An 82,639-nucleotide genomic window follows, 5' to 3' on the forward strand; every position below is an offset into this window, starting at 1 on the left:
CGACGGCAATCCATCTGCAGCGGCGGGGGCGGCAAGTCGTCCTCGTCGACCGCCAGCCACCAGGCCAGGGAACATCCTTCGGCAATGCCGGCCTGATCCAGCGCGAAGGTGTCGTGCCCTACGGCTTTCCGCAACAGTTCGGCCTGCTGCTGCGCTATGCCTTCAACAACCGCATCGACGCGCATTATCATCTGCGCGCCCTGCCGGCGCAGATCGCCTTCCTCGCCCGCTATTGGTGGAACTCCAACACCAAGCGTCACGAGATGATTTCGCGCGCCTATGCGCCGCTGATCGAACATTCCGTCAGCGAGCACAACGATCTCATCGAAGCCTCGCATGCCGAAGAGCTCATTCGCAAGAACGGATGGGTGGAACTGTTCCGTTCGAACGAGAAGCGCGACGCCGAGTTTGCCGAGGCCGAGCGCCTCAACCGCGAATTCGGGATCGGCTACGACGCACTGAGCAACGCGGAGATCACAACCATGGAGCCGCATCTCAGAGGCAATTTTTCCGGCGCGCTTCGCTGGCGCGACCCCTGGTCTGTGCTCGACCCGCATGGGCTGACGGCGACCTATCGCCGCTATTTCGAAAGCATTGGCGGCCGTGTGACGACCGGGGATGCCGTCTCGCTCGGCATGGCCGGCTCGGCCTGGAGAATGGTGACGGCGGAAGGGTCGATCGAGGCGGAGGATGTCGTCGTCGCACTCGGCCCCTGGGCCGATATCGTGACGAAACGCTTCGGCTATGCCTTTCCGCTCGGGGTCAAGCGCGGCTATCACATGCATTACGCCGCCGAGGGCAATGCCATCCTCAACAACTGGACGCTGGATGCCGAGCGCGGCTACCTGCTGGCACCGATGAGCCGCGGCATTCGTCTGACAACGGGCGCCGAATTCGCCCTGCGCGATGCTCCCAAGACACCGGTCCAGCTCGACCGTGCCGAGGCCGTCGCGCGTACCACCTTCCCGCTCGGCGAGCGGCTCGACCCGGAACCCTGGATGGGCGCGCGGCCTTGCACGCCAGACATGATGCCGATCATCGGCAAGGCGCCACGGCACAACGGCCTATGGTTTGCTTTCGGCCACGCTCATCACGGGCTGACGCTCGGGCCCGTGACCGGCCGCGTGCTCGCCGAGCTCATTACCGGCGAAAAGCCCTTTATCGATATTTCGGCTTATGCTCCGGGCCGGTTTGCACCGTAAGCTTATGATTTAGAGAATTGCTTTCAAGCTTTTGACAGAGGCATCGACGATCTCTTCGATCGTGGCGTCAATGTCGACCGTGACGACGCCGGGCTCGCCGGTCGGCACTTCCAAAGTCTGCAATTGGCTTTCGAGCAGCGACGTCGGCATGAAATGCCCCTTGCGCTCGCCCATACGCTTCGTCAGCAGCTCTTTCGAGCCTTCGAGATAGATGAAATAGAGGTGGCCACCGGCAGACGCCCGCAGCCGTTCGCGATAGACGCGCTTCAGCGCCGAGCAGGTAACGGCAACGCCTTCGCCTTTCGCAAGACTTGCCGATATTTCCTGGCCGATCTTTTCCAGCCAGGGCCAGCGATCCTCGTCCGTCAGGGGGATGCCCTTGCTCATCTTCTCGACGTTGGCGGCCGGATGCAGGGCATCGCCTTCGATGAAATGGATGCCGAGCTTGGCCGCGATACCCTCTCCGATCGAGGATTTACCGCTGCCGCTCACACCCATGACGATGATGGCAAACGGGATTTTGGATGTTTCACTCATGTTGTCTTCTGCCTTGAATGACGGATGCCAATGATCGTCAGGCGGGTCTGCCGTCGACGCATCCGATTGCCTGGCCCCTCACCCTAGCCCTCTCCCCGTAAACGGGGCGAGGGAACGACGGAGCAAGCCAATCGGTCACCGCGCCTAGGACAAGCAGCGCTAGGCAAGATCAGCCCCCTCGCCCCGTTTACGGGGAGAGGGTTGGGGTGAGGGGCAAGCAACAAGAGGCGAAAGTCGAACCTGCCCGATTCGCAACTTGGATCAATCCAGCGGAAAGAAACAGGAAAATTTATGCGTTCCCTCGCCCGCCAGTTCCGGTTCGACCTGCCGGCACTTGTCCTGGGCGCGCCAGCAGCGCGGATTGAAGTGGCATCCCTTCGGCGGATTGAGCGGCGACGGCAGCTCGCCCTGCAGGCGGATGCGGTTCTTCTCGCGATCCGGATCGGCGATCGGCGTCGCCGACAGAAGGGCAGCAGTATAGGGATGGCGCGGCCGGCTGAAGACCTCTTCGGCCGTGCCGGTTTCCACCGGACGTCCGAGATACATGACCATCACATCGTCTGCGATATGACGCACGACGGAGAGGCCATGCGAGATGAAGAGATAGGCAAGCCCCATCTCTTTCTGCAGGTCCATCAAAAGGTTCAGGACTTGCGCCTGAATCGACAGATCGAGTGCGGACACCGGCTCATCGAGCACCAGCACCTTCGGCCGCAGCATCAGGGCGCGCGCAATGGCGATGCGCTGGCGCTGGCCGCCCGAAAACATATGCGGATAACGATCATAGTGCTCTGGGCGCAGACCGACGCGTGCCATCATCTCCTCCACCTTGCGGCGGCGGGTGGCAGCATCGTCATCCGTGTTGATCTTCAGCGGCTCTTCCAGGATCGAGCCGACCTTCTGGCGCGGGTTCAGCGAGCCATAGGGGTTCTGGAACACGATCTGCACCGCGCTGCGCAGGCTGCGATCGCCCAGCCTGGCGGGCTTGCCGTCGATCAGCAATTCGCCGGCCGTCGGGTTTTCGATCATCGTCACGAGGCGAGCGAGCGTCGACTTGCCGCAGCCGGATTCACCGACCACGGCAAGCGTGCGGCCCGACTGCAGGCTGAAACTGACGCCGTTCAGCGCCTTGACGGTCGCTTCCGGTTTGAAGGTGCCGCGCTTGACGGTGTAGAAGCGGGCGAGGTCGCGCCCTTCGAGAACAGCGCCGGTCATGCGGCACCTCCTGCTTTTTGCGTGGTGGCAATGCCGGGATGGCCGAGCGGCTTGCCATGTTGCAGCGGATAATTGCATAGGGCTACGCCCAGTTCGGGCCCCTGACGCTTGACGCCCTTGTCGCATTCCAGCGTTGCAAAGGAGCAGCGCGGCGCAAAGAGACAGCCAGTCGGCCGATCGTGCTGACCGGGAACGACGCCGGCGATCGATGGCAGGCGCTCGCCGACCTCGGCGCGCTCCGGCAGAGCCGAAAGAAGGGCTGCGGTATAGGGATGATGCGGATCGCGGAACAGTTCCTTGACCGGCTGCTCCTCGACCTTCTGGCCGGCATATTGCACCTGCACGCGCTCCGCCGTTTCGGCGACGACGCCCATGTCGTGGGTAATGAGCACGAGCGCCATGCCCTGCTCCCGCTGCAAGCGCACGAGCAGGTCGAGGATCTGCGCCTGGATCGTCACGTCGAGGGCGGTCGTGGGCTCGTCTGCGATCAGCAGCTTCGGATTGCAGGCGAGAGCCATGGCGATCATGACGCGCTGGCTCATACCACCGGACATCTGATGCGGGAAGTTCGACAGGCGATCCGCAGGGGCTGGAATGCCGACGAGATTCAACAGCTCGATCGAGCGTTCACGGCGCGCCTTGCGGTCGAGGCCCATATGGATGCGGAGCGTCTCGCCGAGCTGGAAGCCGACCGTGAAGCACGGGTTGAGGCTCGACATCGGCTCCTGGAAGATCATGGCCATGTCCTTGCCGATGATCTTGCGGCGCTGACGCGAGGAGATACCGCGCAGGTCCTTGCCATCGAACATCATGCGGTCGGCGGTGATCTTCGCCGTCCAGGGCAGAAGGCCCATCATGGCAAGCATGGATACGGATTTGCCGGAACCAGATTCGCCGACGATCGACAGGATTTCTCCCTTGTCGCATGTCAGCGAGACGCCATCGACCGCCCGGAACAAGCCGGACGAGGTCTGGAATTCGACGGAGAGGTTTTCAATATCGAGGAGTGCCATTACGACCTCTTCAGCTTCGGGTCGAAGGCATCGCGCAGGCCGTCGCCCATCAGGTTGATGGCGAGCACCGTGATCAGGATGCAGAGACCGGGGAAAGTAACGAGCCAGGGGTTGCTCTGGAAGAATTCGCGCGAGTCGGCGAGCATCGTGCCCCATTCCGGCGTCGGCGGCTGGGCGCCTTGGCCGAGAAAGCCGAGCGCGGCGGCTTCGAGAATGGCGGCCGAGAAGGCGAGTGTCGCCTGCACGATCAGCGGACCCAGACAGTTCGGAAGTATGGTCTTGAACATCAGCCGCAGATGGCCCGCGCCGGCAACCCGCGAGGCGATGACATATTCCTTGTCCCGCTCGGCCATGACGGAGGCGCGCGTCAGACGGACGAAATGCGGCTGGTTGACGATCGAGATTGCGATCATCGCATTGATCAGACCCGGGCCGAGGATTGCCACGAGCACCAGGGCGAGCAGCAGCGACGGAACCGCAAGAATGATGTCCATGACACGCATGATGATCGTGTCGATACGACCACGGGCATAGCCGGCGACAAGTCCGATCAAAATGCCGACTATCGCCGAAAGCGAGGCGACGACGAGGCCGATGAACAGCGAGAAGCGCGTGCCGTAAATGAGGCGCGACAGGAGATCGCGACCGTTGGCATCGGTGCCGAGCAGGAAACTGCTGTTGCTGCCCTCCGCCCAGGCGGGCGGCAGGCGCTGCATATCGCTGCCGTAGGCAATATCGGGATTATGCGGCGCCACGACGCCGGCAAAGATTGCCAGAAACAGGACGAAGAGGAAGATCGCAAGGCCGATGACGGCGCCCTTGTTGCGAGAGAAATAATACCAGAACTCCGCAAGAGCGGAAGGACGGTCGGATTTGACACTAACCGTTTTGACGCTAACCGTGCTCATGGGCCGCTCCTAGTGACGAATGCGTGGATTGACGAAGCCGTAGAGCAGGTCGACGACGAGATTGACGAGCATGACGATGCCGGCGATCAGCAACAAGCCGCCCTGCACCACCGGATAATCGCGCTTGAAGACCGCATCGATCATCCATTTGCCGATACCCGGCCAGGAGAAGATGCTTTCCGTCAGGATGGCGCCGCCGAGCAGCACGCCGACCTGCAGGCCAATCGTGGTGACGACGGGGATCATCGCATTGCGCAGTGCATGCACGGAAACGACGCGCAGCGGCGAGAGGCCCTTGGAGCGGGCCGTACGCACATAATCCTCGCCGAGCACTTCGAGCATCGCCGAGCGCGTTTGGCGGGCGATAACGGCGAGCGGGATCGTGCCAAGCACGATGGTCGGCAGGATCAGCGAATTAAAAGCGGACCAGAAGGCGCCCTTTTGGCCGGACAGAAGGCTATCGATCAGCATGAAGCCGGTGATCGGCTTGAAGAAATAGATGAGACCGATACGGCCCGAAACCGGCGTCCAGTGCAGATAGCCGTTGAAGACGATGATAAGCAGCAAGCCCCACCAGAAGATCGGCATGGAATAGCCGACGAGGGCGACACCCATGACGCTCTGGTCGAACCATGTGCCCCGCTTCACGGCGGCAAAAACGCCGGCCGGTATGCCAAGACAGATCGCGAGGATCATGGCACAGATCGACAGCTCGAGCGTGGCCGGGAAGAAGGTCAAAAAGTCAGTCAGCACGTCACGCTTTGTGGTGATCGAGGTGCCGAGATCGCCATGAAGGGCATTCCAGATATATCGACCGTACTGCACGACCATCGGCTGGTCGTAGCCGAGATCGTGGGTGATCTGCGCATGGCGTTCCGGCGACATGACGCGTTCGCCCGACAGCAGCATGACAGGATCGCCGGGAAGCAGGCGGATGAAAGAGAAGGCGACGATCGATACGCCGAGGAATGTCGGTATCAGCACCGCTAGCCGGCTGAGAAGAAATCGCAACATGGCAGATGTCCAAATTTTTCCGGCGGTCAGACAGAGTGTCTGACCGCCGGGTCGCCCGGTCCTAGCCGGGCATTCTCACAGATTTTTCGTTATTCGGCGATATCCACGCCGTCGAAGCGGTGAACGCCAACCGGATCCTGATGATAACCGGAGACATTCTTCGTCATCGGGACGAACTCTTCCGAATGGTCGATGGTCATCCACGGTGCTTCGCGCTTGAAGACGACCTGGGCCTGTTCGTAGAGCTTGGTGCGCTCCTTGACGTCAGCCGTCTGCTTGGCCTTCTTCACTAGATCGTCGAATTCCTTGTTGCACCACTGCGCACGGTTGTTGCCGCCGACAGCGTCGCAGCCGAGCAGCGTGTCAAGGAAGTTGTCCGGATCGCCGTTGTCACCGGTCCAGCCGAGGATGGCTGCGCCGTCACGGTCCTTGGCGGAGGAGAGCTTCAGGTACTGGGCCCAGTCATAGGTGACGATCTCGACCTTGACGCCGATCTTCGCAAGGTCCGCCTGCATCAGCTCGGCAGCGCGGCGGGCGTTCAGCATGTACGGGCGCGACACCGGCATCGCCCAGATCTTCATGCTGAGATCCTTGACGCCGGCCTTTTCGAGCAGCTTCTTGGCTTCTTCCGGATTGAAGGCGTCGTCCTTGATGTCCTTGTTGTAGGACCACATGGTCGGCGGGATCGGGTTGGTCGCAACCTTACCGGAGCCCTGGAAGACGGCGTCGACAATGGCCTGCTTGTTGACAGCCATGTTGATCGCCTTGCGCACTTCGACCTTGTCGAACGGAGCGACCAGCGTATTGTAGGCGAGGTAGGAGACGTTCAGGCCGGCCTGCTCAAGAACCTTGAGGTTCTTGTCGGCCTTGAGGTCCTTGATATCGGCCGCATTCGGGTAAGGCATGATGTTGCACTCGCCCGACTTCAGCTTCTGCGCGCGGACGGAGGCGTCGGGCGTGATCGCGAAGACGAGATCGTCGATCTTTTCCTTGCCCTTGAAGTAGGTTTCGTTTGCCTTGTAGCGGATGACGGCATCCGGCTGATAGGCGACGAAGGCGAATGGACCGGTGCCGAGCGGCTGCTGGTTCATCTGCTCCATCTTCTTGTCGGCCTGCAGCTTGTCTGCATATTCCTTCGAGAGGATCGAAGCGAAGTCCATGGCAAGGTCAGCGAGGAAGGGAGCTTCCGGACGGTTCAGGACGAATTTGACAGTGAGGTCGTCAACCTTGTCGATCGACTTGATGAGCTTCGGGAAACCCATACCATCGGCATATTCATAAGAGCCGCCGGCGACATACTTTGCCCAGGGGCTGTCCGTGCCCAGCTGACGGCTGATCGAGAAGATAACGTCATCGGCGTTAAAATCGCGCGTCGGCGTGAAATAGTCGTTCGTTTGGAACTTCACGCCCTTGCGGAGCTTGAAGGTGTATTCCTTGCCGTCCGGAGACACGGTCCAGCTTTCCGCGAGACCCGGCTCGATTTCGGTGCTGCCATGCTTAAATTCGACAAGGCGGCTATAGACTGTGCGCGACGCGGCGTCGAAAGTATTGCCTCCGGTGTAGAGACCCGGGTCAAAACCTTCCGGCGAGCTTTCCGAGCAATAGACAAGCGTTTTTGACCAGGCGGACGTCGCCATGACCGAAGCCAAGGCTGTCACTGCCAGCAGGACAGAAATCTTTTTCATGATATCGTTTCCCAGATTTGTTATTCTTTTGAAGCCGTGGACACCACCAGAGGTTCCCATCCGGATCGCGCCGATGGAACTTTATTTTAAGTTTGAAAGCAACAAGCGCCGCCTAAAATTTTTCCAATTTCTAGAGTTTGGAAATTTTTGGATGAAAAAACCACTGGATTGATAATTTTCTGGCAAAAAACTGCATGCTTTTAGTGGATTCGGAACGAATTGCCGTTTTCCTCTTTCAATCCGCCAACCACCTATTGCCCCGGATGGGAGGCAATACAAACGAAAATCCGCAGCTACCGGCGGTAACTGCGGACCGAAACCTGTTCGAATTTCAGACGACTGATCAGGCGGCCGGGGCTGCGATCACCGGCTTCTTCGCGATCGCCTTGTGATCCTTGTCGGTGAGGCCAAGGAGGAAATTGATCTGGGGGCGGGCCTTGACGAGGTCGTCGATGGAATATTCGGTCAGAACGTCGAAGAAGGCGTTGAGCGCCTTGCGCAACGCCGAGTTGAGGCCGCAGCTATCGACCAACGGGCATTCCACCACGCCGTCCTCGAAGCATTCCGCCATGGCGAAACTGTCCTCGGTGACGCGGACGACATCGAACAGGCTGATATCGGTCGCGGGTTTGCCAAGGCGTACGCCGCCATTGCGGCCACGCACCGTTTCGACGAGGCCTGCCTTCGTCAACGGCTGCAGAATCTTGAAGAGGAACAGTTCGGACACGCTGTATGCCTTGGCGATTTCCGGAATTCGGCTCAGATGGCCTTCATTGGCGGCGCAATACATCAGCATGCGCACTGCGTAATTGGTCTGCTTGGTCAAACGCATGCCGATCTCCTGGAATCGAGGCTGCTTAGGGGCTGATCCCGTATATAGTGGCTTTCTTAGTTTTGAACAATTCCAAAATATGAAATTCATATTCAGCTTATTTAGAAAGCCGGCCGTCCAGCCCGTGCCGATCTCCAACCGGCCATGTCCAAACTTATGGCACGGAAATCCAGACCGCCATTTCGCAGCCGCCCGGCTCGCGGAAATGAAACCGCCGGCCGCCGGGAAAATCGAAGGCGGGACGGGTGATGACGCCGCCGGCGAATTCGACGGCGCGCTGGGCAGCCTCCAGATCGGTGGTACGCACGACGGGCAGCGGCGTGCCGGCCGCCTCTCCCGCATCTCCGTCAATGCCGGCATCTATCCCGGCCGCCTCGATGACATGGTAGGTCGGTCCATAGCTGACAAAGCTCCAGTCGAAGGCTTCTTCGAAGAAGCGGCGGGTCTTTAGGCCGTCTTTCGACGGAAATTCGAGATAGTCGATCTGATAGGTTATGGCCATCGCTCGGCCCTCCCGTTGTTCTTGTTTTGTTCTAAATGAAAACAGCGGCAATGACAAGATGACTCCGTCGAAAACAAACGCAATAGAAAAGCCGCCGTCCGAAAGGTGTCGGACGACGGCCGATGGAAGCCAATGATTGCGATGCTTATTTCATCGTCGGCATGACGAACTCGGCGCCATCCTTGATACCGGACGGCCAGCGGGCGGTGATCGTCTTCGTGCGCGTCCAGAACTTGATGGAGTCCGTGCCGTGCTGGTTGAGGTCACCGAAGCTCGAAGCTTTCCAGCCGCCGAAAGAGTGGTAGGCGAGCGGAACCGGGATCGGAACGTTGACGCCGATCATGCCGATATTGATGCGTGAAGCGAAATCGCGGGCCGCATCGCCGTCACGGGTGTAGATGGCGACGCCGTTGCCGTATTCGTGCTTCATCGGCAGGTCGAGCGCTTCCTCGTAGTTCTTCGCGCGGACGACCGAGAGGACCGGTCCGAAGATCTCGGTCTTGTAGATGTCCATGTCGGGCTTGACATGGTCGAACAGCGTGCCGCCGACGAAATAGCCGTCCTCATAGCCCTGAAGCTTGAAGCCGCGGCCGTCGACGACCAGCTTGGCGCCTTCTTCGACGCCGCGGTCGATCAGGCCATTGACGCGGTTATAGGCATCATTGGTGACGAGCGGGCCCATGTCGGCCTTATCATCGGTGTAGGGGCCGATGCGCAGGGATTCGATCTTCGGAACCAGCTTTTCGACGAGCCGGTTGGCAGTCTCCTCGCCCACCGGGACGGCGACCGATACCGCCATGCAGCGCTCGCCGGCCGAGCCGTAGCCTGCACCCATCAGGGCGTTGACGGCCTGGTCCATATCGGCATCGGGCATGATGATCATGTGGTTCTTGGCGCCGCCGAAGCACTGGGCGCGCTTGCCGTTCATCGCGGCCGTGCCATAGACGTATCGGGCGATCGGCGTGGAGCCGACGAAGGAAACGGCAGCGATATCCGGATCGGTCAGGATGGCGTCGACGGCGGCCTTGTCGCCATTGACGACGTTGAGGATGCCGGCAGGCAGGCCGGCTTCGATCATCAGTTCGGCCAAACGAAGCGGCACGGAGGGATCGCGCTCAGACGGCTTAAGGATGAAGGCATTGCCGCAGGCGATTGCCGGGGCGAACATCCACATCGGGATCATGGCCGGGAAGTTGAACGGCGTGATGCCCGCGCCGACCCCGACAGCCTGGCGGATGGAATACATGTCGATCGCCGGGCCGGCGCCTTCGGTGAACTCGCCCTTCTGCAGATGTGGAATGCCGCAGACGAATTCGCAGACTTCGAGGCCGCGGATGATATCACCCTTGGAATCCTCGACCGTCTTGCCGTGCTCCTTGGAAAGAAGCGTCGCCAGTTCATCCATGTTCTGGTTCAGAAGTTCGACGAATTTGAAGAAGACGCGGGCGCGGCGCTGCGGGTTGGTGGCGGCCCATTTCGGCTGCGCAGCCTTGGCGTTTGCGACGGCTGCGCGCAGTTCTTCGACGCTGGCGAGCGCGACGGTTGCCTGCACTTCGCCGGTTGCCGGATTGTAGACGTTGCTCGTGCGCCCGCTCGTGCCGGCGACGTGCTTGCCGCCGATGAAATGACCGATCTCACGCATGGATGTGCCTCCTCGTTTTCTTGGATGCTGACAGGATGGCACTTCAATTTGCACAAATCAATGAGCTGCTATAAGCAACCGTTGTGCAAAAATTGAAGTCCGAAAGCATGTCGCGCAAAAGTGTATGGCGGTTTTTGCGATAACGACATGAGGAAGACCAAAGACTTAAGTGCAAGAGAGGATATGCAGATGGATTGGGATGATGTCCGTATGTTTCTGGCCGTGGCGCGCACCGGGCAGATCCTGGCCGCCTCGAAACGGCTGGGCGTCAACCACGCCACCCTCTCCCGCCGCGTGACGACGCTGGAGGAACGGCTGAAGACACGGTTACTCGTGCGCCGCACCAATGGCTGCGACCTGACGGCGGAAGGGGAGATCTTCCTGCACGCGGCAGAGCGCATGGAAACGGAGATGCTGCGTGCGCAGGCCAGCGTCGGTCATCTCGACAGCGCGATCACAGGCACGGTTCGCATCGGCGCGCCCGACGGCTTCGGGGTTTCCTTTCTCGCGCCACGGCTCGGGCGGCTGATCGCCCGCTATCCTGAGCTGCGCATTCAGCTCGTACCCGTTCCCCGCTCCTTTTCACTGTCGCAGCGCGAGGCCGATATCGCCATCACGCTCGAACGCCCGGAACAGGGCCGTTTGGTCTCCTCGAAGCTGACAGATTACACGCTTGGGCTTTATGCCTCGAAAGCCTATCTGGAGCAGGCGGGATTACCCGACAGCGTCGAGGCGCTGAAGCTGCATCCGCGTGTCGGCTATGTCGAGGACCTGATCTTTACGGCTTCGCTCAATTTTTCCGGCGAGATCATGCGCAGCTGGGATGCCTCCTTCGAGATCTCCACCGCCATCGGCCAGACGGAAGCGGTTCGCTCCGGCGCCGGCATCGGCATCCTGCATGATTACATCGCCAGGCAGTTTCCGGAGCTGACGCGCATCCTGCCCGACATGTCCATTAGGCGCGCCTATTGGACGACCTATCATGAAAGTGCCCGCGACCTAGTGCGTGTGCGCACCGTTGCGGACTTCCTGCAAGAGCTGGTCAGCGAAGAGCGGCGGATATTCCTGTAAAATGATGTCGATGGATGCGCCTCCTGCTCGCAGGCAGAGGTCACGGCATCAAGCTGCACCACCATGACGGCGCATGCGGCGGCTGAGCCCCCGCATGCTTTGGCGGCTCTTCATTCTCATCCGGATTGGGAACGGGAACTTCATCCGGCAGCCTGTCCGGATCCGGCTCCTCGACGGGCGGCTTCGGCATCCAGCCTGGCTCTGGCATCGGAGGCGTATCAGGGATCGGCTCGTTCGGTACAGACATGTCCGCTCCTTTCGTCTCGTTGCCGATAGAGACACAACGACGAGCGATGCGGACGGTTCCAAGATATTTCGGCATGCGGCCCCGCATTCGTGACATGGCGCGGTCTGCCACTTCTCGCCGTTCGGCCCTCGCTGCTGGACAAAGGCCGGACGAAGCCTAGTATTTCAGACAGAGATCAGGGAGCCAGGACGATGAGCGACAAGAAGCAGCAGAAACTGGACGAGAAAAAGCACAAGGAGCAGGACGATTATCTAGAGGAAGCGCTGGAAGAGACTTTTCCGGCAAGCGATCCGATATCGCCCGGCCATGTGTCGAAGAAGCCTGAAGACAAGAAATAACCCCGCGGGGCCAAAGGGCCGGCAACTTGAAACGGATGGACCGGGAGAGAATGGTACGGTTGGGGGGTCTCGAACCTCCGACCTCAGGTGCCACAAACCTGCGCTCTAACCAACTGAGCTACAACCGCACATGCTCGCGTCGCCGCGAACGGGGGTGACATACGAGGACTTTGAAATTATTTCAAGTCCTATCTCCCCGCAATATAAAAAAGCTTTGCAGATATCCAACGACGATGTGCGACCGGGTCCGCTCTTGCCGCAAATGAAAAGTCCCGCTCCAAGCTTTCACCTGGGAGCGGGACATTCGTGCCTTGGGAGGCGTATCGGACGTGATTAGGCCTTGAAGGAGGACATTGCCTTTTCAGCGGCGTCCTTGGCGGGCTTTGCCAGCTTTTCAGCAACCTTCTTGGTGGTGTCCTGAATGGACTTCGCCTGCTCGACGGTGACTTCGGCCTGCTTGCGGATGAAAGCGGTCTGAAGTTCGAAGAGTTCCGCAACGGACTTGACACGAAGCAGGGCTTCCATGTGAGCCAGCGAGCTTTCGGCATTGGTGCGCAGAACGTCGATGGCCTTGAGGCCGATTTCGACCGAGCCAGCCTGTGCGGTCTGCACGGTTGCTTCAACCGTCTTGCCTGCTTCTTCGGTGGCAGCCTTCAGCTTGGCAAAGGCTTCCTTGGACTGGGCAGCACCCTTTTCAGCGAAATCGCGGAAGGATTCGGAGAACTTGGACGGATCGAATGCAGCCGTTGAAAAAACGTCGTCTTTCTTTACAGTAGCCATGATTACGCTCCTAAAAGGGCCCTCCCTGAGGCGCCCGTCGTGAACTTGTGTAAGGGGTATATAATATAAATTATTGTGCAGCGCAACATAATTGTGCGCCGCACAAGGCGTTAACCTTTCCGGCCGAAAAATGCGCCGTTCGCTGGACCGAAAAGCGGGGCACCGTTATTAATAAACTGTTAAATCACGAGAGGCGATCACGCCCGCAAAACAGGTTGGAAAATGCCCGCAATTCAATATCCGTTCATTGACATTGCCGTGCATCCGCGCGTTCGGGAGCGTTTCGCGCGCGGTGAAGCCATGGTCATGTTCTCGACCGGCATGGATCGCGTGCTCTGGGCCAATGGCGCCGGCGCCAACCTTTTCGGCTATGATGTCATTTACGATTTCGTCGAACAGGGACCGAAGCCAGGCGACGTCTCGTTCCGCCAGATCGAGGCGACGGCGCGCGGCCTTGGTGCTATCGGCGATCAGCGCACATTCCTGATCCGCATGGCCTCCGGCTTCCAGCGGGCTGTTGTCAATGCCGCCGTCGAGCTGATCCGCATTCAGGCCGGCGAAGAAGCGGTGCTGTTTTCCTCTCCGGTCTCTTCTAAGCCGCTTTCATCGGCCGAATGCGCCAAGCGCATGATCGACGGGTTCGACGATCCTGATACCCACATTGCCGTCATCGGCCGCGACGGCGAAATCGTTACCGCCTCTGCCGGCTTCAGGACGCTCGGCGTAACGCCGCAGACCGCGCGGATGCTGACGACCATGGCCGGCGCGCAGCCTGACCGGCTGATCAAGCGGCCGATCCCGACCGGACATGGCTATCTGCCCGCCGCCATCGGCAAGCTTTCCGAAATTCCGGCCCTGCACCTGCTCTTCGTCGTGGAAACCGTGCTTGGCCATCTTGACCCGACGGAAAGCCTTACCGAGGAAGCCCGTCCCGTTGCGGCCATAGAACCGCAGGCGCAAGAAACCCGCAACGAGCTCGAGGCAGCAGCACCGGATGAGGAGCCGAAGCCCGCTCCGACTGCACCCTTCGGCGACGTCATCGATGCGGTGGCTGATATCGAGGAGCTGGATGAGACGCCGGAATATCGCGAGGACGAGCAACAGGAGGCGCCCCCAGCCACCGGAAGCTCAAGCGAAGCCGGAACGGAAGCGGCTGCCGATGCGGATAGCACGCCCGGCGCAATTGCCGAGACCGAAGCTCACGTCGATGAGCATCGGCCGGAAATGGCGCCAAATGGCGAAGACGCCACCGCCTTAGAGACAAAGATGGCAGCGGAAACGCCTCCGCCGGAAACTCACGCCAATCCAGAAACCCACACCGATATTGAAAACACCCCTGCGGAAGGTTTCAGCTTCAAGCGCAATGGGCGCGCCACCCGTTTCGTCTGGAAGATCGATGCCGCCGGCCATTTCAGCGAGGTTTCCCGTGAATTTGCCGATGCTGTGGGGCCGCATGCCGCCCAGATTGCCGGCACGGCCTTTGCCGATGTCGCCCGCCGCTTCAATCTCGATCCGGATGGCAAGATCGCGGAACTACTGGCGCGGCGCGACACATGGTCCGGCCGCACGATCTACTGGCCGGTGGAGGGTACGAGCCTAACGGTGCCGGTCGATCTCGCCGCCCTGCCGACCTATACCCGCAGCCGCGAATTCGACGGCTTCAGGGGCTTCGGCGTCGTCCGTCTGGCGGATGCCATCGAAGATCCGATGAAGCGCGGCATGACCCTCGGCACCCAGGCAGCTGAAGACGCCGCGGCCATCGCGGAGTTGCCCCCCGAAGCGGAAGCTGCATCCGACGAGCAATCACCAGCTACCGAAGCTGAACCATCCCCAGCGACGGAGGAGATTGAAAGCCCCGCTCGGGATAGCGCAGAAACCGCCCCGGTCTCGCATTACGAACCGCCTGCTCTACGGATTTCCGAGACGCCGAACCGTCGCGAGTCGGACAAAGTCGTTCGTTTGCACGAGCGTCGGACATTGACGCAGACTAGCCTTTCGCTGAGCGAACAGGCAGCCTTTCGCGAAATCGCCCGGCAGCTCGAACCCTTCGGCAAGCGCACGGAACCGCCGGCGGAGCAGCCTCACGACGGGCAGCATGGGCATGAGGAGGGTGCGGATACGCCTCCGCAGCCGAATGCGGCCGACGAAATCCTCTCCGAGGCACCCGAAAAGACGGATGGGCACGGCCATACCGATGACCAGCAACCAACCGCGCCAAGTATAGAAGAGAAGGCGTCGTCGCCGGTCGTGAAATTCGTCGAGGCTACGGATGATAACGGCCCGAAAGCGGGTGACGAGACTGCTGCCGAAGCGGCGCCGGCATCGGCCGAGCCGGAGGAGGATTTCGATCCGCTGGATGTGCTGAGCAGCGCCATTCCGCCGCGCGTGAAAATGCGCACGGGCCTGTCGTCTGATATCGTCGACCAGCTGCCGCTCGCGATCCTCGTCCATGCCGGCGATCGCCTGATCCACGGCAATCCGGAATTCCTGCGGCTGACCGGCTATGACAGCCTTGACGAGCTCGAGCAGGTCGGCGGGTTGGATGCATTGTTGCAGCGCAACGATCTGGAGGGCAAAACCGAGCAGCCCGGCGCGATGATGGTCGTGCGCGCCGACGATGCGCTGGTGCCGGTGACGGCCCGGCTGCAGTCGATCCGGTGGGAAGACGGCACGGCCTTGATGCTGGCGTTGATGCCGGTGGAAAGAAGCGAGCCGCCGGCGCCGCTGCCGCAGCCAATTCCTGAAGAAGCCCGCCCCGAGCGCATCCTCGAAAAGGTCGCGAAGCTGCAGGTGGAGATCGAGGAACTGCGCTCGACGCTGGAGACGGCGACGGATGGCGTCATCATCATCGGCCAGGACGGCGAGATCCGCTCGATGAACCGCTCGGCAAGCGCCCTCTTCAATTATGACGACCAGGAAACGCGCGGCAAACCTTTCGTCATGCTGTTTGCGCATGAGAGCCAGAAGGCTGTGCTCGATTATCTCGGCGGCCTGTCCGGCCACGGTGTTGCCAGCGTGCTGAACGACGGCCGCGAAGTGATCGGCCGCGAGGCGTCCGGCGGCTTCGTGCCGCTGTTCATGACCATGGGCCGGTTGAACTCGTCGAACGGCTACTGCGCCGTCATTCGCGATATCACGCAATGGAAGCGGACCGAAGAAGAGCTGCGCAACGCCAAGCGCGCCGCCGAAACCGCCAATGCCCATAAAACGGACTTCTTAGCCCGCGTCAGCCATGAAATCCGCACGCCGCTCAACGCCATCATCGGCTTTTCCGACATGATGGCCGGCGAGCGCTTCGGACCGATCGGTCACTCGCGCTACGTCGAATATGCCACCGATATCGGCCGCTCCGGCCGCCACGTGCTCGACATCGTCAACGACCTTCTCGATATCTCGAAGATCGAAGCCGGCGAGATGGACTTGGACTTCGCCTCGGTCGGCCTGAACGAAGCGATCACCGAAGCGGTGTCGCTGGTGCAGCCGCAGGCCAACAGCCAGCGTGTCATCATCCGCACCGCTCTGTCCCAAGCCGTGCCGAATGTCGTTGCCGATCTGCGCTCGATCAAGCAGATCGCGCTGAACATCCTTTCGAACGCCATCCGCTTCACGCCGTCGGGCGGCCAGATCGTCGTGTCGACTGCGTATGAGGGCAACGGCAGCGTCGTCCTGCGCATCCGCGATACCGGCGTCGGCATGACGCGCTCGGAACTGGAGCAGGCGATGAAACCCTTCCGGCAGGTTTCCACCAATTCCCGCAAGCGCGGCGACGGTACGGGCTTGGGATTGCCGCTGACCAAGGCGATGGTCGATGCCAACCGGGCGACTTTCTCGATCAACTCGGCCCCGAACGAAGGCACGCTGGTCGAGATCACCTTCCCCTCGCCGCGGGTGCTGGCGAACTGAGATAATCTCGGCGTGCCGTCAAAACCAAAGGTCGCGCACGCATCGCCCGTCCGAAGAGAGATCTTCAAACGTGTCGAGCCCATCGAAATGATCGATCGGCAGGTCGGCAACGAGATCCGGCGGCGCCAGCCGAACATTGACCGCCATGCGCCGGCGGCCATCCTTTTGCAGCCTCAGGCCGCGCCAGCTCACCACGCAGGCGCAGGACGGGCAGAACAGTATTTCGAGAGAAGGGTGTTCCTTGCCGGCGCGGGTATAGGAAGCGGTCGAGCCGGTGACGGAGACCCGTTCCCCTTCGTAGTCATAGGCCCACAGCACACCATAGCGCCGGCAGAGGGTGCAGTTGCAGGCTGTGATCGAGCCTGGCTCGCCTTCAAGCGTCCAGCCTGCCCTGCCGCAATGACATGAGCCGATCAGCATGGGTACGCCACTCCATTCGCTGCCCAGTCGAAAGCGGCATTCTGCCTCAGTCGCGCAAGGCCTGCAAACCTCCGCAACGGCTTTCGCTACCGAACAGCAGTGGGCATGCGAAGGATGCCGCCTGGATGGAGGCTTCGATTGTCCGATCGACAATGGCCTTGCCAGCTCAACTCGCCAGCGCCAACCCACCATACCGGCTGATTTCGCTTTCGATCTCGGCCACAAGCGTATCGAGCGCGGGATTTCTCACCTTGCGACCGCGGCGGACTACGTAGGCCAAAGCCGGCGGCGTCGGCAGGCCTTGGGTGATGATCTCCATATCAGGCTGCAGGTGACGGCCGTTCAAAAGTGCGACACCCAAGCCCGAGGTTACGGCCGCGATGATCCCTGCCGCACTCGCACATTCGAAGACGGTCTCCAGAACCACGCCGCCATCCTGCCCGATATCAAGCGCCCATCGGCGATAGAAACATTCATCATCAAAAGAGAGGAATGGAACCGGGCCACTAGATGATAGAGACAGACCCGGATGTTTGACCCAATGCAACTGCTCGCGAAAGAGAACGACATCGGTCGGGCGAACCTCATGGGCGAAAACCTGGATAATGGCGGCGTCGAGCTCCCCTCGCTCCAGCATTCCCCGAAGGATCAGACTCATGCGGACCTTGGTGCGCACGGAGACATTCGGGTGCAGGCGGCGGAAACGCCCCAGGATGCGCGCAAGATCGGTGCAGGTCGTGTCCTCGGTCAGGCCGAGGGCGACGCGGCCGGCAAGCGACGTCTTCGAGAGGCTCAGCAGCGCCTCGTCATGCAGGCCGAGAATGCGCCCGGCATAGTCGAGCAGATCCTCGCCGGCTGCGGTGAACATCGACGCTCCGGGTTTGCGACTCAGGAGATCGCAATCGAGGCTCGTCTCGAGCCGCTTGATCTTGTGGCTGACGGCGGATTGCGACAGGCCCAGGGCTTCCGCCGCGCGGGTGATGCCGCCGTGATGGCGGATCGCCCATAGCGCGCGCAGAGCATCGATTTCCAAACGTCGGCTTGTCAATTCGGTCATGGCAGACTCGGCTTAAATCATAGTCATGCGGAGAGAATGCATGCTGCGACCGAATCTGGCAAACGATCATGAGTATTGCGACTGAATTTTCATGCCTTGATCGATATTTGTCATGTGCTATCGACCTCACGCTCGCCTATGGCTGGGCTGTACAGGACATTCGATCGAGAACCCTATGACAGACCAAAGCCTATCGCAGCCCGCGCCAAACGAGCGCCGTTTCCTCTGGCCTTTGATGGCGGCTCTTCTGATCGTCAGCTGGAGTTCCGGCTTCATCGGCATTCGTTATGCCAGCCAGGAGGCCAGCGTCATACTGGTCTTGTTCTGGCGCACGCTTCTATCCGGCTTGATCCTGCTGCCTTTTGCGCTTTCGGTCGGGCCACGGATGCGGATGCGTGCGATAGGGCAGCAGATGCTGTTCGGCGTAATGTCGGTCTTCCTCTATCTCGGCGGCTTTGCGCTGGCGATCGAACAGCGTGTCCCGACCGGGCTAGTGGCGCTGATTTCGGATCTCTTACCACTCGCGATCGCGGCCCTGTCGCAACCTGTGCTGGGAGAGCGGCTAAGCCGGCGGCAATGGCTCGGAACAGCCATCGCGATTGCAGGCGTGCTGATCGTATCGGTCGACAGCCTCAGCTTCGGCACGGCTCCGCTCTGGGCCTATAGCGTAACGGTCGGCTCCATGCTCGTCTTTGCTTTCGCCTCGGTCCTGCACAAGCGGCAGCGCACCGGGCACATGCCCGTTCACCAAAGCCTGTGTATCCACACACTGACGGCTTCGGCATTGTTCGGCATCTGTGCCAGGATGCAGGGCGATCTTGCCCCGCCGATGACCCTCGGCTTCGTGATCGGCATCATATGGCTGGTGTTGATCGCAACCTTCGTCGCCTATTCTGTCTATTATGTCAGCCTGCGTCTTTTCCCGGTGGCACAGGTCAGTGCAGCCATCTATCTCAGCCCGCCGGTGACCATGATGTGGGCCTGGGCTCTATTTTCCGAACCGCTGACAACGGCAATGTTCGCGGGGCTGGCAGTGACGCTGGTGGGGGTGTGGTTGACGTCTCGCAGATGACGCGGCACATGCCTCTGCCGTCAGGAAACGAAGACAGTCCAGCCAACGCCCAAAGCTGCAGATGCCAATAAGGTCGATATCACCGACATTTTCAGGCGAAATATGGCGATGGCGGCAAGCAAGGTCAGCACCAGCGAGGGCAATGAAAGCGAGGTCAGGACGGGCACATCTATCGCCCAGGAGCCATAGGTGAAGCTTGCGGTCTCTCGGAACAGCACATGCAGCCCGAACCAAATCGCGAGATTGAGGATGACGCCCACTACAGCTGCCGTTATCGCAGACATGGCGCCGGTCAGGGCGACATTCCCGCGCATCTTCTCGATGAATGGCGCACCTGCGAAGATCCAAAGGAAGCTCGGCAGGAAGGTGACCCATGTTGTCAGTACGGCGGCAAAGGTTGCTGCCGCAAGAGGGCTGAGGGTGCCGGGATTGCGATAGCCCGCCAGGAAACCAACGAATTGCGTGACCATGATCAGCGGTCCAGGGGTCGTTTCCGCCATCCCCAGACCGTCCAGCATCTCGCCCGGCCGCAGCCAGCCTAATTGCTGCACGGCCTCCTGTGCGACATATGCCAGCACGGCATAAGCGCCCCCAAAGGTCACGATTGCCATCTCGCTGAAGAATATCGCGATTTTGGAGAAGACATTGTCGGGACCGAGCGTCATCACGAGGGCCGCAACCGGAATGAGCCATGCGGCCGCCAGCGCACCCGAGGTCTTCAGAGACCAGGCGAGGTTTGGTCGAGCGTGCAAAGGGATCTCCTCGCCAAGAACGGAGTCCTTGTCTTCCAGAATTGTCCCGGAGCCCGACTTATGCCCTCCCCCCATTTTGAAGGCCGCAACGCCTGCCCGGGAGGCTAGGTAGCCGATAAGTCCGGCTCCAACGATGATGACGGGGAACGGAACATGCAGGAAGAAGATCGCCACGAAGGCAGCGGCGGCCAAAGCAACCATAGCCCTGCTCTTGAGGGCTCGGCTCCCAATGCGAAAGACCGCCTGGACGACGACCGCCAACACGGCGCATTTGAGCCCGAAGAACATCCCTTCGATAAAGGTCAGGTTCCCGAACAGGACATAGACATAACTGAGCGCGAGAATTGCCAGAAAGCCCGGCAGCACGAATAGAAGGCCGGCGATCATCCCACCCAGGGTCCTATTCAGCAGCCAGCCGATATAGATGGCAAGCTGATGCGCTTCCGGACCCGGCAGCAACATGCAGTAGTTCAGGGCATGAAGGAACCTGTGCTCTCCCACCCATTTCTTCTCGTCGACGACGATGCGGTGCATGACGGCGATCTGTCCCGCCGGTCCGCCGAAGCTTAGCGCAGCAACGCGGGTCCAAACCTTGACGGCCTCATGGAGGGGAACGATGTCCCGATCAGCCGCGCTTGATCGCTCGGCTACATTTTTTACAAGGTCGGTCATAGTCTCTTACATCTTCCTCGGATTTGGCCAGTTGTGCGTCTCTTCCGTCGCATCACGACACCAGCGATAGAAGGCATCATAAAGCGCCATGCCGGCTTCCAACTGCTGCAGGTCGTCGTTGAACATTCGCGAAAGCCCAAGCGAGGCCGCAAGCAGCCCCGGCACTTCAGGTGCCAAGTCGGGCCGCGCGGTATCGGCGCCGCGAACGATGGTTGCAAGATGAAGGAGAGGTTCTGCGCCGAGACCGAATTCCTCGATCATGACATCGAAGGTGCACAGCTCGCCGCGATGGCTCCAGAAAACATCTTCGATATCGAATGGCGTCGCCATGAAGCGATCGGCGACGGCCGAAACTTCGGTTGCGGGAACGAACAGGAAGATCGCTGACGGATCGATGAAGCGCCGGATCAGCCATGGGCAAGCGATACGATCGATCTTCGGCCGTGCCCTTGTTACCCATACCGTCCGCCCCTTGGCATCGCGGGGAGGCAGCTTTTCCCCGGCGACCAGCATGTACTCCGCGCTGCGCCACGCTTCGAATCCGCCTTCGAGGACCTCTGCCTCCTTTCCGACCACACGCAGATGCGCAGCAACTCCGTGGGCGAGTTTCTGTCCTTTCTGACAGAGAATGATGGCAGGCCCCACCAGTTCGTTCGCCCAGTCGACTACCCTTCGATAGTCGCGGCGACTGGAGCCGGGAATAAGACGCGGATCGGCAGCGAAATCCTCGTCGTTACGGACATCGATAATCGCAGGCAAATTGGGCGTGCCGATAATGCGATTGAGCTTGTCGGGTGTAATTTCCAGAAATGACGGCATAGCGCGTCCTCCGTTGGCTCGGTTTCACGGACGCGATTCTTCAGCCGTAGCCTCGTGGGGTGATCGCAGCCCCATGATCGATTTTCTGCCTGACGCGCTTCAAATGTCAAGCCGGATAAACAGCTGCCGCACGAGACGAACATTTTCTCAACGTCCGCAGCCCACTCGCCGAGTGCCCGCGACTTCACTGTCGCCGCGACGTCCCCGGAAGACAATGGAACGCCGCGCCGACCTGAGCGCGGCGTTCGAGCTTACTCCCCGCGTGCCTTCGCAGCCTTGCGCGCGGCCCTTGAATTCGGATTGCCACCCTTTGCCGGGCCGTCGTTCTTAGCGAAGCTCGGCTTGCCGGGCTTTTTCGCCCAGGGCTTCTTGTCGGAGCGTTCGGAAACGCCGCCCTCGCCTGCATGCGCCCGCTCCGGCTTGCGGTCGGACTTCCATTTCGGCTTCAGGCCGTCATTCGAACGGGCGCCCTTCTCAGCGAAGGGCTTCTTCTTTGCGAAGCCGCCTTCCCGCTTGGCCTGGAAATCCGGCATGCCGGCAAGCGGCTTAACGCGGATGCCGCGCTCGAGCGTCTTGTCAGGGCCGATCGCCGCGAGGAAGCGCTCAAAACTCTCCGGCGAGAGCTCGACGAAGGTTTCCTCAGGCTGCATCTTGATGGCACCGATATCGCGCTTGGTCAGATTGCCGTTGCGGCAGAGCATGGGGATGAGCCAGCGCGGCTCGGCATTCTGCTTGCGTCCGACAGAGAGCGATACCCAGAGACCATCGGTGAAGTCGTTACGTCCAGCAGACGAGCCCTCGTCGCGAGGCGTGACCGGGAAATCGTCGCGGCGGGGCTTTCGGCGCTCGCCTTCGGCCGGCACGTCCTGCAATTCCTCGGGCGCTGAATGGCCGGCGCGGTATTGCCGCAGGAATGCGGCGGCGACCTGCTCGGCGCCGTGGCGCTCCAGCAGCTGCCGGACGATCGACTGCTCGTCTTCAGCAAGCGGTGCTTCAAAGACCGGATCGGCGAGAAGACGCTCGTCATCACGCTGGTTCACCTCGTCGACCGAGGGCGGCTTTGCCCAGGTGGCGCGGATGCGGGCAGCTTCCAGCAGGCGTTCGGTGCGGCGACGGGCGCTGAGCGGCACGATGAGGGCGCTGACGCCCTTGTTGCCGGCGCGGCCGGTGCGGCCGCTGCGATGCAGCAGTGTGTCCGGATTGGTCGGCAGATCGGCGTGAATGACCAGCTCCAGACCCGGCAGGTCGATGCCGCGTGCAGCAACGTCGGTGGCGATGCAGACACGGGCGCGGCCGTCGCGCATGGCCTGCAGCGCGTGCGTGCGCTCGTTCTGGCTGAGCTCCCCTGAGAGCGCAACGACCGAAAAGCCGCGATTGTTGAAGCGAGCCGTCAGATGATTGACGGCAGCGCGGGTCGAGCAGAAAACGATGGCATTGCGCGCCTCATAGTAGCGCAGCACGTTGATGATGGCATTTTCCCGGTCGCTCGGCACCACGGTCAGCGCGCGATAGTCGATGTCGACGTGCTGCTTGGCCTCAGAGGCGGTCGCGATGCGGACAGCATCGCGCTGATAGTTTTCGGCGAGCTTGGCGATCGAACGCGGCACGGTGGCAGAAAACATCAGGGTGCGGCGCTCGGACGGCGCTGCTTCCAGAATGAATTCCAGATCCTCGCGGAAACCGAGATCGAGCATCTCATCGGCCTCATCGAGCACGACGGCCTTCAGTTCGGAGATATCGAGCGAATTGCGGCGGATGTGATCGCAGAGCCGACCGGGCGTGCCGACGACGATGTGGGCTCCGCGTTCCAGTGTCCGCCGTTCCGTGCGCATGTCCATGCCGCCAACGCAGGAGGCAATCGTGGCGCCCGTGAGCCCATAGAGCCATTCCAGCTCGCGCTGCACCTGCAGCGCCAGTTCGCGGGTCGGTGCAATCGCCAGCGCCAGCGGCGCACCTGCGCGGCCGAAACGTTCCGCGCCGTCAAGCAGGCCGGGCGCCAGCGCCAGGCCGAAGGCAACCGTCTTGCCCGAGCCGGTCTGGGCCGAGACAAGCGCATCCTTGCCGGCCAGGCCCGGATCGAGCATGGCCTTTTGCACCGGCGTCAGCGTCTCGTAACCGCGCTTCGCCAAAGCCTGGGCAATCGCAGGAGCGATGCCTTCGAATTCAGTCATCATCTGTCTTTCGGAATTCTTCGCGCGCCATCAGGCGGCGATCATCGTGGCTCGCACGTCGCGAACCTCTTCTTCACGCGTGCACATACTTGCTCAAGGCGGCAATGTACAGAGCAGACGCGTTTTCGCGCGGGGCGAAACGAAAAAAAGGCAGCGAATCGCGCTGCCTTTGAAGTTTATGCTGTCGAAAGCAAGCTCGAGTCGGGGAGCTTCATGTCTCGGGAGCCGAGAGTGGCTCCAATCCGCTCCAGCTCATGCGAACGGTCTCAAGTTGGCCTTTACTTTTGACCAAGCTTTCTTAACGCGAGGTTAGCAAACGATGGTCATCGTTTGCCCCCTCAATTTTAAGGCTCACCTTAACTTTTGAGTTCTTCCAGCCCGGCGAAGAGATCGAGCGCTTCCGGATTGGCGAGCGCTTCCTTGTTCTTGACCGGACGGCCGTGCACCACCTCCCGCACCGCAAGCTCGACGATCTTGCCGGATTTCGTGCGGGGGATATCCGTAACCGCGATGATCTTGGCCGGCACATGGCGCGGCGAGGCGCCGGTGCGGATGCGGGTTTTCATCGCCTTGACCAGGTCTTCGGTCAGGGCGACGCCGGCGGCAAGGCGGACGAAAAGCACCACGCGAACGTCATCGTCCCAATCCTGACCGATGCAGAGCGCCTCCAGAACCTCGGGAATCTGCTCGACCTGATTGTATATCTCGGCCGTGCCGATGCGCACGCCGCCGGGGTTGAGCGTGGCATCGGAGCGGCCGTGAATGACGAGGCCGCCATGCTCTGTCCATTCGGCGAAATCACCGTGGCACCAGATATTGTCGAAGCGCTCGAAATAGGCGGCCCGATATTTGGCGCGCTCCGGATCGTTCCAGAACATGACCGGCATGGAGGGGAACGCCTTGGTGCAAACGAGCTCGCCCTTCTCACCGCGCACCGGCTTGCCTTCGTCGTTCCAGACATCGACGGCGAGGCCGAGGCCCGGCCCCTGGATCTCGCCGCGCCAGACCGCTTGCAGAGGGTTGCCGAGCACGAAGCAGGAGACGATATCGGTACCGCCGGAAATGGAGGCGAGCTGGATATCGTCCTTGATGCCCTCATAGACGAAGGTGAAGCCCTCGGGCGACAGCGGCGAGCCCGTGGAGGTCATCAGCCGCAGGCTCGAAAGATCGTGCGAGGTCTTCGGCGTCAGGCCGCTCTTGTGGACAGCATCGATATATTTGGCAGACGTGCCGAACAGCGCGAATTTCTCTTCCTGCGCATAGTCGAACAAAATGTTGCCGTCGGGGGCGAAGGGCGAACCATCGTAAAGGCAAAGCGTCGCGCCGGCGGCAAGGCCGGTCACCAGCCAGTTCCACATCATCCAGCCGCAGGTGGTGAAATAGAAGACCTTTTCGCCGGGCACCACACCGCAGTGGAGGCGATGTTCCTTGATGAGCTGCAGCAAAGCGCCTCCGGTAGAGTGCACGATGCACTTCGGGACACCCGTCGTGCCCGAAGAAAACAGGATGAACAGCGGATGGGAGAAGGAGACGGCCTCGAACTCGACCGCTTTCGCCTCGAAGGGGGCAACCAGATCGTTGAGGATTCGCGCGCCCGGCGTTGCCGCCACGACAGCTTCGGCATTGCCGGCATAGGGCACGATGATGGTGGGCGCTTTCAGGCGCTGGGCAATGGCGCTGACCTTTGCAGTGACATCCTGCAGCTTGCCGCCATACCAGTAGCCGCTGCAGGCGATGAAGAGCTTCGGCTCGATCTGGCCGAAGCGGTCCATGACGCCCTGCTCGCCGAAATCCGGCGAGCAGGAGGACCAGATCGCGCCGATCGACGCGGCCGCCAGCATGCAGGCGATGGTTTCCGGCATGTTCGGCATCATTGCAGCGATGCGGTCTCCCTTGCCGATGCCCTCGGCACGATAGGCCTGCTGCAGGCGAGATACCATCGCGGCCAGCCGGTCCCATGACCAGCGATCGCGCACCTTGTCCTCGCCCCAGAACACAAGCGCATCGCCCTCGCCGCTTCGCCAGAGCAGGTTTTCTGCAAAGTTCAGCTCGGCATCGGGAAAGAAGCGGGCATCCAGCATGACATCGCCATGGATCAGCGCCCGCTCACCGCGCTTGCCCTTCACACCGCAGAAATCCCAGACCGCCGACCAGAAGCTTTCACGGTCGGCAATTGACCAGGCGTGGAGGCTGGCAAAGTCAGACAGCGAGAGGTCGAAACGGCGGTTGCATTCCTGCATGAAAGTGAACATCGGGCTCTGGCGGCGAAACTCCTCCGACGGTGTCCAGAGCGGCTGCTGATCCTGCATATTTCTCTCCCGCTTTTTGCACTATATAAGCAATGCTGCAGCGCATTAATAAAATCACGGTGTTGTGGGTATTGCCAGTGCGTGAGGTTTGCATCCGACAAACATTTCCTATATCCGGCAAACTCAGGCAGATTATCCCTATCAGTTCAAGAGTCTCCACGGGATCATGAGAGCTTCGAAAAACAACAAGTGGCGGTTGACGATGCGTTCGGCCTCGCGCTGGCTGCCTGCCTTTGCTCGCACGACCGGCATCATTCTTCTCACGATCCTCATCGTGTTCGCTGTCTTCAGAGCGACCGCGCCTTTCCTGATTTCCAGCGGTCTGGTGCGCTCCGGCATCGAGAAGGCACTGTCGGACTGGACGGGGTATCGCGCCCAGATCGAAGGCGATCCGACACTGGAATTCTGGCCCTCGCCACGCGTGACGCTCAATCAGGTCACCATCCGCGAACCGTCGAGAAACGGCAAAGTCCTCGGCCATGTCGATAGCCTCTCCGCGGACTTCTCCCTGTGGTCGGCGATCCGTGGGCATGCGCATTTTCACGAATTCCATTTTCTGCGCCCGATCCTCTATATCCGCCGCGACGAGAACGGCCTGATCGACTGGACGAACGAAGGCCGCCTTTCCAAGGCCATCGAACAGGCCGAGACCTCCCCCGGCCAGGGCATGCGGATGAGCAAGGAACAGGATGCCGCCATCGGCATGCTGACCATCGAGGATGGAAGCGTCGAAATGGCCGACGAGCGCAGCGGCAGCATCTACAGGCTGAACGCCGTCAATGCCGACATCGCCTGGCCGCGGCTTTCCCAATCGCTGAGTGCTGTCATTCTTGCCCGCTTCAACGGCCAGGACATCAAGCTGAATTTCGACTCGACGCAGCCCCTGCTCTTCTTCGCCGGCAAGAACGTGAACACCACGACCAGCTTCGTTTCGCCGCTGATCAGCTGGACCTATACAGGCGTTACCAGCATATCGGATTTTTCGGCACTTTCGGGTAATCTGGATCTGAGCGTGCCGAACGTGCCCTCCTTCATCGCCTGGAGCGGGCAGCGCCTGCCGGCAGCCGACGCCCTCAAGAATATCTCGCTCAGTGCCAATATCGCAGCAATCGACAACGGCCTGCGTTTCAACAATCTGAGCTTCAAAGTCAACGATTCCGCTGCCTCCGGCATCATGGATCTGAACTATACGAAAGCGGGCAAGCCGAAGATTTCCGGTACGCTTGCCTTCGACCAGATGAACCTCAATCCGTTCCTGGCTGCCTTCTCCATGCGTCTGGCCGCCGAAACCGCCATCGATGCGCTGTTGAACGGCAATCCGCTGCAGCGGCTCGACCTCGATATGCGGCTCTCGTCGAACAAGGCGGCTCTTGGCCCCTTCCAGTTCGAGAATATCGGTGCCAGCCTGCTGGTGGCCGGCGGCAAGGCGAAATTCGACATAGGCGACAGCGGCTTTGAGAGCGGTTCGCTGACCGCACATCTGGAGGTCGCGCCAGGCGACTTCGATGGCGGCGGCAAATTGCAGATATCGATCCGCAACGCCGATTTCGGCGGCCTCTTTACGCGCCTGAAGCTGATAGGCCCGCTGCCAATGCCTTCGTCGGCGTCGCTGGATCTTTCGCTCAGCACCTCGAAGCCGATCTGGGTTGCCACGCTCAGCGACGTTGCCGGCACGCTGCACTTCACCTCGTCGGCAGGATCGTTTCGCCAATTCGATATTTCGACCTTCCGGACACTCGCCGCCGAGAAGGCCTTCTTCCGGATGAGCGATATCGCCAATTCTTCTTTCGACTTCGACAGCATCAACGTGGATGCAAGTTTTGCGAAGGGTTCCGCCGAGGTGCAGAACGCGGCCATTGCGGGCCGCAACGAAACGATCAGCTTCAACGGCGTCGTTCCGTTCCGCACCAACGGGCTGGCACTCTCCGGCGCGCTCGAGGCAACCTCGCCCTCCGACGCAGACGAACTGCCGATGCTGCCCTTCTTCATCGGCGGCAGCTGGCCGAATCCGGTGATTTCACCGGTCGCAACGCTTCTGCAAAAGCCGATACAGCAGCCATAGTTCTTCCGGGGCCGCCCGTTCGCCCGCAGCACTTCAAGCTGCTGCAGCCGCGTGCTCGTCCCTTTGTCGCTGAACCTCCCGGCGCTTCGTCGCGATGGAGGCGCAGATGACGCCTACGGCGACCACGCCGATCAGGATGGTGCAGATGGCGTTGATTTCCGGCGTCACGCCAAGCTTGACCTGACTGTAGATCAGCATCGGCAGCGTCTTGGCGCCCGCGCCCGAAGCAAAGGTCGCAATCACCAGATCGTCGAGCGACAATGTCAGAGCCAACACCCATCCTGAAAAGACGGCTGGCGCGATGATCGGCAGCGTCACCTCGAAGAAGGTGCGCACGGGCGGCGCGCCGAGATCCATCGCCGCTTCCTCGATCGAGCGATCGAAGGTTAAGAGGCGGGACTGCACGACGACGGCGACGAAGCACATGGTCAGCGTCGTATGCGCCATGACGATCGTCCAGAAGCCGCGGTCGACACCCGACGTCACGAAGAGCAGCAGCAGCGACAGACCGGTAATGACATCAGGCATGACCAGCGGCGCATAGATCATCCCTGAGAACAGGATGCGGCCGCGGAAACGCGTATAACGAACGAGCGTGATGGCCGCGAAGGTGCCAAGTACGGTGGCGATCGTCGCCGAGAGCAGCGCGATGCGCACCGTCAGCCAGGCGGCGCTCAGCATCGTGTCATTGCTGAAAAGGTGCACGTACCACTGCGTCGAGAAGCCGCCCCAAACGGTGACGAGGCGCGAGCTGTTGAAGGAATAGATGACCAGCAGCAGGATCGGCAGGTAGAGGAAGGCTAGACCGAGGGTGACCGAGACGATGTTGAAGCGGGACCAGCGGATCATAAGTTATCTCCCCTTCTCATCGGCCTTGGCCTGGAAATGCTGGAAGAAGACGATGGGCACCACCAGCACCAGCAGAAGGATGGTCGCCACCGCCGATGCCAGCGGCCAGTCGGTGTTGCTGTAGAACTCCGTCCAGAGCACCTTGCCGATCATCAGGGTTTGCGAGCCGCCGAGCAGGTCGGGGATGACGAATTCGCCGACGGCGGGGATGAAGACCAGCATGCAGCCGGCGACGATGCCGGGGATGGAGAGTGGAAAGGTGACGCGCCAAAAGGCGCCGATCGGCGTGCAGCCGAGATCCTGCGCTGCCTCTATCAGCGTGCCGTCCATCTTTTCCAGCGCGGAATAAAGCGGCAGCACCATAAAGGGCAGATAGGAATAGACCATGCCGATATAGACGGCGGTGTTGGTGTTCAGGATGACAAGCGGCTGGTGGATGACGCCGAGCCCCATCAGCAGCTGGTTCAGGAGGCCCGTCGTGCTCAGGATCGACATCCAGGAATAGACGCGGATCAGAAAGCTCGTCCAGAAGGGCAGGATGACCAGCATCAGCAAAGTCGGCCGGATCGTGCGCGGCGCCTGTGCCATGCCGTAGGCGATCGGATAGGCGATGATCAGCGTCAATAGCGTCGAGATACCGGCGATCTGCAGGCTCTCGATATAGGCGTTCATGTAGAGCGGGTCGCCGGCAAGCCATGTGTAATTGTCGAAGGACATGGTCTGCAGCTTTTCCCACCAGTCGCCGAAGCTGTCGCTCCAGGCGAAGGACGGGTCGTAGGGCGGCACCGACAAGGCCTTCGTCGACAGCGAAATGCGGAAGACGATGAGGAAGGGCGCAAGAAAGAAGATCAGCAACCAGGCATAGGGAACAATGATCACGAGGCGCTGATAGATTAGGGAGCCGAGCGCTTTCATGATCAATCCTTCAGCAAGACGCCGGCATTTTCGTCGAAGGAAACCCAGACGTTTTGGTCATAGGCGAAGGGCTCTTCCACGGCGCGAACCGCGTTCAGCGACGATGCCTTGACCACCTGCCCGCTCTTCAGCTTGACGTGGAAAACGGTCATGTCGCCGAGATAGGCAATGTCCCAGATCTCGCCTTCGGCGGCATTGAGGGATGCATTGGCCGGCGGGCGCGGCGAAACCCGAAGCTTTTCCGGGCGGACTGCGAGACTGGCACGGCTTCCTGCCGATGGCATATCGCCGGAAGCGGTACGCACCGTAAAGCCCGAATCGACCGCTATCTCGACGATGCCCGCTTGTGCCGAGGTGACATTGCCGTCGAGAATGTTCACATCGCCGATGAAGTCGGCAACGAAGCGGCAGTTGGGCGCCTCGTAGATCTCGGCCGGCGTTGCCACCTGCACCACCTTGCCGTGGCTCATGACCGCGATGCGGTCAGCCATGGTCATCGCCTCCTCCTGGTCGTGGGTGACGACGACGAAGGTGAGCCCCAGGCTCTGCTGCAGATCCATGAGTTCGAACTGCGTCTCTTCGCGCAGCTTCTTGTCGAGCGCGCCGAGGGGTTCGTCGAGCAGCAGCACCTTCGGGCGCTTCGCAAGCGAGCGAGCCAAGGCCACGCGCTGGCGCTGGCCGCCGGATAGCTGGTTGGGCTTGCGCTTGGCGAACTGTTCGAGCTTCACGAGCTTCAGCATCTGCGCGACGCGATCGTCGATCTCGGCTTTCGGCATGCCATCCTGGCGGAGGCCGAAGGCGATATTCTTCTCCACCGACATATGCGGAAACAGCGCATAGGACTGAAACATCATGTTGACTGGGCGGCGGTAGGGCGGCGTGCCGGCAAGGTCCTGATCATCGAGCACGATTTCGCCAGTCGTCGGCTGCTCGAAGCCCGCCAGCATGCGCAAAAGCGTGGACTTGCCGCAGCCGGATGCGCCGAGAAGAGCGAAGAATTCGCGATTGTAGATATTCAGGGAGAGATTATCGACGGCGGTGAAATCACCGAATTTCTTCGTCACGTTCTTGAAGGAAATGTAAGGCTTGGCCGAAGGGTCGGTCCAAGGAGCAAAGGAACGCCGGATATTACCGAGTGACTTCATTATCTATCCCCAAACGGATGCTCTTGTGGGCGCGCATCGCGCCGGCTCTTCCCCATCCCAGCGCGCGTGATTCCTACCTTATCCTCATAAGGAAAGGCCCGGACGTTGCCGTCCGGGCCGCTTCGATTTATTGGCCTGTCGTGACCTTTGTCCACAAGCGCGTCGCCACGCGCTGGGTTTTCGCGTCCCATGGGGTCAGCGTGTACAGTTTCTCGCGGACGGCGTCAGTCGGATAGACGGCCGGATCTTCCAATACGTCCTTGCTCACGAACTGCTGCGACGCCTTGTTGCCGTTGGCATAGGAAGTGAAGTTGCTCGCCTTGGCGATGACCTCAGGCTTCATGATGTAGTTAAGGAAGATATGCGCCTCCTCGACATGCGGCGCATCGGCGGGGATCGCCATGACGTCGAACCACATCTGTGCACCCTTGGTCGGGATCGAATAGGCGATATTGACGCCATTCTTGGCTTCGGCGGCGCGGTTGCGGGCCTGCAGCACGTCGCCGGAATAGCCGAAGGCGATGCAGATATCACCGTTGGCAAGCGCGTTGATATATTCCGAGGAATGGAACTTGCGCACGAAGGGGCGGATCGCGGTCAGCAGCTCTTCGGCCTTCTTGAAGTCCTCCTGCTTGGTCGAGTTCGGATCGAGACCGAGATAGCGCAAGGCTGCCGGAATAACGTCGGTCGGCGAATCCAGCACGTAGATGCCGCAATCCTTGAATTTGGCGGCGAGCTTCGGATCGAAGATCACGTTGATATCAGGCGCCTCGTCAGTGCCGAGGATCTGCTTCACCTTGTCGACGTTGTAGCCGACACCGCTCGTGCCCCACATGTAGTCGATGGCATACTGATTGCCGGGATCGTAGGTGGCGATGCGCTGCTGCACCGTATCCCACATGTTGGAGATGTTCGGCAGCTTGGACTTGTCGAGCTTCTGGAAGACGCCGGCCTTGATCTGACGCTGCAGGAAGTAGGCCGTCGGCACGACGATGTCATAGCCGGTCTTGCCAGCCAGCAGCTTGGTTTCCAGCGTCTCGTTCTGGTCGAAGGTGTCGTAGACGACCTTGATGCCGGTTTCCTTGGTGAAATCCTCCAGGATCGAATTATCGATGTAATCCGACCAGTTATAGATATTGACGACCTTATCTTCTGCCTGAGCGACCGTTGCCAGCGAAACGGCCGCAAAAGCCGTTGCTGCAAGCCTTGCGAACATGGACTTCATAGTCTCTCCTGTTTTGTTCAAGGGCATCCAGGCGATACCCAACCCTCTGTTTTTCCCGTTAGACTAGAAAGGAAATCGGAAGGCGACAAGGGAAAAAGCAAGCAGGCATAAGCTTTAGCCGTTTTCCCCGAAAACGATCGGCCGCCCCGTAAAATTGCCCGCCAACAGACAATGCCCTTCGCACGCAATTGTGAATGCAGGGACTGCTTCGCGCGTGAATGCGGAAGCCGGCTTTGCTAACATCGCGGTGTTCTCGTCCGCGAACATTCTCAAGCCTGTTTCGCCATTCTGCCCAGCGGGCAAACTCAAACCCATCATCGGGGACCTATCATGCAGTATCAAAAATTCGGCAATACCGGTCTCAGCGTCTCGCGCCTTTGCCTGGGTACGATGACCTTCGGCCTGCAGATCGAGCAGGAAGACATTGCACATGCCATTCTCGACAAGGCCGCGGATGCCGGCGTCAATTTCATCGACACGGCAGACGTCTATCCGCTCGGAGGCGGCGAGCAGCTTGCCGGCCGCACCGAAGAGATTGTCGGCCGCTGGCTGAAGGGCAAGCGCGACCGTTTCATCGTCGCGACCAAAGCTGTCGGAAAGGTCGGCCCGTCTCCCTGGGATCAGGGCGCGTCGCGCAAGCATCTTCTCGATGCCATCGACGCATCGCTGCGGCGGCTCGGCACGGATTATGTCGATCTTTACCAGCTGCATTCGGACGATCGCGAAACACCGCTCGACGAGACGCTGGAGGCGCTCGACATCATTGTGCGCTCGGGCAAGGCTCGCTATGTCGGCGTGTCCAACTTCCTCGCCTACCGGCTGGCACTGGCGCTCGGTCGCGCCGATTTTTTGCGGACAGCCCGCTTCGTTTCGGTGCAGCCACGCTACAATCTGCTGTTCCGCCAGATCGAGCGCGAACTGCTTCCCTTGGCCGAAGAGCAGCGCATCGCCGTCATCCCCTACAACCCGATCGCCGGCGGCCTTCTCACCGGCAAGCACAAGCATGATGTCGCACCGACCGAAGGCCGCTTCAGCTCGCAACTGCGCAGCGCCGGCAGCAATTATCTGCAGCGCTATTGGCATGAACGCGAATTTGCGACGATCGAGAAGCTCCGCGGCATCGCCGAAGAAGCCGGGCAATCGCTGACTAAGCTTGCTGTCGCCTGGGTCGCCGCCAATCCGGTCATCACCTCAGCCATCATCGGCGCCAGCCGTCCCGACCAGTTGACGGATACGCTGGCCGCCATCGATCTCCAGCTCGATCCGGAGCTGAAGGCGAAGCTTGACGAAGCCACGGTCGAATATCGGTGGGGCGACGCGGCCCGGTGAAGAAGCGCGAACCGGCGGCCAATTGCCGCCGGTTCTTTCACAGATAGGTTGGGCGCTTGCCGGCGAAGAGCTCGGCATGACTTTTCAGCAATTTGGTCATGCGGTCGACCACGGTCCGGATTTCCCGGCGATGACGGTCGGCATTGTTCATGACGATCCACTGCCGATGGCGCAGCTCCGGGATTTCCTCGCCGACCCGCTCCAGCCGCGGCTCCTGATCTCCGACGAAGCAGGGCAGAACGGCAATGCCGGAACCGGCAAGCACCAGATCGTGCAGCGAACGCGGGCGACTGACCGTAAAGGCGATTTCCTCGCGCTTGTTCTGGTGCGGCCAGCGCAGATAGGCCGAGATCGCCTCCTCCTCCGCGACTGCGATCCAGCGCTGCGGGCCGGAAAGGCGTATGTTGCGGGCCTGATAGGCGGCATAGGCGACATCGCCAGTCTTGATGGCGGCGAGATTGGTTTCCTCCGGCTCGAAGGCGCGGATACCGATATCGCTTTCGCGATGGGCGAGGCTGGCGCGACGTTCGCCGAGATGAAGGTCGATGCGGAACCCGTCACGCTCAGAGCAGATTGTCGGCATGTTCTGGCTGAGCAGCCAGCCGACCCAGGTGCCGGCAGCGATGCGGACGATGGATGCACCCTGGGCATCGCGCTGCCAGCTATCAACCTTGCGGGCGGCGGCTTCCATCTCCAGCAGTTGATCGAACAGCGCCTGGCCGTTGCCGGTCAGCGCATAACCCGCCTGGCTGCGCTCGAACAGCGGGCGTCCGATCTGCCCCTCCAGCTCCAGCATGCGCCGGCCGATCGTCGCCGGGCTCAAGCCGCTGGAAGCAACGGCGCCAGTCAAGCCGCCACCACGGGCGACATCCAGAAAAAGCTGATAGGAATCCCAGGTGGTGTTTTTCATAATTGAAAAACATAAGGCAAATACGGCTATTTATAAAGAAAATTCCGATGTGTAATTGAAGGGATGCCTCACAGCAAGGAGATATCCCATGATGGAGAGCATCGCTCTGGCGAAAGCCATAGAAATACGGAACCTGGCGCGTGAAGAACAATGGCGCCGCAACGAGGATCTGTTCTACCTCGACAATGCCGGGGATCCCTCACCCTTTTTTGAATGGCTTGGACGGAGGTTTGCCGCTGTACGCAGCCGCTACCAGGCAATGAAGAAGGCGGACCGGCCGGAAATGGGCCGATCCGCCTGCGATAGCAACACCAGCTGCGGTCAGGCCGCCTGCTCGCGCATGTAGTTCGCGCTATAGCCGGTCTCGATCTTGAACTGCAGGATAAGGTGCAGCAGGGCATCAGCCTCGGTAGCGAGCTCGCGGCTCGCCGCTGTGGTCTCTTCTACCATGCCGGCATTCTGCTGGGTCATCTGATCCATGTGATTGACCGAGGAGTTGACCTCCTGCAGCGCGCTTGCCTGATCGTGGCTGGCGCGGGCGATCATTTCCACATGGTGGCTGATCGTTACGATCTGACTGCTGATCTGCGCGAGCACCGAACCGGCCTCCTGCACGAACTGCGAACCGGAATTGACCTCCTCGGTCGACTTGTTGATGAGCCCCTTGATCTCCTTGGCGGCAGCGGCCGAGCGCTGTGCCAGCTCGCGCACCTCCATGGCGACGACGGCAAAGCCCTTGCCCGCATCGCCTGCGCGGGCGGCTTCGATACCGGCATTGAGCGCAAGAAGGTTGGTCTGGAAAGCGATCTCGTCGATGACGCCGATGATCTGCTCGATTCGGCGCGAGGCCTCCTCGATGCGCGACATGGCATCGATGGCGTTGCCGACGACGACAGAGCTGTCATCGGCGCTGCGCTTGGCTTCGCGCACGATCGCATCCGCATCCTTGGCGCGTTCGGCAGACGAACGGACCGTCGTGGTGATCTGGTCGACCGCAGCGGCGGTCTGCTCGAGCGAAGAGGCCTGCTGCTCGGTGCGCTTGGAGAGATCCTCCGCGGAAGCCGCCATTTGCGCGCCGTTGCTCTGGATCATCTCGACATTGCTGCGAACCTGGCTCAGCGTCTGCTGTAGGCGAGACAGCGAACTGTTGAAATCCTGACGGAGCTGCTCAAGACGACCGATGAATGGCGTGTCGATCGTCGCCGAGATATCACCCTGGGCCAGGCGTTCGAGACCGGCGGCAAGCTCGCTGACGGCATAGTCGATCTGACGGTCGAGCTCGCGCTTTTCGGCGTCGTTGCGCTGGCGTTCATGCTCTGCGGCGGCGCGCTCCTCGTCACTCTGCTCCTCGATGCGGATCTTCGAAATGGCATTTTCCTTGAAGATGCCAAGGGCTCTGGCCATATCGCCGATTTCGTCACGGCGCTGCTCACCGGAGATCGAGGTCTCCAGCATGCCGTCGGCGATGCGGCGCATGGCGGCGGTGATCTGGCCGATCGGACGCTGCAGGGTCAGGACGAGCGCGATGCCGCCGGCAACCGAGAGGATGATGCCGAGCGCGGTTGCCAGGATGGATATGGAATTTGCCTGGTTGCGCTCACTGCCGGCACTCTGTTTCTGCGTCTCGGCGAAAGCGGTCAGCTGGCCCCAGACCTGATCGAGCTGTTGGCGAGCGCTGGCATATTCGCCGATCCGCTGATGGATGGTATCGACCAGCTTGCCGCCGGCCTCATCCATGGATTTGATGGCCGGACGAATGGCCGAGTCGATATCGCTGGCGAAATCCATGCTCTTGGCGCTTTGGTTCAGCGTATCGATATCGCCGCCGAGCTTGGAGACTTCCTGGCGTAGGCGAACGAGATTGTCCTTATTCGTATTGGCGTTGAAATCCGCCAGAACGAGCTGCAGCGAATAGACCGAATCCTCGAGGCGACGCGTGTCCTGCAGGACCGAATTGGTCTGCGCGACGCGGGCATCGAGCGAGACGAAGGTCGTGGTCGCCTGGCGCATCATCTGCGTCGCGGTCAACTGCGTGTAAGTCGAGGTCTGACGGAAGCGCGAAAGCAGGCGGCTGATATTGGTGATCGTATCGTCAGTCGGCACGTCCGTGCTTTCGGTGAAGGCAGCAAGATCCTTGATCGTGCCCACGAGCGACTGGACAACGCTCTTCTGGTTCTGCGGCAAGGCAAGGTCGATGGAGCGCTGTGCCTTGTTCAAGTCCGGCAGCCGGTCCTTCAGGAGCTTGACCTTGTCGGCCGGTGTCGCGGCCTTGTTGAAGTCTTCGGCAACGGAAGCCAGCATATCGCCGCCCTTCAGCAGGCGGTCAGCGGAGCGGAGCGTGGACGTCGCGTCCGCCTGGTCCTGGCGCATCCGGTCTTCCAACTGCTGGCTGTTGAAATTGACGTTGAAGCGGGCGCTGATCAAGGCGCGCTGGGCGTCATCGATCGTCTTGCGCAGCGAGAGTTCCTGCTCGTGCAGCGACCACAGCCTGCCGACGAGATTGGACATGTCGGCGGTCTTTGCTGTCGCGTCAGTCAGATTGTCGCGGCCGTCGGCATCTGCGCCGAGCTGGCCGAGCGTCGCATTCAGCACGCCCTGCTGCGACTTGATGTCTTCATAGAGCTTGTCGCGCTGCTGTGTATTGGTGATGCGCAGGAAGTCATCCATGGAACCATAGAGGTTCTTGAACCCGGTCAGGGACTGCAGGACGCTGTTGGAGATCTCCATGCGGCCCTGAAGCAGGCCCGACGCATAAAGCCCGGTGAGGCCCACGGCTGAAATGCTGATGACGAACGGCAGGACGAATATCAGAACTTTCGTCTTGATGTTGAAACGCGACAATATCTTGTCAATGAACATTTTGGCCCAGACCTCTCACACACCGCTCCCCCGTCGACGCCGCCTCGGCGCTGACCGGATGTATAATCATCGTTCTTGAAATATCAGCAGGCGGGGTTCCCGAGTATAAATCGGGAAGCAATCATTGCTTCGGCTCCAGCTTGCAGTAGAGCGCCCCAAGAAATCGACTGGGATTGTCGCCGTGATTAATTAATTTTCAGATAAGGATGTAGTGTGACCCGCAGCATACAATCAAACGCTGAAAAGCGGAGGGCGAGGCCTATCTCCGTGCGCGAGCCGAGGCCGCCGTTCAACGACGGGCCAAGAGCAATGTGGCGGCTGAAATCAGAAGCCGCGTACGGTAAGGTAGGCGATGCAAGCGGCGGTAACGCCGGTCGCCAACATCAACAGTCTTGCTGCCAGAAGCTTGGCATTGTCACGGGTCTGAGCGATTGCAATGGCGCGAGCGCGACGATGTGTTCTGTTCATGAGTATATTCCCATTTTCGCACTGACACGATAACCGGCAAATGGTGCTTTCGGCAACTGCCAATGTATTCACTAATTAATGTAGGAAAGGAAAACGCGAGAAACAGAGGCGGGTTCCATTTTCTCAAGGCGCCGAGAGGGCCTTGAAACGGCAATTCAAGCTGCTTCGCCGGCTATATGCCCGGAGGCCCACGCCCATTGGAAATTGTAGCCGCCGAGCCAGCCGGTCACGTCGACGCATTCGCCGATGAAGAACAGGCCGGGAATGGTCTTTGCCTGCATCGTCCGCGAATCGAGGCAAGCGGTATCGATGCCGCCGAGCGTCACCTCAGCGGTGCGATAGCCTTCCGAACCCGAGGGTTTGACCTGCCAGGACTGAATAGAAGCCGCAAGCTGCTGCAGGCGTTTGTCCGATAGATCGGCCATATTGCCGGAGATGCCCTCGCTCTCGACAATATGCTGAGCCAGGCGTTTCGGCAGGATTTCCGCAAGCGCCGTCTGCGCCGATTGCCGGCCATTGACCTGCTTGGCTTTCTTCAACAGTGCGAGAATGTCGATATCTGGCTCGATCATGACGGTGATGTCCTCGCCTTCCCGCCAATAGGAGGAAATCTGCAGAATGGCGGGGCCGCTGAGGCCGCGATGGGTAAAGAGCAGGGCCTCGCGGAATGCCGTCTTGCCGTGTCGGATCTCGGCGGGGGCAGCAATGCCCGACAACGGCGCCAGACGCTGAAGCAATTGCGGATCGAGCGTCAGCGGCACAAGGCCTGGCCGCGTTTCGACGACAGGCAAGCCGAATTGCTCGGCAATGCGATAGGCAAAACCGGTGGCCCCCATTTTGGGAATGGACTTGCCGCCCGTGGCGACGACCAGCGAGGATGTTTCGAAGGCACCTTCGGGCGTGCTGACGCGATAGCCGCCCGCCTTCTGCTCGATGCCGCTGATTTCCGTTCGCAGTCGCAGTTGCGCACCGGCCGCGCGCATCTCGTCGGTCAGCATGCGGATGATGTCCTTGGCGCTATTATCGCAGAAAAGCTGGCCGAGCGTCTTCTCGTGCCAGGCGATGCCGTGGCGCTCCACCATGGCCAGAAAATCGGCAGGCGTGAAACGCGCCAGCGCCGATTTGGCAAAATGCGTATTGGCGGACAGGAAGTTCTTCGGGCCGGCGTTGATATTGGTGAAGTTGCAACGGCCGCCGCCGGAAATGCGGATCTTCTCGCCGGGTGCAGCGGCATGATCGAGCACGAGAACGGACCGACCGCGCAGGCCGGCGCGGATGGCGCACATCATGCCCGCAGCGCCTGCGCCAAGGACGATCACATCATATCTGCCGATCACGTTTCCGCCTCTTCACTCTTCGCCCCGCCCGGCTGTCATTTTTCCATCATACGGCGAAAGTTCGAGCGGTTTTCCCCCTCGCCAATTGGCGAACTGCAGTTATGATGCGCTCACCGATCAACCCAAATACGGTGTTTTATGCCCGCGAGAAAGACCCCGCTGAAAGCTTCCATACCAGTCTCGAAAGCACCAATAGTACCTCCCGGACTGAGATCGGCACGCGGCGTGGCAAACTGGAAGGAAGCGGCGCAATGGCTGCGGGCACGCGGGATCGAGGACATAGAATGCATAACGCCGGACCTTGCCGGCGTGCCACGCGGCAAGATGATGCCGACCTCGAAATTCACCTCCAACACGTCGCTGGCGCTGCCTTCGGCGATCTATCGCCACACGATCTCTGGCGAATATCCGGAAGAGACCGAAAGCTTCCGCTACGAGCCGCGCGACAACGACCTGAAGCTGGTCCCAGACCTGTCGACCCTGTCGGTCGTTCCCTGGGAAACCGACCCGACTGCGCAGGTGATCTGCGATATCGTCAATTCCGAGGGACAGGAAGTCTCCTATACGCCGCGCAACGTGCTGAAGCGCATCATGGGGCTCTATCGCGATCGCGGCTGGAAGCCGGTGGTGGCGCCGGAAATCGAATTCTATCTCGTCGCCAAGAATGACGATCCGGATTATCCGCTGCACCCGCCGAAGGGCCGTTCCGGCCGCTCGATTCTCGGCGGTCAGGGCTATTCGATCGCCGGCATCAACGAGTTCGACGAGCTGATCGATGACATCTATCACTTCTCGGAAAAGCAAGGTCTCGAGATCGACACGCTGATCCACGAGGAAGGGCCGGCCCAGCTGGAAATCAACCTGCGCCACGGCGATCCGATCGAGCTTGCCGACCAGGTGTTCATGTTCAAGCGCACGATCCGAGAGGCGGCGCTGAAGCACGGCATCTACGCGACCTTCATGGCCAAACCGATGCAGAGCCAGCCGGGATCAGCGATGCACATCCATCAGTCGGTGGTCAACATCGAGACGGGCAAGAACGTCTTCACCAATTCGGATGGCAGCCCCTCGCCCGAATTCTTCCATTTCATCGGCGGCATGCAGCGCTTCGTGCCGAACTCGCTCGCCATGCTGGCGCCCTATGTGAATTCCTATCGCCGGCTGGCGCCGAACATGTCCTGCCCGGTCAACAATGCCTGGGGCTACGACAACCGCACCACGGCCTTCCGCGTGCCGGTCTCCGATCCGCAGGCGCGGCGCGTCGAAAACCGGCTACCGAGTTCGGACGCCAACCCCTATCTGGCGCTTGCCGCCTCGCTCGCCTCCGGCCTGCTCGGCATCATGAAGCAGGTGGTGCCGACGGCGCCGACCGAGGATTCCGCCAATGAAGGCTCCATCGATCTGCCGCGCGGGCTCCTCGAAGCCATCGCGTTGATGGAGGACGAGCCGGCCTTCGAAGAGGTGTTCGGCAAGGACTTCATCGGTATCTACGCCGGCGTGAAGCGCGGCGAATTCGAAACCTTCATGCAGGTGATCAGCCCGTGGGAGCGGGAATTCCTTCTGCTCAACGTGTGAAGGAGGCGCCCATGACGCTGCAGGAAACATGGCAAAGCCCGATCGCGCCCGGCCTTTCCTTCTACCAAGCGACCGTCGGCCCGCGTACGAGCTATCCGAAGCTCGACGGCTCGCGCCGCGCAGATGTCGCGATTATCGGTGGCGGCTATACCGGCCTTCAGGCCGCCTACAATCTTGCCAAAGGTGGCGCGGAGGTCGTTCTGATCGACGCGAACCGCTTCGGCGACGGCGCCTCCGGCCGCAACGGCGGGCAGCTCGGCACCGGCCAGCGCTGGTGGCCGGAAGAGATGGAAGAGAAGATCGGCTATGAACGCTCCAAAGCTCTTTTCGATCTGGCCGAGGACGCCAAGCGGCATCTTCTCGATTTCTCCGCCGAGCATGGCATCGACATCGATTTCCTACCCGGCCAGATGAATGTCACGCACAAGCGCAGCTACAAGCGCGACTATATGGACAATGCGGAGATCGCAGCGACCCGCTACGGCTATCCGCACATGACCTTTATGGATCAGGCTGAAACCCAGGAGCGGCTGGGGTCGCAATTCTATCTTTATGGCGTCCGGGATATGGGCACGGGCCATATCCACCCGCTGAAGCTGCTTATCGGCCTTGCCCGCGTCGCGGCCGAAGCCGGTGCCGCCCTCTTTGAGATGACCAAGGCAAAGGGCTTTCGCCAAGCGGAGGGCAAGACCATTATCGAGACGGATGGCGGCGAGATCACCGCCGACCGCGTGCTGATCGCCTGCAACGGCTATATCGGCAATCTGGAGCCGGTGACGGCAAGTCACGTCATGCCGATCCGCTCCTTCATCGGCGCAACGCAACCGCTGGACCGCTTCCCACAGGTTCTTCCCGGCAATGAAGCCGTCGCCGATTCGCGATTCGTCGTGCGCTATTTCCGCAAATCCAAGGATGGACGCCTGCTGTTCGGCGGGCGCGAGGCCTATACGGCGGACAATCCACGCGACATAACGCAGCACATACGTCGGCAGATCACCGAAATCTATCCGGCCCTCGGCGATATCAACATCGATTACGCCTGGGGCGGTTCGGTCGGCATCACCATGCCGCGCCAGCCCTTCGTGCGCGAAGTCATGCCTGGAGTCACTTCCATCGGCGGCTATTCCGGCCATGGGGTGATGCTGTCAAATTATTGCGGTAAACTCTATGCGAAAACGGTTCTCGGGAATGCGGATGAACTTCATCTGTTTAAGGAGCTGAACATTCCGCCCTTCCCCGGCGGTGCGCGCATGCGGGCGCCTCTGCTGTTCCTGGCGCTCTCGTGGTTTGCGTTGCGCGACAGGTTTTGAAAACCGGAAGATGATTTCTTCCGCCGGCAATCCGCTCTAAAAAGCCGCATCTGAATTTTGCGATGCACACTGGCCTTTTTAAATCGATTAGATTAAAAGGGGCCTCAACCAAGACCGATTGAGAGATAGCTCATGAGCAGCCAAATCATTCCCGTTGAACCATTTGATTATGTCGTTTTCGGCGGCAGCGGCGACCTTGCCGAACGCAAGCTCCTGCCCGCTCTTTACCATCGTCAGGTCGAAGGTCAGTTTTCCGAGCCGACCCGCATCATCGGCGCTTCGCGCAGTGCGCTTTCCAATGAAGAATATCGCAAATTTGCCGACGCCGCCCTTAAGGAACATCTGAAGAAGGGCGAATATGACGACGCCGAGGTCAAGAAGTTCCTGGCTCGCCTGTTCTACGTGCCCGTCGACGCCCGCAGCGATGCCGGCTGGGATCAACTGAAGAAGCTTCTGGACGAAGGCAAGGAACGCGTGCGCGCCTTCTACCTCGCCGTCGCTCCGGGCATTTTCGGTGATATCTCGCAGAAGATCCATGATCACAAGCTGATCACCAAGCAGACCCGCATCGTCGTCGAAAAGCCGATCGGCCGCGACCTCGCCTCGGCCCTGCAGCTCAACGACACGATCGGCAAGGTCTTCAAGGAAGAGCAGATCTTCCGCATCGACCATTATCTCGGCAAGGAAACCGTGCAGAACCTGATGGCGCTGCGCTTTGCCAACGCGCTCTATGAGCCGCTGTGGAACGCCAACCATATCGACCACGTGCAGATCACCGTCGCTGAATCGGTCGGTCTCGAAGGCCGCGCCGGCTATTACGACACGGCCGGCGCGCTGCGCGACATGGTGCAGAACCACATCCTGCAGCTGCTTTGCTTGACCGCGATGGAAATTCCCTCCTCCATGGATTCGGAAGCCGTCCGCGACGAGAAGCTGAAGGTTCTGCGCGCACTGAAGCCGATCGACGCTTCCAATGTCGAACAGGCAACGGTTCGCGGCCAGTATCGCGCCGGCGCTTCGGCAGGCGGCCCGGTCAAGGGCTATCTCGACGAACTGGAAGGCGGCGTCTCCAACACCGAAACCTTCGTCGCCATCAAGGCCGAGATCGGCAACTGGCGCTGGGCTGGCGTTCCCTTCTACATCCGCACCGGCAAGCGTCTCGCCGGCCGCATGTCGGAAATCGTCATCACCTTCAAGCACATCCCGCACACCATCTTCGATCAGGCCGCCGGCCGCATCGTTGCCAACCAGCTGATCATTCGCCTGCAGCCGGATGAAGGCGTCAAGCAGTCGCTGATGATCAAGGATCCGGGTCCGGGCGGCATGCGCCTGCGCAATGTCTCGCTCGACATGAGCTTTGCGTCTGCCTTCAACGTTCGCAATCCGGACGCCTACGAGCGCCTGCTGATGGACGTCATCCGTTCCAATCAGACGCTGTTCATGCGCCGCGACGAAGTGGAAGCCGCATGGAAGTGGGTGGACCCGATCCTCAAGGGTTGGGAACACGCCGGCCAGCAGGTGCAGGGCTATACGGCCGGCACCTGGGGTCCGAGCCAGGCTATCGCGCTCATCGAGCGTGACGGCCGCACCTGGCACGACGATATCTAAACCGGGACGATAACGATGACAGCGAACATGCATGCTTTTGCCAATGGTGCCGAACTCGCCGGCAAGCTCGCGGACAAGGTGGCCGAGACCCTTTCGGCCGCGGTTACCGCCCGCGGCTCCGCAAGCATCGCGGTCTCCGGCGGCTCCACGCCGAAGGCCTTCTTCCAGGCGCTGTCATCGCGTTCGATCGACTGGGGCAAGGTGACGGTCACCCTCGTCGACGAACGGTTCGTGCCGGCGGATAATCCGCGCTCGAACCACCTGCTCGTTCAGGAAAACCTGCTGAAGGACAAGGCGGCTGCCGCCAACTTCCTTCCGCTCTACCAGGCTGCGGCTTCCGTCGAGGAGGCCGCCGCCATCGCCACGGAAAAGACTAAGGCCGTCGGCCATCCCTTCGATGTTGCCATCCTCGGCATGGGCAATGACGGCCACACTGCTTCCTTCTTTCCGGGCGGCAGCAATCTCGCAACCGCACTCGATCCGGACACTCCGCGCGGCATCATCACGATGGAAGCGGAAGGTGCCGGCGAGCCGCGGCTGACGTTCACTTTCTCCAGCCTTCAGGATGCCCGATTGCTGGTGCTCCATATCGAGGGAGAAGGAAAGAAAGAGGTTCTCGCCAAAGCCGAAGCAGCAGGCGAGGAAACCGAGATGCCGATCCGCGCCTTGCTGCGCCGGGCGGCTTCCCCGGTCGAGATTTATTGGGCTCCATGATACGGCCGACAGGCCTCGTCATCGAACCCTGAATGACACAGCAACCTATGCTGCGCCATGTGCCCTTGCGGGTGCAGCGGCAGAGCATTGACTTTTGGATCCCGCGCCGTGCCCTTTACCGAAACAGATCTCACGGGCATCGCGCAGAACAGACGGAGGCAGATCGACCATGGCCGCTGACGCCCGCATATCAGCGATTACCGCACGCATCGTCGAGCGCTCGAAGCCGACGCGCGAGCGCTATCTGGACCGCCTGCGCAGCGCCGCGAGCAAGGGAGCGCAACGCTCCGTGCTCGGCTGCGCCAACCTTGCGCATGGCTTCGCCATCTGTTCCCCCTCCGAGAAGGACGCGCTGGCGGGAGACCAGGTGCCCAATCTCGGGATCATCACCTCCTATAACGACATGCTCTCTGCGCATCAGCCTTTCGAGACCTATCCTGCGATCATCCGCGAAGCGGCGGCCGAAGCGGGCGGCATCGCCCAGGTTGCCGGCGGTGTGCCGGCCATGTGCGACGGCGTTACGCAGGGACAGCCCGGCATGGAACTTTCGCTTTTCTCGCGCGATCTGATTGCCATGTCGGCAGCCGTCGGCCTGTCGCACAATATGTTCGATGCCGCCGTCTTCCTCGGCGTCTGCGACAAGATCGTCCCGGGCCTCGTCATAGCCGCCCTCTCCTTCGGCCATCTGCCCGCTGTCTTCATTCCGGCCGGACCGATGACCTCGGGCCTGCCGAACGACGAGAAGTCGCGCGTGCGCCAGCTCTATGCCGAAGGCAAGGTCGGCCGCGCCGAACTTCTCGAAGCGGAATCGAAGTCCTATCACGGTCCCGGCACCTGCACCTTCTACGGTACGGCCAATTCGAACCAGATGCTGATGGAGATCATGGGCTTCCACATGCCGGGCGCCTCCTTCATCAATCCCGGCACGCCGCTGCGCGAAGCCTTGACACGCGAGGCGACCAAGCGCGCGCTTGCCATCACAGCCATGGGCAATGAGTTCACACCGGCCGGCGAGATGATCGACGAACGCTCGATCGTCAACGGCGTCGTCGGCCTGCATGCGACCGGTGGCTCGACGAACCATACGATGCACATCGTCGCCATGGCGCGCGCCGCCGGTATCGTGCTTACCTGGCAGGATATTTCCGAGCTTTCGGACATCATCCCGCTGCTTGCCCGCGTCTATCCGAACGGGCTTGCCGACGTGAATCATTTCCATGCTGCTGGCGGCATGGGCTTCCTCATCAAGGAACTTCTGAAGAAGGGGCTGCTGCACGACGATGTTCGCACCGTCTACGGCCACGGTCTCGGCAGCTACTCCATCGACGTCAAGCTCGGCGCCGACGGCAATGTCGTACGCGAACCCGCTCCGGAAAAAAGCCACGACCCGAAGGTGCTGGCAAGCATCGACACGCCTTTCCAGAGCAATGGCGGGCTGAAGATGCTGCGCGGCAATATCGGCAAGGCGGTCATCAAAATCTCCGCCGTCAAGCCGGAGCGCCACATCATCGAAGCGCCGGCCGTGATCTTCCACGATCAACTGGAAATGCAGCAGGCCTTCAAGGACGGCAAGCTGAACCGCGATTTCGTCGCCGTCGTACGCTTCCAAGGGCCGAAAGCCAACGGCATGCCGGAACTGCACAAGCTGACGCCAGCGCTCGGCGTGCTGCAGGACCGTGGTTTCCGCGTGGCGCTCCTGACCGACGGCCGCATGTCCGGCGCCTCGGGCAAGGTGCCGGCCGCCATCCATGTGACGCCGGAGGCTATCGACGGCGGCCCGATCTCCCGCATCCGGGAAGGCGATATCATCCGCATCGATGCGATTGCCGGTACGCTGGAGGTGCTGGTCGATGCCGCCGATATGGCGGAGCGCGAGCCGGTGGTGGCGGATCTCTCGGCGAACGAATTCGGCATGGGGCGCGAACTCTTCGCTCCGTTCCGCCACGCCGCGGGACCGGCGGATCAGGGCGCAAGCGTGCTGTTCCGCCATTGAGATAGTCCGCCGGATTTCAGCAGAACGGCATCAAAGGCTCATCAGGGAACTTTCGATGCCATGGTTCCTGCTTCCGGCGGAGCCTTGTCCGTCCATGCCGGTGGAAGACCGAGGCGTGCTCCGACGAAACCCGTCACGCCCGGCGACTTCCCGAATGCCTTGCAGGCCTCATACTTGGGCGTTCGACCGACGAGAGCCGCGAGTTTTGCCCTGGAAGGGAACGAGGGCGTCGCTCCGAAAGGCGTCTTGCCCTTGACCAGCATCTTGCTGAAATCGCCGCCGAATTTGGCGGCGAGGCTATAGGCATCCCCCTCCTTGGCGACGGTGCCCGAATCAAAAAATGCGTTTGCACCACGTCCCCAGATCATGACAGCTCTCTGCACACCCTGAGGATTAAGCGCCTCCGCCTCAAGCGAGAGGCTGCCCATGCCGATCGGAATGCGGGGGACGGGCACGGGTACGCCGGGCAGCAATACGCTCTTGCCTACGGATGTGACTTTCGAGACGCCGACAGCCGTCGCATTTGTTGCCCTGACCTGTGTCACGACGGCGCGAACGGTCAGATCTGCCGGCTCCGATAGACCGACGACGATGAAGCGTTCGCTCAATCCGGAGCAAAGCGCTCTGTCGACGGCATTGGTGACGAGATCGCGCTGCTTGGACGTGAAGGCAGCGCTTTCGGCGCGCATGGAAAAGGCGGTAGGAATGATCTTCACGGTCTTGGCCGCAAGAACGTCGTCCCTGCTCACCCGAAGAAGCGAGTGCGCGACCAGCCCGTCCGATCGCGTCAGGCCATCATAGGACCGCAGGGATCCTGCCCGATCCAACGGGGCGGCGGCGCAGCCTCCTAGCATGCTCAACAGCAGAGCCATCGAGCAAATGTCGCGCCTCCGACGGCTTTCGGCGGCATATGGATCATAGGTCTTACTTCCATCGTGATTTGGGACTGCATTGGCTGGCATCGATGTTTGTGCTCCTGCACCCGGTTATGAACATTCAGCATCAACATTAAATATCGCACTTGATGTAAAAATTAATGTTGGCTACTTTGCGGCAATCGGAAGGCGAAGCGAAAGAATTATTTTACCGCGAATTGAGAACTCTGCGAGGGAGGCGCAGGGGCCTCCCATGATTTGAGTAGCGTTGCGACTCATGCCAAAATGGCCAGATGCAAGATGCAACCTCAAAGCCGGAAGGCCTGCGCGAATGCAAGCGCCGCCTGACCTTTCAACGCATAGCGGACGCCGGAATGAAATCCTTTCTGGCGAAAGGCTATCAGGAAACGACGATCGAGGAGATTGCGGCAGCGGCCGGTATTTCCCGGCGGACTTTCTTTTATTACTTCAAGGGCAAGGACGATATTCTTCTGGCACACCAGCGCCGATATATGGACGCACTGCGGACTGGCATCATGGAGAATGCCTCAGCCGGGCGTCCGCTCGAGGTCGTCCATCAAGCCACCCTCGGACTTGTGGCCCGCATCGAGGCGGAAGCGCCGCGGCTTCTGGAGACTGCCAAGCTTTTACGTCAAAGCGAGACCCTGCGCGCCCGTTCACGGGGTAACTCTTTGCAGCTTGAGCAAATCGCCTACCAAGCCCTGTGCGAGTTGTTTCCGACCAGGGACCGCGACGGTCTGCAGCTGGTGTCGATGATCGGAGTGAGCCCGCTTCGCCTTTCGGTCAACAAATGGCTGCAGGAAAATGGCAGGCTGCCCCTGATCAAGTATCTTGAGGATGCGCTCGCAAAATGGCGAACGGAAATCTGATCCGTCAGCCGAACGGAGCGTGCTAAGCCGCTTCCTGTGGGTCGTTGATCAGGATCTAATATCGAGCACGCGGTTCTTGTGGGCCGGATGCGTGCTGTAGACGAAGATCTTGTTCATTTCCTTCTCCGTGAGAAGCCGCAGGAAACGAACTTCCACCGTGTTGTTGGAGAAGACCTTCATCAACACACAGCCGACCTTGGTGATGCGGGCGTCAGGAATATCCAGATAGAACTGCTTCGGCAGATTATACTGGGTGAGAATCGCAAGAACCGCGCTGCTCTGCGAGATACGGATAATATCGCAGCGGCGCGACGCAAGATTCATCACGCCCTTTTCAGTGTATTCGAGGCGGGCGGCATTCATGGTGTCCTCCATGCGAAACCGCACTTCGCGGTCATACATGAAGGATTCTTCCTTATTAAGGAAATGCTGACCCGAATTAGCTCTGCCGAACGCGGCCATCTTGATGGACCCCTGAAGTATATTATGAAAAGGAGACTATCAGCCGGTCTTTAACAGAAGGTTTGAGTGCGCCGGCCCAAGATGAATTTTGTTGTTCATTTTTACTTGAGCCGGGGCATCCGGTAAGCGCCTACTTGCGATAGGAGTGGCCGCTGGCGTCGAAAAGATGCAGCTTCTGACGGTCGGCGGCAAAACGCATCTTTTGGCCGCGGTGAATATCGGCAATGCCGGGGATCTTGACGATGATCGGCTCGCCATCGACCAGGCCTTCGAGATAGAGCTGCGTCACTTCGCCAAGCGCCTCGACGATGGAGACCTCACCTTCGAAAAGATAGTCGTCACCGGTCGCGACACGCAGGTCTTCCGGACGCACACCGAAGCTCGCCGTCTTGCCCTTCTCGGACGCCTCCGTCGGTACGTCCAGCGTCACGGCCTTGCCGCCCGTTAGCGTCACGGTCGTCGTTGCGCCTGTTTCGGTCACGGTAGCGGGGATGATGTTCATGGCCGGCGAGCCGATGAACTTGGCGACGAACAGATTGGCCGGGCGCTCGTAGAGTTCAAGGGGAGCACCGACCTGCTCGACACGGCCGGCCGACAGCACGACAATACGGTCGGCCAGCGTCATGGCCTCCACCTGGTCGTGGGTGACGTAGATCATCGTCGTCTCGGGCATGGAATCGCTGAGTTTGGCAATCTCGATGCGGGTCGCGACGCGCAGGGCGGCGTCGAGGTTCGACAGCGGTTCGTCGAACAGGAAAACCTTGGGGTTGCGGCAGATGGCGCGGCCGATGGCGACGCGCTGGCGCTGACCGCCCGAGAGCGCCTTGGGCAGACGCTCCAGATATTGCGTGAGCTGCAGGCTCGCTGCCGCCGCCCGCACACGACGGTCAATCTCCTGCTTGCTTTCGCCGGCAATGCGCATGCCGAAGGCCATGTTGTCGTAGACGGTCATATGCGGATAGAGGGCATAGGACTGGAAGACCATGGCGATGCCGCGCCGCGACGGCGGCACCTCATTCACCTTCTGACCGGCGATCATCATATCCCCGGCCGTGATGCTCTCCAGCCCGGCAATCATCCTGAGCAAGGTGGACTTGCCGCAGCCGGAGGGACCGACGAAGACGATGAACTCGCCTTCATTGATCTCCAGATCGATGCCGTGCAGCACATGCACGCTGCCGTAGGATTTCTTGATATCCCTCAGAACAAGTCCCGTCATTATGCTTCCTCCTCCCAAAGGTCAGGCGAGACGCGCGAAGTAAGCGCCCCAGGCCGGAATATCGATCTTGTTGCCGTAGTTGTTGCTGGTAAAGCCGTGTCCCGTCAACGCCTGCCAATTGCCATCAGGCAAAGTTGACAGCGTTTCGACAGGGCTCATGTTGAAGACGCAGAGAATGGTCTCGCCGGCATAAGTGCGGGTGTAGATCAGCACGTCGCCCTGCGGCTCCGAAAAGGCAATCTCGCCCTTGGCGAAGGCCGGATGCTGCTGGCGGAAGGCGAGGAAGCGGCGGTACTGCTCCAGCACCGAATTTTCATCGCCCTGCTGGACGCTGACGGCACGCAGAATGTGTTCGACCGGCACCGGCAGCCACGGCTTCACCGTCGAGAATCCGCCCTGCGCCACCTGGCTGTCCCAGACCATCGGCGTGCGGCAACCATCGCGGCCCTTGAACTCCGGCCAGAATTGGATGCCGTAGGGGTCCTGCAGATCCTGGTAGGCAAGATCCGCTTCCGTCAGTGCCAGTTCCTCGCCCTGATAGATGCATACGGAGCCGCGCAGGGTCAGCAGCAGCGCCGCATAGAGCTTGGCGAAAGCATCGCGATCGGCCACCAGATTGCCCCAGCGGCTGACATGGCGCACGACGTCGTGGTTGGAGAAGGCCCAGCAAGCCCAGCCTTGCGGAGCTGCCTTGTCAAAGTCGTTCATCACCTCTTCGACGCGATCCGGCGACAGGGCATCCGGCGCCAGGAATTCGAAAGCATAGCACATATGCATCTTGTCGCCGCCGGATGTGTATTCGCCGACGATCTCGAGGCCGCGCTGGCTATCGCCGACTTCGCCGACGGCGGCAATCGCCGGATATTCGTCGAGCACGGCACGGAAGCGCTTGAGGAACTCCAGGTTCTCGGGACGATTCTTGTCGTAGAGATGTTCCTGAAAATTATAGGGATTGACGGCCGGTGCCGTGGACGCGTTGCGGCGCGAAGGCTCCAGCGCCGGATTGTCGCGCAATTCCTTGTCGTGGAAATAGAAGTTGATGGTGTCGAGACGGAAGCCATCGACGCCGCGGTCGAGCCAGAAACGGACGACGTCGAGCAAGCGGTCCTGCACCTCGGGATTATGCAGGTTCATATCCGGCTGCGAGGTCAGGAAGTTGTGCAGGTAATATTGCATGCGGGTCGGATCCCACGCCCAGGCCGAGCCGCCGAAAATCGACAGCCAGTTGTTGGGCGGCGTGCCGTCCGGCTTGGCATTGGCCCAGACGTACCAATCAGCCTTCGGGTTATCCTTGCTCGAGCGGCTTTCGACGAACCAGGGATGGCGATCCGAGCTGTGCGACAGCACCAGATCGATCATCACCTTGATGCCGAGACGATGAGCTTCCGTCACCATCGCATCGAAATCGGCCAGCGAACCGAAGATCGGATCGACGTCCTCATAATTGGAGACGTCGTAGCCGAAATCGCGCATCGGCGAGGTGAAGAAGGGCGAAATCCAAATTGCATCCACGCCGAGCGCCGCGACATGCGGCAGACGGACGGCGATGCCCTTGAGATCGCCGATGCCGTCACCATTGGAGTCCTGATAGGAGCGCGGATAGATCTGATAGATCACCGCGCCGCGCCACCAGTCCTTGTCAACGTCTAAAGCCGATTGAAGGGCAATGCTCATGCTGTATGGGTCCTGTCTGGATAATATGATTTTGGATCAGCCCCCCTTCACCGACCCGGCGAGCAGACCGCGCACGAGGTAGCGCTGCAGACCAAAGAAGACGAGGAGTGGGATAAGGATGGTGACGAAGGCCGAGGCCGTCAGGATTTCCCAGTTGCCGCCGCGCGAGCCGAGCAGCGCGTTGAGGGCGGCGGTGAGCACGAGGTGATCCTTGTCGGTGCCGAGGAAGACCATGGCGATCAGAAGGTCGTTCCACACCCAGAGGAACTGGAAGATCGCGAAGGAGGCCAGTGCCGGGAATGACAGCGGCAGGATGATCTTGACGAAGATATCGAAATCGCTGGCGCCATCGACGCGGGCGGATTCGATGATTTCCTTCGGCAGGCCGGCAATGTAATTGCGCAGGAGATAGATGGCGAGCGGCAGACCGAAGGCCGTATGCGCCAGCCAGATGCCGGGATAGGTCTTCGACGGCACGCCGAACATCTGGCCAATTTCGTTATAGATGCGCAGAAGCGGAATCAGCGACATCTGCAGCGGCACGACGATCAAGCCGACGACGAGCGCAATCAGGATCGCGCGGCCGGGAAACTCCATCCAGGCAAGCGCATAGGCGGCGAAGGCGGCGATCAGGATCGGAATGACCGTCGCCGGGATCGTCACCGTCAGCGAATTGATGAAGGACTGGCCGATACCCTCACCGCCGAGCACGTTGCGATAGTTGTCCAGCGTGAATTGCGGCGGCGTCGCGACCGTCAAATAGACGCGCTTAGCACGTGCATCCGCCCCAAACGGGCCGTTCTTCTGGTAGCTGTAGCTACCATCAGAGTTGATCGTTAGCGTCTCACCATTTTCCAGCGCGGCGGGAGCGCCAGCCTTGTAGGCTGCCGGCTCCTGCACGCGCAGGCCGAAGGACTGGATCTTGCCGCCGCCTTCGACGGCGAGCGTGCCTGATATCACGAAATTTGCGCCGTCGGGCTTGGCCTTATCCGGACCGTCGAGGCGGGCGGCCGTGGTGCGCGACGAGCCGGCAAAGGCCGTCCACCAGCCGGAAGCGACGATCTGATCCTTGTCGCGCAGTGCGGTGACGAAGATGCCGAGCGTCGGCAACAGCCAGAGCAGGACGATGAGCAATACCGCGGCGTGAACGAAGATGCGGGCAGGACCGATGCGACCGAGATTTCCAATCATGTCAGCGCCCCTTCGTCTCAGCGTTTGCGCGGCGGATGTTCCAGATCATGATCGGCGTGACCGCGACCATGATGACGAGCGCTATGACGGCGCTTCGGCCGCTGTCGCCGCCGCCACGGAACATCCAATTGAACATCAGGTTGGCAAGCACCATCGTGTTCCACTGGCCGTTGGTCATGGTCAGCACGATATCGAATACCTTGAGGACGAGGATGGTGATCGTGGTCCAGACCGTGGCGATCGTGCCCCAGACCTGCGGCACCATGATTTTCCAGAAGATCTGCCAGCCATTGGCGCCGTCGATGACGGCAGCCTCAATGGTTTCCTCGGGAATGCCGCGTAGAGCCGCCGAGAGGATGACCATAGCAAAGCCGGTCTGGATCCAGATCAGCATGACCATCAGGAAGAAGTTGTTCCAGAACGGAATGGTGATCCAGACCTCCGGTGTGCCGCCGAACAGCTGGACGACGGCATTCAGAAGGCCGATCTGCGTATCCGTGCCACCGCGATATTCATAGATAAACTTCCAGATGACGGAAGCGCCGACAAACGAGATCGCCATCGGCATGAAGATGACGGCCTTGGCGAGATTACCCCACCAGATGCGGTCGGTCATGACGGCGATGACGAGGCCGAAGAAGGTGCAGGCGGCCGGCACCACGGCAAGCCAGAGGATGTTGTTGAAAATCGACTGGCGGAATTCAGTGTCGTTGAGTGCCCAGAGATAGTTGGCGCCGCCGACGAATTTGCTGCCGTCCGGGCCGTAGAAAGACAGGATGAAGGTCGCGACGACAGGATAGACGAGGTAGACGACGAGCAGGAACAAGGCCGGCCCCAGGAACAGCCAGGGGCGGATGAGACCACGGCGACGAAGGTTGACGGCCGCTCGATGAACGTCGTCCCCTTCCCTTGCCGGAAAGATCAAATCCAAGAGCTTGTTGGAAAACCAGAAATAAGCGGCGCAAATGGCAACGCCGAATATCATGGCGCCAATCGCCGATACGATCTGCGAAAACATCCCTTCCCTCCCCGAATTATCTTCTTTTGTCCATCAGTCGGGCATCGGCCGCGCTGAAGGGCGCGTCGTCATATGCAGTATGGCGCCGCCGGCGAGTTGCCGGCGGCGATAGGGCTATGATGTCCTACTTGATGGCGTCCCAGGACTTCTGGATACCGTCGGCTACATCCTGAGCGGACTTGCCGCCGACGAAATCGACCATGCCCGTCCAGAACGAGCCTGCACCGATCTTGCCCGGCATCAGGTCGGAACCGTCGAAGCGGAACGTGGTGGCCGTGGTCAGGATTTCGCCTTCCTTGCGCAGCGTGTCATTGGCGTAGGCAGCCGTGTTGACGGACTTGTACGGCGTCAGGAAGCCGGACTGGGCCATCCAGACTTCCTGGGCGATCGGCGTCTGGAGGAACTGGATAAAGGCGCGGGCGGCCTTCGAATCCTTGGTGATGGCTGCTAGCGTGCCGGCGCCGAGAACCGGCTTACCGAGTTCAGGATGCGCGGCGCTGGGCGGGAAGTAGAAGAAGTCCGCATCCTGGCCGAGCTTGGTGCCTTCCGGGAAGAAGGATGGGATGAAGGATGCCTGCTTGTGCAGGTAGCACTTCGGCGGAACCGTGAAGAGGCCCTTCGGGCTGTCGCGGAAGTCGGTCGAGGCAACGGCCGCAACGCCGCCGGCAACATATTTCGGATTCTTTGAGAACTTGCCGAATTCCTCGATGGCGGCAACGACCTTCGGATCGTTGAACTTCAGCGAGTTATCGACCCAGTGGTCGTAATCCTGCGGCGTATTGAGGCGCAGCATCAGATCTTCGACCCAATCGGTTGCCGGCCAACCGGTCGCACCGCCCGAACCGAGGCCGATGCACCAGGGGGTGCCGCCATCCTTGACGATCTGATCCGAAAGCTTGATCAGGTCCTCCATAGTCGTCGGAACCTTGTAGCCGGCTTCCTCGAAGTTTTCCGGAACGTACCAGACCAGCGACTTCAGATCGGCCTTGTAGGGGAAGGCATAGAAGGCGTCCTTTCCGTCCTTGCCCTTGTAGGTGCCGTAGCCGACCCAGCTGTCGCCGGCACCGTAATTGGTCTTGACCCAGCTTGCGAGATCATCACCGAGCGGCGTCAGATAGCCCTTGCTGGCAAGGTTGGCGAGCAGGCCCGGCTGCGGGAGAATGGCGACGTTCGGCGGCGAGCCAGCCTGCGTGTCGATGACGATCTGCTGCTCATAGTTTTCCGAGGACGAATATTTGGCGTTCACGCCGGTCGCTTCGGTGAAATAGTTCAGGATGCTGGTGAAGAGAGCCTCGTCCTCGCCGCGCCAGGGGCCGAAAATGGTCAGCGTCTCGCCCTTCAGGTCGGCATGGGCCGCCTTGAAGTCGTCATAGCTCTTCCAGTTGAACTTGGAGTCCTGGCCCGGCTGGAACTTCAGATCGGCAGCCATCGCCGTACCGGCCACCAGAGCGGCGGCAGCGACGGTCATAAGAAACATTTTCTTCATGCGGTTGTCCTCCCAAATAACGAAACCCATGAGCCCAGACACTGTTTTGTGCTGTGCGCCCCATTTCCTCAAAGCGCTTTGGCTACGTCTGTCATCCATTGAGAGCGGGATAAAGTCAAGCGATTTTCAGATTTCAGCCAGTATACACAGCAATTCTCGCGCTGCAGCATAGAATGCATGTCGATTTTTTACTAATTATCTTGTCTCCCACGCTTCTGCTGCTACATAATTGAAAGCGCTTTGAAAGCCTGAGACTTTTCGGGAGGTTGTCTCGGCATCGTGGCGGCATGCAGTTGGAGGAGCCGAAACACCGTGAATCTGAAGCAGCTATCGCACATGCTGGGGCTGTCGCAGACGACAGTCAGCCGGGCATTGAACGGATATCCGGAAGTCAATCACGAGACTCGCGAGCGCGTTCTCAAAGCGGTTCGGGAAACAGGCTATCGCCCCAATAAGGCAGCTCAAAGACTTGCAACTGGCAAGGCCGGCTCGATCGGGCTTGTCATGCCGACCTCGCCCGGCAATTCCTCGGATGTGCACTTCTCGGAGTTTCTGACCGGCCTCGGCGAGGAAGCCTTGCGGCACGACTTCCATTTCGTCCTGACGCCGGCGGATCCGAATGATGAGGTCGGCGCCCTCAGGCGATTGGCGGCCAGCGGCAATGTCGATGCCCTCTTCGTCAATTACATGCGCGGCCACGATCCGCGCCTGGAGATGCTGAAGTCGCTATCCATGCCTTTCCTCGTGCATGGACGCTCCATAGGCTCCGAGCCCGACTATCCTTTCCTCGACATCGACAATGAAGCCGCCTTCTACGACGCCACGAAGCTGCTGCTGCAGCTCGGACACCGGCGCTTTGCCCTCTTGAACGGCCCGATCTATTTCGATTTCGCCATTCGCCGGAAGAACGGCATGGATGCAGCCCTTGCCGAGCGTGGCCTGACGCTCGACGAAGCCTGCGTCAGCCATACGCCGATGACGGATGAACAGGGCTTGTTAGCCATGGAACGCATCCTCCAAATCGAAAAGGACAAGCGCCCAACTGCGGTGCTCTGCTCCAGTACCGTATTGGCGCTCGGCGCCGTTCGCGCCATCAATCAGGCAAAGCTGAAACTGGGCGAAGACATATCGATGATCGCGCACGACGACGTGCTGACCTTGCTCAAGCCGGAAAACTTCACCGTGCCGCTGACGACCACCCGCTCGTCCCTGCGAGCCGCCGGCGTGCGCATCGCCGAGCGGCTGATCGGCGAAATCAAGCACACGGATACCTTCCCCGCCCAGGAACTATGGAAAGCGGAACTGATCGTGCGCGCCTCGACCGGCGTTGCGCCGGCCGATTGATATCGCTTTAGAATTTCGGCGGCTTTTGGCCGGCTGAGCGATAAGCTGCGATGACGGTATTGGCCATCAGCATGGCGATCGTCATAGGTCCGACGCCGCCCGGAACCGGGGTGATCGCGGCAGCAACTTCGGAAGCCTCACCATAGGCGACATCGCCCACCAGCCGGCTCTTGCCCTCGCCTCGCTCAGGTGCGTCGACGCGGTTGATGCCGACATCGATGACGGTGGCGCCAGGCTTCACCCAATCCGCCTTGACCATCTCCGGTCGACCAACGGCCGCCACCAGGATATCGGCACCCCTTGCAACGGAGGCGAGATCCTTGGTCCGCGAATGCGCCGTCGTCACCGTCGCATTGGCAGAAAGCAGCAATTGCGCCATCGGCTTGCCGAACAGGTTGGAGCGGCCGATGACCACGGCATTCAGACCCGACAGGTCCTCGCCATGGATCGAACGTACCAGCAGCATGGCGCCGGCCGGCGTGCAGGAGATCAATCCGGTTTCGAGATCGCCGGTCGCAAGCTTGCCGGCATTGACCACATGCAACCCATCGACATCCTTCTCCGGCTGGATCGACTGGATGATCGCATCGGAATCCAGATGCTTCGGCAGCGGCAGCTGGACGAGAATACCGTGGATGGAGGGATCGTCATTCAGCGAGGCCACGAGCTTTGCCAGTTCACTTTGCGTCGTTTCCGCCGGCAGCGTGTGCTGGACCGACTTGAAGCCGCATTCCCTCGCCATCTTGCTCTTGGAGTTCACATAGGCATGGCTGGCCGGATCGCCGTCGATCACTGTCGTCACGCTCGTCTCCCGATCATGAATTCGCTGGCAATCTACAAGGCATCCGCTCTATGGAATGGCCTGCAAACGCCCTATGGTGTCTGAAAGCGGTAATTGCAAGGGAAAACGAAGAGACGATCAGGCGCGGTCCGGATGTCTGCGTACCGCGTAGGTTTCGACTTTAGCGCGCAGGGATGCAAGTTCCTGCTGGATGCGGACCCACTCGTCCGCAATATCGAACTGATCTGCACCACCGGAAACAAGAGCAGCCGATGGCTCCGGCGCGATCGCCGGCAATGATGTGAGCTCCATATCATCGTCATGAGGCAAAGCGTGAGCCATCGACATGATGCTTTCCTCGGCCGCTTGGTCTTCTGCCAGTTCCGCACCGGCCAGCCACTTGCGCAGGAATACGGCGCAAAGTGCCAGGCCAAGCCCGGCAAGGAAGCCCGCAGCCTGATTGCTCGCGAGATGACCGTCGAGGGGCGCGGCGGATGCAACCGCCTGGGACAACACTGTCAGCGGCGGCCTGACTTCGGAAATCATCATGCCAGCATTCTGCTGATCGGTCTCATAGCGGCTCTGCGCTATCTTCACGGCGTCCTGTAGCTGCCCGAGGCGAGCGAGGTCGACATCGCTCCCCGTCTGATTGGCGGCCGTCATTTGCGTCGAGAGAGCGGCTTGCTTTTCCAGGGCAGCTTTTACGTCCGCTTCGCTGCTGACGGCCAGCCGCTGCAGCTGGCTGCGCATATTGGCCGAGAGATCATCGACGGTGGCCTGCTGTGCAAGCAGGCGGGGATGGCGCGGGCCGAGCTGCACCGAGAGCTGCGTTAGCTGTGACTTTGCGGCATTGTAGCGGCTGCGCAAGTCATCAAGTCCCGCCGACGAAAGATCGCCCGACAATGCGCCGCTCAGCACCGATGCCGGCGTGGCCGATTTGACGGCCGTGAGACGGGCCTTGGCGGTGCGTACCGCCAGATCGGCTGCCTTTATCTGCACATCCAGCTGCTGACGCTGCTGCCGGAGCGCTTCCGCCGCAGCAATCCTGTCTTCGCCATAGCGCGCCTTGAATTCGGCAAGAGCGGCGGAGGCGCGATCGAGCTCCTTTCGGCTGCGATCAGCCGCCGTTTCTACCCTAAGCGACGTACCGGCCGCCTTTGCAACAGCGGGATCATAAAGGGAAGCGATAACAAGCCGGTTGGCAATATCGGCCGATCTGGCGGGATCGCCCGATGTAACGATCAGGCGCAGCAGACCCGCCTGATTATCGATATCGACGGCAATGTCTTTGCGCAGCGTGGCCTGCGCGCGTGACGGCGCGTCGGATGCATTGCCGCTGCCGGAAAGCAGCTCGACGGCAACCCCGAGGGCACCCGCCCGGCTGCCGGTAAATTCCGGATCGCGGTCAAGCTTCATCCTGGCGACAATATCGGACAATACGGACGGAGCAACGACACGCTTCGCCGCAACATCCAGCAGGGCTTGACGCCCGCGACCTTCGCCCTCCGCATGCAGAACGGCCTGCGAAACATAGAGCGGCGGCGGGGCAAGCAGGGTGGGAATAGCCGCACCCGTCAACCCGGTTGCGGCAATAAAACAAAGAGCGCCGAAGCTGAGGGACCAGCGTCCGGCCCGAGATACGTGTTCAACGACGACTGGAGCGGGGACGGCCTGCCGCGGAAACTCCCCTATGCCTTCAAGCAGATCAGGCACAAATTCCAGTAAATCGGGCGTAGGCTCCGATGCCAGCTCGGATATCTCGCGGCGCTCCGGGCGGTAGGCGTACGAGATATCTTCCGTCTGCTCGGCAGCCGTTCCGATCTCCGGTGATCTTCGTCGACCGGACACCGGATAGGGATCGCCGTTCAACCGTCTGCGCAGGATGGCGCGCAATTCCGCATCCCGTGGGTCGTCGGCGTTGGCAGCGCGTAAGTTCACCGCGCTCCCCAAGCCATCATCTTCACCGTAAGGGGAGATATGCCGGGCAGATCGCCGCGAAACCTTTTGGGTTTCCGCATCTTGGGGATAAAATCCGGTCCTGGCTTTGCTTTCAAACATGGCGGGTTATCTCGCGCACATGGTCACAGACCAATGCAAATGGTTAACCCACTCTAAAATTTCATGCCAAAGAAAGAGTTAACGCCAAGCCCGCAAATACTAGCTCGCTAATTTATTCGGCGGCGCGATATGCCGCTGCGGCAAGGGATGCGGCTCGGCGCGAAGGACGCGCTCCTTGCGACCAAACTGGTGCCTGACAACCTGATAGAAGAATAGCGGTATGCCCAGCATGTAACGCCGCCAGAGCCTATTCGGCTCAAGTACCAGACGGAACAACCACTCGCTACGTATCGCGCGCACGAGCCTTGGCGCCCGCGGCACCGTCTCGGAAATAAAATCGAACAAGGCGCCAACGGTCAGGACGAGGCGCGCATGCTGCGGGCCTACATGTTCGGCGACCCATTTTTCCTGCAACGGCGTGCCCATGCCGACGATCAGCACATCGATCTTCTGGCGGCTGATTTCCGCGGTCACGGCATGGCTCCGCGCCGGATCGAAGAAACCATCCGATACGACGATAAACTGGTGCCACGGGGCATGCTGGCGAAATTTCTCCGCTGCCTTTTCGACGACGGAGCGCTTGCCGCCCAAGAGACCGATCCGTCTCGGCCGCTCCATGAATGTCAGCAGCGCAGGTACGAAATCCGTACCGTTCAGATTGGCGGGGAAAGGTTCTCCATGAGCGACGCGCGAGGCGATGTCGAGGCCAACGCCATCGGGAAGAACCAGATTGCGCTCAAGGACATTGCGGTAGCTGTCATCGCGCAGCATGACGAGCATGTTATGGGCATTGACGAAGGAGATCGAAGTCTGTCCGACCGGCAGGGACGCAAGCTCGTTGACGAAAGTCAGCGCGTCATCCCAGCCCAGATCGCATACCGGCAGATCGAAGATCATGCGGCGCGACGCAACGACGGCAAAATCGGCTACCTGGTTCAATCCAACACCCTCCTGCCCCGCATCGCTAACGCGCATGATGCCGGTACGCATAAAGCTCATGCCCCTCACCGTTCATCGGTGCGGCGACTGGGAGGCATGGCTCCGAGCAATTTATAGCAAGACAAATCCAACTTTCCGTTAGGGAGGAAGGTTGAATTTGCCTGATATCATCAGGGATCTGTTAAGCATATCTGCTAAATGTAAGATATTTCTTACATTCGTACGTGAACCGGCATCTTGTAACCGGGAGATATTACTCGACCGGCACTTTGTCCTTGGCCGCATCCTGCACGATCTTGACAGGCTTGACCGTTCTCTTGCCTACACTTTCCCCACCGTGGGTTTCCTCCTTGGAGAGATAGTCGAGCTGTTCGATCAGCACGTCGGCGACGTAATCGCCACCGAGCCGCTCGTTCATCCGCTTCTTCAGATCGGCGCGGAAGGCGGCAACGTCGAAATTCTGCGCATGCGAGATATCGATCGTCTTGTTGCCGATCAGCAGCGAAAAGAGCTCATCGGTCGTCAGCTCCGGCAGAGGTATCTGAATGGCATTCGCCTTACCCTTTTCCATCATGAAGGAAATGCGCGTCAGGAAATAGCCGGTCACCTGGCCGTTGGCGATAACGGGAACGTTGATCGACTCGCCCTTGACGAGTTGCTGCTGCGCCTTCTTGGCGTCATCAGGACTGATCGCGGGCGCCGTCGCCACCTGCACCGAAAAATAGACCGAGGCCAATGTCACGGCGCAGACCCACAGGCCGGTGATAACGAGCTTGATCATCCGGCCTCACGGACGCGGAATTGTTCCTGCGAATAGGTGCCGTCTGCGTCGGCATTCTGCACCGCATTCTTCAAAATCTCGGCGACGGCGCGCACGGCCTCGAGATGCGCCTCCACGCGGCGGGCGTTCAGAACCAGCTTCTTCTTCAGATCGTGCAGCTGCTCGATATGGGCGGCGGCGAGATCGGCCGGATCGGTATCGCGAAACAGCATCGACAATTCATAGAGGCAGCGGCTCTTATGTGCGTTCGATACCTTGAGATCGAAGTCCGGATCGGCGCCGATCCGGTTGTTCTCATTGTCGATAATCATCTCCAGGCGGCCAAGGACAGACTTGATCCGATAGTCCTGCGACATCATTTCCATGTTTGTTACCTCGCTCATGCTTTCTGGGACGTCAACGAATTCTGGTTGGTGATGCCGATGTCGCCGTCGTTATCGGCATTGGCAGCGGCAAGCGTCTTGCGCTGAAAATCGGTAATCGCGCTGAGCGCCATCTTCTTGTCGTTCTCGTCGGTCGCTGTATGAATGGCGCCGGTATTGCGCATCTTGTCGACCTGTTCCTTGTACATTTTTTCCGCGATGCCCACGCCGCCGTTCTTGGAGATCGTGTCGCCCAACTGCTCGGCCATCATGCCCTTCCAGATCTCGCCGGCCGAGCCCTTGCCGTAGAGCGTCTCGCTGCTCGGCAGCATGTTCTTCACGAAGTTCTGCAGCACCATGGACTCGAACTTGCGATAGGCCTGCGGGACCTTGGTTCCGGCCACATGCGTATTGGCATTGGCGAGGCCCGCTTGGGTGGCGGCGCTGTTCATCGCATCCACCGCCGCGCCGAAACCATTGCCGTTTTCGGCCAGGCTGGTGGCGGCAAAAGCGGCTCGATTGGCAGCAAGCTTGGCCTGCGCGGCCTCGACATCTGCGGGATTTGCCGCCTTGACGACATCGAGTACCAAATCACTCGGAGGCGAAATAGCCACGTCACGTCTCCTTCTGCTCTCGCATACCCTGAAAATGCGCGGCCCAGCGCCCATCTCAGGACATGTCGAATCAAACTGTCGGAGCAGGTCGGCAACCCACCGCTGCGAATCCTGCTCCATGATCGCGATGATTATTATTTTTGAACCTTGCTGGAGGCTGGCGTTGCTCCGGCGAAACGCTGATCGATGATATCGTAGACGGCGTTGTCGTCCGATTCTCGCAATTCGAGCTCGCGCGCATCCTTCATGTGCTCTTCCAGCCTGTCGGCCTTGGTGCGCTCCTGCTGGACCTTCATCTGAATGAGCGTCTGGATGCTTTCCAGCTGTTGATCCCGGATCATCAGGCGGCCGTAGCGTTCCGCGTAGTGGATCGAGAATGCCATGTGCACGGGGTCGACCGAACCGATGGCAACCATGACCCGCTCCATCGCTTCCGTCACTTCGGCGCGCTGCCGGGTCGTATCGGCAAGCTCGTTTTCCGCCATCCGTTCCAGATGGCGCTGCACCGCGACCAGGCGCTTCAGTTTTTCGGACCGGTTTTTCTCCGCCATCGTCTACCTACTCGCCGGCTGCTTTCGCTGGTTCTGCCCGAATCGGGCTTCATCATCTGTCCGCCTGAGGGCTAATGCCCGTTAAAGACGGTGAGGAACGCACTGGAAAATTGACTGACCAGGGCCGCGATGCTGAGATAGAGCATGAACAGCCCGCCCATCAGCAGATACGGCGTGGAAATGAAATAGATCGGAATCTGCGGCGCCAGCTTGTTGATGAAGCCGATGGAAATCTGGAACATCAAGCCATAGAGCACGAAGGGGCTCGCCAGCCGCAGCATGATGAAGAAGGTCGTCTCCAGCGTATCCGTAATCGAGATCAGCGCGGCGCGCGGCTCGATGTGGCCGCCGAAGGGAATGACCGAATAGGAATCGACCAGCGCCTGCAAAACATAATGGTGAAAATCCATAATGAAGAGAATCATCAGCCCGCAAAAGCTGACAAGGCTGGTGAGCGATGTTTCGTTCGATTCCTCGATGATGTCGGCGCCGCCGGGCGCGTTGAAGCCGATCATCATCGATATGACCGTGCCGGTGAATTGCAGGCCCAGCGTATAGATCCTGGCCATCATCCCATACATCAAGCCGATGACGGTTTCGGTGAAGATGAGGCCGATATAGTTCGCATCGCCCTTCGACACCTGCGGATAGATCGTATTCCAGAGCAATGGCAGGATCGCCATCGTCAGTGCCGCGGAAAGAAGCAGCCTGATCTGCGGAGGAACACGGCCGGAGGAAAATCCCGGGAGAACCATCATGCAGCCGCCGATGCGGCAGAAGGCGACGAACAGCGCCAGAATGGTCCCCTGGGGATCTGATATCATGAAATCGAACCTAGAATCTTGATCTCGATCCCCTTGGCCAATTCCACATGCGACAGGACCGGAAGGGTCGCGAACAGGCGTTCGATGATCATGCGCACATAGGAGCGCGTTTCCGGCGACGTGACAAGAACGAAGGGCATGCCCCGGTCCATGTATTCACGGATAACTTTGCCGGCCTGCTCGCTGAACTCTTCCAGGCTGCGTGGGTCGATGTCGAATTCGACGATTTCACCCTTCTGGTCGCGCTTCAGCGCCTGGTGGAAAATCAGATCCCATTTGCTGCCGAGTCTGAGGACGCGCAGCACGCCGTTATCGGCCAGATCGCCGCAGAGTTGCTGCGCCATGCGCACGCGCACGTGCTCGACGATCTGCTCGGTCTTGCGCACATGCGGTGCGAGTTCAGCGACCGCTTCGAGGATGAGATGCAGGTTACGGATCGAGACGCGTTCCGCGAGCAGCAGCTTCAGCACGGCCTGCAAGCCGGAATAGGACATGTGCGACGAGCAGATTTCGTCCGCGAGCTTCTTGTATTCCGGATCGAGACGCTCGATCAGGATCTTGACGTCCTTGTAGGACAGCAGCGCCGGCAGGTTGTTGCGGATGACTTCGCTCATATGGGTGAGCACGACTGAGACGTTGTCGATCGGCTGGAAACCCTCGCGCTTCAGATCCTCGGTAAAGGCTTCGAGAACGGAGACGGCGGGCATGCCGAAAGCGGGTTCGCGAATCTCGTCGCCCGGAACGGTCGGCTTGCGGCCGGAACCGGTGACGACAAGCACTTCGCCGACGCGCAGCATGTTGGAGGCGATCGTCGTGCCGTGGATGCGGATCTGATACGACTTGTCGGCAATCGCCATGTCGTCGATCACCTTGATCTCCGGCACGACGAAACCGTATTGCGTCGCGAACTTCTTGCGCATCTTGCCGACGCGGAAGGCGAGTTCCTGGTGGGCGCCGAGCAGGCGGGTGGAGACGATCTTGCCGAGCGCCAGTTCGATCTCCGCGGTCTTCAGAACCGACTTGACCGAATCCTTCTCCATTTCCTTCGTCTGCATCACCTTCTGCTCTTCGGCATCGCGGCGAAGCTTATTCTCGGCTTCGATCTGGCGCGGAATGAACCAGGCGCCGGCGGCCATCAGACCGCCGAGGAAAACGAAGGGAAGGAATGGCATGCCGGGCATGATGGCCAGGATGCCCATGAGGACTGCGGAGACGGCGAGCGCGCGGGGATAGCCGCTCAGCTGATTGACGACGGCCTGGTCGGTGGAGCCGGAGGTGCCGCCGCGCGAAACGAGAAGGCCGGCGGCGAGAGAGACGATGAGCGCCGGCATCTGCGAAACCAGACCGTCGCCGACGGAGAGCTTCACGAAAACGTCCGCAGCCTGGCCGATCGGCATACCATGACGGAAGTAGCCGATGATGATGCCGCCGAAGACGTTGATGCAAGTGATCAGAAGGCCGGCGACCGCATCGCCGCGTACGAACTTGGAGGCACCGTCCATCGCGCCGAAGAAGGAGCTTTCCTCCTCCAGTTCGCGGCGGCGGCGCTGCGCTTCCTTCTCGTCGATGAGGCCGGCGGAAAGATCGGCGTCGATCGCCATCTGCTTGCCGGGAATGGCGTCCAGGGTGAAGCGGGCGCCAACTTCGGCGATACGGGTCGCACCCTTGGTGATGACGATGAAGTTGATGGTAATGAGGATCAGGAAGACGATCAAACCGATGACGAAATCACCCGACATGACCAGGCTGGAAAAGCCGGCGATGACGCCGCCGGCGGCATCGTGCCCCTCATAGCCATGCGAAAGGATGACGCGGGTCGTGGCGATGTTCAGCGCCAGACGCGTCATCGTGGCGATCAGCAGGATCGTCGGGAAGGACGAAAATTCCAGCGGCTTCTTGATCCAGAGCGCCACCATGAGGATCAGCACGGAGAGCGCGATCGAGAAAGCCAGTCCAAGGTCGATCAGAAATGGCGGGATCGGCAGGAACAGCACGCACAGGATGACCATGATACCGAGGGCAAACCCGATATCGCGTATGCTGGGATTGGCTTTGGGAAGTGCTATTGCGGGTGGTTGTGCCATCGACCGGTTCCGTCTCTTCATGAGAGGTGGCAAACGGCCGAACCGCCTGCCCTATTGGAACCGAGCATTAGAAGCCGAAGCTTGCGCGAGCATGGCCTATGGCCATCGATGCTCGTAGCCAAAGGCCGCTGCGGCCTTCGGACCTTCTCTCGCTAGAAGCCCGATTGAATGCGGGAGAAGACGAGGTTGGTGAAGATCGAAATTTGCGCGCCGACGAATGGCGCCGAGATGCCGATCGTGACCATGACGGCGACGATCTTCGGCACGAAGGTCAAGGTCGCCTCCTGCACCTGGGTCAGCGCCTGGATCAGCGCGATCACCAAACCGACGACCATGGCGGCGATGACAGCCGGACCGGAAGCCACAAGCACCGTCCAGATCGCCGCCTGGAAAATATCCAATGCATCGGCTTCATTCATAACCTGTCCACTCCCGGTTCAGCGGCACATCATGTGCCGCTGGTCTGATCCGTATTCGACGACGAATCACTGCTGCTACTATCGCTCGACGTGGCCGTGGTATCAATGGTCGTGCCTGCCGGAGCGATCGTCACGCCGGCCTGGATCAGAATCTTGTCGCCGGCATTTGTTTCGGCGATGATACCATCCGTATAGACGCTTACCTGCTTGATCGTGCCGGTGGTCTTGCCGTCAGCGCTCATGATCTGCTTGCCGATATAATCGGAGGCCTGCGAGATCCACTGGTTCTGCAGCACGGTTTCCAGATGCGAGTTGGTCTGGATTTGCTGCTCGACCTGAGAGAAGCTCGCCAGCTGGGAAATCTGCTGGCTGGCATCCATCGGACTGGTCGGATCCTGGTTCTTCATCTGCGCGATGAGGAGCTGCAGGAAATCGTTATAGTTCAAAGTAGCCTTTGCGGATGCGGCGGCGGCATTGCTGGCAGTGTTCGAAGTGCTGGTGCTGCTGCCAACGCTGTCTACCGCTGCCATGGGGCGATCTCCCGGCGGATGTGCTCGATCGTCGCCGCCGGCATTTCCTGGCTGTTCAGAATATGATCCTCGATCGGATAAAGGCCGCGGATCGCCTTCAGCGCATCGAAGGCGCGGCCGGTGGCGACGAGACCGTCGATGCGCTTGAGTTCGGCCAGCACTTCCTCATTGTGGAAGCACGACAGCAGCATGACGATCGACTTGCGGAACATCGCCGTCGACTGCTCCTTGCCTTCCGGATTGATGAGGATCATCTGCGCGATGAAATAGAGCTGACGCAAGGGCGTCGTCGCGTCCTCCGGCTGGAGCACGTGGTTCTCGAGCAGGAATGTCACATCATTCAGGAATTCCAGAGCAACCTTGCGGTCGACGCGCAGGACGGCCCCGTTGATAAAGATCTTTTCCCCGGCTTTAAGCGATATGCGAAGCGTACTTTTCATTTAAGTCCATCCCTGATGATGGTGGTGACATCGATGATGCCTTGATAGTTTTCCGACTGGCGCCGCCTGATCCGCTCGCATTCCTTCAATATCCAGATGGCGATCGAAATCAGATTGGCACGCAACTCGACGTTGAGCTGGTTCTCCGGGCTTTTGAGATCCTCGACAAAGCTTACCCATAGGCGTCGCGTATAGAAGAGAGCCTCGATCGCTTCACGGCCGTATTTCCCCGCATCACGGGCCGCAGAGAGAAGAGCTACCGACCGGTCCAGAACTTGTCGTTCTCGTTCCTTGGCGTCGGCCACTGCATCCTGCATGACTTCCGCATATGAGAACTGATACATTCATGCATCCTTCCTGGTCATTACTTCCCTTTGATCATCAAAGGTAATTTACAAGGCTTAACTGCTGGATCTTGGAAACAATCGTGTAAGCCGTTTCGAGCTGGGTCTGGAGACTGTTGACCTTGGTCGACGCCTCATAGGGATCGACCCCGGTCAAGTCACCGATACTGGTGTTGAGAATGGTCTTCTGGGCATTCAGCGTCGTATTCGCATCCGACAGGCGCGACTGCGAGAGGCCTAGCTGACTTGCCTGGCTGTTCAACCCGTCGATCGACTGACGCGTATAGCTGATGGCCTGCTGCGTGACGGCGTTCGCCGCGCTTTGATTGAGACCGGGCGGCGTGCCCATCAGCGCATTGGTCACGCTGGTCGCCAGCGCCAGATACCGCATGCCGGATGAATTCGAGTTCGTCGAGGTTTCGATGACTTCCGAATTATTGATGCGGCTCGTCATATTTTGATCGGACGCGCTCGACCAACTCGACCAGCCGCTGTCCGACGTGAACATCGGCGCGACGGTATTGGTGATGAAATCGTTTATCTGGGCTGCAGATATGGTCGATGCGGTTACCGGCGGTGATTGATTTGCCATGTAAGTCGCAAGCTGCGCCTGAATATCCGCGTTCGTTGCCGAGGAATTATCCGTCATCGGCTGGACGTCGGTGTTGGTTCCGGCAAAGAGATACTCGCCATTGACCATCGTATTGGCGGAAGCGATGACATTCGACAGGGTCGACGACGCAGTCTGCTGTGCCAGGGCGACGCTGCTGCCATCGGTGTTGCCGCTCAGCGCCACAAGCTGGTCCATCAGATTCTGCGCTTGCGTGCCCATACCGGTCAAGGCGGTTTGCGACGTCGTCATGCGCTGGTTCGCAATGGAGTTGCTACTGAGAATGGAATCGATGCGGGACACGTCCCGCGTCAGATTCACATTCAGCGACGTGCTGCTGCCAAGCGCCACTCCGATGTCGGCATAGACGCCCGTGGTCGCCTCCGTCGAAGCGCTCGTCATCTCATTCTGCGCCTGACGAATCGTCTGGCGCATGGCGTTCTGAATGGCCGTGCTCGAAATGAAAGAAAGTTTCATGGCTTATCTCACAATATCCAGTACCGATTGGAGCATTTCGTTGACGGTGTTCAATATCTTCGTTCCAGCCTTGTAGGACTGCTCGATATCCATCATCAGCGTCAGTTCCTCATCGAGATTGACGCCGGTCGCATTCGAATAGGCGCCCGAGGAACGCGAGAGTGCTGCAGAGGTATTTTCTCCCGCCGTCGTTGCCGTGCTGCGCTGGCCCTCGAGCCAACCGATGGAGCTCGCCGAATAATCCATGAGCGTGGCATTGGTGTCGGAGCCAGCGGCAGGATCGAACGCCATCTTCGTATTCATGGCGGTGATAAAGCCATCAAGCTGGGTGGAATATCCGCTGTCGCCGCTGGTATTCTTGGTATAACCGGTTTCGCCGGTAGTGCTATCGTTATTAATACCACCATCACGCAGCAACGTCGGGTCACCACCTTGAGACGTGATTAATTTCGAATTAACGGTTATCGAGCCTGCCAAGCCTGTAACTGCCGTACCACTGGCCGGAACAGTGCCGCCGCTCCACGTGAACAGGCCGGGCAGAGTCGGTTTTGAAGAATCGCTGTTCGTTTCCGCGAAGACCGTAACCAGCCCTCGGGCCATTTCATCGAGCTGCTTCTGATAGGTCGGCGCAACGTCATCGCGAATCTGAAGTGCCGCCTGAAGCGTGCCCTGCGCGGTGGTATTCGCACCCTGCCCCGGGGTCAGCGCAACGCCATCGATGTAGACGCTGTTGCCTGTCGTGTCTGCCGTATAGGTACCCGTCGGCTGGAACGTGACCGAGCGCGGAATGGTCTCGAACAGGGTCGTCCCGCTCGTGGTGTAGAGCGCCATGTCGTTGTTGCCGCGCGTCACGGTTGTCACGCCGACAATCTTCGAAATCTGGTTCAGGATCGAATCGCGCTGGTCCATCGCGTCGGCAAGGGCGCTCGATGTCGGGCCAGCGGTGGTCGTTGCCGATTTTACCGCGTCGTTGGCGGTCTGGAACTGCTTTAGCAGACTGTTCAGCGTATCGACGTCGGAGCTGATCTGTTTGTCGGCGTCGGTACGGGCGCTCTGCACAGCCGTCGTGGCATTGTTGAGCGATGTCGCCAGGCTCTGAGCCGCATTGATTGCAGATTGCGCCGCCGTAGCGTTGGACGGCGATCCCGCATAATTCTGCATCGCATCCTGAAATGCCGACAGATAGGTCGCCGGCGCGATCTCGTTGTCGTTGCCGCCGAGCGTGGCCGACTGAAGATTGCTGTAGGCGTTCAGCAGCAGCTGCTGTGCGGAATCCGACGAGGCCGAGCTGAGATAGGCTTTCTGTAGCGCCGGTTCGCTGCTGCGGGCAATCTGCACCACCTGAGCGCCAGCCATGTTGGTCGTCACCACCGCCTGACGACGCGAATAATTCGCGTTGTTGGCATTGGCGATATTGTTCGACACGACGCTGCTCTGCGTGCCGGTATTGTTGAATATTGCCTGCGCGTTATTGAGAGCTGTTGTGAGCGACATGACTGACTCGATACCCTATTCGTTTTAGCGCGGCAGATTGGCCGAAGGCGCGCAGGAAGTGTCGGAATAGCCTGTCAGAGCAAGGCCGGCGAAATAGACCAGATTGTCATTGGCAGCGGATGGACGATCACCGGAACGAACCGGCAATACCCTCCCGCGAACATGACGCAAGACGAGAGCATCGTCGCCCAAAGCGACGCCGAGGCGAGTTGCCTGCGTATCCGCTTCCGCAAGTGCGGTCCTCATGCTGCCGAAATTCCTCATCTGGAATCCTCGTTATCCTTCATACGACTGAGAGTAGGTGGCGGGCCTTGCGTGAAGCTGTCTGAGAGGACGAAAAACCGATCATCGCGAAAAGCTTCGTCAAGAGCGTCATCAGGCGACCATGCTGCCGGCTGTTGCACGCCGAAATGGTAAGGAACAACGTACCTTCCGGCGCCATGTCGATCCGGCAGCCGAAAAGGAACGGGCCCGAGAATCAGCTGATTCTCGGGCCCGTTCATGAGTTTATTCGGGGATGCGCGACCGGGAGTATCAGCTCCAATCGATGCAGTAACCGAGGAAGCGCTTCGAATCGACCGGGTCGAAGCCGAGCTTCTTGCGCAGCTTCTTGCGCAGCTTGGAAATATGGCTTTCCACGACGTTCTCTTCGACTTCCTCGTCGAAGATGCCGTAGATGGCATTGAAGATCTGCGTCTTCGTCACACGGCGACCGCGATTGGCGATCAAGTATTCGAGGATGCGGCGCTCTCGGCGCGGCAAGGCAAATACGGAACCGTTGATTTCCGGATCGCGGCCATCTGCGAAGACGCGAATAGGGCCGATATCGGTATAGTTGTTGATCGCCTTCAATCGGCGGCGGATCGCCGCGGCCCTGGCAAGGATTTCACGAGGATGCACCGGCTTGCGTACGACATCGTCGACGCCACAATCGAAAAGTGCAAGCGTGGCTTCCAGCGAAGGCTGATCGCTGACCGCGATCACGGGGGCCGATGTCCGGTCGCGAATCGCTCTTGGGAGCTCATGCACCTGCTGACCCTGTCCGATCAGAAAGGCTTCCACCGCAGCGATATCGCCCTCTGCTGCCGTGGTGACCCATTCGCCGAATTCACGCGGATCAAATCCCGTCGAAGGGATGCCCTCGCGTCCAAACAGTGATGTATATCCGTCCTTAACGAGCTCTCGCTCATCAACCACTACGATCATTCGTCCGCCTCCGAATCAGTGTGGTGTTTCGATGACCTATGGGTACGAATCGGGCGAATCACGAACAACTGTCGGAAATGAGTGACGGAAATTAATAATTGATTAACCATACGGGTGCGATTTGCACTAGATATAGTATGTCGGCAGCATTTTACACCGATAAAAAAGTTGTTAGCGGGCGTATTATTAACAGGCGCATTTTGGGCAAATCCACGGCAGTCAACCGCCTCGATTGGGTTAGCATCGGCTAACCGGAGACGATATGCAACCTCTGAGTGCTTATTCCCGGCAGAACGTCGCCGCATTGGGCGTCCATTTTCCGTAGCCGGTGGCGACCAGATTGGCGATCACGCGGCAGACATAGACCTTCTGAGCGGGATCATTGTTGGGGCCGGCATGGTATCTGGCTACCGCCATCGTCCAGGTCTCATGCCTGTCGTGCAGATTGCGGAGAAACTTTGCGGCATACTCGACATTACTACGCGGGTCGAACATGGCGTTGACGGATGTAAAGTTTTCGCCGTGGAAATACTGATTGATCTGCATACAGCCGACATCGATAAGCTTTGCCCCGTTCTGCCGTGCCGCGGCGAATACCTGCAGGGCGGCATCCTCCGATGGCGGAAAGATCGGACGTCCCTCGACATTGAGAGCGTAGGGATAGAGCGACCCCTTGCGTCCCGTCTCCGTCAGACCCACCGAATAAAGGATCCCTTCCGGTATTCCGTATTTCGCGGCGGCAGACTGGATTTCGCGCTCGCAAAGACCTGCGGCACCATTGTCGGGCGGCGCCGGATTGCCCGAGGCATGCGCCTCAGAGGTAAACCGCCCCAGAGCGAGAACGCTGCACGCCACCAGCAGCGCCGTCCTCAACACCGCGCTCACCCGAACTGCGATTGCCATCGTTTCCATTTGCCTGCTGCCCTGAATAGTTCTGGCTTCTGGGGCGTGCGTCGCCCCCCTGTCCCTGGTTCAAAAGGGATTGCTGCTGTGGCTGGTTCGATCCGGAATTGCGGCCGCTATCCGACTGCTGGTCGGCATTGGACGCCATGGAGACAGTGATGTTGTCGACCTGATAGCCTTGCGCGCGCAATGCATCGACCATGCGGCTTTGATCGGCATGAAGCTGTCTGTAGGCTTCGCTCGTCTGAACCTTCAGGTCGACGCTCAGCTGGTCTCCGGAGAGCCGCATGGTTGCCGTCACGTCGCCGAGATTGTCGGGTCGCAGCTGGATCTTCAGCGTATTGACGACCTTGCCGGTGCTGGTCAGGTTCGCGGCATTGGAGAGTGCCGAACCTGGCTGCATCGCCGCCGACCAGTCGTGGTCGCCCGCCAGGGTTCCAGCAACGAGTGCCGAGTTGGAATTGGCGGCAAGCCCAAGATAGCGGCGTGAATCCAGCACGGTGACCGCTACGGCATCGCCACCTGCAGCAGCGCCGACCTTGACATCGGCAACGTCATCGCCGCCCTTGCTGATCGACAGGTCGAGCGCGCTGCCACGGCCATCCGCCCGCGTCAGGCGGAATGTTTGCGCGGCATCCGTTCCCTTGCCGTCATCGGGCAGCGTCACGGCCGTGTTCGAGGCATCATCCGTGAGGGCGGCTTTGCCCGATGGCAATATCTGAACCTTGGCATCGTCTGTTGTCTTGCTCGCCAGCGTCGAGCTAGCCTGGGTCGTGCTAACCTGCGCCGCCGCAACGGGCTGCGCAACGTTCAGCAGCGACAAGGCATCGGAAATCGTATTGGCCGCCTGGCTGCCTTGCGTCGATGCGGACTTACCGTCATCCGTGGACTGGACATCCTTTCCATCCTTCACGGCGGGCATCTTACCGCCGCCCTTGACCGGCGTCGTCTGACCGTCAGTCGTCGCGACGTCGGCCAGTTGCTGCGCAATCTCGGCCAGCTGATCGAGTGCCGTCGGGGGCACCTGCACCTTGCCGGAGTCAATCGTCGACGTGGTGGGCGTCGGCGCGGTGGAAGCGCCGGCTGCGGCCGACTGATCGCCATCGGCGGGGGTCGCTTCGCCTTGGACAGCCGCCGAGGCTGCCTTCTGCAACTCGATAAGCGATTTCGAGAGCGATGCGGCACCGGCTGGCTGCGAAGCTTTCGCGCCCTTGGCAAGGCCGGCGGGATTGGCGATATTGGCTCCAGACGTATCGATCATTCCAACTCCGGCATTGGCGCTGTCGTCGATGGTGAGGGTTATCGCGGCGAGATTGCTCGCTGTCGTCTTCACCGTGCCGGTATCGTCATCCGTATTGTCACCGGCTGTCGTGTTAGCATCGGCCGCCAAATCGGTTCCGGTATTCGAACCGGCCGATTTGCGTCCCTTGCCGAGCGAACTGGTCAGAGCATCGATAAAACCCTTGCCGTCATCCTGCTTTGTTGAGCGAGCGCCTTTGGCAACAGCAAGAATATCCGCCCCTGATGAGGCGCCAGACACACCGATGTCGTTCATATCAATGACTTTCCTGCTTCAACAGGCCGTCGATGGCATCCAGCTTCGAGCGGCTTGTCGTGACGAATGCGTTGAACGAAGAGTCGGCCTCCTGCCGCCCTCCTTCTGGGACGGGAGCCGCGTTTGCCGTGGCTCCCTGCTCAACACCCGCCGTGCCGGGAGATTGGCCTCCCGATTGATTCGTCACAGCAGCATCGTGTTCAGTCTTCTGTTGGTTGGGCAGGTTAGGAACATTGCCTTGCCCGAGGCTTGCAGCGTCGGGCGTGCGCAGTATCTCCGCCGCCACAGCCTTGGCGGCGTCGCGCAGCGCCCGGTCGCGCGTATTCAGTTCGCCCGCCGGCATCTGGTTCACATCGTTGATCGCCGACTTCCATTCAGGCGTGGATATGCCCGCCACGCCGCCATAGAAGTTCGCGAGCGCGCCAAAGGCATCGCCGCCGTCATTGGAGATCGCCTGGGCTCGGTTGGCTGCGAGCGCGGCAAGATCGGCCTTGCCAGCGATCGCGGCACGGCGCGCCATGCGCAGATAGATCTCCCGCTGTCTCGGCGGGTCCATGAAGGACAGGATGTCGACGATGTCCTGTTGTTTGACATCGGAATCGTGATCCACCACCAGCTGCACGAAAAGATCGGCAAACTGGCTGGCGTAGGGCGAATGCAGGAAGCGCCGCGTATAACGCTGCGCATAATCGAGCCCTTGCGGCACCATACCCGCATCGGCGCACAGAGCCAGCGAGCGACGCAGCGCCGATTCCTCGACGATCGTGCCGGGCGCCATCAGCCGCGCCCAGTCGTAAAGCGGCAAGGCGGCCTTGGCGTTCTTGCCCGACATGACATTGCCGGCAACCAACGAGAGGTAGGGGCCGATCGGTTTGTCGCGATATTCCTTGGAGATGTCGACCAGCGTGTTGACGACGAGCAGACCCTTGCCGTTCAAGTATTTCCTGAGAACATCCGCAACGCGGTTGTCGAAATTGCCATTGACGTCACGCGACATCAGATATTCGAGCGTTTCGGGATTGCCGCCGCTCATGGTGTAGATCAGGGCGGCATCGACGTTGCGGTTGTCTTCGAAGAGGGATTTGTCCGCATTGCGCAAGCGCTCGTCTATGGTGCCAAGCAGAAAGCGCTGCATCTCTCCGGCGGAACTGTCGCCTGCAACAACGGAATCCTGGACGAATTCGAGCGAGCGCAGCATCTTGTAGAGCGGCAGACTATCCTGCCCCTCAGCGCCTGCAACCCCCGGCATCAACATACCGAGGGTAAGCGTGAGCGCAAGGTGATGACGATGCTGTTTGCGCGCCATGGACTATCCCTGCTTGCCTTGGCTCGGCTTGCCCTTGCCCGAAGCGGGCTTCGCGGGAGCCTGCGTACCCGAGGCAGTAGGGTCCGTCGCCGCCTGGTTCGAGGGGTTAGCGATCAGGATCTCGATACGGCGGTTGGCATCGTTGAAAGGATCGTTGGGCAGTTTCAGACGCCTGTCCGCAAAACCGGAAACTTGAACGATCCGCTTCTCGTCCAGCCCGCCGCTGGTCAGCATGTAATAGGCGCTCTGGGCACGATCGAGTGATAGGCGCCAGTTGTCGTTGCGGCCGCCGACCATATAGGGGCGTCCGTCGGTATGGCCGCGGATCAGGATCGATCCCTTGTGTTCCGCCAGGATCTTTCCGATCTTTTCCATCGCCAGCACCATCTCGCGCCGGGGAACCGCCGAACCGATATTGAACATCGGATCGTTTGTCTGATCGGAGATCGTTACGAGCACGCCGCCTTCCGCGGCGCTGACCTGCAGCCCTTCGGCCAACTGACCGGCTACACCCTTGATCTCGGCCTGGATCGCCTGCTGCAGATCCTTGGCCTCCTGCTGCTGCGCCTTCGTCGGCTGAACATCCTTGTTCTCCGGCAAAGCGGCATTGTCCTCAGGCGTGGAGGCGTCGCTCTGCGCTGCGGCCTTGGCGACCTGTTGAACCTGCGTCTGCTTGTCCTGCTGTTTGCCGGCCGCCTGCTGCTCGCTCACCGTCGGCTGCTGTTCGGGCGCCTGCGGCTGATCGGCCGGCTGGCCGGTATCCGCAGCTGTCGCCTTCGACAGCGCGATGACTTCGCCCTTGGGCGATTGATTGGACTTGGCGGATTGTTCCTCATTCGCCTTCTTCGACGCGCTGGAAACCTGAACCTGCTTGGTCCAGAAATCCGGATCGAACGGATCGCGATAGGCCTGGCCGCCATCGGCACCGGTCGCCGGGCCCGACTGAGCCGCCCCACCCTCGCCCTTGGCGCTGACATTGGCCTGCTGACCGACTTCCTGTGCGATCTCGGCCAGGACCGAATAGGGATTCTCGAAGAAATCCGCCTCGGAGTAGTTCGTCTGGTCGCCTGACGTCGAGGTCAGGTCCTCGCCGGTCTTGGCCGATTTGCCATCATTCGGCTTTTCCTGCGGCTTGTCGGACTTCTGCTGGTTCTTTTCGCCCTGAGCCTGATCGACGGGCTTTTTGAGGCCCTTTTCCGTCGGCTTCTCGTCGGCAAGCTTGATGGGATTGAAATAGGAAGCGACCGAGGCCTTCGTCTCCTCGTTGGCGGCGTTCACCAGCCACATGACCAGGAAGAAGGCCATCATGGCCGTCATGAAGTCGGCATAGGCGATTTTCCACGCACCGCCATGGCCGCCTTCGTGATCGCCGCCGCCGTGGCGCTTGACGATGATGATCTCGTGCTTGCCGTGATTTTGATCGCCGTCGCTCATTTCAGGATCTCTTTCAGGCTGGCGGCCCACGCAGACATACGGGTCACGAGAACGCTCTCGCCGATCGCAACGGTGAGATCGACATCGTCAGCCTCGACATGACGCAACAATGCGGCGTCATCGCCGAGATGATTGTGAAGGACCTCGAAAAGATGGCGCGGGCCGCTGACGGAGATCGGCCCGGCGCTGCCGTCGAGGATCGCGGCCCTGACCAGTTCGGCAAGATCGGCAACGGCCTTGGCCGTCAGCGTCTCGGTCATGATCGGCGCAAGAATGGCGGCGGCTTCGGTGCTGATCGCCTGCCCGAGCATCGTGGCAATGCGCGTCATATCCGCAGCGATCTTTTCGGCCGCCTGCTCTTCGTAGCGTATCCGCAGCGCATCCATTTCGGCGCGAAACGACTGGGCCATGCCATCGATCTCCGCCTGATGCTTTAGCGTCAGTTCCTGCGTCGCCGCCTCATGCCCTTCCGCATAGGCGACGCGGCGCTCGGCCTCGACATCAACGGGCGGCTCGAGCGGGCCTTCGGCAAACTCGACCGGTTCTGTAAACGCCATATCCTCGACATGGGGCGGCGCAACCTGTTCGGCGCTGAAATCCTTGAGGTATCGGGATAGTGTCAAGCTCACGCGCGCATCTCCCCATTCGCGTCGCAGAGACGCTGCAAGTCGATGCCGACAGCCGGCCGATCCATTCCCATGCTCAAAACGTCGATCATCACGCTTCCGGTTTCCGTCCTCAGGCAGCACTTTCCGGGATCAATGTCACCGGCACATTGTGCGGCCAAGCCACTGCGAAGGACCGTAGGCAGTCAAACTTGTGCGAGGATGAATGCGATGCGGTATTGCCGATCCGACGGCGGTGCCCGGCAATCATTTCGACTGGAGAATAATCAACACCTTGCTCGCCATGCTGTTGGCGATCGACAAAGCCTGCACGCCCATCTGCTGCGCCGTCTGCAGAGCGCTTTGCCGCGCAGAAGCCTCTTCCATATTCGTGTCGACGAGATCGCCGACGCTGCTCTTGATGGCATCGCTGAGCTTGGAAATATAATCCGACTGATCGTCGATGTTCGACTTCATCAGACCCAATGTCGAATCTGCCGATGTTGCCGACTTCAGGAGCGAGTTGGTGACATTGATCATATCGGTCAGCTCGTCATCGGTCGTGCTGCTCGATAAGGCAATCTCGGTTCCGCCCGTCGGCGTCGTGCCGCCGGTGGCGGAGAGGAGGTAATAATTGCGAGGCGTGCTGCTGCCGCTGCTCGAACTGTCGAATGTGCTTGCATCGACATTCTTCGTCAGCAAACCCCGCGCCGGTTGGGCGGTATCGATCATCAGGGTTTGGGAACTGTCATAGCTGATCGTCGTGAAGCTGATCTGCCCGCCCGTTCCACGCGTGAAGTTGCTGATCACCGACTGCTGCGTCGAGGGCTGCTGCGCCGTATTATAGAGCCAGTTCTCGCCGGAAAAGGATGCCGACTGGGTGACGGATTGCAGCTGGTTCTTGAGCTGCTGGATGTCGGAGTTGATAGCGTCCTTGTTGGTGCCTGCCTCCTTTGCCGAAACCAGCTTGGACTGAATCTGGGTCAGCAGGCTGACGACCGTGTCCATGGCGGTGGATGCGGTATCGACCTTGGAGGCACCGAGGCCTAGCGCGTCCGTAATCGTGGAAAGGCTGCTCTGGTCCGAGCGCATGGTGGTCGCCATCGACCAATAGGTGGGATCGTCGCTCGCCTTCTGGATACGGTAACCGGACGAGACCTGCTGCTGCACAACATCGAGATCTTTGTTGATACCGCGCAACACGGTCAGCGCCGCCGACGTGGAGGGATTCGTCGTCACATTGCTCATCTGAAAATCCGTAATTCCATTGGAACTGGCAAGCCGGGCCGATCCGGCAGCAACGATTGGCCTCATGCCCACCAGCGGGAGATGTCCCAGCACGGCCCGTCGCTAAAGCGCGATCCGGCAATCGCTTGGAAGGAGAACGGAGGCCGGATCTGCGCAGAGACTGCAAATCAATTGGCGGCAACGTTAACAAAAGCTTATACGCGGCGACAAGAGGGAAAAGCCGCCGCGCCATTTCAACGCAAGCTCCAGTCAAGGCTCACTTGAAGAGAGCAAGAACATTCTGCGCGCTCGAATTGGCAATCTGCAGCGACTGGATTGCCAATTGCTGCTGGGTCTGCAGCGCGGACAGCCTGCTGGACTCCTCTTCCATATTCGCATCGACGAGCTTGCCGACACCGGAATCGATCGTATCATGCAACGTGGAAACAAAGCTCGTCTGCAGATCGATGCGGGTCGAGAGAGAGCCGAGCTGCGAAGCCGTGCTGTTCATGGCGTTGAGGGCGCCCTGCACCAGGTTCATCGCCAAACCGATATCGCCGCTCGTCATGTTGGTAATGTCGAGGCTGAAGACGGAATAGTCGTTGCCGCTGATGGTCTGCTTGCTGCCAAGGATGCCCGAGCTCGTGTCGATCGCCCCGCTGCTGTTCGCGCCGAACAGGACGTTGCCCTGCGAGCTGGTATCGAAGGCGTAGCTGGTGCTGTTGACGGAAACCGTGCCGTTATTGTTGCGTACGAAGGAGGAGACGACGGAAGCCGAGGCGCCATTCGCCGCATACATCCAGTTCTGTCCGGAGAAGGATGCGGACTGTGCAATGCTTTGCAGCTGCTGCTGAAGCTGGGCAACTTCCTCCTGGATATCAGCCTTCGAAACACTGCTTTCGGTTGCGGCGACGAGCTTATCCTTGATCTGCTGAACGACCGTGATGGCGTTGTCCATTGCGGCATATGCCGTATCGACCTTGGCCGCACCCAGGCCCAATGCATCCGAAACGGCGGAAAGCGCGCCATTGTCGGAACGCATGGTTGTCGCGATCGACCAATAAGCGGCATTGTCGGCTGCCTTGGCGACCTTGTAGCCGGAGGAAACGCGGCTCTGCGTATCCTGCAGATTCGTGTTGATGCTGCGCAGGGTCTGGAGAGCGGACATCGCCGCGTCGTTGGTGAGGATGCTTGTCATCGAAAAGTGCCCCTTATGGCTGACTTTGGAAGGGACATTCCGGTCTGCGGCCGGGAACGGCAATCAGCCTCATGCTTGTTAACCGCCTCTTAGGAGAGGTTAACCAACCGTTGCGCTAGCTGCAACTGACAGGAATAGGGTTAATAAAAGATTAACGCCGACCACAAAAGTTAACGGAAGCATGCTTTCCGTTAAAAGGCCGTCAGGCATCAGGTCATCGTCTGCGCTACCTTTCATTGAGCCCGGCGGATGTCCATCCGCGCAGCGTGTGCCGACATACCGCTTTCCAGCCGGATATCATCGTTTGACACGCAGCAAGCACCGCAAGTCAGCCTCGCGCCATCTTCGACGTCGTAGATAGCCGCTATCCGTCCAATGTCGGGCGAAGAGGCCGTCTTCTCCAGCGTTCCGGCGATGATGTCGGCGCCGGCGGCCATATGCGAGGGTTGAGATGTTCAGTTTGCAGGACGCCGGATGGGCGGCGGTTGATCGCCGAGAGCGAACAAGCCTCGACCCCGAAGACTGGCATGCTCTGCGCAGGCAGGGTCACCAGATGCTCGACGACATGTTCGATCATCTCCAGACGCTCGGAACGAAGCCGGTCTGGCAACACGCTCCCTCCTCCGCCCGCTCCCTGTTCGATGCGCCATTGCCGGTCGAAGCCAGCGATCTGGCCGAAGTTCACACCATTTTTCGGGAAAATATCCTCCCCTATGGCGGCGGCAATATTCACTCGGGCTTCATGGGCTGGGTCCAGGGGGGCGGCACGGTTACCGGCATGCTCGCCGAAATGCTCGCCGGTGGTCTGAATGCCAATCTCGGCGGACGCGACCATATGCCGATCGAAGTCGAGCGCCAGATTATCCGCTGGGTGCGTGAAATCTTCTCCTTTCCGGAGACGGCAGGCGGCATTTTCCTCACCGGCGCATCGCAGGCCAATTTCGTCGCGGTGCAGATCGCCAGATGCCGGAAGCTCGGCCGCGATGTGCGCGCAACCGGTCTATCCGACGAATCCCGGCTCGTTGCCTATGCCTCGAACGAGGTTCACGGCTGTGTTCCCCGCGCTTTCGAAATGTCCGGCATCGGCAGCGATCAGCTCCGGCGCATTGCCGTCAATAACCTTGGCCAGATCGATATCGGCGCGCTGGAACAGGCGATCCTTCGCGACAGGCGGGAAGGTCTTGTGCCGTTCCTCGTCATCGGCAGTGCGGGAACGGTCAATACCGGTGCCGTCGACGACCTCGCAGGTTTACGGCATATCGCCGACAGTTACGATCTTCATTTTCACGTCGACGGCGCGCTGGGCGCCCTCGGCGTGTTGAGCCCCGACCTTGCGCATCTGTTCGCGCGGATAGACAGTTGCGATTCGCTCGCTTTCGACTTCCACAAATGGGGCCAGGTGCCATACGATGCCGGCTTCCTGCTCGTGCGGGACAGTGAATGGCAGCGGCAGACCTTTGCTTCGGATGCCGCCTATCTCAGTCGCGCAGCCACGGGGCTTGCGGGTGGAGACTGGTGGCCCTGCGACTACGGCCCGGATCTGTCGCGCGGCTTCAGGGCGCTGAAGACCTGGTTCACGCTGAAAACCTACGGCGTCAAAGCTCTGGGGGACGCGATGAGCGCCAACTGCCGGCTGGCCCGCAGGCTGGCCGAGCGCATCGAACAGGAACCTCGGCTGACATTGCTCGCACCGGTCGCGCTTAATATCGTCTGCTTCGCCTATGTCGGCGCGGATGGAACAACACCTGCATCCATCAACTCCCATATCGTCGAGCAGCTGCACGCCGAAGGCCGCGTCGCTCCATCCCTGACCCATCTGAACGGACAGCCGGCAATCCGCGCCGCGATCGTGAACCATCGCACGCGACAGGCGGATATCGACGAGCTCGTTCATAGCGTTTTGACAATCGGCTCCCGACAGGATCTCCCCCAATGCTGATGACCAAAGCCCCAGGCATCGATCCGGCTTCGACCAATACGCCGGACGCCTCCCGAATTCTCGGTATGCAGAGAATCGTCTCGCTCGTCTATGCCGGCCGCGACGTGACGCCGCTATGGAACGAACTCATGCAGCGCGTGACGGCCGATTCGACCGATGCGGCGGCGCTCATGGACCTGGCGATTATCCTGCAGACGCTGGGCCGCGCCGAAGAGGCACGCCAGATCCTGAAGAACGCCGTGCAGCTGCGGCGTGACTTCCGCGTCGTCCACGGCAACGGAACCGGGCCGCGCCTTTTGGCCTTCGTCACCGAAGGCAATTTTATGGCCAATACGCCGCTGGATTTTCTGCTGGCGGGCAGCGATTGCGTGCTGTGGCTGCGCTATGTCGACCTGCAAACCTCCGCACTCATCGGTCTGCCGGAGCATGACGTCGCCTTCATGGCGATCGGAGAGTCAACCGAAAACGCGCCTCTGCTCGCCCATATGCAAGGGCTCCTTGCCAAATTCGACGGTCTGGTGATGAACCGCAATCCGGAACTGATCGCGAGGCTCACGCGCGACGGGGTGAGCGGAATGCTGGCAAACGAACCGTCGATCCTCTCGCCCACCACCCATCGCGTATCGCGCGACGATCTCGCAGCCGTCGGCGCCGGTGCCAAGCCGTTGAAAGACTGCGCCCCTGGCTTGGCCTTCCCACTGGTCGTGCGCCCGCTCAGCACCCATGCCGGCGATGGAATGGAGCGTATCTCCAATCCGGCCGAACTGGCAGCCTTTCTCGCGACACAGCCGGTGCCCGAGCTTTACGTAGCACCCTTCATCGATTTCCGTGGAGCCGACGGTTACTACAACAAGCAGCGCGTCGTATTCATCGACGGCAAAGCCTTCGCGAGCCACATGGCGCTCTCGGACCACTGGATCGTGCACTATCTGAGTGCAGGCATGGGCCAGAGTGCGGCAAAACGAGCCGTCGAACAGGCATGGATGGAAGATTTCGATCGCGATTTCGCCGTTCGCCACGAGGAGAGTTTTGCAGCGCTCTGCCGTCATATCAAACTCGACTATTTCGGCATCGACTGCGCTGAGCTTCCTGACGGTCGCCTACTGGTATTCGAGCTCGATGTGGCGATGGTGGTCCACAATATGGACGACCCCATCGTCTATCCCTACAAGCAGGTTGCCATGCGCAAGCTGTTCGATGGCTTCGTCGATGCTATCAGGCGAAGGGCGGGCAGTGCGCTTTAGAGCAATTCCAGGAAAAGTGCGCAGTATCCGTCTTAGTCAAGCTTGTTGAGGCGTCCAAAAGCGATCTTCCCGGATGAGTGCGTTTGCCAGGACGA

Annotated in this window: 73 protein-coding genes and 1 tRNA gene (1 of these 74 only partly in view); 17 read left to right on the forward strand and 57 right to left on the reverse strand. The window is 60.2% G+C overall.

Annotation, left to right across the window (positions count from 1 at the left end):
- On the forward strand, positions 1 to 1,202 hold the 3' portion of the coding sequence (locus PH562_RS18220; RefSeq protein WP_285174468.1) for an NAD(P)/FAD-dependent oxidoreductase. It extends 46 nt beyond the left edge of the window; 1,202 of the gene's 1,248 nt are visible here — the last part of the coding sequence; its start codon lies beyond the left edge, outside the window; the stop codon is at positions 1,200 to 1,202.
- Between the two features lie 9 nt (positions 1,203 to 1,211).
- Here PH562_RS18220 and PH562_RS18225 read toward each other — a convergent pair whose 3' ends face one another.
- The 9 genes from PH562_RS18225 to PH562_RS18265 form a co-directional block, all read right to left on the reverse strand.
- The gene (locus PH562_RS18225; RefSeq protein ID WP_285174469.1) at positions 1,212 to 1,739 is read right to left on the reverse strand and encodes a gluconokinase; all 528 of its coding nucleotides are present in this window, start codon (positions 1,737 to 1,739) and stop codon (positions 1,212 to 1,214) included.
- A gap of 261 nt (positions 1,740 to 2,000) precedes the next feature.
- On the reverse strand, positions 2,001 to 2,954 hold the full coding sequence (locus tag PH562_RS18230) for a peptide ABC transporter ATP-binding protein (protein ID WP_113232150.1): 954 nt from the start codon (positions 2,952 to 2,954) through the stop codon (positions 2,001 to 2,003).
- A complete protein-coding gene (locus tag PH562_RS18235) occupies positions 2,951 to 3,967 on the reverse strand; it encodes an ABC transporter ATP-binding protein (RefSeq protein WP_113232151.1) in 1,017 nt (338 codons plus the stop codon). The genes PH562_RS18230 and PH562_RS18235 overlap by 4 nt, the downstream gene beginning before the upstream one ends.
- Positions 3,967 to 4,875 carry an ABC transporter permease subunit gene (locus PH562_RS18240; protein ID WP_113232152.1) on the reverse strand — a complete coding sequence of 303 codons (909 nt, stop codon included), beginning with the start codon at positions 4,873 to 4,875 and terminating at the stop codon, positions 3,967 to 3,969. The genes PH562_RS18235 and PH562_RS18240 overlap by 1 nt, the downstream gene beginning before the upstream one ends.
- A gap of 9 nt (positions 4,876 to 4,884) precedes the next feature.
- Positions 4,885 to 5,889, reverse strand: coding sequence for an ABC transporter permease subunit (locus PH562_RS18245; RefSeq protein ID WP_113232153.1), 1,005 nt, complete (start codon positions 5,887 to 5,889; stop codon positions 4,885 to 4,887).
- A gap of 89 nt (positions 5,890 to 5,978) precedes the next feature.
- On the reverse strand, positions 5,979 to 7,574 hold the full coding sequence (locus PH562_RS18250) for an ABC transporter substrate-binding protein (RefSeq protein WP_113232154.1): 1,596 nt from the start codon (positions 7,572 to 7,574) through the stop codon (positions 5,979 to 5,981).
- Positions 7,575 to 7,917: 343 nt separating this feature from the next.
- Positions 7,918 to 8,406 carry an iron-responsive transcriptional regulator RirA gene (rirA, locus tag PH562_RS18255; protein WP_113232155.1) on the reverse strand — a complete coding sequence of 163 codons (489 nt, stop codon included), beginning with the start codon at positions 8,404 to 8,406 and terminating at the stop codon, positions 7,918 to 7,920.
- A gap of 154 nt (positions 8,407 to 8,560) precedes the next feature.
- Positions 8,561 to 8,908, reverse strand: coding sequence for a VOC family protein (locus PH562_RS18260; RefSeq protein WP_113330104.1), 348 nt, complete (start codon positions 8,906 to 8,908; stop codon positions 8,561 to 8,563).
- A gap of 145 nt (positions 8,909 to 9,053) precedes the next feature.
- Positions 9,054 to 10,550, reverse strand: coding sequence for a CoA-acylating methylmalonate-semialdehyde dehydrogenase (locus PH562_RS18265; RefSeq protein ID WP_285174470.1), 1,497 nt, complete (start codon positions 10,548 to 10,550; stop codon positions 9,054 to 9,056).
- A 189-nt stretch (positions 10,551 to 10,739) separates the two neighbouring features.
- On the opposite strand from PH562_RS18265, the gene PH562_RS18270 reads away from it, so the two are divergent.
- The gene (locus PH562_RS18270; RefSeq protein WP_113232158.1) at positions 10,740 to 11,621 is read left to right on the forward strand and encodes a LysR family transcriptional regulator; all 882 of its coding nucleotides are present in this window, start codon (positions 10,740 to 10,742) and stop codon (positions 11,619 to 11,621) included.
- A gap of 40 nt (positions 11,622 to 11,661) precedes the next feature.
- On the opposite strand, the gene PH562_RS18275 is transcribed toward PH562_RS18270, so the two are convergent.
- On the reverse strand, positions 11,662 to 11,868 hold the full coding sequence (locus PH562_RS18275; protein WP_285174471.1) for a hypothetical protein: 207 nt from the start codon (positions 11,866 to 11,868) through the stop codon (positions 11,662 to 11,664).
- 191 nt (positions 11,869 to 12,059) lie between these two features.
- Between PH562_RS18275 and PH562_RS18280 the strand changes: the two genes are divergently transcribed.
- Positions 12,060 to 12,206 carry a hypothetical protein gene (locus tag PH562_RS18280; RefSeq protein WP_167078186.1) on the forward strand — a complete coding sequence of 49 codons (147 nt, stop codon included), beginning with the start codon at positions 12,060 to 12,062 and terminating at the stop codon, positions 12,204 to 12,206.
- Positions 12,207 to 12,257: 51 nt separating this feature from the next.
- Here PH562_RS18280 and PH562_RS18285 read toward each other — a convergent pair.
- Together PH562_RS18285 and PH562_RS18290 are read right to left on the reverse strand one after the other, a co-directional pair.
- Positions 12,258 to 12,334 (reverse strand) — tRNA-His (locus PH562_RS18285).
- Between the two features lie 205 nt (positions 12,335 to 12,539).
- Positions 12,540 to 12,986 (reverse strand): phasin, encoded by a 447-nt coding sequence (locus tag PH562_RS18290; protein WP_047627987.1) that lies wholly within the window; start codon positions 12,984 to 12,986, stop codon positions 12,540 to 12,542.
- A 222-nt stretch (positions 12,987 to 13,208) separates the two neighbouring features.
- On the opposite strand from PH562_RS18290, the gene PH562_RS18295 reads away from it, so the two are divergent.
- On the forward strand, positions 13,209 to 16,889 hold the full coding sequence (locus PH562_RS18295; protein WP_285174473.1) for an ATP-binding protein: 3,681 nt from the start codon (positions 13,209 to 13,211) through the stop codon (positions 16,887 to 16,889).
- 18 nt (positions 16,890 to 16,907) lie between these two features.
- Here PH562_RS18295 and PH562_RS18300 read toward each other — a convergent pair whose 3' ends face one another.
- Together PH562_RS18300 and PH562_RS18305 are read right to left on the reverse strand one after the other, a co-directional pair.
- The gene (locus tag PH562_RS18300) at positions 16,908 to 17,309 is read right to left on the reverse strand and encodes a GFA family protein (protein WP_285174475.1); all 402 of its coding nucleotides are present in this window, start codon (positions 17,307 to 17,309) and stop codon (positions 16,908 to 16,910) included.
- A 166-nt stretch (positions 17,310 to 17,475) separates the two neighbouring features.
- Entirely contained in the window at positions 17,476 to 18,366 is an 891-nt protein-coding gene (locus PH562_RS18305) for a LysR family transcriptional regulator (RefSeq protein ID WP_113232161.1), read from the reverse strand.
- Positions 18,367 to 18,541: 175 nt separating this feature from the next.
- Here PH562_RS18305 and PH562_RS18310 point away from each other — a divergent pair, with 175 nt between their 5' ends.
- Positions 18,542 to 19,438, forward strand: a complete 897-nt coding sequence (locus PH562_RS18310; RefSeq protein ID WP_285174478.1) for a DMT family transporter — start codon at positions 18,542 to 18,544, stop codon at positions 19,436 to 19,438.
- A gap of 20 nt (positions 19,439 to 19,458) precedes the next feature.
- Here PH562_RS18310 and chrA read toward each other — a convergent pair whose 3' ends face one another.
- The 4 genes from chrA to PH562_RS18330 form a co-directional block, all read right to left on the reverse strand.
- Positions 19,459 to 20,862 (reverse strand): chromate efflux transporter, encoded by a 1,404-nt coding sequence (gene chrA / locus PH562_RS18315; protein ID WP_285174480.1) that lies wholly within the window; start codon positions 20,860 to 20,862, stop codon positions 19,459 to 19,461.
- A gap of 6 nt (positions 20,863 to 20,868) precedes the next feature.
- Positions 20,869 to 21,681: a chromate resistance protein ChrB domain-containing protein gene (locus PH562_RS18320; RefSeq protein ID WP_285174482.1), complete on the reverse strand. Its 813-nt coding sequence runs from the start codon at positions 21,679 to 21,681 to the stop codon at positions 20,869 to 20,871.
- 251 nt (positions 21,682 to 21,932) lie between these two features.
- Positions 21,933 to 23,852 carry a DEAD/DEAH box helicase gene (locus PH562_RS18325; RefSeq protein WP_285174581.1) on the reverse strand — a complete coding sequence of 640 codons (1,920 nt, stop codon included), beginning with the start codon at positions 23,850 to 23,852 and terminating at the stop codon, positions 21,933 to 21,935.
- A gap of 356 nt (positions 23,853 to 24,208) precedes the next feature.
- Positions 24,209 to 26,161, reverse strand: coding sequence for an acetoacetate--CoA ligase (locus tag PH562_RS18330; RefSeq protein WP_285174484.1), 1,953 nt, complete (start codon positions 26,159 to 26,161; stop codon positions 24,209 to 24,211).
- A gap of 166 nt (positions 26,162 to 26,327) precedes the next feature.
- Between PH562_RS18330 and PH562_RS18335 the strand changes: the two genes are divergently transcribed.
- Complete coding sequence (locus PH562_RS18335; RefSeq protein ID WP_285174487.1) at positions 26,328 to 28,223, forward strand: AsmA family protein; 1,896 nt, start codon at positions 26,328 to 26,330, stop codon at positions 28,221 to 28,223.
- A gap of 33 nt (positions 28,224 to 28,256) precedes the next feature.
- Here PH562_RS18335 and PH562_RS18340 read toward each other — a convergent pair whose 3' ends face one another.
- From PH562_RS18340 to PH562_RS18355, 4 genes are all read right to left on the reverse strand, one after another.
- Positions 28,257 to 29,072, reverse strand: coding sequence for an ABC transporter permease subunit (locus PH562_RS18340; RefSeq protein ID WP_113232166.1), 816 nt, complete (start codon positions 29,070 to 29,072; stop codon positions 28,257 to 28,259).
- Positions 29,073 to 29,075: 3 nt separating this feature from the next.
- Entirely contained in the window at positions 29,076 to 29,987 is a 912-nt protein-coding gene (locus PH562_RS18345; protein ID WP_285174493.1) for an ABC transporter permease subunit, read from the reverse strand.
- A 2-nt stretch (positions 29,988 to 29,989) separates the two neighbouring features.
- On the reverse strand, positions 29,990 to 31,132 hold the full coding sequence (locus PH562_RS18350; RefSeq protein ID WP_113232168.1) for an ABC transporter ATP-binding protein: 1,143 nt from the start codon (positions 31,130 to 31,132) through the stop codon (positions 29,990 to 29,992).
- 127 nt (positions 31,133 to 31,259) lie between these two features.
- Complete coding sequence (locus tag PH562_RS18355) at positions 31,260 to 32,357, reverse strand: polyamine ABC transporter substrate-binding protein (RefSeq protein ID WP_440478981.1); 1,098 nt, start codon at positions 32,355 to 32,357, stop codon at positions 31,260 to 31,262.
- Between the two features lie 330 nt (positions 32,358 to 32,687).
- Between PH562_RS18355 and PH562_RS18360 the strand changes: the two genes are divergently transcribed.
- On the forward strand, positions 32,688 to 33,686 hold the full coding sequence (locus tag PH562_RS18360) for an aldo/keto reductase (protein ID WP_285174495.1): 999 nt from the start codon (positions 32,688 to 32,690) through the stop codon (positions 33,684 to 33,686).
- A 37-nt stretch (positions 33,687 to 33,723) separates the two neighbouring features.
- Here the strand turns inward: PH562_RS18360 and PH562_RS18365 are convergent, their stop codons facing one another.
- Positions 33,724 to 34,596: a LysR family transcriptional regulator gene (locus PH562_RS18365; RefSeq protein ID WP_285174497.1), complete on the reverse strand. Its 873-nt coding sequence runs from the start codon at positions 34,594 to 34,596 to the stop codon at positions 33,724 to 33,726.
- 91 nt (positions 34,597 to 34,687) lie between these two features.
- On the opposite strand from PH562_RS18365, the gene PH562_RS18370 reads away from it, so the two are divergent.
- Positions 34,688 to 34,942 (forward strand): hypothetical protein, encoded by a 255-nt coding sequence (locus tag PH562_RS18370; RefSeq protein WP_285174499.1) that lies wholly within the window; start codon positions 34,688 to 34,690, stop codon positions 34,940 to 34,942.
- Here the strand turns inward: PH562_RS18370 and PH562_RS18375 are convergent.
- The 3 genes from PH562_RS18375 to PH562_RS18385 all read right to left on the reverse strand — a co-directional run bounded on the left by PH562_RS18375 (position 34,918) and on the right by PH562_RS18385 (position 39,260).
- Entirely contained in the window at positions 34,918 to 37,455 is a 2,538-nt protein-coding gene (locus PH562_RS18375; RefSeq protein ID WP_285174501.1) for a methyl-accepting chemotaxis protein, read from the reverse strand. The two genes, PH562_RS18370 and PH562_RS18375, sit on opposite strands and share 25 nt — an antisense overlap.
- Positions 37,456 to 37,779: 324 nt before the next feature.
- Positions 37,780 to 37,923: a hypothetical protein gene (locus PH562_RS18380; protein ID WP_173002499.1), complete on the reverse strand. Its 144-nt coding sequence runs from the start codon at positions 37,921 to 37,923 to the stop codon at positions 37,780 to 37,782.
- A 155-nt stretch (positions 37,924 to 38,078) separates the two neighbouring features.
- Positions 38,079 to 39,260 carry a BaiN/RdsA family NAD(P)/FAD-dependent oxidoreductase gene (locus PH562_RS18385; RefSeq protein ID WP_285174504.1) on the reverse strand — a complete coding sequence of 394 codons (1,182 nt, stop codon included), beginning with the start codon at positions 39,258 to 39,260 and terminating at the stop codon, positions 38,079 to 38,081.
- A gap of 138 nt (positions 39,261 to 39,398) precedes the next feature.
- On the opposite strand from PH562_RS18385, the gene PH562_RS18390 reads away from it, so the two are divergent.
- The 5 genes from PH562_RS18390 to edd all read left to right on the forward strand — a co-directional run bounded on the left by PH562_RS18390 (position 39,399) and on the right by edd (position 46,460).
- Positions 39,399 to 40,835 carry a glutamine synthetase family protein gene (locus PH562_RS18390; protein ID WP_285174505.1) on the forward strand — a complete coding sequence of 479 codons (1,437 nt, stop codon included), beginning with the start codon at positions 39,399 to 39,401 and terminating at the stop codon, positions 40,833 to 40,835.
- A gap of 11 nt (positions 40,836 to 40,846) precedes the next feature.
- A complete protein-coding gene (locus PH562_RS18395; RefSeq protein ID WP_285174507.1) occupies positions 40,847 to 42,145 on the forward strand; it encodes an NAD(P)/FAD-dependent oxidoreductase in 1,299 nt (432 codons plus the stop codon).
- A 132-nt stretch (positions 42,146 to 42,277) separates the two neighbouring features.
- The gene (gene zwf / locus PH562_RS18400) at positions 42,278 to 43,753 is read left to right on the forward strand and encodes a glucose-6-phosphate dehydrogenase (RefSeq protein WP_285174509.1); all 1,476 of its coding nucleotides are present in this window, start codon (positions 42,278 to 42,280) and stop codon (positions 43,751 to 43,753) included.
- Between the two features lie 15 nt (positions 43,754 to 43,768).
- Positions 43,769 to 44,467, forward strand: coding sequence for a 6-phosphogluconolactonase (gene pgl, locus PH562_RS18405; protein ID WP_285174511.1), 699 nt, complete (start codon positions 43,769 to 43,771; stop codon positions 44,465 to 44,467).
- Between the two features lie 169 nt (positions 44,468 to 44,636).
- Positions 44,637 to 46,460, forward strand: a complete 1,824-nt coding sequence (gene edd / locus PH562_RS18410; protein ID WP_285174513.1) for a phosphogluconate dehydratase — start codon at positions 44,637 to 44,639, stop codon at positions 46,458 to 46,460.
- A gap of 41 nt (positions 46,461 to 46,501) precedes the next feature.
- On the opposite strand, the gene PH562_RS18415 is transcribed toward edd, so the two are convergent.
- On the reverse strand, positions 46,502 to 47,314 hold the full coding sequence (locus tag PH562_RS18415; protein ID WP_285174585.1) for a DUF3313 domain-containing protein: 813 nt from the start codon (positions 47,312 to 47,314) through the stop codon (positions 46,502 to 46,504).
- A gap of 314 nt (positions 47,315 to 47,628) precedes the next feature.
- Here PH562_RS18415 and PH562_RS18420 point away from each other — a divergent pair, with 314 nt between their 5' ends.
- Positions 47,629 to 48,225, forward strand: a complete 597-nt coding sequence (locus PH562_RS18420) for a TetR/AcrR family transcriptional regulator (protein WP_285174515.1) — start codon at positions 47,629 to 47,631, stop codon at positions 48,223 to 48,225.
- A gap of 48 nt (positions 48,226 to 48,273) precedes the next feature.
- Here the strand turns inward: PH562_RS18420 and PH562_RS18425 are convergent, their stop codons facing one another.
- From PH562_RS18425 to PH562_RS18450, 6 genes are all read right to left on the reverse strand, one after another.
- Positions 48,274 to 48,627 (reverse strand): hypothetical protein, encoded by a 354-nt coding sequence (locus PH562_RS18425; protein ID WP_112335318.1) that lies wholly within the window; start codon positions 48,625 to 48,627, stop codon positions 48,274 to 48,276.
- A gap of 190 nt (positions 48,628 to 48,817) precedes the next feature.
- A complete protein-coding gene (locus PH562_RS18430) occupies positions 48,818 to 49,906 on the reverse strand; it encodes an ABC transporter ATP-binding protein (RefSeq protein WP_113232180.1) in 1,089 nt (362 codons plus the stop codon).
- 21 nt (positions 49,907 to 49,927) lie between these two features.
- The gene (gene bglA, locus PH562_RS18435; RefSeq protein ID WP_285174519.1) at positions 49,928 to 51,580 is read right to left on the reverse strand and encodes a beta-galactosidase BglA; all 1,653 of its coding nucleotides are present in this window, start codon (positions 51,578 to 51,580) and stop codon (positions 49,928 to 49,930) included.
- Between the two features lie 36 nt (positions 51,581 to 51,616).
- Positions 51,617 to 52,771 (reverse strand): carbohydrate ABC transporter permease, encoded by a 1,155-nt coding sequence (locus PH562_RS18440; protein WP_113232182.1) that lies wholly within the window; start codon positions 52,769 to 52,771, stop codon positions 51,617 to 51,619.
- 1 nt (position 52,772) lies between these two features.
- Positions 52,773 to 53,789 carry a carbohydrate ABC transporter permease gene (locus PH562_RS18445; protein ID WP_285174522.1) on the reverse strand — a complete coding sequence of 339 codons (1,017 nt, stop codon included), beginning with the start codon at positions 53,787 to 53,789 and terminating at the stop codon, positions 52,773 to 52,775.
- A gap of 124 nt (positions 53,790 to 53,913) precedes the next feature.
- Complete coding sequence (locus PH562_RS18450) at positions 53,914 to 55,275, reverse strand: ABC transporter substrate-binding protein (protein WP_285174524.1); 1,362 nt, start codon at positions 55,273 to 55,275, stop codon at positions 53,914 to 53,916.
- A gap of 312 nt (positions 55,276 to 55,587) precedes the next feature.
- On the opposite strand from PH562_RS18450, the gene PH562_RS18455 reads away from it, so the two are divergent.
- Positions 55,588 to 56,619: a substrate-binding domain-containing protein gene (locus tag PH562_RS18455; RefSeq protein ID WP_285174526.1), complete on the forward strand. Its 1,032-nt coding sequence runs from the start codon at positions 55,588 to 55,590 to the stop codon at positions 56,617 to 56,619.
- Between the two features lie 7 nt (positions 56,620 to 56,626).
- Here the strand turns inward: PH562_RS18455 and folD are convergent, their stop codons facing one another.
- The 24 genes from folD to PH562_RS18575 all read right to left on the reverse strand — a co-directional run bounded on the left by folD (position 56,627) and on the right by PH562_RS18575 (position 79,361).
- The gene (gene folD / locus PH562_RS18460) at positions 56,627 to 57,442 is read right to left on the reverse strand and encodes a bifunctional methylenetetrahydrofolate dehydrogenase/methenyltetrahydrofolate cyclohydrolase FolD (protein WP_285174587.1); all 816 of its coding nucleotides are present in this window, start codon (positions 57,440 to 57,442) and stop codon (positions 56,627 to 56,629) included.
- Positions 57,443 to 57,538: 96 nt separating this feature from the next.
- Positions 57,539 to 59,338 (reverse strand): GumC family protein, encoded by a 1,800-nt coding sequence (locus PH562_RS18465; protein ID WP_285174527.1) that lies wholly within the window; start codon positions 59,336 to 59,338, stop codon positions 57,539 to 57,541.
- Positions 59,339 to 59,557: 219 nt separating this feature from the next.
- Positions 59,558 to 60,397 carry a WecB/TagA/CpsF family glycosyltransferase gene (locus PH562_RS18470; protein WP_285174589.1) on the reverse strand — a complete coding sequence of 280 codons (840 nt, stop codon included), beginning with the start codon at positions 60,395 to 60,397 and terminating at the stop codon, positions 59,558 to 59,560.
- A gap of 253 nt (positions 60,398 to 60,650) precedes the next feature.
- Positions 60,651 to 61,178, reverse strand: coding sequence for a hypothetical protein (locus tag PH562_RS18475; protein ID WP_113229294.1), 528 nt, complete (start codon positions 61,176 to 61,178; stop codon positions 60,651 to 60,653).
- On the reverse strand, positions 61,175 to 61,543 hold the full coding sequence (locus tag PH562_RS18480) for a hypothetical protein (RefSeq protein ID WP_113229295.1): 369 nt from the start codon (positions 61,541 to 61,543) through the stop codon (positions 61,175 to 61,177). The genes PH562_RS18475 and PH562_RS18480 overlap by 4 nt, the downstream gene beginning before the upstream one ends.
- A gap of 14 nt (positions 61,544 to 61,557) precedes the next feature.
- Positions 61,558 to 62,154: a rod-binding protein gene (locus PH562_RS18485; protein ID WP_113229296.1), complete on the reverse strand. Its 597-nt coding sequence runs from the start codon at positions 62,152 to 62,154 to the stop codon at positions 61,558 to 61,560.
- Between the two features lie 134 nt (positions 62,155 to 62,288).
- A complete protein-coding gene (locus tag PH562_RS18490; protein WP_069611339.1) occupies positions 62,289 to 62,705 on the reverse strand; it encodes a hypothetical protein in 417 nt (138 codons plus the stop codon).
- A gap of 71 nt (positions 62,706 to 62,776) precedes the next feature.
- Entirely contained in the window at positions 62,777 to 63,529 is a 753-nt protein-coding gene (fliR, locus tag PH562_RS18495) for a flagellar biosynthetic protein FliR (RefSeq protein WP_069611338.1), read from the reverse strand.
- Positions 63,526 to 65,613 (reverse strand): flagellar biosynthesis protein FlhA, encoded by a 2,088-nt coding sequence (flhA, locus tag PH562_RS18500; RefSeq protein ID WP_285174533.1) that lies wholly within the window; start codon positions 65,611 to 65,613, stop codon positions 63,526 to 63,528. Before flhA ends, fliR begins: the two co-directional genes overlap by 4 nt.
- Positions 65,614 to 65,765: 152 nt before the next feature.
- Positions 65,766 to 66,032 (reverse strand): flagellar biosynthesis protein FliQ, encoded by a 267-nt coding sequence (gene fliQ, locus PH562_RS18505; RefSeq protein WP_015338826.1) that lies wholly within the window; start codon positions 66,030 to 66,032, stop codon positions 65,766 to 65,768.
- A gap of 29 nt (positions 66,033 to 66,061) precedes the next feature.
- Positions 66,062 to 66,562 carry a flagellar hook assembly protein FlgD gene (gene flgD / locus PH562_RS18510; RefSeq protein ID WP_113229298.1) on the reverse strand — a complete coding sequence of 167 codons (501 nt, stop codon included), beginning with the start codon at positions 66,560 to 66,562 and terminating at the stop codon, positions 66,062 to 66,064.
- Positions 66,550 to 67,002, reverse strand: coding sequence for a flagellar biosynthesis repressor FlbT (flbT, locus tag PH562_RS18515; RefSeq protein ID WP_092709151.1), 453 nt, complete (start codon positions 67,000 to 67,002; stop codon positions 66,550 to 66,552). The genes flgD and flbT overlap by 13 nt, the downstream gene beginning before the upstream one ends.
- Entirely contained in the window at positions 66,999 to 67,346 is a 348-nt protein-coding gene (gene flaF / locus PH562_RS18520; RefSeq protein WP_075855158.1) for a flagellar biosynthesis regulator FlaF, read from the reverse strand. The genes flbT and flaF overlap by 4 nt, the downstream gene beginning before the upstream one ends.
- Positions 67,347 to 67,383: 37 nt before the next feature.
- On the reverse strand, positions 67,384 to 68,433 hold the full coding sequence (locus PH562_RS18525; protein ID WP_113229299.1) for a flagellar hook-associated family protein: 1,050 nt from the start codon (positions 68,431 to 68,433) through the stop codon (positions 67,384 to 67,386).
- Between the two features lie 3 nt (positions 68,434 to 68,436).
- Positions 68,437 to 69,927 carry a flagellar hook-associated protein FlgK gene (flgK, locus tag PH562_RS18530; RefSeq protein WP_285174546.1) on the reverse strand — a complete coding sequence of 497 codons (1,491 nt, stop codon included), beginning with the start codon at positions 69,925 to 69,927 and terminating at the stop codon, positions 68,437 to 68,439.
- A 24-nt stretch (positions 69,928 to 69,951) separates the two neighbouring features.
- Positions 69,952 to 70,173, reverse strand: a complete 222-nt coding sequence (locus tag PH562_RS18535) for a hypothetical protein (RefSeq protein ID WP_285174548.1) — start codon at positions 70,171 to 70,173, stop codon at positions 69,952 to 69,954.
- A 288-nt stretch (positions 70,174 to 70,461) separates the two neighbouring features.
- Positions 70,462 to 71,133 (reverse strand): transcriptional activator Rem, encoded by a 672-nt coding sequence (rem, locus tag PH562_RS18540; protein ID WP_113229302.1) that lies wholly within the window; start codon positions 71,131 to 71,133, stop codon positions 70,462 to 70,464.
- Between the two features lie 279 nt (positions 71,134 to 71,412).
- Positions 71,413 to 72,036 carry a lytic transglycosylase domain-containing protein gene (locus tag PH562_RS18545; protein WP_374824831.1) on the reverse strand — a complete coding sequence of 208 codons (624 nt, stop codon included), beginning with the start codon at positions 72,034 to 72,036 and terminating at the stop codon, positions 71,413 to 71,415.
- Entirely contained in the window at positions 71,948 to 73,591 is a 1,644-nt protein-coding gene (gene fliK, locus PH562_RS18550; RefSeq protein ID WP_285174550.1) for a flagellar hook-length control protein FliK, read from the reverse strand. The genes PH562_RS18545 and fliK overlap by 89 nt, the downstream gene beginning before the upstream one ends.
- A gap of 1 nt (position 73,592) precedes the next feature.
- Positions 73,593 to 74,897, reverse strand: coding sequence for a chemotaxis protein MotC (gene motC / locus PH562_RS18555; protein WP_285174551.1), 1,305 nt, complete (start codon positions 74,895 to 74,897; stop codon positions 73,593 to 73,595).
- A gap of 3 nt (positions 74,898 to 74,900) precedes the next feature.
- Positions 74,901 to 76,331 (reverse strand): MotB family protein, encoded by a 1,431-nt coding sequence (locus tag PH562_RS18560; RefSeq protein WP_285174553.1) that lies wholly within the window; start codon positions 76,329 to 76,331, stop codon positions 74,901 to 74,903.
- The gene (locus tag PH562_RS18565) at positions 76,328 to 76,960 is read right to left on the reverse strand and encodes a hypothetical protein (protein ID WP_285174555.1); all 633 of its coding nucleotides are present in this window, start codon (positions 76,958 to 76,960) and stop codon (positions 76,328 to 76,330) included. The genes PH562_RS18560 and PH562_RS18565 overlap by 4 nt, the downstream gene beginning before the upstream one ends.
- Positions 76,961 to 77,203: 243 nt before the next feature.
- Entirely contained in the window at positions 77,204 to 78,184 is a 981-nt protein-coding gene (locus PH562_RS18570) for a flagellin N-terminal helical domain-containing protein (protein ID WP_113229404.1), read from the reverse strand.
- A 256-nt stretch (positions 78,185 to 78,440) separates the two neighbouring features.
- A complete protein-coding gene (locus tag PH562_RS18575; RefSeq protein WP_285174558.1) occupies positions 78,441 to 79,361 on the reverse strand; it encodes a flagellin N-terminal helical domain-containing protein in 921 nt (306 codons plus the stop codon).
- Positions 79,362 to 79,812: 451 nt separating this feature from the next.
- Between PH562_RS18575 and PH562_RS18580 the strand changes: the two genes are divergently transcribed.
- The gene (locus tag PH562_RS18580) at positions 79,813 to 81,300 is read left to right on the forward strand and encodes a pyridoxal phosphate-dependent decarboxylase family protein (RefSeq protein WP_285174560.1); all 1,488 of its coding nucleotides are present in this window, start codon (positions 79,813 to 79,815) and stop codon (positions 81,298 to 81,300) included.
- Complete coding sequence (locus PH562_RS18585) at positions 81,294 to 82,544, forward strand: tetratricopeptide repeat-containing protein (RefSeq protein ID WP_285174562.1); 1,251 nt, start codon at positions 81,294 to 81,296, stop codon at positions 82,542 to 82,544. Before PH562_RS18580 ends, PH562_RS18585 begins: the two co-directional genes overlap by 7 nt.
- The last annotated feature ends 95 nt before the right edge of the window (positions 82,545 to 82,639 follow it).

This window comes from Rhizobium centroccidentale (genome assembly GCF_030182565.1).
Lineage (GTDB): Bacteria > Pseudomonadota > Alphaproteobacteria > Rhizobiales > Rhizobiaceae > Rhizobium.

Coding starts and splice junctions, on each gene's coding strand:
- PH562_RS18280 (WP_167078186.1), top strand. CDS start 12,060: ATGAGCGACAAGAAGCAGCAGAAACTGGACGAGAAAAAGCACAAGGAG.
- PH562_RS18240 (WP_113232152.1), bottom strand. CDS start 4,875: ATGAGCACGGTTAGCGTCAAAACGGTTAGTGTCAAATCCGACCGTCCT.
- bglA (WP_285174519.1), bottom strand. CDS start 51,580: ATGAGCATTGCCCTTCAATCGGCTTTAGACGTTGACAAGGACTGGTGG.
- PH562_RS18340 (WP_113232166.1), bottom strand. CDS start 29,072: ATGATCCGCTGGTCCCGCTTCAACATCGTCTCGGTCACCCTCGGTCTA.
- chrA (WP_285174480.1), bottom strand. CDS start 20,862: ATGACCGACCTTGTAAAAAATGTAGCCGAGCGATCAAGCGCGGCTGAT.
- flhA (WP_285174533.1), bottom strand. CDS start 65,613: ATGGCACAACCACCCGCAATAGCACTTCCCAAAGCCAATCCCAGCATA.
- PH562_RS18355 (WP_440478981.1), bottom strand. CDS start 32,357: ATGAAGTCCATGTTCGCAAGGCTTGCAGCAACGGCTTTTGCGGCCGTT.
- PH562_RS18290 (WP_047627987.1), bottom strand. CDS start 12,986: ATGGCTACTGTAAAGAAAGACGACGTTTTTTCAACGGCTGCATTCGAT.
- PH562_RS18475 (WP_113229294.1), bottom strand. CDS start 61,178: ATGATCAAGCTCGTTATCACCGGCCTGTGGGTCTGCGCCGTGACATTG.
- PH562_RS18300 (WP_285174475.1), bottom strand. CDS start 17,309: ATGCTGATCGGCTCATGTCATTGCGGCAGGGCAGGCTGGACGCTTGAA.
- PH562_RS18350 (WP_113232168.1), bottom strand. CDS start 31,132: ATGAAGTCACTCGGTAATATCCGGCGTTCCTTTGCTCCTTGGACCGAC.
- PH562_RS18375 (WP_285174501.1), bottom strand. CDS start 37,455: ATGTTCATTGACAAGATATTGTCGCGTTTCAACATCAAGACGAAAGTT.
- PH562_RS18430 (WP_113232180.1), bottom strand. CDS start 49,906: ATGACGGGACTTGTTCTGAGGGATATCAAGAAATCCTACGGCAGCGTG.
- PH562_RS18360 (WP_285174495.1), top strand. CDS start 32,688: ATGCAGTATCAAAAATTCGGCAATACCGGTCTCAGCGTCTCGCGCCTT.
- PH562_RS18450 (WP_285174524.1), bottom strand. CDS start 55,275: ATGAAGAAAATGTTTCTTATGACCGTCGCTGCCGCCGCTCTGGTGGCC.
- zwf (WP_285174509.1), top strand. CDS start 42,278: ATGAGCAGCCAAATCATTCCCGTTGAACCATTTGATTATGTCGTTTTC.
- PH562_RS18310 (WP_285174478.1), top strand. CDS start 18,542: ATGACAGACCAAAGCCTATCGCAGCCCGCGCCAAACGAGCGCCGTTTC.
- PH562_RS18325 (WP_285174581.1), bottom strand. CDS start 23,852: ATGACTGAATTCGAAGGCATCGCTCCTGCGATTGCCCAGGCTTTGGCG.
- PH562_RS18335 (WP_285174487.1), top strand. CDS start 26,328: ATGAGAGCTTCGAAAAACAACAAGTGGCGGTTGACGATGCGTTCGGCC.
- PH562_RS18265 (WP_285174470.1), bottom strand. CDS start 10,550: ATGCGTGAGATCGGTCATTTCATCGGCGGCAAGCACGTCGCCGGCACG.
- PH562_RS18370 (WP_285174499.1), top strand. CDS start 34,688: ATGGAGAGCATCGCTCTGGCGAAAGCCATAGAAATACGGAACCTGGCG.
- PH562_RS18270 (WP_113232158.1), top strand. CDS start 10,740: ATGGATTGGGATGATGTCCGTATGTTTCTGGCCGTGGCGCGCACCGGG.
- PH562_RS18535 (WP_285174548.1), bottom strand. CDS start 70,173: ATGAGGACCGCACTTGCGGAAGCGGATACGCAGGCAACTCGCCTCGGC.
- PH562_RS18480 (WP_113229295.1), bottom strand. CDS start 61,543: ATGGAAATGATGTCGCAGGACTATCGGATCAAGTCTGTCCTTGGCCGC.
- fliQ (WP_015338826.1), bottom strand. CDS start 66,032: ATGAATGAAGCCGATGCATTGGATATTTTCCAGGCGGCGATCTGGACG.
- motC (WP_285174551.1), bottom strand. CDS start 74,897: ATGGCGCGCAAACAGCATCGTCATCACCTTGCGCTCACGCTTACCCTC.
- PH562_RS18575 (WP_285174558.1), bottom strand. CDS start 79,361: ATGACAAGCATCCTCACCAACGACGCGGCGATGTCCGCTCTCCAGACC.
- flbT (WP_092709151.1), bottom strand. CDS start 67,002: ATGAAAAGTACGCTTCGCATATCGCTTAAAGCCGGGGAAAAGATCTTT.
- PH562_RS18585 (WP_285174562.1), top strand. CDS start 81,294: ATGCTGATGACCAAAGCCCCAGGCATCGATCCGGCTTCGACCAATACG.
- PH562_RS18440 (WP_113232182.1), bottom strand. CDS start 52,771: ATGATTGGAAATCTCGGTCGCATCGGTCCTGCCCGCATCTTCGTTCAC.
- PH562_RS18490 (WP_069611339.1), bottom strand. CDS start 62,705: ATGGCGGAGAAAAACCGGTCCGAAAAACTGAAGCGCCTGGTCGCGGTG.
- PH562_RS18230 (WP_113232150.1), bottom strand. CDS start 2,954: ATGACCGGCGCTGTTCTCGAAGGGCGCGACCTCGCCCGCTTCTACACC.
- PH562_RS18305 (WP_113232161.1), bottom strand. CDS start 18,366: ATGACCGAATTGACAAGCCGACGTTTGGAAATCGATGCTCTGCGCGCG.
- flaF (WP_075855158.1), bottom strand. CDS start 67,346: ATGTATCAGTTCTCATATGCGGAAGTCATGCAGGATGCAGTGGCCGAC.
- PH562_RS18395 (WP_285174507.1), top strand. CDS start 40,847: ATGACGCTGCAGGAAACATGGCAAAGCCCGATCGCGCCCGGCCTTTCC.
- PH562_RS18365 (WP_285174497.1), bottom strand. CDS start 34,596: ATGAAAAACACCACCTGGGATTCCTATCAGCTTTTTCTGGATGTCGCC.
- PH562_RS18390 (WP_285174505.1), top strand. CDS start 39,399: ATGCCCGCGAGAAAGACCCCGCTGAAAGCTTCCATACCAGTCTCGAAA.
- PH562_RS18245 (WP_113232153.1), bottom strand. CDS start 5,889: ATGTTGCGATTTCTTCTCAGCCGGCTAGCGGTGCTGATACCGACATTC.
- edd (WP_285174513.1), top strand. CDS start 44,637: ATGGCCGCTGACGCCCGCATATCAGCGATTACCGCACGCATCGTCGAG.
- flgD (WP_113229298.1), bottom strand. CDS start 66,562: ATGGCAGCGGTAGACAGCGTTGGCAGCAGCACCAGCACTTCGAACACT.
- PH562_RS18580 (WP_285174560.1), top strand. CDS start 79,813: ATGTTCAGTTTGCAGGACGCCGGATGGGCGGCGGTTGATCGCCGAGAG.
- flgK (WP_285174546.1), bottom strand. CDS start 69,927: ATGTCGCTCACAACAGCTCTCAATAACGCGCAGGCAATATTCAACAAT.
- PH562_RS18345 (WP_285174493.1), bottom strand. CDS start 29,987: ATGAAAGCGCTCGGCTCCCTAATCTATCAGCGCCTCGTGATCATTGTT.
- rirA (WP_113232155.1), bottom strand. CDS start 8,406: ATGCGTTTGACCAAGCAGACCAATTACGCAGTGCGCATGCTGATGTAT.
- PH562_RS18275 (WP_285174471.1), bottom strand. CDS start 11,868: ATGTCTGTACCGAACGAGCCGATCCCTGATACGCCTCCGATGCCAGAG.
- pgl (WP_285174511.1), top strand. CDS start 43,769: ATGACAGCGAACATGCATGCTTTTGCCAATGGTGCCGAACTCGCCGGC.
- PH562_RS18545 (WP_374824831.1), bottom strand. CDS start 72,036: ATGGCAATCGCAGTTCGGGTGAGCGCGGTGTTGAGGACGGCGCTGCTG.
- rem (WP_113229302.1), bottom strand. CDS start 71,133: ATGATCGTAGTGGTTGATGAGCGAGAGCTCGTTAAGGACGGATATACA.
- PH562_RS18415 (WP_285174585.1), bottom strand. CDS start 47,314: ATGCTAGGAGGCTGCGCCGCCGCCCCGTTGGATCGGGCAGGATCCCTG.
- PH562_RS18295 (WP_285174473.1), top strand. CDS start 13,209: ATGCCCGCAATTCAATATCCGTTCATTGACATTGCCGTGCATCCGCGC.
- PH562_RS18560 (WP_285174553.1), bottom strand. CDS start 76,331: ATGAGCGACGGCGATCAAAATCACGGCAAGCACGAGATCATCATCGTC.
- fliR (WP_069611338.1), bottom strand. CDS start 63,529: ATGATATCAGATCCCCAGGGGACCATTCTGGCGCTGTTCGTCGCCTTC.
- PH562_RS18380 (WP_173002499.1), bottom strand. CDS start 37,923: ATGAACAGAACACATCGTCGCGCTCGCGCCATTGCAATCGCTCAGACC.
- PH562_RS18330 (WP_285174484.1), bottom strand. CDS start 26,161: ATGCAGGATCAGCAGCCGCTCTGGACACCGTCGGAGGAGTTTCGCCGC.
- PH562_RS18445 (WP_285174522.1), bottom strand. CDS start 53,789: ATGTTTTCGCAGATCGTATCGGCGATTGGCGCCATGATATTCGGCGTT.
- PH562_RS18320 (WP_285174482.1), bottom strand. CDS start 21,681: ATGCCGTCATTTCTGGAAATTACACCCGACAAGCTCAATCGCATTATC.
- PH562_RS18225 (WP_285174469.1), bottom strand. CDS start 1,739: ATGAGTGAAACATCCAAAATCCCGTTTGCCATCATCGTCATGGGTGTG.
- fliK (WP_285174550.1), bottom strand. CDS start 73,591: ATGAACGACATCGGTGTGTCTGGCGCCTCATCAGGGGCGGATATTCTT.
- PH562_RS18420 (WP_285174515.1), top strand. CDS start 47,629: ATGCAAGATGCAACCTCAAAGCCGGAAGGCCTGCGCGAATGCAAGCGC.
- PH562_RS18425 (WP_112335318.1), bottom strand. CDS start 48,627: ATGTATGACCGCGAAGTGCGGTTTCGCATGGAGGACACCATGAATGCC.
- PH562_RS18260 (WP_113330104.1), bottom strand. CDS start 8,908: ATGGCCATAACCTATCAGATCGACTATCTCGAATTTCCGTCGAAAGAC.
- PH562_RS18250 (WP_113232154.1), bottom strand. CDS start 7,574: ATGAAAAAGATTTCTGTCCTGCTGGCAGTGACAGCCTTGGCTTCGGTC.
- PH562_RS18570 (WP_113229404.1), bottom strand. CDS start 78,184: ATGAGCAATGTGACGACGAATCCCTCCACGTCGGCGGCGCTGACCGTG.
- PH562_RS18525 (WP_113229299.1), bottom strand. CDS start 68,433: ATGAAACTTTCTTTCATTTCGAGCACGGCCATTCAGAACGCCATGCGC.
- PH562_RS18235 (WP_113232151.1), bottom strand. CDS start 3,967: ATGGCACTCCTCGATATTGAAAACCTCTCCGTCGAATTCCAGACCTCG.